A 115,343-nucleotide genomic window follows, 5' to 3' on the forward strand; every position below is an offset into this window, starting at 1 on the left:
ATTCTTTTCGGAAAGCAGACGTTCATAGTCAGATTTTCCTGGCACTTCTACCTGCTTGTGACATTTTGGACAGGTCTCAATATTACCAGCCTCAGCAAGCGGACTCTTCAAACTCGTAGTACATACTGGACACCGAAAAGAAACATATGCTTTAGATAATTTTGATTTACTTCCCGTAATTTTATATTCCATTAGAAACTGCCCTCTTATTTCATCGTGTGACTTCCTAATTTCTCAAACAGTACCTGCTCAAGATTCTACCAGTCACGGGTGAACTCGTAGTGATAGATGTGCCTTTGAGGGACTTGCACAATCTTCAATACTAAAGAACAACCCCTCTGCTTGTTATGCAGAGGGGTTGAGTGTCCTAGCCGGTTCGATCCCCTTCACTCGCTTTGAAGTCGATTCTCAAGCAATGCCTCAATGCGTGGTACGACAGAGGCGAGACCCCCATTTGAATCGAGTTCATGGGTTGCGACCGAATCATAGATCTCAAGACGTTCGCTTCTTACTTGCAGCGCATCGGCATGCAACATCGCATGTGTCATCGGGCGATCCTTACCCTTTTCGATCCTGGCCAACGTTGTTTGCTCATCAGCAATGCAGTGAATGACCAGCGACACCTGTTTCAGTGCTTCCTTGACAACTTCTGGCATCGGAGAAGCGCCTCCCATTGAAACGACGGCATCCTCCTTGAGCAGCGACGGAACAATCTCCGCTTCCGCCTTTCGCCAACGCGCCTCATCCTCTTCATCCCACTCAGATTGACCCGATCCACCGACATGTTCCAGTACCCGATCATCAGCATCGATGCATGGCATATCAAGACACTCTGCAATCCATTCACTAATGGATGTTTTCCCAGACCCTCGGTATCCAATAATCGCAATCGTAGACATCTTGGAACTCCTGAGATCAATTGATTCACCCAATGTACCACCCCAACCCTTCGCTCATCGTGCTCGGCTAAGAAAGTCGACGCACAGCTGAGCGGTTTATGACCGAGTTCAGAGTTCCATCGATTCCATGACGCGTAGCGTTGTGGCTCATACAAAGGCCCCTTGGCTGATGAGGAAAGCCATTAGATACGTGACCCACAGAAAAAATAAACTAGCCATGAGAAGTAGGATGCCGGGTACTTGGGCCGCGACTCGAACCAGCTTCGATATCTGCGCACGGGCCACCCCCGAAGCGCCACATTCAGGACAGGGCTCGGAGCGCCGTTCAATGTGGCAAAGGTTATATCCACAAGAACCGCACAACCCACTGCCTATCTTCCATTTGTCCATGAAGATCCAACGTGTTCCAGTCACCGCCAATAAAGAGCCTGCCACGGCGGACGAGATGACGGGCAACCACAACCAGGAATGGTTCATTTTGTTCGCCACCAAAATCCACACCACAACTGCGACCAGACCTGGCCAGAACGACGCATGCACGAGCGGGTCTTTCAGCCGACGTCGAACTTCACGCCAAATAGTAGGACTGATCATTGAACCGTTTCCTCCGTTGCATGCGGGGCCGGACATCTTTTCATTATATGTGGACAAACAACAACCACCACACTAAAGACAAGGTCAACGAATGTTTCTCTCCAGTATTTCTTTCTGAAATTGGGGATACCAATCAGTCAGCTCTGGCGCATCTTTGTTCCAGACTTTGCGCCAACGACGCATAACAAAGAACACACCTGATGCTTGTGGATAAGAAAACCTTCGTGTCATGGTGTCTTTTATGAATTCTCCGAAGAGCCTTCTTCGCAGCATCCACTTATATCTTCTAGTCCACTGATTTGGCTGCGACGCATTTTTCTTTAAGAAGACAAGCATATTTAACAGTTGAAATACGATTACTGTTTTTCTCTTAATGCGACCTCCCGCAGCTTCGAAGTGGTGTACGGTTGCATTATTAGAATTTAATAGAAGTCCATGTTTAGCGTATCGATAGCTCGCATCAAGATCTTCGAAGGCCGCGTAATAACGCAGCATTGGTTCAAAAGGCTCTTTGATTGCGATCTCTTTTCGTACAGTCATTGCAAAACCATGCAAAAACGGCGCTGGCGTTACACCAAAACCTTTGAGCTCTTGTGGGATATCTCTTGCCCTTGGCTCATCATACATAATGAATAAATCGCCCATACTATGAAACAGAACTTTATTCATAAACCATCGACCAAAAAACGACTTCCGAAATTTACTTACAAGATACGTTTGAATATTTCTACTTTGGCCAACTTGGTTTTTGCTCGCAATGTTTGAACTGTCTTGCGCCGTTGGATCTTGTGATATATGCTTTCCCGCTATGCCTGCTACTTTTTTTTCATGATCTGCATCATAAATACTCATAATTTTTTCGGCACAGTCATGATGCATATATGCATCATCATCAAAGAAAAAAATGACGTCCTGCGTGCAATTGTCAGTACCTAAATTTCTTTGTGTGGTTGACGAGCGAATGTTGCATGGGACATAGCGCAGCTCAATAGACAATGAGTCTGGAATCAATTCCTGTATTTTTTGACAAGTTGATTCCCAATCATCACTTGCATCTACAATTACAATTTGCCCTGGAGGGCGTGTTTGTTGAACAGCTTGTCTAACTGACTTAACTAATACATCAGGTCTATTTAATGTTGGAATACAAAGACACCAACTGTTCATATCGAATTTCTCTGTTTGCATTGTGCCAAGGCCATATCTAGATATTTGGAATACCTGTCGGGTATCGACTTTCTTAAACTTGGGTCATGAAATTTCAGCAGCAGCCACGGCGCCGGACCTATGAGGGCAAGCCTGCTTGGCAACTGGACTATGTGAGACTTCATTCGTGCTGCTACGTCATGATTATCGCCGTACCAGCTCTTGTGATGGACGCAATTCTGCTGAGCGGTTTTCCTTGGCCCCGGTCTCGATCCCGATTGTTTGATTGAATATTGAATGGTAACTAGCGGAGCACTTTGTTAACATTAGTTCGCTCTATGAATTTAAAATCACGCTACAACTGCATTAAGATCTCACGAGCCTTACAAGATAGTCTGTTGTGCATACTTGTCATAGCCTGTTTGTCAGGTTGCACAAGAAAACCATTGCACATTGCTCCGGAACTTTCAGAACGAGCACGTGATCTTTGTTTACATGTTGTGAGTTCTGACGGCGTCACCAGTACAGCAACATTATTGAATAAGAACATCGCCATCACCACACAACATGCCATTGAATGGTCAGGTGAACAGACAAAACTTTCAAGTTATTTTCGAGGCGGCATTTTTACACCAACGATCCTTGCGATAGGTCCACCACTCCACTTCAGAGCCCTGTATGACGACGTCTATAGCGACCAGAAGACCATCTACGAGAATACGGAAAATGACTGGGCCATACTTGAACTTCCGCCCACCGACCGTTTTAAATACAGAAACAAGCCGAGCAGGCCTGCAAAGATTGGCCAAGCAAGTGCTGGAGACATCATTTTCATCGGTGGCATTGTTGTTCCAGATTCAATCGATTACACCAAACCGATTCCTGGTACCCCTGAAGAATTCTGGAAAGATGCATTCCGTCTGAGCCAAGGAAAAATTACTTCCATCAATGGAGTCGTATTAACATTCCAACATATTGCCGGAGATGAGATCATTGGTGGAATGTCTGGCGGACCCATTATGAAACTGAGTTCCGATGGAAGCGATCTGATTCTCGTCGGCATCATGGTTGCAACCCATACGAAAACTCTTATTTTCAAAAACCAGCTTGGTCGGGTTATACCAGACTTGCAAGATATTCTGGATTAAAGATCGCTCATCGAAAAGGAACCACAAAAAAGTGTAAGAGTGATCTCATTGCACAGGCACTTCACCATCCACTTTGTTTGTTTTCGAGCCGTCTTCAGAAACCGCTGGCTGGAATGATTCATGTTCGAGAATGAACTTACGGCGCTGCTCAGAGAGAGTCTTCAGTGATTGATTAGGGCCATCAAGACTTGCCTCAAATGAGTTGCGCCCATCAAGGAATGGATCCTTATCAACATCTGCTGCAAGAAGCGCTCTCCAGAGGTTAACTCTAAGACTGAGCTTCTCCCAGTTGAGCTCCTCTGTTGCGAGCAGCTTGACTCGTTGAAGATAAAGATCGCGCCATTCTTTGACTGCAAGTATTCGTGCAATCACCGGCCGAATTGCAACATCATTCTGGAATGCCAATGGGGCCTGCGTCATACTGTCGCCGCCACGACCACCACGACCACCACGGCCGCCACGGCCGCCACGGCCGCCACGACCACCACGGCCGCCACGACCACCTATCTGACCGCGCTGTTCTCTCATTTTCTCATGAAAGGCTTGCCGCTCGGTCTCATTGAGTTCACCATCACCATCCTTATCAAATTGTTTGATGATCTCTTGCTCGTTTGTTGGGCCGCCCATACCCCCTGGGGGAAAACCTTCCGGGGGACCACCTTGGCCACCAGGACCACCACGGCCACCAGGACCACCTTGGCCGCCAGGACCACCTTGGCCACCAGGACCACCTTGGCCGCCAGGACCGCCACGGCCGCCACGACCATGTCCACCACCAAATGTCTCGTTGTTGTCATAGTGGACGAGGTGAAACAGGTCATCCTTATCCTTATAGATGTAGTAGTCACTGCCTCGACTGTAATAGCCGTCTGAATCCATAAAGACATTGTCAATCGCCAGGAACCAAATCACCGCGTCGACGTCAAGGTACAGCGGCAAAACTGTCTTAAGTTCTTCATCCGGGGTTTCACGAAGCACCCAACAGAGCTCCACGAGCTTTTCCCAGTCTGCATCATCTGCAGATCCGGTCTTCAATTCATATCCATCCTTGTATAACTCGATGTCATCGCCCAGATAGCGCAATGCACCATCACCCGAGAAGTCAGGAGGAACCTTCCAGCGAATGCCTTTCTTGCTCCCCCATTGCTCCTTCGTGAACTCCTTATTGATCTGCTGCACATTGCTATAGATGCCAAGATAGGTTCCATTAACAACGACTTTTACAAAGTTGGCCTTTGGTGCTGGAATATAGTCTCCAGCGATATTCGAGAAGAGCACTTCTCTCATCAAAGTCGGATCACCGTTGGCGTTCAGTAGATTAAGCGTTTTGTATCCCTTGAGGCGAAGATCATCTTTGTATGCGTCAACTGAGATGCCGAACGACTTCTTTTCTGGTGCATCAAATGAAGTATTGCCACGATAAGAGATACCAACTTCACCGATTGTTTGGCCGTCGAGCATAAGTTTTCCGGGCACTTCAGCATCTGTCCCGTGAAACTCAACCAGCTCATCATGCCAGTCAGAATTTGGAAATTCAATAAACAGAGTGTGCAGAGCATCGATGTCGTAGAGACCCTTGTCTTTGAAGTGCAACACATCATCATTGGTTACTTTGATTTGATTAGGATCGTCCTGTGGACGAATACGATTCTCCTCTTGTTGATGCATGTCAGGCCGCGCTCGTCTTGTCCGTCGCTCCATACCAGATAGCGCCTCGCGCGCCAGCTTGCGTTCCTCTACATCAAGTCTGCCGTTCTTGTCAGCATCAAACTGATCATGGATGGGAATGTCTTGAAACCGGGGCCCATCAGGTCCCCCCTGCCCCAGAGCAATTGAGCTCATCCCCAGGCAAAAAACCACGATGATAAGTTTCTCGTAATCAAACTTCTTCGTTTGCATTTTTGTGGCTATCCCAATTTATGAGGTTACTGATCAGTTCTTAACTCATTGTCACATCTTAGAACCAGGGGACAAATCTATGACAAAAGACCGTAACAATAAGCCAGATGGCTCAAGTTGTCACAGATCGGACTCTAACCACCTCTCTCCAAGGTATGTCACTTAATGGACACCTTCATAAGCTGAGTTGGACAAAGAAACCAAGTGTCAGCCAACGTGTAAAAGATAACACAGACTAATTCTGATAAGACAGTGAATAGACGTCTCACCACTGCTCTCTCTTTTTAAATAGAGAGCAGTGGCCTGTTCATTAAGATTCCAAAAAACAACGACAACTCGTTCAATCACAACAGCATTTTAAAGGTCGGCTTAGACACAACTCAGACAGAATGGCGGGTTCCGAAGACACCTCTCTTTCTTATGTACCAACCAGCAAAAATGAGCTATTTGTGTGTCCAACAAACAGCCATGAACTGCCAATAAAACTGCAAATCATTGCAAACAATGTGCTTAGATCATTTTGATCATCTCCCCATCTTAGCGACAATTATCAAACCTCAGTACACTAGTAATTTGAAGTAATCGACCTCATTTCAAATCACAATTTTGGATAAAAAAGAAAGAAGAGACATGCTCGAAAAAAGAACACAGAAGCTAATCGCAGTATCCGCAGTAGCTCTTATTGCTGGAATCTCACTGGCACTTACAGCACCCGCAAGCACAACCACAACGCTGCGGGATGCCGCGATTCAGAGCGAACCATCAACACCAAACGAGGCAATCAAGGCCTTGATGGATGGCAATAAGCGATACTTAGAAAATCGGTCGAAATCCGAGAATCCTCCATCAGCTCGACCTGCTCTTGCAGCTGGGCAAGCGCCTTTCGCCGCTATTGTTCGTTGTGCTGACTCTCGGGTTGCTCCAGAAATCGTATTCGACCAACCACTTGGCGCCCTTTTCGTGAACGGTGTCGCGGGCAACATCATCACCCCAGAAATCGTTGCTAGCTTCGAGTTTTCGGTCGCTGTCCTGGGTTCGAAGTTGATCGTAATCATGGGCCACTCAAGTTGTGGCGCCGTTCAGACCGCAATCACCATGCGTAATAAGACGGACCAGCTTCCAGGTTCGCTCCCCATGCTCATCGACCAGATTATCGTTCCCTGTACACTCGATGCGAATCCGGATGATCTGGCGGCCTATGAAGAAAAGGCAATCATCTGCAACGCCAACAAGGGCATCCAACAGCTGATCGCTCGCTCCCCCGTCCTCGCAGCAGCAGTCGAGAAGGGTGACCTCAAGATCATCGCTGGCGTCCAAGACCTTAAAACAGGAACATTTACCGTCACCAAGAAGTAATGCCATCGCCATAACATAGATTGCACTATGCAATGATTTTGAGACGGTTCTAAGTGGATTAGCCGCCCGCCAAGAAGGCAACGGGCGCTATTCACTTAGGACCGTTCTCTTTAGAGCATGTACCCACAGGAAAAGGGCAATCACGTTGTATTTGTTTTACAAACAAATACACACTTTGGCCGTCGGTTCAGTTCTTGCTATCAGTACCGCTAATATGGCTACAACAGTGATGAGGCCTATAGTTCTCGGAACTGATACCAAACCTAATATATTGTTTGGGCAATACCACTCAATCGTCTGGTAGACTTCCTGCAATGAATCCTCGACTCACTACCCTTATTCTCCTGGCCGCCATCGCCCTTCAAGGGATTTTTGGTGGCCTTAAAGACAGTGCGCTGATCTGTCTTGGGGGCGGCCATGAACATGACACATCACAAATTGTCGAGCGATGTGAAACAGTTTGTTCAGGGCATTCTGACGAGTCACATCATGCTCACCACTCGCATCATGTCCACCACTCACATCACACTGAGTGGCCTGAACCTACATCGACAGATGATGATCAGAGCAATGGCTGCTGCACTGACCTCGAACTACCACTGATCGTATTGCTTACGCATCAGCGAACCCAAGCGAAACCTATCGTAGACTTACCACCACTTCCTGCGATCATTGCACTAAGGCAAGATCCAGTCGAGGCCTTCTATCAGAACGAGCATGCATCAATCTTCAAAGAAGATCCTGGTGGTCTAAAACGCATCACTCGTATTAAAACGACGCGACTAATCATCTAAACAGAGACATAGGACAACTGTCTAATCTCATGGCAACTGCCATGTGGGTGCTATGTTTTTGTAATTTTGACAAGAGAGACTTGTCTTGAGTCGTTTGCTCTATTCGATATTGTCGCGTTTTTGGTGTCTATCAATACACCTGCTGTTTGCATTCGCTCTATTAATTGGCTGCCAGTCATATGAGCGCGTGCCTATCGATCTTGATGCATATGAAGAACGATTCAACGCGAGACTGTTTGATGTTGAACCCATCTCTGAATTCACGAAGCAACTCCGTGATTCTGGTTCAGATGTACCAGCACAATTTGATTTGAATGACGGCATCTCCTGTGCGGAAGCTGAAGTGCTCGCCCTTTTCTATAACTCCGATCTTCGTATCGCTCGCCTTGAAGCGGGTGTGGCACTGGCAACGCGAGAAACAGCTGGCCTTTGGGAAGACCCGGTTTTCGGTTTTGACGGTGCCAAAGTGTTTTCTCCCACTTCGATTCTCGAATATGGCTTCATGCTTGGCCTGACCATACCTCTCTCGGGAAGACTCGGCGTCGAAAAAGACCTCGCCAGTGCCGCATATGAAGCCGAGCTACATACCATTGCTGATCTTGAGTGGCGGACGCGTGCGAATGTGCGTCGCCACTGGTCGATGTGGACAGCATCTCAAGCGCAGTCTGAATTGCTCATGGAGACCATCGAAGAACTTGAGCGAATTGATGCCATTGCTGATCATCTTGAATCGAGTGGTGAACTAAATCGAGTTCAGCGGCGCCTTATTCGCATACAAGTTGCAGATATGTATGTACAGGCTAGCGCACTTGATCTGAAAATTGTTGAATCTGAAATAGCACTTCTTCAGTTAATTGGACTTCCGACTGGAGCATTGGTGTTTATGACGCCGGGTTTTCCTCAAATGACAACACCTGAAGTCGATGATGTCACTGCAAGATTAATTAGTTCTAATACAACACTGGCGATGTACTTTGCTCGGTATCAAACAGCTGAAAATACACTTCGTCTTGAAATTACAAAGCAGTTCCCAGACATCGTCATTGGGTCTGGGTATGGAACTCAATTTAACGATCAGCGAGTTATGTTTGGCCTCTCAGTACCACTACCTATACTCAATGCCAATCGCGCCCCCATTGCCAGGGCGCATGCTGAAAGAGAAGTTGCCCGTGCAGCGGCAGAAGTAACATTCTCAGAGATTACTCGGCAACTGGCTGCCGCCGAATATTCACTGAACATTAAACGCAAGCAAAGAGATCGCTATGGGGAAGAAGTTATTCCGCTATTAGCGGCACAAGCTCAGGACATTCAGCGTATTGCTGCACTTGGAGAGTTGGATATATTCGTCTTACTTGAGACAGTCAATAGAACATTGCGGACAAAGCAAGAGCTCATCAGATTGCAGGCTGAACAGCTTGATGCTGCGATCACCGTAGTACAGATTCTTGGGCCTAATAATGAGTTCGATCACAATACGACAGGTCCCCGTACCTTAGCGCCTGGAGACAATCCATGAATAATCTTCATAGATATGCCAGCACAGTCTTAATATTTTGCATGTTGGCCCTAACTTTGATCGGATGTGGCACAAAAGATTCTGATCAAGCCCAACAAAATCAGAATGCAAAATCTGACGAGAAGACCGCTTCACCAAGCAATCGAATCGCGATACCACCAGCGGTGCGATCTAATCTTGGTATCACATTTGCCAAGGCAGAGCGCCGCCGCATTGAAAATACGCTTCGGGCGCCAGGTAAATTTGAGTATCTCCCCAACGCAACGAGAGAATACCGAACAATGTTATCGGGGCGTATCGAGCTTCTTGTGACCCAGTTTGAAGCCGTTGAGATTGGTACGCCCTTGTATCGTATTGACTCGCCACAATGGCGTGAAATACAACAGACAATTGCAGAAGCAGACTCAGCGGTTGTTCAATCTAAAACAACTCTTGCTACATTTGGCCCCTTGTTTGCCGCGCACGAACGCCATGAAACGAGTCTGAAGAAAAGTGTTGATCTTTGGCAGACACGGGTCAGTAAGCTTGAGAAGCTACGTGAAGCCGGCGGCGGCACCATGACTGAACTCACCGCAGCACGCGCTGCGATGGCTACCGCAGAGGCGGAACTCGCTGAGCTTGAAGAAACAGATGCACAGCTTGAGGCTTCTCAAGCACGGACAAACGGCCAACTTAAAGCAGCTGAAGCACAATTCGAATTTTCAATTGACACCGCTGCATCGCTTCTCGGACAAACAAGAGTGGCTCTCGTGACACCAACTAGTCAAGAAGCCAATTCACCCCCACTATGGCGCACCATCAAGACCATTGAAGTGCCGTCTCTTACATCAGGTGTTGTGGCATCGATAGACCTGACGAATGGTGCATGGGCTGATGAACAAACCAAAGTATTGACCGTCGTACAGCCAACACGACTCCGCTTTCATGCATCAGGCCTCCAGACTGATCTGGGTGTTCTGCAGGATGGCCTCGAGGCTCGCATCGTACCACCAACGCCAACCGCTACCGGAACCTCTGTGCCCTATGACAGCACAATGTCTGGAATTCTAAGACTCGGACTCACCGGTGATCCGAATGAGCGAACCATCGATTTGTACGTCACACCAGAGCAGTTGGCTCCTTGGGCGCGAGCAGGCGTATCAGCACAACTAGAGATTGTGACCGATGCAACGACGGCCCCTGAACTCTCAATACCACTCGCTTCGGTACAACAAGACGGCATGGCACCAGTGATTTTCAGAAGAGATCCAAATGATCCGAATGTTGCGATTCGAATAGAGGCGGATATTGGAATCGATGATGGACGCTGGGTCACTGTATTAAGTGGACTCAGAGATGGTGATGAAGTCGTACTTGATGGTGGTTTTCAACTTCTGTTGGCGTCAAGTAGCACCATCCAGCAAGGTGGACACTTCCATGCCGATGGCACCTTCCATGAGGGAGAACACTAACTAATGCTACGGGCACTTATAGCCTTTTCGCTGCGGTACGCTTCACTGATCGTGATCGCGGCGATCTTAATCACGGCTTACGCTGCATGGCGTCTGCCTCAGATGGCCGTCGATGTTTTTCCTGAACTGAATGCCCCCACGGTCATCATTATGGGAGAGGCTGGCGGCTTAGCTGCAGATGAAGTTGAGCAATACGTCACCTTTCCAATTGAATCTGCTGTCAATGGAATGAGTGGCGTTCGTCGTGTTCGTAGTGCCAGTGCCACTGGGTTATCAATTGTCTGGGTAGATCTTGATTGGGGTGCCAACCTCTACGACGCACGACAACTTGTTTCAGAGCGGCTTGCCACAGTCAGAGAGATGCTTCCGCCGAACATCGAACCCTTCATCATGCCAATCACCTCGATTGCAGGCGAGATCATGCTTGTTTCATTGTCTTCACCGACAGGCGAAATAAGCCCACTTCAACTACGTGCATATGCGGAGTTCGATCTGCGTAACAAAGTTCTGGCAGTACCCGGTGTGGCACAGGTTGTTGCCATTGGTGGTGAACTTCCTGAATATCAAGTCAATGTTGACCAAGAAAGACTTCGCCTATACGACCTGACCATCTCAGATGTTGTCCAAGCAGCTGGCGGGGCCCATAGCACGGCGAGTGCCGGATATCTCCCGAATGTCGGCAATATGGAGATTCCGATTCGGCAACAAAGTCGCGTGACAAGCGACAGAGATATTGCTGAAACGATTATTAAATATCACGATGGAGCGCCTGTGACCATTGGCCAGGTTGCTGATGTTCGACTCGGACCTGCGCTTAAGAGAGGCGAAGCATCGGAGTCTGGAGTTCCTGCAGTCATTGTTTCAATACAAAAGTCGCCTGGAACAAATACGCTTGCGCTCACAAATGAAGTAGATCAATTACTCACACAACTTGAACTCAACCTTCCACAGGGAATGATTCTTAATCGTGAGGTCTTTCGACAATCCAACTTTATTAATCGCGCGGTAGGCAATGTCACCGATGTGCTGATCGAAGCTGTCATCGTTGTCGCCATCGTGCTTATTCTCTTTCTGATGAATGTCCGCACAACGCTGATCACCTTGACAGCTATTCCTGTTTCATTGGCTGTTGGGCTACTTGTGATGGACAGTCTAGGTATGGGCCTCAATGTCATGGCTTTAGGAGGCCTTGCTATCGCAATTGGCGTGTTGGTTGATGACGCCATTATCGATGTGGAAAATGTGTTCAGACGGCTCAAACAGAACAGTGCCCTACCAGAGCAAAGCCAGCGCCGATTCACACAGGTGATCTTTGATGCAAGTAATGAAATTCGTCCGGCAATGGTCTTTGCCACCATCATTATTGTCATGGTCTTCTTACCACTGCTCTTTCTTCAAGGGATAGAGGGGCGTTTCTTTCGGCCGCTTGCCCTGACCTATATGGTCTCTATTCTCGCTTCATTATTGGTGGCTCTTACCCTCACACCAGCACTCTGCAAGATCCTTCTCAAACGTGGACACAATTTCAAACACCATGATGATTCATGGTTGATTCACTTTTTGAAAAAAATCTACACACCCGTCTTGGAATGGGCACTTCGCGTACGCATTTGGGTACTCGGTTGTGCTGGCCTTGCGATTGTGGTGAGCCTCTTGCTCGCCAGTACATTTGGATCTTCATTTCTGCCTTCGTTTAATGAAGGTACATTTACGGTCTTTCTTTTTTCACCACCGGGCACTTCACTTGTGGAGAGCAATCGCCTTGCAAGCCAAGTAGAAAAGCAACTAGCAAACATTGAGGGTGTTCAGACTGTGGCTAGGCGAACCGGTCGCGCTGAACGGGATGAGCACGCTGAACCTGTCAGTAGCTCCGAAATCGAAGTGACCTTACTACCAGACAGTAGCCAGAAGGCTGTGCGCACCAAAATTGATGAGGTCTTGGCAGCAATTCCTGGCATTACCACGATGGTTGGACAGCCCATCGAACACCGGCTTAGCCACCTTCTTTCTGGAACACCAGCGGCCATTGCCATCAACATATTCGGTGAAGATTTGAATCTGCTTAGGCGTGTCGCAAAACAAGTCGAAGCTGAGCTACGAACAGTACCTGGCGCACGTGAAGTCAATGCAAATCGTGAAGTCATGATCACATCTCTACCAATTCGATACCGACATGCCCAACTTGCTGCTGTAGGATTAAGTCCGGCTGATGCTGCTCAACAGGTACAAGAGGCTTTGTATGGCGAAGTTGTAGATAAAGTAAACGAAGGAATCCGACAATATGATCTTGTTGTTCGACTTGATCCCTCTCAACGCGAAAACATTGAGCAGGTTCGAAATTTACTACTAAAAGGTCGTGATGGCGCCATCGTTCGTTTACGTGACGTGGCAGACATCGGACTTGAAAGATCAAGCAATCTCATTACGCGCGAGAATGCCCAACGCAAAGCCGTCGTTTCGCTGAATGTTGCAGCGGACTCCAACCTTGGCGATTTAGTCGCTGTGGTTAAAACACGCATCGATCCAATCGTACAAAATGCCGGTTTTACTGTGACTTATGGTGGCCAGTTTGAAGCGCAACAATCTGCAACCAAGACCATTTTGATTCTCGGATTCATTGTCGCAATTGTGATGCTCATGTTGCTCCAAATTTCAACCGGCTCCATTCGTGCAGCACTGTTAGTCATGCTTAATATGCCTCTGGCGCTTATTGGAGGCATCATTGCCATCTTGCTGACTGAAGGTGGTGGCGCCTGGTCAAACTTAATGGGGCTGATTGGATTTGGCGGATCCTATGTCGCACCGGTCATATCAATCGCGAGCATGGTTGGATTTATCACACTCTTTGGAATCTCTGTTCGAAATGGCATTTTGCTGATCAACCACTACAACTACTTAATGACACGAGAAAATGTTTCTTTCGATGATGCGATCCTGCGTGGTTCAATGGAACGCTTGGTACCGATTCTCATGACCGCCCTTGCATCTGCACTCGCCCTTCTTCCTTTAGCATTAGCCGTTGGATTACCTGGCAGCGAATTGCTTGCCCCACTCGCTATTGTCACACTAGGAGGTCTTGTGACATCAACCATATTGAACCTTATTGTAGTGCCCGCTGGTTACTCACTTATTTTTTCAGGCTCATCTCTTAATCACAATCCCGATGAGCATACTAATCGCCTTGACAGTCACAGCCCATCAATATAGAACCTTGGTCTGAATACCCTTGCTTGTTTGAGGGTCATTCACCGTCGGGCAAGACAATTCAAATTTGTTTAAGAAGGAACGCCAGATTATGAACAGTCGCACACCACTCGCCCTTTTTGCCGTATGTGCTTTGTCTTTTGCGATGACGAGCTGTGCCAAGAAGGATTCAAACAGTACACAGGGTCAGGCAGCGACTTCTGATCACGACCACGCAGATGATCCCGGCCACGACCACGCAGATGATCACGGCCACGACCACGCAGATGATCACAGTCACGACCACGCAGATGCCATTTCCAAAACAATTGATATTGCGGGGAATCAGCTGGTCATTTCCATAGAAGGAACAGTGACTGCTAATGCAGAACTTCATGTTGAAATTACTGCCGCGAACGCGGACGAGATAAAAGCTCTTAGGCTTTGGTTTGGGACTCAATCTGGCGAGGACTCACTAAAGACAAAGGCGGACAATGAAGGTGATCATTGGCATGCCCACGTTGAGTGCCCCAGCACTATTCCAAACGACAGTTCACTATGGATTGAAATCGAAGATGCAAATGGCACCCGGCTTTCGAAAGCTGTTCCACTTTCCTGATCGAGTGATGATTACCAAATAACAGGAATCAAAGTGATCGAACGCCAGCATCGGCAGCTGGGCTATCTATACTCTGAGATATGAATCCCATAAATCTAGTCGCTATCGGTAATGATTCTGGCTCTGCCTTTGGAAAAACCTTTGCAGAATATTCAACTGCATTTAGCGATAGAAATCACATCGCACTCTGCGCCGCGTTTGCCTCGAACGCCAAAGTCATCATTCGAGATAGGCGGATTGACCAGACTCTTGAACTGACACCCGCTGCATTCTTCGAAAGACTTTACAAAGAAATCGAAACAGCATCGTTTCAAATTGAGAATGCCACAGCCCAGTTCAATGACGGCTATCTCTTTGTAGATGGAACTTGGATTGATCAGCAAGGCGCTCCCCTGCTTCGTGCAGCAGATTTATTTACCGCTTTTTCTGATGGTCAAATTGCTGCACTTGACGTTGTGTGGACAAACGAAAAGATAAATGCCAAGTAGTATCGTAATGGCCTTTCGGTCATTAGCTACAACACTTGCTACGGCCAGAACACTTGTGAACAGATGCTACGGAGTCCTATCTCAATGACAAACAATAAGTACTCACGACGGCGTTTTATAAATTCATTAATTGTGATTGGCGGTGGATTACTTGCCGTACCAAAATCGTTTGCCTGGACAATCAGCAACTCTTTAACGAAACGCCATTGGCCGCCCAAAGCAGATTGGGATGCACTGAATAAGCGAGTTGGGAACCGACTGATTAGAACGCAACTGCCTTGGATCAACGCAACCAAGAAAATTTTCCAACTCCTTAAAAATCCCTTTTGGAATGAGGAGCAACCCGGCTCGTTCCAGTCAACCGGCTGGTTCAACGCTTGGACAGCTGTTGCAAGCCCGTATGCAGTGAAAGCAACGAGTACCAAAGATATTGTAGAAGCTGTTAATTTCGCGCGTGAACATAAGATCAAACTTGTCATCAAAGGTACGGGCCATGACTACCTCGGTCGCAACTGTGCACCGGATTCACTGCTTGTCTGGACGCATGAGATGCGCGACATCAAAATGCACGAAGCATTTGTCCCAACTGGAGCGCCTCAGGGGACTGCCCCCGTCTATGCAATGACCGTCGAAGCTGGTACCCGATGGCTCGAAGCCTACCAAGCTGCTACTAAATCAGGTCGATATGTTCAGGGTGGTGGATGCACCAGCGTCGGCGCATGCGGAGGTTTCACTTTCGGAAGCGGATTCGGATCGTTCTCAAAAATGTTCGGCACCGGTTCTGGTTCCATCTTAGAGGCCGAAGTGGTAACAGCTAATGGCCAAGTGCGCGTGGTCAACGAGTACCAGGAGCCAGACTTGTACTTTGCAATTCGTGGTGGAGGTGGAGGCACCTTCGGGATCGTTTCTCGTGTGACACTATTGTCTCATTCCATTCCAAAGTCATTTGGCTTGATCACGGGTGAGATAAAAGCGTCCTCTGATCGCGCTTATCAAGAACTGATTGATGAATTCGTCGCATTTTATCTCAAAGCACTCGACAACCCACACTGGGGCGAATCTGTTCACTTTGATTCAAACAATGTAATGAGCTTCAATCTTGTGTCCCTGAATAAGACTGCGCAAGAGACGAAGGCAGCGATGGAGATCTTCCTGAGCAAGTTGCGCCAAAGACCGGAAGATTTCACAATTGATCTTAAGTTCATGGTGACTGACTTTAAGAACATGTGGAATTATGAATATTGGGATAAAGAGCACCCCGACTTTATTGTCCATGATCTACGTCCTGATGCACCAAAGGGTCAATTCTGGTGGCATGGAAACGGTGGCGAAGTTTCAACGTATTGGACCGCATATCAGTCTTGGTGGATCCCAACCAATGCCCTGCGACATCAGCGAGAACAGATGGTCCAAGCATTTTTTGATGCGAGCCGTATCACAGGTTTCATTTTTCAGATTAACAAGGGGCTTTCAGGCGAGTCCGCCGAAGCACGAGCTCGAGATCAACAGACTGCATTACATCCCCACTGTTTCGATGCAGCGGCTCTTGTTTTATTTGGCAATCAGCAACAGTATAAATATGTTGGCGTCCCTGGCATGGAACCAGATGAGGAAGCAGCTGACAAACATAGCAAGGCTATCACAAAGGCAATGTCGCTTATCCGGGAAGTCGCTCCGAATGCAGGTTCATACGCCAATGAAGCCGACTTCTTTTTAGAAAATTGGCAGGAGTTAATGTGGGGCACAAACTACCCTCGATTACTTGCTATTAAACGAAAGTATGATCCCGACAACTTCTTTAAGGTCCATCATGGTATCGGTAGTGAGGAACTCTAAATGACTAAGCACTGACTTCATCACGAGACCCACGAAGGATCCGGTACAGTGGAATGTCCACAATAAACGGCAGAAATGGGATCACCGCGCCAGCTATACCGAACCACATAAGATTTGTTGGCAGCGGCACAATCGTACGGCCAAACCAAAACATAAGCACCAGCCAAATAAAGAGAACACCGTGGATCATACCGACTATCGACACCGCTTCAGGTATATCCGCATAGTACTTCATTGGCATGGCCACAAAAAAGAGAACAAGTGTTGAACAGCCTTCAATGAGTCCAGCAACAATTAGCCAGCGAAGATAGGTACGATTGATTTTTTGCATTGGTCGTCAATTATAGCCATTGAAATAGACTGTAAATGAAGAGAAACATGCTGCCTTGAAACGATTTGGGTTCTTCGTGGCTTAGAACTGGCTCAGTTCTTGGTGGACAGCAGATCTTCATGCGGGCATAACCTAAAAAATCCATATCTTTGCGGCCATAAAATACTGAATGCAGGCAACTAGTTACACTATTATTTCTGATTCGAAGACCAGCATACTCGGAGTTCGATGCAATGATGAATACACCAGGGCCCGCTGATGTAGACAATCAATTACGCTCACTTATTCGGTCGGGAGATCTTGTTAAGGCCTTGCAGATGGCCCAGGAGATTCTTAAGAACGATCCAAATCATCCCCAAGCATCTTTGACGGTCGCACAGGTACGGCATGCTCAAGGCCTTTATCCACTGGCCGCAGATGCAGCCCTGCACGCACTAAAGTTCCGGCCAGATAATGAAGAGATTGAGATCTTTCTGGCCAGAGTCTATAGCAGCCTCGGCAAATCACAGCAGAGCCTTGAATGGTGTGATCGCGTTCTTAGCAAAAGTCCGTCCTCTACTGCAGCAAGAGAAATCCAAGCCAACGTCTTGGAACGCAACGGTGATTGGCAAGGCGGTTTGAATGCCTTGGAGTCAATCAATAAAAATACCAAGAGTCCACAGTTGAATTGGTTGACTGCACGCTGCCTTCTACAAAGTGATGATCGCGAGGCCGCGCTTAAAGCTATTAATGAAGGCCTTTCCCTACCCAACATGGAAAACCCCAACAATGCGCCTATTCGAGCTCGCTTGTTGCTACAACGTGCCAAGATATTAGATGGCATGGGTCAGTATGATTCGGCTTTCCTTGATGCGAAGAATGCTAAAACGCTGATCGATGTTGCCTTTGATCAAGATCAATATATCGCAGAGATCGACCAGCTCATCGAGACGTTTTCAGCAGAGCAGCTGCAGAAACAAGATGGATCTATCGACAGTGAGTGTTCTCATGTTTTCATTGCCGGTATGCCAAGGTCAGGTACGACGCTGGTTGAGCAGATTCTCGATGCGCATCCTGATGCCACTGGCGTAGGAGAAGCAAAGGAAATTGACATATTGGCGAGGCACCTCCAGAAACTACTCGGTTCCTGGTCACCCTGGCCAAAATGTGCGCGCGGCATCGTACTAGAAGATCGTAAAAAAATGGTTGCCAATTACGAAAATTCACTGGGGCAACACGGTTATGCATTGCCTTCGACATTCATCAATAAGAATCTAAAAAATGCACGCCTCTTAGGGCTTATTGCGATGCTGTTCCCTGATTCAAAGATTATCTTTACGCGTCGAGATCCACGCGATGTAGGCATCTCTTGCCTGATGGGTAACTTCTCTCCACGCGTGCATCCAGAACTTATGGATCTTGATCGCATTGCCATGGCGATAGAACAGAATGATCGCCTCATCGAGCATTGGAAGGCCGTGCTACCGATGCCTTGGATAGAAGTGAACTATGAAGAAGTCGTTGCGGATAAAGATCGCATGACACGAGAACTTGTCGAATTCTGTGGCCTACCCTGGGACGATCGTTGCCTTAAGTTCTACGATTCGGGACGGACCGTCATGACCCTCAGTTATGACCAGGTAAATAAGCCGATATATGACACTTCAGCTGGTCGGTACCGTCATTATGAAAGTCACATTGGTCCTCTCAGCGGCCTTGCCAAAGAGAGCAATGGCAATACGTAATTTGATGCGGCAAGCCATGCTTTACGCATCTACACATTTTGCTCTGATGTACGTATTGATATGACGACCTGATCGGACTTGGAATTATGTGGCAGCGACCTCTTTTTCGACCGGTATCTGATTCGAAATATTAATCACCATTCGAAATGTTTCTTGTGCCGCAGCGACACAATCTTCCTGTTCCTGCTCAGTTAGATCGAGCTCGTTTAGTGCCACTTTGAATGCATTCCAGCACCGCCGCTGATCGGCGCCATGTGGATCGAGATAGCCCATCGCTTGATCAGGTGCAAGACCCATCGTCGCTCGTAGCTTTTTGGCAATAAACTTATTGCCATTGGTAGCGCCTTCTTTGACATAGAGCACACCGATCAGTGAGACAGGATTTTCTTTGCTCGCCTCGTTGATATACCCAACAAATGACTCTGTCGCTGGAAGAGGTGCTGCAAGTTCAGTGCTGGAAAGATCTTCTAAATCCTGATCTATTCTTCGCAAACGGAGATGCGATTCGTCAAAAATATGCGCAACTCGATCATCGCTGGAAGCAGCCTGAATTGCTGGATCGAGTGCGGCATGCACACATCGCATCTGACCGAGAAATGCCGCAAACTCCTTCTTCGTGAGCTCGCCGTTCACCATGCGAACCTGAAAGTCTCCAGATTCAGCTTGATCGTGCAAGCCCTGCGTACCCTCTTTCAACTTAAGATGAAAGCCAGTGGTCTGGGGCATATTGGGGTGCTTACTTGTCTCAGCCATTGCGGCTTGCTCCTGTTAATAGTGTGGTGTCGAGATCAATATTGTATTGTAAATCGCCTCAATCTTCACTACGAAAACCATTGTTATCTGCGACTGGCTTGACCGCATCATTCATCTGATTGCCAGTGATCGCTCCCGGCTGATGAATACTTATTCAGATCGTGAATAGGCAGCTCCCATTGAGAAAAAACAGCCCCGCGAAACTTTTTTGAGCCTCGCGGGGCTGTCGACAATGTGACTATCTCATAGGAGTTTCACACTCAAATCAAGCGCGCCTTCGGCGACGACCAGCTAAACCGGCCAGGCCAAACAAAGCCAGCGCACCTGGAGCTGGAATGGGCGTAAAACGCAGATCCATTGCAAAATCAGTAAGGCTCATATTCACTGTCTCAGACTTAAAATCAAATGACAAAGCAGTCACGTTCCCGTAACCGGAAAGGTCAAAAGTGAAGCTGATGTTATCGATGTACGAAAAGTTGCCGGGAGGTCCCGGGGCTGGCTCTGAATCTTGGTAGTTCAGAAGAGCAAGAGTTGAACCATCGATGAACTCGTTGTAACCGGGGCCACCATCGATTTGGAGCGACAGGGAGACGGTGCTGAAATCGATCTGTGTGCCAGCTGTGGCAACGTTGAAAACAGCCTCTGCAATGTTGCTGCCGGCAGCGACAACCTCAATGTCTAGAGCCCCTCCAGCGCCATAGAGATTGCCAGAACCGGCAATAATCGCGCCAACGCCATGGTTTGTTAGTCCTGCAGGACTGAATGAACCCTGTGATGGATAATTGACACCACCGGGGCCAGCCTGAGTGAACGTATCCCAACTGTAATACGCAGTGTTGGCGTCCCCCCGCCATGTTGGAACTGCTTCAACAAAAAAATCAGCCAGGCCCGAAGCTGTCACACTTCCGATTGTGGCAGCTGCAATAAATAGTATTTTCCGATGCACTTCTCTTGCCTCCCTAGAACATATGTATTCGTAACTCCGCTGCAGCGTCTGCAGATCAGAAGTTGTATGAGTAATTCAGAATGGAATCAAGATCAAATGAGACGCATTCTCAATTATTAATGAGAACGAGTCTCAATTAACAATTAAGGGCTGCCGTAATGATATTGATCACCTCTATCTACTCCTACCCATTGTGCCTCAGAATAATGGGCCTGACATAGTCTAAGTCATATATAAATAACAACTTATATATTTCCTGACAGAGCCTATCTGCTGCCAGAAGGGCCAGGATGCCCTACTTTTGGCCCTCCATCGATTTAGAGAAAGAGGAGGCAGGAGGAGATCTGAGGCCAAATGCTTAATCAGTGTTGCGGAAATTGGCCTTCTTGATGGCTTGGATCGTCTCCGGCGTCGTGCCACAACAACCGCCAATCAAGTTGGCACCAGCATCATGCCACTGCCTGGCATAGACAGCAAACTGGGCGGGCTCGACTGCATCAGTAATGACCCAAGAACCATCTGGATTGGCATAACCCACGTTGCCGTACGCAGCAATCGCTACCTCATCAGGCACCAGATGGCGGAGGTGTGATACCTGGTCGGCCAGAATAGTGGCGGACATACAGTTGATGCCGAGGACCGTCGCTTTGTCTAACTCGGGAATGATCTGTTCAACTGGTGTGCCATCAAGCAGAACACCAGGTGCCCCCTGCGATGTGAAACAAAAACACACACCCCACCGCCCTGGAGCAATGTTTTGTGCTGCCTGCGCCGCTGCCAAAGTCTCATGGGCTGCGCACATTGTTTCAATCCAAATCAAATCCACACCACCATCGACAAGGTACTGAATCATTTGACTGTGTTCTTTGTAGCAAGTCTCCGGATCAGGGGTGAGGTCAGGTCGGTAACAATCTTCCAATGGAGCCACACCACCAAGCACAAGAGCCTGCTTACCAGCTTCAGCGCATGCTGCCTGGGCAATCACAACTGCTTTCTTCGTCAATTCTTCAGCGCGATCACCAAGGCCTGCTTTAGCCAATGATCGCTCATGCGTACGAAACGTGTTGGTGGTTACTGCGTCAGCCCCAGCGTTGAGGTAAGCCAAGTGAACTTCCTTAAGCACTTCTGGCGCCGTATCCATTGCACCGGCCGACCAAAGCGGCAAACCAACATCGACCCCGCGACGATCCAGTTCAGTGCCTGTGGCCCCATCAAGCAATAGCAAATGACTATTTGAAATAGACTTACTCATCCTTAGCCAGAATAACCGACTTAATGAACATGTGATGGCGGCTTGTCTCCGAGCACCTGTTCCTTTGGATTAGCTGTACTGATACCATGAGCCTAGCCCGTGGCACTGCTCTGATTTTGGCCCACCCATGAATGGAGACCTCCAATGCTTGATGGTGTGATGTTGCTGTGGTTTATTCTGACTGCAATCTCCTTTCTATTTGTAGCCATTGATATATGGCGCACACCCGAAGCAAATGTAATGAGGTGGGGATTTATCATTCTGACACTGTTTACGGGCCCACTTGGAGCTTTCTTCTATGTGCTGGGATGCCGAGAGCCGCTCCCTAACACGCATGAACAATATGTGGCAACCAGATGGCGGCAAGTCCTGGGCTCAACAATGCACTGCGCCGCCGGCGATGGCGTCGGCATCTTTGTAGGCGCCGTCATCGCAAGCTTCCTTCATGTGGACCCGGCGATCAATATCACGCTCGAGTACGTTTTCGGGTTTACCTTTGGTTGGTTGTTCTTCCAGGCTTTTGCAATGCGTGATATGGCTGGGGGTAACTATCTAAAGTCGCTCAAGATGACCTTCATACCCGAGTTCTTTTCTATGAACATCTTGATGAGCGGCATGCTCTTGGTTTCAAAGTTCTGGATGCCGCAAGTCGCCGGTTCAGAAATGCCCAGCAGTGTCGCCTTCTGGTTCATTATGTCAATGGCATTAGTAGCAGGGTTTCTCTGTGCCTATCCAATGAACTGGTGGTTGGTCACACGAAATCTCAAGCATGGCATGATGACGGTTCGTAAAGAGAGTGGCACGCCAAGTCATGCTGGCCATGATATGAGTGCAATGTCGAGTAAGTCAGGCCATGACATGAGCTCGATGAAAGATCCAAACGCCATGAAAGGGATGGATCATGGCCAAGGACACGCTCCATCAAGTGGTCATGACATGAGCTCGATGAAAGATCCAAACGCCATGGAAGGGATGGATCATGGCCAAGGACACGCTCAATCAGGTGGTCATGAAGGACACCAAGATCACAGCGGCCATCAAGGACATGGCGGTGGCCACATGAGTGACAGCCAAAAACCCTCACAAGCCAGCATCTACGCTATGGGCGCCTTTTCAATCGTTGTACTGGCCATCACAGTGGCAGTGATCCTAATCCTCGCTCCACACGCGTGATCAGGTGATCAACAATCATCGCCCCCTGCTGGCCTCCTTGAGTTCGTAGTAGGCCTTCGTCTCGAAGATGTTGGGATTCTCTTTGGCGTAATCCAAAGCGCTCTTCCCTTGTTCATCTATGACATATGGATCAGCGTTAGCTTTAAGCAATTCAGACACGACAGCAGGATTACTGTTGTCCATCGCTGCCCACATCAGCGGTGTCACACCACGGTAGCTTTGCGCATTGATATCCGCACCAGCGTCTAACAATAATTTCACTTTTTCAACACTTGGCTCTAGACAAGAAAACATCAATGCACTGACACCTTTATCATTAACTTGATTAACATAAGATCCAAGGCTTAGAAGCTTAGAGATCACTTCTGGATTTTTGTTGTATAAGGCAGCCTGCATGAGAGGCGTGATTCCATCAGCTGTTGATGTATGAGGATCGGCGCCAGCTCTAATGAGAGCTATGACTACTTGATAATTTTCATGTGTTTGAGATGCTAACAACAACGGGGTTCCACCGACTTGATTGACCGCATGAACATCCGCGCCTTCTTTTAGAAGACGTACAATACTCTCGTAGCTTGCAGAGGCATTTGAACACGCATCTATCAACTGGGAATCTAATGTGGATTTATCTGGCTCTTTACACCCCGTCGTGGAAGCCATAAGAAAAAGAACAGCCACCAGAGGTAGACTTCGAACGATGCTCAGCATGACCAGCTCCTTATCAACCCACACGTCCCTGTGATGGGTAACTCAGGTCGGTCAATTGTATAATTGATATTGGGATTCTGGTGCATGAAGAGCCTTTCATAAATATCTGCCATGAACCGTAGGTGTGCTTGCTACTATCCATGCCCCAACTGCACACCAAAGGAGTTACCTGATGCGTTTTTTGCTTGCAAGCCTACTTTGCTGCGTCTTTATAGGCGTTTCTGTGAGCCAGGGGCAAAATGTCCCTGTTCAACGGACTTATGAGGAGATCAAATCCTTTCCAGAAGGTCTGATCGGCCCTTGGCAAGTAGGCAACCAAACCTTTATTGCCACCGACCAGACAAAATTTACTCTCGATCATCCCGCGCTCGTCGGATCTCTCGTTGAAGTCACATTTATAGACAACAATGGCCAGCTGATCGCTGTCGAGATTGAGCCACAGTCAACCAGTACAGCTGATCTTGTTGATGGACCTCACGCACTCTGGCGTGATGATGGATCTGTTGACATTATTCGCTTCCGCGAAGGCCAATTACAAAAACAACGCCTGCCTTACAAGACTGCTGAAGATAACACTGCTGCTGGGAATACTGCTTCAGATATGTACCTGAACTCAAATGCAGTCTCACCGCCAGCTGCTACCTGGGATATGCCATCTCGATTGCTGGTCATTAGCGACATTGAGGGAAACTACCAGGCGCTGTTTACTTTTCTTTTGGGCAATGGCGTGATCAACCAGGATGGCGACTGGACTTGGGGAGACGGGCATCTTCTCTTCAATGGTGACATCGTTGATCGTGGAGATAAAGTCACGGAAACACTTCTACTGATTCGACGCCTCCAACGTGAAGCCGCTGCCGCCGGTGGGCGAGTCCATTACGTTTTAGGAAATCACGAGGCCATGATCATGGCCGGTGATCTTCGCTATGTGCACCCGAAATACCATTTTCTATGCGGCCGCTACGGCCTGACCTATGACCAGCTCTACGGGCCTCAATCAGAAATGGGCCGCTGGCTCCGCTCGCAAAACACGGTGACCCGCATCGGCCCGCTTCTTTTTGTTCATGGAGGCTATTCACCAGCGCTCAATGACCTAACACTGACACCCGATCAGATTAATGATCTCATTCGAAGCCAGCTTGGGCCGCCGAAATGGCCAGATAAAACTGATCTGCCCACCTCACTTGCATGGAATATGCAGGGCCCAATGTGGTACCGCGGCTACTTTGACAAGTATGCAACTGACTTTGGACCAATGCCCACAGATGCACAACTACAGTCAATTCTGCAGCGCCACAATGCGAAGCACATCGTCGTTGGTCACTCTGTCGTCGATGATGTGACTTGGATCGATGACAATCAACGTCTCATTGGTGTCGATGTCGATTGGGCTGATCCAGAAGAGGCCGAAGGATTAATCCTTGAAAACGGAACTCTTTCTCGAATTGACTCCAAAGGTGTACGCCGCCCACTTAGTAGTTTACCGAACACCGCTCCGTAATTTCTTCCACCTGTGTTTATTGACGATGTGCCTCTAAAAGACCATCTTCAGATACACCACCCACCAACTCAATAACATAAGCACTACAAGAAGTAACTGTGGACCAAAAAAGCAGAAGCCCCGTCTAAGCGACGGGGCTTCTTTTTTTCACAGACGAGCTTCCAGATCAGCGTAAGGAGAATACGCCATTCATGGAGAAGCCTGTGAGATATCAACATAATTCAGATTAAACTCACCATCAGTTATATGAAGTGTCAGCGTATGCTCACCAGCTTCAAGCTGAATATCTGGTTTTGTAATGGTGATCCAAGTCTGCCAACTTCCAGTTGACGGAATCGCAATCAGCTCTGTTAAGGCAACTCCATCAAGTGCCCAGTACATCTCTGATCCACTATCATTGCTCGCCACTCGGAAATCGAATGTATAAGAACCTGTGGCTGCTACATCAATGGTGTAATTGAGCCATTCGCCATTGTAAAGCCACCCAATGTTGTAGCCCTGCTCAATATCAGTTGCTATCTCAATATCCACGCCGTCGGTTCTAAACTCGCCGCCTTGGTTGTAGTTATCAAGGTCATAGTAAGCAAAGCCATTACAACCTTCGTCGTAATATTCAGCCTCGATTCGTCCTGGAACTGAGATGGGCCCATCACCATAAGGACTGGTCCCCTGTTCTTCGCACGAAACAACTTCACCATAGGAAATATCAAATGTAAATGATGACGAGTTATCAATTTCGTAATAGTCATATAGAGGCGAATACGTAAATGCTTCAACCTGATCAGTACTTGGATCGAATGTGTAATAGCGAAGAAGTGAATTCGTAGGATTGTCACATTGATAGTCACTGAGAATACTATGAACCGTCGTTCCATAGTCATTGGTTAATGGAAGATACCGCTCTCGAGCACATTCATGACCTGAGACAACAAGAAATACATTGTTGTGATGTGTCAGCACTTCGTTCCAGAGAAGATAGTTTCCAGGAAACTCATGCGTTGAGACAATGACACGCTTGTCTGGATGAGCCGCAATCACTTCGTCTGCCCATACACGCACATCTGCTGGTGGATCCCACTGCAGATGTAAAACAAGATACGCTTCACAGCCCGCTTCAAAAAATTGAAAGCTATTGGTGTTCTTTCCCTCTGGATAACCTCCGCCATACCAACTGTTACCTTCGTAGCGACTTGGAGGAAAGTATTGGTTGTACTTAATGTCACTACGTCCCCACACTGCATCGTCGGCGTCGTGATTTCCGAACGTCAGCCCGTAGGGAATAAGCCCGTCCAGTGTTGACATCGCGGTATTGGCAATATTCCATTGACCATCAATCCATCCAAACTCAACAATGTCGCCGAGGTGAGAAACAAAGGCTACGTTGAGATCATCGATATTGTCAGCAATCCACTGGGTCTGCTGATAGAACATCTCTGGTGTACTGCCGTTGTAATAAGCAGTAAAAAACTGCGTATCTGGAATGACCACATATGTAAATGGAACATTGTCCTGACAGGCGGGAGGACAGTCACCCCACGCGGCCAGCAAAATTGAAAAGTCATCGTAATCAGTCACACCGTCTGAATTGACATCACCATCTGTTGACGGGCCCCATGCCACCAGCATTTTCGAAAAGTCTGCAACACCCACTACGCCATCACCATTGAGATCGCCCTGGCACTGTGCCTTTGAATGCGAGCTTATTCCAAACATTGCAACTGCTGCAGCTATCACTGCACACATATGGAAGTTGGCGATATTGTTTAGCATGCTTTCTTCTCCGTATTCGCCCACATTCATGAGCGGCAAGCTTCTCTCGTCACGGCCCAAGCACGACCATCGCTTTAGACTCAAATGCAACGCGAGTTGAGCGGAGTGTACGCGGGCTAATTCAAAAGTCTCATATGTTTAGCGCTTTTTTTGCTCGTGTAATTATGAACAATGTAAACGCGCGATGACATGATCCAAAGATATGGAAAAATTGGAACCATCTGTACAAACCGGGTGTATAAGGGCGACAGCTTTAGTTCTTCTTGGCGTGATATCGTCGGTGCCAGAGTAGAGCCACTGTGATAACACTCAGAATTAGCACAATAATCAAGGCCAATAAGACCCGCCTATCCGCAGTCACGTTCTGCCCAGAAACACCACCCACATATGGGCGGCTTACAAACAAACCATTGGCAAGCGGCTGGTAAGAATCAGGATAGGCCATCAGTGCTGACTGAAATTCACCTGTGCTCCATTCAGATGTAAGCATTGCTTCGAAAGCCACCACCATCGATTCAGAATCAAACGGAACTTCTATCGCGGGTTGATCTTCAATGAGTTCGACAAGCATTGTGGGTGTGACAACCGCTTCACTATCTACTTGATATTTTTGAGAAGTGAATTCGACAATCTTCCAACTATCTTGTGCTGTCTCTCTGACTAAGTGGACTCTAAAATCCTTATTGTCCCTGGATACCCACACAGATATATCAACTGGCATGGCGATCATATTGGCCATAAAAGCTTCATACGCTTTGTCATTTTCAGACACAGACTCGGAAGATGCGGAGAATCGCATCAGGATTCGACCTTCCGGCCCACCCGTGATCGTACCGTAATATAAGGCACGCCACGATTTTGGTAGGACGTCGTTTATAAGGCCCGCACTAAAAACGTAAACTGCAAATCCAATACTGGCCACTAAGACCAAATCTCCTATGTAGCCCGCTAATGTTCGACCAGAATTATGATGGTTAATGGTGCCCCGCTCGGCATTCTCTGATCCGCACTCAGGGCATCGCTGCAACTCTTCCCCGAAGAGCTTATACCCACATTCTCTACACGCCCGGTCACTGCTGACTTTTGCAGAAGACCACTTGTAGAGAACCCACCAGATACACAACCCTATAAAGGCGATAAATAAGGTGACAATATAAATTGAAAGTGGAATCACCTGCAGATGTGCCTCTCACTTGTGATCAATAGAATCAATGATCGTCTTAACGCGGCCACCCATGTCATGGCTTTATGTCTCAGAATTCTTATCAGGGCCAGACCCTGCTATTCTTTGCGATACTGTGCCCACTCTAACACACAACCAGAATGACAAAAACGCCACCACCGGCGTTGTTTTAGCAATCCTTGCCTATGGCTGGTGGGCTGTTGTCACACCCTTGTTTTTCTGGGTGCTCAAAGATATTAATGCTTTTGAGCTGGTCGCCTGGCGCGTCTTACTTGGCTTACCAATGCTCATTTTGCTTTTACTCTGCATCGGCCGTCTCAATGAGTTCATCGATGCAGTAACCACACCGCGGGTTTTAGGTGTATTGGTTTTGACCGCTGGCTTCATTTCCGTGAATTGGTTCGTGTTTATTTGGGCTGTTGTCACTGACAGGCTCAGCGAGGCAAGCCTCGGCTACTACATCAACCCCATTGTCTCTGTGATACTTGGAATGGTCTTTCTTGGTGAACGCCTTCGAAAATTCCAGTGGGTTGCCGTTGGACTCGCTGTTACAGGCGTTGCTGTTTTAGCAATACGTGTTGGCGGTGTGCCTTGGATCTCACTTGCATTAGCAGGGTCGTTTGGGCTTTATGGACTGACGCGCAAGCAAGTAAAATGTGAAGCTGCTGCCGGACTTACTGTAGAAATGCTTGTGGTTTTTCCATTCATGCTGGTTGGCGTTTTAATTGTGCACTCAAAAGATGGGAGCGCTGTCACCACTGAAAACTGGTGGATGGCTTTACTTATCATATTCAGTGGAATCATCACCATTGTTCCACTAGTTTGCTTCGCTGGAGCAGCTCGCCGTTTGAGACTTTCAACTGTTGGCCTGCTTCAGTACATCGCACCAACTGGTCAGCTTATTCTAGCTGTGCTGGTCTTTAACGAACCATTCGGTGCTGATCGCATTGCCGCTTTTGCATTAATTTGGCTGGCTGTCATCTGCTATTCGACTGATTCACTTCGTGCGCATTCCACAGCACCAGTCATGAGCGATCAATAGCACATCCACGACGATGAAGCATGACCATGGCTTTATTTCAACAGCAACTCATACGCTGATATCAAACAACTCTGTATACACGTTTATAAACCATCATTGGTCGGCTGGCTTCTGAGCTACGAAGGCTTATGACCACCACTTGATGCGTCTGGTTTATTCAAATCGATCTGCTTCTGCAGACTTTCAACAGCAAGTCTATTTGCTTCTACTTGTTCTGCCTGAGCACGGGCCTCACGCTCCATAAGAATAGTTGGCCGAATGCCCATTTTTTCTCGAAGTAGCTCGATGACCACGTATAAAACAGGCACCACGAGCAGACTCAAGATTGTTGAGGCAACCATGCCGCCCAGAACCACCGTGCCAATCGAGTGACGCGAATTCGCTCCAGCACCACTTGCTAGAACAAGAGGCACCACGCCGAAAATAAATGCAAAGGCGGTCATAAGAATTGGCCTCAAACGCATTTTTGCTGCTGTTGCTGCAGCCTCAATGACGCCAGCACCTTGCTCTCTTTGACCTTTCGCGAACTCAACAATCAGAATGGCGTTCTTTGCTGCCAATCCAATGAGCATGAGTAATCCGATCTGACCATAAATATCTAAAGATAGACCAGCAATCTGAAGCCCAAGCGCCGCACCCAGAATTGCTAATGGCACAGCAAGAATAATCATAAACGGCATTGACCAGCTCTCATAAAGGCACGCGAGAACCAGGAATACGCAGATAATGCCAAGTCCAAAGATGATTGGCGCCCACGAACCTGCTTGCTTGGCCTGATAAACCATTGATGTCCATTCCCAACCAAATCCATTTGGAATGAGAACTTCATTAGCCACTTCTTCCATGGCCGTAATGAGGGCTCCGCCTGAATAACCTGGTGCCGGTCCGCCAATGACTTCAGCGGTCCGGTACATGTTGTAATGCGGAATATTGACAGGCCCAGTCGTGAAATCAAGTGTCATCAATTCAGAGAATGGAATTGCCTCACCCTGGCTGTTCTCGACATAGAGTTTCAGAATATCTTCAGGCTCTTCACGAGCAATTCCATCGGCCATCACATTGACCTGATAAACCTGGCCGTATTGGTTGTAATTATTTACATAGTACGAAGCCAAATACACATTCAACGTTGTGAATAGATCACCGATACCCACGCCCAAAATCTGCGCCTGCACACGATCAATATTGAGTTCAATCTGCGGATAGTCGACTTTGAAATCTGTAAACAATGCGCCAATGACCGGATTCTTTAATCCTTCTTCGATGTACTGATTGGTAATTTTCGAAACTTCCTCCGGCGACTGACCGGCGAGCGCTTCGATTTGAATCTGAGCACCACCAGTCGTTCCGAGTCCAGGAATGGCTGGCGCATTGAAGGGAATTACCATTGCTCCTTCAATAGGGGCCAATGACTCTGAAACAACCTTAATGATTCCAGGAATCTGAGACTCTTCAGTTTTACGTTCATCCCAGGGTTTTAGAATGATAAAGAAAACTGAAAAGTTTGAAGAAGCTGTATTCGAGATGAAATTTAAACCCGAAACTGAAACGACATCTGCAACATTTGGGTTTTTCAATATGGCCGCTACGGCTTCAGCCTCAACAGCCTGTGTTCGGCTTAAGGCGCTTCCAGGGGGAAGCTCAGCAACAGCAAAAAACCAGCCCTGATCCTCTGCTGGCACAAAACCTGTTGGCCTGGTTGATATTGCAAACCAAGTCCAAATGAGCAATGCCACGAAGATAATGGCAACGATCCACCATAACTTGGCGGATTTTTCAACGAGGCGATGGTACTTATCTGAAGTCCAATCGAACGATTTATTAAACCAACGAGCAGGTGCGAACTTTCTTTCTTTCTCTTTTCTTGGCCTCAGCATGACACCGCAAAGTGCAGGGCTAAGTGAAAGAGAATTGAATGCCGAAAGACCGACAGCAAAGGCAATTGTCAGTGCAAACTGGTTATAAAGTAGGCCTGTTATGCCAGGCATAAATGCTGTTGGCACAAAGACCGCCATCAAAACCAAAGTGGTCGCCACGATGGGACCAGTTACTTCTTTCATCGCCTGCCGCGTCGCCGCGCGAATATCCTTAATGCCCGATTCTAATTGTCGCTCTACGTTCTCTACGACCACAATGGCGTCATCAACCACAAGCCCAACTGCAAGCACTAAGCCAAGCAACGAAAGAGTGTTGATTGAAAATCCAACCGCAGCCATGACTGCAAATGTGCAGATCAGTGAAACAGGTATGGCGATAATCGGAATAAGCGTTGTTCGCCAGTTCTGCAAAAATACGAAGACGACAATAATGACTAATCCAATTGCCTCAAGAAGGGTGTAAACCAATTCTTCCATTGAGACCTTGACGAAGTCTGTCAAATTGAATGTAACCTGGTATTCCAAGTCAGCTGGAAAAGTTTTACTTAAGGACTCAAGCTCAGCGACTATTCCATTAGCAACATCCAGAGCATTGGATCCAGGCAACTGAAAGATGCCAAGTGTTGCCGCCCCTTTTCCATTGCATCTTGTGTTTGATGTATACGATTGTGCTCCTAGCTCAACACGACCAATATCTTTGACATAAACAACTGATCCATCATCATTTGCTCGAACGACAATGTCATTAAATTGTTCGGTTGTGCGCAATTGGCCAAGTGTATTGAGCTGATATTGAGTTGCAGGCGTTCCAGGCATAGGAGGCTGCCCAATAACACCAGCAGCCACATCTGTATTTTGATAGTTGACTGCGTCAATAACATCATTTGTCGTAATGCCAAGGCCTGCCATCTTCTCAGGGTCAAGCCATACCCGGATGGAGTAGTTAAGGACGCCGAAATTGTCGACTTCTCCGACACCAGGAACACGCGTCAGTGGATCTACGATATTAATCTGCGCATAGTTACCTAGATAAACACCGTCATAGGTGCCGTTCGGCGAGATGAGGTTGATGATCATCGTCAGATCTTGCGAAGCCTTCACAATTGAAATGCCCGCTCGCTGTGTGACTTCAGGCAACTGAGCTTGCGCTGTCTGCACACGATTCTGAATGTCAACGGCACCGATATTGAGGTCGTAGCCAATATCGAATGTAACGGTGATGATAGAGGAGCCATTGGCGGTAGAGCTTGAGGACATATAAATCATGCCCTCCACACCATTGATCTGAGTTTCAAGTGGCTCGGTCAGAAGTCGCTCAGTCACTGCAGCACTTGCACCGGTATAACCTGCAGTGACATTGACTGTGCCAGGTGCAATATTTGGAAACTGGGCGATTGGCAACGCCAAAATAGAAATCGCTCCGGCCAGCAACATAAGAATCGCGATAGCCGTAGCAAAAATCGGTCTATTGATGAAAAAACCAGTCACTGGCTATCAGCCCCTCCACTGACGGACTGAGGGGCTTCATTAGCACCACTACTTGCCTCATCTGTTTTTGGTTTCTCTGACGGCGTATTGGTTTTGGAACTAGATCCCGACTCTTTTGGAGCCGACGATTCTTGCGTCTTCCCCTGCTTGGCTTTCTCTGAAGAAGCATTCGTATCAACACCACTCGATGTAGATGCAGCTTCCATCGCTTTTTTGTTTACTTCCTCTACAAATGCATCTGCATCTTTGAGCTGGACTTTAACCTTCACATTAGCCTTTACCTTGGTTGGATCACCGGCAACGAGCACTTGCTGACCAATCTTCAGGCCTGACTTGATAACACGAAATCCTTTGTAGATAGAACCGGTCATGACAATCTGACGCGCAATCTCATCATCACTGTTGATGATGAATACATATTGATCGCGAGGGCCACTACGAACCGCATCGTCTGGAACAACCATGGTGTTTGGAAGCATGCGGAGCCTAATGCGAAGATTCACATACATACCGGGTAGCACTTGCTTCTTTTTATTTGGAAAAACGGCTCTTGCCAAGAATGTGGATGTCTGTTGATTCACTTCATTGTCGATCAAATCTAGGACACCGTTGTATTCAGTCTTTGAACCATCTGTGCCCGCAACAGTCACCTGAACATCTAAATTACCTGCTTCTCGTGCGATGGAGAAGTCGGTCAAATCATTTCCTGCTGGCTCAAAGATGACACGCATCGGATCCAGCATCACCAACGTTGCCAGTGTTGTGTTCATGTTGGGGCCAACAAGATTCCCAACATTGATCTTCGTATCACCAATACGACCTGCAAAGGGTGCAATCACATCGGTATATGAGAGATTGAGCTCCGCATTGATAAGACTTGCCTGAGCAGACGCAACCCGAGCAAGACCAACTTCATAATTCGCCTGAGCCTGATCCATCTCATATTCAGTCGCCGCACCTTTACTCATTGCACGAGCGGTTTCATCACGAGTGAATCTCTCGAAGGAAAGATTAGCTTTGGCCTCCGCTAAGGAGGCCACCGCTTCAGCGAGTGCAGCCTCATACTCATCCTGCTGGATCAAATACAACCGTTGACCCGCTTCAACATCACTTCCTTCCACAAAACTGCGTTCCTCGAGATACCCCTCCACCCGCGCAACCATGTCAGCTTGAATCACAGCCTGGGTGATTCCTGGGTAGTACTTATAGTCGGGCACATCCTTTGAAATAACCTTAACGGCGACTACCTCAGGAGGTGGCGGTGTTGTTGACGCATCTTTTTTGCTGGCATCAGCCTTTTTGCAACCTACGGTGGCCATACCGAAGCCAGTGATCATGCTCAGTACGACAATAGTAAAGACACTACTTTTTATAGTCTGTATTCGTCCATGAACATGTTGCATCACAAACAGGCCCTTTCACTCTACGGCCGGTCCATACGGATTTTCGCGGCTGCTATTAGCGTAAATCGTACTTGCCCCGCGCTCAGGCAGCAATTGAAGACACATTACCGAGCAGGCAATACCGTCATCTCCGAGGGATACAGGCAAACTCATGGGGCGAGCTGGACACCCCGCCCCCAAAGACGTGCGTCGTAGCAACGACCTCTTTTTTAGCAATGCAACTGTGCCCCAAATACCTATGCTCACGTAGGCACCCCCCACCCGATGAGCCATCACTGCCAATGGAGCCTGATGGAGGCACTTTATGGCTCCTTTTTGGCCTGACCTTCAGCCGCCGACAAGCGTTGGGTATATTTCGCCACTGCCGTTTGGGCAACCGAGTTGTCCTGACGACCTGTGCCACAAGCGACTCCGACGGCTCCGACAATCTGTCCATCGGTGCAGAAATTGGTCACTTTGTGAAGAGCCTGACCTAAGGTACGATAGTCATCCCAGATGACGGATAGAAGCTAGAAGTCTGTCAGAAGATAGTACGGCAACCGACCCTTACTTTCGGAGATCTCAACATGGCGCTTCAACTTGGCGACACGGCACCGGATTTTACACAAGACTCAACAGAAGGCTCAATTAGCTTTCATGACTGGATTGGGGATGGATGGTGCGTACTCTTTTCACATCCAGCAGATTACACCCCTGTGTGCACAACAGAGCTCGGGGCCGCCGCATCACTTAAGGGTGATTTCGAAAAACGGAACGTCAAGATTATTGGCTTGAGTGTCGACCCCCTTTCTGATCACGAAGGATGGTCAAAGGATATTGAAGAAACGCAAGGCACCGCTCTGAACTTCCCATTACTCGCGGATGCTGATCGTCGTGTTTCCAATCTCTATGGGATGATCCACCCAAACGCAGACAACACATTGACTGTTCGTAGTGTCTTTATCATTGATTCAAATAAGAAGATCAGACTCACATTGACCTACCCAGCGAGTACTGGTCGTAATTTCGATGAGATTATGCGGGTCATTGATTCTCTCCAGCTGACTGATAAGCACAAGCTCGCGACACCTGTCAATTGGACGCACGGACAAGACTGCATCATTGTGCCCGCTGTTTCAAACGAAGAAGCTACGAAGCTCTTCCCGGCTGGATTCACTGAAATCAAACCATATCTACGCACAACACCACAACCAACACACTAATGGCACTTCCAGCTGAGCCAGGGTCACAACTTGCCTCGTTATCACCAGCACAGATTCAAGGGGCTGTCTTCTATCGTTATGGCCAAGTAGCCCTCGAGCCCGGCAACAAACATGGATTCCCGGTGGGCCGTGCTTTTGCTGAGGAAGTAAAGTACGACCCGCATGTGCTCGATGCACTACCGCCAGCATGCAGTGCTTCCTTCTCCGGCGCGGGTAATCCGCAGGCTGCGGTCAATCTTGCACCAGATCAGCGATTACTAGACATCGGATGCGGCGCTGGACTTGATCTTTGCCTCTACGCCCAGCGGTTTGGACAACCAGCCCGCCTACAAGGGCTGGATGGGTCTAAAGAGATGGCGCAGCGGGCACGCGAAAATCTCACTGCAGCTGGGTTCCCAGAAGTCGAGATACTCAACCGTCGTGCAGAAGAAACAGAACTTCCTGAAAAAAGCATTGACTTGATTAGTGCCAATGGCATTTTCAACCTTTCTCCTGATGAAGATGCTGTCATGAGCGAAATGGCCCGAATCTTGAAGCCGAGTGGCCAATTGGTTTTTGCCGAAATTGTGTTGACTTCCCCATTAGAAGAACAAGTGCGGCGTAGTGTCGACGACTGGTTTCGCTGCATTGGTGGCGCACTTATGACAGAAGACCTTGAATCGAAACTCAGTCGACATGGGTTCGTTGACATCAGCTTCATAGAGCTCGCTCGAAATGCTCGTACGGGGCACCCGAACTCAAGCTGCGCTGTGGTCAGTGCTCAACGCAGTGCCGAATAATCGCGATGACAAACTGAGGCTCACTCTAGGAATCATATTTTTTCGGAAACAACAATAAATGGCAACAACGAGAGCAAACCTTCAAACACAAATGCTCTACATAATGTTGTTTGTGTCGTGCGCTATCAGCATGATCGACGTTGCTCTATCTGCTGATCAGCAAAACAAAGAACAACCAAATGTTGTCTTTTTTTTAGTTGATGACATGGGATGGCAAGACACATCAGTGCCTTTTCACTCCGAAACAACACCACTTAATAAGAGATATCGCACACCAAACATGGAGCGGCTTGCGAATCAAGGCACTCTTTATACCGATGCATACGCGTCGTGTCCGGTTTGCACACCAACCCGCGTCAGTATTATGACTGGCCAACATCCCGCTCGTCTCGGCATTACCAACTGGACGCTCTATCCCGATCGTGATTCATCTGCCGGGCATGATCGTTTGCGATCACCGACGTGGCACACTGAAGGGCTACAGCCAGATGCTGTTACCCTTGCTGAATTACTTCAGGCTGATGGCTATCGCACGATTCATGCTGGCAAGGCTCACTGGGGGGCGCTCAATACACCTGGTGCTGATCCATTAAATCATGGGTTTGATATCAACATTGGTGGGCATGCTGCTGGTGCGCCAGGAAGTTACTACGGAACAGATAACTTCTCTGATGAAGTACGCCGTGGAAAACCCAAAGGAAAATCACCTTGGCCAGTACCTGGCCTCGAGGCCTATCACGGACAGGACATTTACTTAACAGATGTGCTGACCACTGAAGCAATAAGCGCTATCGATGGTGCAATCACTGAAGAGCAACCGTTCTTCTTACACCTGGCTCACTATGCAGTTCATACGCCAATTATGGCGGATCCTAACTTTACAAATAAGGACACTAATCTTCCGGAACGGGAGATCGCATATGCATCAATGGTTGAAGGGGTCGACGATAGCCTCGGACGCATTATGGATGCTCTGGAAGATCGTGGCATTGCCAACAATACGATTATCATCTTTACCTCTGATAATGGTGGACTGAGTGGCCGCGCTGGCGCGCCGAAGGACCACAATGCACCACTTCGTCATGGAAAGGGATTCGCATATGAAGGTGGTGTTCGAATTCCCCAAATCATCTCAGTGCCTGGCCATGCTCCGAGCCGAACAGATTATGTCACCGTGTCACATGATCTATTCCCAACAGTCTTACAGCTCACCGGCACAAACATACCCATTGCCTCCGCAGATCAGATGGATGGCCACAGTATTGTTGATTCACTTAATGGCAAGAAGGAGTTGGATACATACCGTGTCTTCGGTTGGCATTACCCGCATCAATGGACAACACCTGGACCCGGCCTACAAGCATTTACTTCCATTCGAGTGGGCAACGAAAAACTCATCTACTTCTATGCTGATGACCGTTTCGAGCTTTACGACCTGACCACCGATCTATCCGAGCAAGACGACCTGGCTGCATCCCAACCAGAACGCGTCAATCAGCTTGCACAAGTGATGCAACATTGGATGCGCCAGACTGGCGCTGACACTCCTATCAACAAAACAACCAATGAACCCCTTGCTTTACCTGGCACAACAAAAGTTTCTAGTCAATCCCCTCGTTCTGACTAGTTGGATACAGAAGATGGTTGAGTTGAATCTGCCTCAGGCGAGGGCGGCGTTACGTCTGTTGCTTTGTTTGGATAAGCCATGAATACGTGCATCATAATCCACAAGAACAATAAAATAGATATCAGTGAAATAGCGCCAATAAACTGACTCCAAAATTTCTTTGATCTCAACCACGGTGACAAGCAGCCACATAGAGTAGGAACCAGGAAAAACCCCATAAGATTAACCGCGATGACTGTGACAATTAAACGAGTTGTCGCTGGATGTGCGTTTGGAATAACCACGCCCACAAGAGCACCAATGATTAATGTAAGTGGATACAGCGCCACCATCACAATGAGAGACTGCTTCCAGACAGATGGCTTTTTGCCGTGAACGTCGTCCAAGTTCGGATTCGCGAACCATGACGAAAAACCGGCCAGCTCTAATGGATAGTCCACCGTTAGATCACCGTGGAGTTGAGCTTGTGTCGCTTTAACCAGACTACGGCGCGTATCTGATTCCATCCACTCTATAAGATCTTTAGGTCTGTCAAAGCGATGTACAGCCACGTATGCTTGATAACCATCTGGCGCACCATCGATCTGATCGGTCGATGACAGTTGATATCCTGGAAATGTGCTGGCAGCCTCGATGAATTTTTGCTGTAGCTGCTCTAACTCAGTGCAGCGGTCGCTGCGCACGATCAGATGGACAATAAAATCCACATGTGAACTCGATCCATGTGATTGAATTTCTCCCATAACCTGCAAGTCTCCTCTACTGCTTGCGCGAGATCACCCTACGCTCAATTGGGAACTTTAAGCCAATTTTTGATGCCTAAAACAGGTTCAAGCGGTGTTTTCACCACCTTTAGAATGAATGCCCCAGGCAACAGATATCCTCATTCAAAGCAAGGCAACCACTTCTCATTTGTTGCCATAAATCGATCTTCTCTCTGGGCTCAGCCCAACCTTCTCAGCCCCCCAGCGCGACCTCTTCCGCGCGGGGGGCTTACTACTGAAACATCATGAGCGTTACTCGTTCGTAGCGTCTGCAGGCGGCGTCTTGTCTGCCGACGGTGAATCAGGAATTCTCGAGTCCCAGTTTTCTCGATCTGGGTCCCAAGTACCCCAATTAATAGCCACAACTAATACGCCAACCGCTATGAAAACAAGGACTGCAGACAGAATGATCACATCTACTAATTTGCCTCGCTTGGAAGATTCATTGTCCATGGCTGCCATGCTATCCTCGAATAACACAAAAGGGAGTCCTCTAAGATGAGTCAAAAGCCAAAAGACTGGTGGATCTGGGCGGTAGTCGGTGGCATTGTGGCACTTGTGCTCTTGGCCTTTGTGGCGTATTGGATTGGAAACGCTACGACCTAAGTAAGCTTGGCTCAACTTCGGGGTAGGCACTGCTCACAAATGACAAATCAATTTTCTAATAAGACAGATCCAAACAGCCGTTTCAGGCGTATGTTCCCAAAAGAATTGTCAATCTGATGGTCCTCTACAGCACTTCAATAACAGCGAGATAATCAGTGCGAATGATGCATTTGGTCTCATTGAAAATCTTCTTACTCCTTAGCTTGTGTAGTGTCAGCAATGCGGATTTATCTCTGACCTCCGTACCGAACTCTGCACCCGATGGATTCTCTCAACACTTCTCGAAATATATTGATGTGTTTGGCATTCCTGTTTACGCAACCTCAGCCTGTAGCAACAATCGAGTACGACATTGTGCCAATGTGCTTGCGCAGTATTTAGACAACAATGAAGATGGCCAGATTGACAACCCTGCAGTTCATGCAAAACTCATCAACAATAACGCCAGCATGATTTTGTTTCGAAACGAAAATGAAGAAGAGAACTCAGACTATTGGCAAGATATCGATGATGAGTTCCTCGAATATGCAATGGCCCTTTTTAACTTTGAAATTAATAAGGATTGGCAACAAGACGGTGATCAAGAATTTGATGCCACACTTGAGGAGACACTACACCTGGTGACCTGGGCTGGTTACGCACATGCCTTCCCGAACGTTTTTGGCGAATTTTCCGGAACCCAAATTGCTGATGCGATGGATGCAAACATAGCCAACGGCTACTATCACTACGATGATCCAACGTGTAACTACGCCTGCAATATCACTGAGTACACCTACTGGTCACTGACTTCTATTCTGGGAGCGCAGTCTGCCGCCTGGCGACAGGCACAAATTAACGATGAGTGGGAACTACCCACCCCCCAATTGGTCGAATCTGAAGATTCGATCGCATTTGAATTACTGACCGATCCTCAATGGGCTTTACCAACTGCCCTACCAAACGGAAACTATCGCCCTGGAGAAGATCTAAGTTGCCTGGCAGATCTCAACGAAGACGGCAGCGTTGACCTTGCGGACTTCAACCTATTCTTGATTGACTATGGCTGTAGTGGAAAATCTTGTATTGGTGATCTCAATGATGATGGCTTAACCAACATAAGTGACTTTGCAATTTTGCTAATACAGTGGGGCACGGATGACTGCAGCTAAAATGGCAGGCTTCCTGGCTGGCACTCATTGGCTTTTATGAATGTCGTACACAACCTATTAAACACAAAAGGAATGTACTTTCGATGGAAGCTCTGTTTAAGTTACCTACAGATGATCAATTAAGTGAAATGGCCCTGTCACGCCTGCATGAGCTACCGGCTCTAAACTACTATCGCATGACTGCTATTGTCGACAAGCCGTTTATTCCAATGACGGATCTTATTCGAGCTGTCGTCAGTGACATCAATATGGAGTCCCGCTTTCGCGAAATTGCCACACTTCGATACGCGCATGTTTCCCAGTGTGCCTACATGTGGCACTCACATGCACTCCTCGCCCGTAACAATGGCGTTACAGAAAAAGAAATTGATGCTATTACTGCTGATCCAACTGTCAATGGACTAGACGCCGATGGAAATATAATCTGCCAGGCAGTTGACGAGCTTTATGCTGATCGCATGATCTCAGAAGAAACACGTCGCAAGCTCAAAGCCAAACACACAGACGGATTCCTCGCCGAGTTAGTGATGTGCATCGGCCTCTATGCCATGGTGGCAATGATCATCGGTGGCATGGGTGTGCAAAAAGAAGACGACGAACCACTAGCGAATGCCACAAAACCTGTCTAGATTTTAGCCCGACATCGCCACAAGATCCCCGAGAACATGCCAAATCTGCCAAAGGGCCGTAGCGATACAGGTGAGAGCAGCAATATGTGCAATGGCGAAAATCAAGTCACCAAGCCGATTGCCTGCGCAACAGGGTGATAGCAACTTTCCTTTTGAATCATTCATTAGCTCAGGCTCCCTAAATGGGTTCAGGAATATATCCCACGACCACCGCAGGCACCTCAAGTCATCGTCTTAGCACCATTCGAGGCATGAATCACCCGTGCCAAACCAACTCGTTAACCCGATCAGCACGCTACACTGGGGCCTTCCTCTGTCTGTAAGGAGATCCCATGATCATTGCTTCTATCGCCACCTGGATTCTGTTCATCTCAACATTAAACAGCCAAGACGCACCATACGACGACGCGCCAGTCCAAGAAGAAAGTGCACAAGTCGATGGATCAGCCAATGATGTTGTTCCTGTAGACACATCAGAGCCGGATGCGGAATCGGATTCAGATTCTGAGCCTGAACCCGAGCCCGAACCCGAACCCTCTGGGCCACCCTTGACCTATCAGAACTTTGCTCAACTCAGCAAAGGGATCCAGCAGTTTTCTTCTAACAATGCTGACTCCGTCATGGTTGAATCTTATGGCACGAGTATCCAAGGACGTGAGCTTTGGGCGATACGCACAGCACTGCCCGGCAGTATTGAACCTGGCGATCGTCCTGCAATGCTCATTGTGGCTGGTCTTGATAGTAGGCAAATGGGTAGTACCGAAATTGCATTAGCCATCAATGAGACATTACTCAAAGAGGCTGAAGCTGATCCTGAAGGAGAAGCATCTTCGTTTCTTACCAACCATACGCTTTATGTTTTGCCTCGAGCGAATCCTGATGGAGCAGAAATGTTTTTTGCACCAGTACGTATGGAATACAACGGCAATCTTAGAACGGATGATGCAGATCGAGATGGGTTCATTGATGAAGATCCACCTAATGATCTCAATGGCGATGGCATGATCACCATGATGCGCGTCATGGATCTTAATGATGCTGACATGATGTCTGACGAAAATGAAACACGACTGAGTATGGAAGCAGATTCCGACAAGGAGCAGCGAGCCCAGTTTTCCTTACAAGTCGAAGGCATCGATGATGACGGCGACGGTGAAATCAATGAAGATGGCGTGGGCGGCGTTGATCTCAATCGCAATTTCACCCATGGACATAAAGAACACCAGAAGTCTGCTGGTGCTTATCCATTGTCTGAAGCGGAATCAATGGCCTTAATTAAATATGTGCTGGCACGACAAAATATTGCCATCGTTGTCACTTACGGTGGAGCAGAAAATCTCGCATCATCACCAAAATCGAATGGAACTTATAAAGGCGGCACACCCAAGACTATTCTCGATGGTGATACCGGTATTTATGCTCATATTGGTGAGCGTTATCGCGAACTCACTGGCAATGAACAAGGCAAATCTTCAGACGCAAACGGCGCTTTCTATGCCTGGTCATATGCCGAGTTTGGTGTCCCTTCATTTTCCACCAACGCCTGGTCTGGACCTGATGAGAACGACAAGAAAAAGAAAGATGAAAACGCTGCCAAGAGTGAAGATTCTGAAGAACAAAGTGAACTCACACCATCTGGCATTGGTGACATCAGCTCAGAGACAATAGAAGAACTCCGTGCACACGCTCAGAGCAGAGGCTTCCAAATGGGTGATCAAATGATGGCAAATGTCTCACCTGAGATGATTGAAAGATTTGCTGGTCGAGCAGGCATCACTATCCAACGCGTCAAGACCAAAGGCGGAAAGGCCTCTGATGCAGACGCCGCAAGATGGCTTGCTTACAGTGATGAAGAGAGAGATGGTGAGGGTTTCGTTGAGTGGGAAGCATTTGAGCATCCTGAACTTGGCCCGGTAGAAATTGGTGGCTGGGCTCCATATTTTCGCACCACGCCACCGGCTGCTGAGCTGCGTTTGCTGGCTGATAAACAAGTACCCTTCATTTTGGATTTAGCGAAACGATTTCCAGAGGTGTCTCTGAGTCAGCCAGAAATCAAGCCATTGGCATCTGGACTATGGGAAGTAAAAGTCTCCCTCATTAACGATGGCTACCTTCCTACTGGTACTGCGATGGCTAAGAAAAACCGTCGGGCCAGGCCTTATGTTGTTCGTCTCAGTACACCTATTGACTCAATCATTTCGGGTGCACGTGTTCATAAGATCTGGGCGTTACCTGGATCTGGTGGCCGTTATGAAATGCGATGGATTATTGAAGCTGAAGATGGCTCGGAAATAACAATCACTGTCTTCAGTGAGAAGTTTGGTGAATTTGATCAAGCACATCAGCTTGTTGACAATCAGTCAAAGGAGAGTGACTCGTGAACCTTCGAACGCTCATCGTTTCTACAGTACTCACAGCGCTATCTATCACCTCTTCAAGCTGGGGCCAGTTCCAACACCCCAGTAAGGTGAACATCGCGTTTAATAAATTCTACGACTACGCCGAGATGACCAAGCTCCTTCATGAACTTGTGGATGCTTATCCTGAGTTGCTTTCTATCGAGTCAATTGGGCAGAGCGTTGGTGGTCGTGAGATCTGGTTGGTCAAGCTCAATAACCCAAAAACTGGCTCAGACAAAGAGAAGACGGCCATGTTCATTGACGGCAATATCCATGGCAACGAATTACAATCTGCCGAGGTGGTGCTGTATACGATCTGGTACCTCACTAAGAGCTACGGACAAATAGAAAAGATCACCGAGCTGGTAGATGAACGTAGCTTCTACTTTGTTCCGATGGAAAATCCGGATGGCCGTGATTACTGGTTCCACCAGCCAGCAACCCCACACATGCTACGCGGCGGCATCATGCCGACCGACAATGATCACGATGGGGAATATGACGAAGATGGTCCCGATGATCTCGATGGGGATGGTCATCTCACAACGATGTGGATCAAAGACCCACTCGGGCGGTACGAGCGAGATCCAGAAGATGACCGGTTCTTTAGGCGCGTTGGTCGTGATAAAGAACCTGGTGGATGGACACGACTTGGGCAGGAAGGCATCGACAACGATGGCGATGGCATGGTCAATGAAGATGGCATTGGTGGTTACGATCCAAACCGTAACTGGCCAAGTGATTGGCAACCTGAACATGTCCAACGTGGCGCTGGCGACTACCCAACGAGCCTGCCAGAGACGCGCGCTGTTGTCGATTTCTTATTGGAGCATCCCAATATTGCTGGATATCAGGCGTACCATAATTCTGGTGGCATGATTCTCCGCGGACCGAGCGCTGAATATTTGACCTATCCAAGTGGTGACGTACGTGTGATGGAAGCGCTTCAAGACATTGGAGCTCGACAACTCCCCTACTACGATCCAATGGTGAGTTGGAAAGACTTGTACACCGTCCATGGTGGCGAAGATGGTTGGGCTTATGAAGGCCTGGGAATTGTGGCCTTTACAAACGAACTTTGGACAAACAAGAAGATGTTCCAAGATGGAAACGATCCCTCAGAAGAGGAGGTACGTGAGTTTAGAGATCGAATGCAGTTCGAAGAAGTTTACGTTCCTCTACACGAGGTTGAGCATCCAAAATACGGCACGATTTTAGTAGGTGGCACCAAGAAATGGGCCAGCCGTGTGCCCCCACCATGGCTGCTTGAGGAAGACCTTCACCGCAACTTTGCCTTCACAATGGTTCATGCTGATGAAATGCCAAAAGTTGAGTTCGGCGCGGTGCAAATTCGTGAGCGGCCCAATGGACTCTGGGAACTCACTGTTGAGGTCAAGAATGACAAGATCATTCCAACCATTTTGCAGATCGCACGAAATAAGAAGATTGGCGCACGTGACTCTATCTGCGTGAATTCAACAACTGGAGCTACGGTTGCTGCATCTGGCACCGTAAATTCACTGTTGCCATATACAAAGATGGATGCATCTGAAACACCAAAACCCGAATGCCTCTGGAATGATGCGGGGATTGGCTCCAAAGGATCAGAGTTGTTTCGCTTCCTTATCGAAGGCCAAGGAAGTGTTGATGTGACATACACCAGTGAAAAAGGTGGCACGATTAACAAAACCGTTACCTTAGAATCAGTTGAGCCTGCCCACCCTGATGATGCAAAAGAAAAAGACTAAGAAGACATCAGTGATCGGACAAAATACCCCGCCGCTCGTTGGTGTACTGGGGATCACCGAAGGCAACTAAACCATCTTCTTTATGCTCGTAAGGTATGACGGCTCTAAAAACTTCTTCGTCTACTTCAATTACGATGACGACGCTTGGCGAGGATTTATCAAGAACTGAATGATCGTGCAGATCACAAAGACATATTCCAAACCCACGCACGCCTGGATTCACAACAGCAACTTCTATCGCCGCCTTTATAACTGAGATACTCTCCAGTCCTTTGTCTGTGGCATGCCCAGACACAACTGGATCCAGCGAACCATCTTCCATACAAATCGCGCCAAATGCTGGGAATGATGCCACACCTGTAAGGCTCTGCGTCGCCCGCTGAAAAAGAGCGTTCATGAGATCACTGCTTAAACCACTCACTCGCAAGGGGGGGGCTCCTCATGGCACGACGCTGCTGGGATGGCAAAAAAGAAGGCGAGACCAAAGACTTAAGAGCATTGAATCGGGTCATTGCAAAAACCACAAGCAGCCAAACATGACTTAAAAGTGTGCTTTATCAGCTCAGGGGTGTTGAAGTTGGTCTGGGCCATAGCTTTATGAACAGCACGACTTCCGCCTATAAAACAGAAGAACAGCGAAATATTGGCCTTGCCTGAGTATTATGCTCTCATGCTTTGTGTTTATCCCAACTTCCAGCTGCGTCGCCTGATATCCGTACTTGTGTTCACGTGTTGTTTCCAGACCGGAAATTGGGCTTTGGCTCAGGAGAATGTGAGCGACCCACCTAGCGAGCGGGCGCCAATGACCCTGCCCGACACTGATCGGTGGACAACTGAGGCAGAAGTACCCTGGTCGTTTACCTACAAACCCTACGAAGAAGTACTCCGTAAATTTGTTGATGACAAGGGCCTTGTCGACTATGCCGGCCTGCTGACAGACCGTCAAGCACTGGATCGCTTTCTCGTTGGCGTGAGTCGACTCGAAATGAGTACCTATCGCCTTTGGTCAATGCGAGAACAAGAGGCCTTCTGGATCAACCTCTATAACGCACTTCTTCTGAAGGTAGCAACTGACTTTTACCCAATTGCACCAGAGCCATTCGATCCGGAATATCCGCGCGATAGTATCCGTCAACTGGGCGATGTTTTTACAAAAAGTTCAATTGAAGTACTTGGTGGCACAATGACACCAGACAACATTGAAAAGAAAGTCCTTCGAGACAGTTTCGATGACCCGCGTGTTCATGTTGCACTCGTATGTGCCGCCAAAGGCTGCCCACCACTGCGACAAGAGCCCTATCTTGGTGACAAGATAGACAAACAACTCAAAGACCAACTCGATCGCATGGTCAATGATCCACGGTATTTCTTACTACAGAAAGAAGAACATCGCGTTTATCTGTCAGAGTTGTTCAAATGGTATGGCGATGAGTATGTTGAACTTTACAACACATCAGAGGCTCCAAAAAGACGAAATGAGTCTGAGTCTGCTGCGCTTAACTACATAGGCACCGCACTATCGCCCGAAGATCAGATCTATCTACGGAAGGAAAAATACGGTGTTCTGTATATCCCGTATGACTGGTCTCTCAACGACCAAGCATCTTCCTCTACTTCAACTAAAAGTAACCTCGATCCAAGGCCTTGATGAAACGTGTCACGTACTATTGCAGTCATTACTACCTCACGAGCCGACTACAGCCATCTTTACTGGCCATTGCAGGCCATTAAGAAGGATCCCAATATCAACCTGCGTCTGATTGCGATCGGATCGCACTTCGCACCCACGTTCGGCAATACCGCCGATCAAATTCATGCTGATGGTTTCGACGTAGATGCCAGTGTTGAGTGCCTCATCAATAGCGATTCTGATGTCGGCATGGCTAAGACGATTGGAGTTGCTGTCCAGAGTCTTGCCGATCTGCTTGGCCAAATGAGACCGGATCTATTACTGCTCATTGCTGATCGCTATGAGATGCTGGCCCCTGCTGCGGTTGCATTGGCACTCCGCATTCCCATTGCTCACATCGAAGGCGGCGAGATAAGCGAGGGAGCCATCGATCATGCTGTGCGAAATGCATTGACGATGATGAGCCATATTCATTTCGCGCCAACAGAAGAGGCTGCGCAGCGTATTCGTGAAATGGGCGAGGAGCCATGGCGCATCCACTGCGTCGGCGCACCATCACTGGATCATCTGCGCTACAGCAAGTTGCCCGATCAAGATCAACTCGACAAACTGCTCGGCTGGAGGATAGAACAACCTCCATGTGTAGTGGCCTATCATCCTGTCACAATGTCTCGAGATACAACGTACGAAGTAGACGCTGTGTTTGAAGCATTAGAACTCATTGAGCAACCTATTGCCTTCTGTTTTCCGAATGCTGACGCCGGAAGTCATCAGATTATCGATCGAGCACATCGCTTCTGTCGCGACAAAGAAAATCGACATGTTCACATCAATTTGGCACCCACTACCTATTGGGCGTTGCTACGAGAAGCAGCATTGATGGTTGGCAACTCAAGCAGTGGAATTATGGAGGCCGCCTCACTTGAGCTGCCTGTTGTCAATATCGGCATGAGACAGCAAGGACGCCTACGAGCTCCAAACGTCATTGATGCAGCGCCTCAGACAGGTTCCATCAGAGCTGCTATCTCCAAAGCAAACGACCGCCACTTCCGAGAATCACTTCAAGGCATGCGTAATCCATATGGAGATGGAAGAGCAGCCGAGCGAATTGCTCGGGTACTTAGCGATGTTGAGCTCAATGATGATCTACTTGTCAAAAAAGCGCCGGCACTTAAACAATCGATTCATCGGGATTCACAACAACCACAGGTGACAAATGGCTGATGAGGATCCACTTTCTAGGCGAGAGTTATTAGGAGGCAAGCTGTTTCGCCACCTACGCGAATCACTCGCTGATGCAGTGGCCTCTCGATTACAAGCGTTCGAAGAGCTTGGATCCGAGCTGCAACCCAAAGCGGCCAAGCCGCCCAACGAATCACTCGTTGATCCTGCCCATTTGCCACTTCTTCAACGTCCACCAGGTGCCATTGACGAAGAGATGTTTCTTGATCAATGCACCCGCTGCGGTGATTGTATTGAGGCTTGCCCACCTTCAGCAATTCTCGCTGCACCAGAGGCGTTCGGTCGCGCTGCAGGAACTCCAATAATTGACCCACGTATCCAAGCATGCGTGATGTGCACAGATACACCTTGCATTGCTTCGTGTGAACCAGATGTGCTTCGCGATGATTTGCCACTCACCATGGGCAGCGCCATGATTGTTCCAAGCGATTGCCTTGCTTTCCTTGGTCAATCTTGTACGCAGTGCACTGACGCTTGCCCAGTGACTGGCGCGCTTGACCTGACTGATGGTTTACCCAGTATCAATAATGAACACTGCACTGGATGCGGTGTCTGTCATCAAGTCTGCCCCGCGCCCGTTAACGCCGTCATCATGCGCCCCGCTCAAGATCGACCCATTCCACCACCATCTGATGACGCCAAAAAATCCCCCCCTTGCAGCTAAAGAGCCAAGGACACCCCTCTGGCACGAGTCGTGAACCTGCGAGCACCTCTCTATTTGATTGTGGGTTTTTTTTTGCGCATTGCCTGCGTCATTGATAGACGAAATTCTTGTATAATCTGGTTCTGGTTCTAAAGACACGATGAACTTTGCGAGACGCAAGCGAATCAAAACGTCTTACACAAATGCGTTGGCAAATAACCAGTAATTTGAATCTCATTTTGATCAAGCAATCTGCACCCACATTTGGAAAATTTTATTATGAAAATATCACGCCTTTGCCTCACACTTGCAACTGTCAGTTTTCTGACCTCCTCTTTGGCATTAGGGCAAAATCAAGCAAAAGAAGAAGCGAAGACTAATTTCATAACGCTGTATTCAGGTGGCATCAATATGTTGCTCGCGAGCCCAGTTGATGCTGGACTGCGCAACGCATTAAACATGATTGACTTTAGCCAAATGCAAATGCCCGGAATGGGAAACAGTCAAGATCCACAAGCGATCTATGAAATGTTGACGAGCAAAATGTCTCTCAGTATCGATATAGATAATGAAATGTTCCGAGCTGCCATGTCCGGTGAACAGATTCAATCGCCACCATACAGTGCTCAACTTAACGTTTATGGCAAGAATGCTGATCAAAACAAATACTTTGCAGAACGTGTGGGCGGCATGCTCGCCCAAACTGGACAATGGGCAGCACCAACTCCGTCAGCAAATCATCCTGGAATGATGTTTCTCAAGCAACGCGATCCAGATTCCCCGAACACAAACTTCGGAGAAACAATGATTGGTGACAAGTCTGCATTCGTGTTAGCGATGAATAGCATGAGCCAGACGCCGGTCAGCCTCGATGGATATGGATTGCCAGATGGAATTAAGCCTGCTCTGGCATTTCGAATGGATATGGGTGCACTCAAGCCAATTATGCAGGGCTACAAAGACGCCCTCAGCAATGCAGCAGCAAATCCGCAAACTTCAATGGCTATGGGATTGCTTAATCAGATGGGTCTTATGAGTGACACCCCACCAGTCATAAGCTTTGCAATGGGGCAGGCACAGGACCGAACATATGCAGCTGGTTCATACATGAACTGCGGCGAGATGTTAGAGCAGTTCGGCACCACTAGTGGCCTTGCCATGGAAGATATGAAGCTCATTCCTCAAACAGCAACATATGCCAATATCTCAAAGATGAACTTAGCCAACTACGTCAAGTTCTACATCAATATGATGAATGACCTCGCTGGCCAATCCAGCGGTCAAGATTCTCCCAAGCCAGTTGAAATGCTAAACAATTTGCTTGGTGTGAATATCGAAACACAGTTCGCTGACTATCTTGGGCAGACACTCGGTATCTATCAATCACCGGAAACTGGCGGCCAGAGCTTGATGGCGATGGTCGTATTTGTGGAGCTGAGTAACTCAGATGGAATGAAAAAGACTATTGATAAATTCATAGCAGCCTTCAAAAAGAATAAACCTAGTGGGATGCGCGCTATTGAACTGCTTCAGTGGAACTACCAAGGCAATGATTTAATCACACTGTCCTTCTCAGGCATGCCAATACCGCTCGAGCTTAGTATGGGTATGGGAGATAATCACATCTTCATGGGTGCTTCACCCCAGAGTGTTATTGCCGCCATGCAACAGGCCTCGGGTAACAAGGTAAGCCTACTCAATAAGAGTATTCTTGATAACACTGCTTTCATGAGTATGGGCGGCGATCGATATGCTGGCGCCATGCAGGTACAGTTCTTCGACACAGCCGCTTTCATAGACAACGGCTATAGTCTGACCAATATGATGTTTGCAGCGATTTCGAATGTCAGCCGTAGGCCAGGTGCTTCAAGCCGGAGCGACAACCTTGTGATGCCCACCTATGACAAGCTCGTAGAAAACCTTCGTGGCAGCGTCAGTATTGCCAGGCGCCAAGGCAATTCAATTTACTACGAGGCGGAGATGGATCGATCCTTCCTGGCCAATACCACTGCTTTGGTTGGCTCTCTTAAACAATTCATCGATTTAGGAGCAATCACTGGAGTCTTTTCAGGCGTGTTTAGCTTGAGTTCTTATTAGTCCCCCAGTGAATTGAATGCACCCGACCCGCCATCTAGGGGGGATTAATGGGCGTTTTAGACACGATAGGCTTCTCAGACCCCCTCGCGATGACGGTCTTTCGGGCGGCTGCCCCCTTACTGAAAAGCCCATCGGAACACATCTGGGTGCCACTGCGTATTCAACAGAGCCCCTGCCCATTACTGAGCAAGGGCACTGGAGAAGGACTGAGAAAAATGAGCCAAAAACGCAGATCAACAGACCGCCCAATGTCCGGTCAGGAAGTCAATACAAAGACCGAATCTGAACTTCAGAAAGCTGCTGATTTTAAGGTCGCGTTTTCTCATCGTCTCCACTTCACCAGGGATGCTTTTGAGCCAAGTCATCCACTGCTTCGACAACTCATTGAAGATGCCGATTCTCCTCAACCTCGACGAGTCATCATGGCTGTTGATGCTGGGCTGGTGCGAGTTCGTCCCGAGATCATTGATGAGATACATGAGTACGCCGCCGCGCACAGAGATGCAATCAGGCTTGCAACTGATGTATTGGTACTACCCGGCGGTGAAGATGCCAAGAACACACCAGATGTGTTCAACAACGTCACCAAAGCTATTCATGATGGGAAGATATGTCGACGCTCTTACGTAGTCGCCATTGGTGGTGGTGCGATTTTAGATGCTGTTGGTTTCTCCGCCGCATGCGCACATCGAGGCGTTCGATTGATCCGTCTTCCATCAACCACACTCGCGCAAGGCGATGCTGGCGTTGGTGTAAAGAATGGAATCAATGCCTTCGGCAAGAAAAACTTTCTAGGCTCCTTTTCACCTGCTTGGGCTATCGTTAATGACGAACGCATGCTTGAGACACTCTCAATGCGTGATTTCCGAAGTGGCTTCAGCGAGGCAGTCAAAGTTGCTCTCTTGAAAGATCCTCAACTCTTTGAGACGCTTGAACGAGATGCTGACGCCTTGTTTAGTGGCGACCTTGAAAGAGCAACGCCGGTTATTAAACGAACTGCTGAACTGCACGTTGATCATATCGTTGCTGGAGGCGACCCATTCGAGCTCACCCGTGCTCGCCCCTTGGACTTCGGGCACTGGGCCGCCCACAAACTAGAGCAGATGACCGACTTTTCTTTATCCCACGGCGAGGCTGTTTCCATTGGCTTAGCGCTGGACACCCTCTATGCCACGCGCATCGGCCTACTGGATAGTTCGATTGCACTGCGAACGATTGACATCTTGACACGCCTCGGGCTACCTGTCAGTCATGAAAAGCTCAGGGATGTACCAAAATTACTCGACGGCCTGGAGGAGTTCCGTGAACACCTGGGCGGCCAACTGGCCATCACGATGGCCATTGATATTGGCAAGTACATTGATGTCCATGAGATAGATTCAAGACTTATTGAGCAAGTCACCCATGAATTGCTCGAGGTGCTGCCGCGCCGAACCAACCGGTACAACAGCGAGTAGAATGCTTTCCTATGGCAGCGCCAATCGAACGACCCGAATCATCGGCCTCACCAGCCAACTACCAACAGCTGGTTGATTTGTACTTTATCGAAAATCGAGCCAAGTCACTTGATCTTGCTGCCTTTCTTGATCGGCTGGACAGAGCCGTTCCCCAACCCCAACAGGATGACTTCCGTGTGGCTGCTCTACGTCAAGCAATTGAAATATTAAACGACGGCAAACCTAATCGAGCGGCCCGGATTCTCTCTCTCTTGAGCGATCATTCCACTGATCCAATTGACTCCGCTTCTGGTCTCAAGGGCGCCTTTGGTGCCTGCCCGCCTCCTGAGGATCCTACTTCATGAAGTACATTGATCCTCATATTCATATGGTGTCACGCACAACCGATGACTACGAACGAATGGCACTCGCTGGCTGCGTAGCCATTACCGAGCCAGCTTTCTGGGCAGGCTTTGATCGTTCTACTGCTCAGGGTTTTTATGATTACTTCCATTTGCTTACCGAGCAAGAACCGCAACGAGCAAAGGCTTACGGTATTCGTCACCATAGTTGGATTTGCATTAACCCCAAAGAATCAGAGGACCTCGTATTAGCACGAGAGGTGCTATCGATTATTCCTGAGTTTCTAGAAAAGCCAAATGTACTGGGTGTTGGTGAGATTGGTCTTAACAAGAACAGTCGCAATGAACTGACTATTCTGGAAGAGCATCTAGCGATCGCTGAAAAGCACAATCAACTGGTGCTTGTTCATACACCGCATCTTGAAGATAAGCTCAAAGGCACGCGCTTGATCATGGACGCCATCAAAGGAAATACGAATATTGATCCTGGTCGTGTGCTCATTGATCATGTTGAAGAACACACTGTTGGCGCTGTTCTTGATGCCGGTTTTTGGGCCGGAATGACACTCTACCCAGACACCAAGTGCACCCCACAACGAGCGGTGGATATCCTAGAAACGTATGGCAAGGAACGTATCTGGATGAACTCAGCCGGCGATTGGGGGCCCAGTGATCCTCTCTCTGTGCCAAAAGCAAGACTTGAGATGTTTAGACGTGGACATCAAGCCGAGGATGTCATGCGTGTCACCTATGAGAATCCCGTTACGTTTCTTGGGCAATCCGAGCGGTTCGGCACTGATGTCTGATCACATGGGCGAGGAACGCTTGATTGGGTACTGCACCAATGTCCACGCAGGAACCGACCTCAAGCAAACCAAAGACAATTTAGTTCGTTATGCCGGAGCGGTTCGAAACTATCGCCAGCAGTCGACACCACTGCCGATTGGCTTATGGCTTTCAGCCCAATCAATCAGCGAACTTAATGATGAAGCTGCAAGGGATCAATTTGCAAACTGGCTCTTTGACAATGCACTGAACGTATACACAATCAACGGCTTTCCCTACTTTGACTTTCACGAACCAGTCGTAAAACACCGCGTCTACAATCCAGATTGGAGTTGTCCAGAGCGAGCTACTTTCACCCGTCACCTAGCCGTCTTACTTGCAACCATACTTCCTCCAGGATCTGAAGGAAGCATTTCAACACTACCGGTGGCGTGGGGTCATGCCACTCAAGATCCAACGCGTATTAATTCCGCTGTCGATCAACTTGTGGCAATGAGTCAGTTTCTAGCCGAACTATCTGACCGTACAGATCGCCTCATCCACCTCGATCTAGAGCCAGAACCTGGATGCGTTCTCTCTCAAAGTCGAGACGTCGCACCTTTTTTTGAAAAACTCTACAAACGTGGGGACAGCGATCTCATCTACCGACATATACGGATTTGTCATGACATATGCCATGCGGCAGTCATGTTTGAAGAGCCTCAAGCACCCTTTGCAGCGTATGCCGCAGCTGGCGCTCAAGTTGGCAAAGTGCAGGTTTCTTCTGCCCTGACATGGTGTCTCAAAGATCTTTGCCCACCTGATCGAATTTTAGCGAGACAACAACTCAAGGCTTATGCTGAGCCTCGTTACCTTCACCAAACCTCGATACGGCGAGGCTTAGATGGACCGGTTGATTTCTACGAAGATCTTTCAGAAGCATTTCAGAATGCTGGCGAGGATTCGTGTGATGATGAGTGGCGAATACACTTTCATATTCCAATACATCTCAAAGCAATTGGTGCATTGGGAACGACACAAAGTCATATCAAAGCTGTGACTGATCTTCTTAAAGAACAGAATGTGATCTATCCATTAGAAATTGAAACCTATGCCTGGAATGTGCTACCTGATCATCAAGGCGACGACAAACTGATCCAAGGCATTGCTGCCGAGCTTGAGTGGTTTGAGGATCTCATCAATGTCTAGCAGGTGGCCGAGCCTAGGGACTCTCGCTCGTTTAGGGCGCGTCTCCAACCTTCCGACCTGCGCCAGTAATGTGCTAGTTGGCGCAGCCATTGGCGCATTAGCCGTTGGCACCATCGATACTGGATACCTATTGTTAGCTATTGCGAGCGCTTTCCTTCTCTACATTGGTGGCATTGCACTCAACGATGTAATAGATGCGCCAATCGATACTATTGAGCGTTCGAACCGCCCCATACCGACAGGCAAGATTTCCAGAACAATGGCATTTGCCTTTGCTTTGATTGCCATGATCTCAGGCGTTGCTGTGGCAGCAGCGATATCGGTTTCTTCTCTACTGATTGCCAGCGCCATCGTTATCTGCATTGTTCTCTACGACGTTCTTCATAAGAGATTCATCTGGGCCTCCGTGCTGATGGGCTTGTGTAGAGGCGGTCTTTACGTACTTGGCGCCTCTTGTGTCGCATGGCCCACACCGCAAGACGCTCTGCTCATTTTCTCGGCCGCGATCACTATTTATGTAAGCGGCTTGACTGTACTTGCAAGGTATGAGGTACGAGGCCAAAAGCAGTGGCACGCCTATGCAGGCCTACTTTTGCCAATCCCTTGCCTGGCACCGATTTACTTCTTTACAGAACGATTAGAATTATGGACGTTCATTACTGGTATTTTATTGATCTTGTGGATCCTCAGGGCGAGTGCTTACCTCTTTCCACCGCATCGGCTCATTGGCAAGGCCGTACTCGGATGGATTGGTGCATTATCATTGATTGATGCGTTTTATCTGAGCATCTTAGGGCAACCCTCTCTTGTCTTAATAGCTGGCGCCTGTTTCCTTTGGACACTCACTGGGCACCGGTACATTTCAGGAACTTGAAATGACAACTCCTACAGTTGTTCTCAATCTTGTTGCTTTATCACATTCATTGCTACAGAGCAGAGCGCCAAATCTACAAAAATATATTGGTCGATATGGCGCCAGAGAATTAGTACCAGTACTCCCTGCTGTTACATCGACCGTTCAGTCAAGCATGCTCACCGGCTTGCCTCCATCAAAGCACGGTATTGTCGGTAACGGTTGGTATGAACGCTCTCTCGACGAAGTCCGATTCTGGAAACAGTCCAACGCCATTGTTGAAGGCAAGAAGGTCTGGGACGACATTTCTGTAGGTGGTGGTACGACTGCAAATCTCTTCTGGTGGTTCAATATGAATACGAGGGCTGACATGACTGTCACCCCACGGCCTATGTACGTTGAAGATGGTCGAAAAATCCCTGACATTCATACAAAGCCTGCAGAGCTGCGAGAGGAACTTCAAGGTCAACTTGGACAATTTCCTCTGTTCTCATTTTGGGGACCAGCATCTTCAATTCGGTCGTCTCAGTGGATTGCCGACGCCGCAAAAACCATTTTTGCAGCGAAGCGGCCCGACCTGATGCTGGTCTATCTGCCCCACCTTGACTATGCCTTACAGCAGTTTGGACCAGATGATCCGCGTGCCCATCATGCCGTTTCAGAAATTGATCAAGTCTTTGGTGATTTACTTACATTCTTCGAAGACGCTAAGGCCCAGGTCATCTGCGTCAACGAATATGGCATCGAACCAGTCCATACTGCCGTGGCACCAAATCAGATACTTCGCCATGAAGGTCTTCTTTCCATACGAGACGAATTGAGTGGCGAACGACTCGATACCAGTCTAAGCCAGGCATTCGCGGTGGTCGATCATCAAGTAGCGCATGTCTATACAACCAATGATCGTGTGCTTGATCGCTGTAAAACCATTTTTACCAATACGCCAGGCATTGCGGAAGTTCTTGATCGCACAGGACAAGAGAAAGTAGGACTTAATCACGCGCGAAGTGGTGATCTTGTCTTAATTTCAGATCCTGGTTTTTGGTTCACGTACGACTATTGGATCAATAATAGTGATGCGCCAGGATTCGCGCGACAAGTCGATATACATAGCAAACCTGGCTACGACCCCAGAGAACTCTTTTTGGACCCCGCTATTCGTTTTCCAAAATTGAAGGTCGGCATGCACCTGCTTAAACAGCGCCTTGGGCTACGCTCTACATTGCGAGTCATTCCATTAGATACATCGTTGGTCAAAGGATCCCATGGCCGTATTGATCAAGAAGAAGGCCGAAGGCCATTGATCATAACGCCCCATCAGACCGGCTCTGATTCTAAGCGCGTCCCTTGTACGGACGTACGCCAGATCATCTTGGATCACTGTGCCGCATCTTCCTGATCTATTGGTTTGGGCAGTGGCTTTCCATGAGGGTCTTCACTCGGATTATCCACTTCCTTAGCCAGTGCCGCTTGCATCACAGGGTCAGTGATATGCTCCAAATCCATGGCCGCGCGGTGGACATGATCAACTGGAACATCAAAATGCTTCGCCAGATATGTTTCCCATAATCGATGGGATCTCACGAGGGTCGCTGCACGGATTCGGCCTTGCTTGGTGAGGGTCCATGATGATCCGGATCGTTCAATTTGATCACTCCGACGCAAACCGCCAAGTGCCAGTCTTGTCAGACTAGAGGAAGTGCCTACAGCTTGGCTAATCGAATGAGATTGCCACGCTGGAGATTGTTGAGAACTCATTTCTTCAGCTCGATACAAAAACCCCAGCACGTCTTCTCTTGCAATTCGAAGCGACAAGTTCACTCGGAAAAAAATTCGTCCCAGTATGCCATATCGAGGCCCTCCTAATAATGCGAGTAGAAATAGCACACCGGTTAACACCGCCATCATGCCCGCCGTTTCTGTATCTTGATAACCAATCCAACCAGGTACTGTGATAGCTGCAACATGTCCCAACCCAGCCGCAACAGCCCCTATCAATACAGACAGAAGAAGCAATGGAATCAGTCGATCGGTTAGTAGATAAGCCGTTGCAGGCGGCACAATAATCATTGCGACGACAAGAATGCTTCCCACAACTTCAAACGCTGCCACTGCAGTCACCGCCACCAATGACATGAGAATGTACTGACAAATCCAGGGGTTAAAACCAACTGTGTCTGCCATCGCAGGATCAAATGATGTGATACGGAGCTCTTTAAACAGAATTGCAACGACTGCCACATCAATCAGAAGTACCACAAAAAGCACAACAGCTGCTCTAGGCACCATCCATCCCCATAGTGATACTTGATCTAGCGTTGCTAAAACAATATTTCCATACAGCACACAAGAAGCATCTAAGTGAATCTTATTTGCAAACAGCGCAATAAGAACCAACCCCAACGCAAACATCGTGGTGAAGACGACACCAAGCGAAGCATTTTCTTCAATCTTTCCATTTCGATGAAGCAACTGAGTAATGACCGCAGTCAATACACCCAGAACTGCAGCACCGATGAACATCGGAATGCTACCTCGGCTTGTCGTCATTAAGAATGCGATAGCCAATCCTGGCAGTATTGCGTGACTAATCGCATCGCCCATCAAACTCATTCGACGCAACAGTAGATAGCTACCCAACAGTGCACTGGACATACCCGTCAGTATGCCAATGACAACAATCCAAGTGTCAATGCTATCCCATGTCATAATTGAATCTCAAGCTTATGTGGGCTTTCTGGCGGAAGCATCCCATCACCTGAATCTCGAATTGCTTTTTCTAACTCACGAACCAATTCTGATCCGATTACATGCTCAACGTCATCAGCATCACGATCCACATGCGATGGCGCAATGTCTGCATAGTGAATTAAATACAACTCCCACAAACGGTGATTGCGCACCACTCTTGCAGCCTCATTTCTACCACGATCTGTCAACCGCGCGATCTTTGCAGCTGTATCAAAAGACACGAGCCCTTTACGGCTTGCTGAACTGAGCAATCGGTGCAACGTTCGCTCACTCCATACGCGCTGCTTGAGCAACCAATTCCATTCAATGTCACCATCATGATTCGATTGACTTTCGAGAATCTCGCCGCTCTCCCAAAGAGCACGCAAGAGATGCTGGTATCGAATACGCTTGTTCAGTCGCCGTCTACGAATAAGCAAGACCAACATGCCACGATGTGTCCCAAACACCAGGCTCAGCACAAAGATACACGCGCCTGTCAAGACAATGATGGCGCCCGCTGGCAAACGAGCAAAAAGACTACTGAAAGCCGCCCCCACCAGACCACTGAGTGCACCAACTAAGGCTGCAATCCAAATCATGTAGCGGAGCCGTTGCGTCCAAAATCGAGCTGCAACAGCGGGAATAATTAACAACGCGACAACCAGAATGAGTCCTACCGCCTGCAAGCCAACAACAACGACAACGGTTACGAGCAGCATCATGATCATGTCGATTTTGATCAGTGGCCATCCCTGTGTCCGAGCAAGATCAATATCGAAGCTCAGTATCGCAAACTCTTTAGACAACAAAGCGCATACAACGACAATCGCCACGGCCGTTGCAGCAATAAGAATGGCATCACTTTGCACCATTGAAGCTGTCTTGCCATAAATAAAAGACTCAAGTCCAGCGGCATCAGCCCCTGGCATGGATTGCACTAAACCCATCAGTGCCACGCCAAACCCAAACCAAACACTCAGCACAATGCCTAAGGCGGCATCTTCTTTAATGCGAGTCCAATGTCGAATAAAGACAACGGCGCCGACACCAAGTAATCCGGTCACGGCCGCGCCGACGAGAAGTCCAGGCAATGATTTACCTTCCCCTCCGATCGCTACCATCACTATGAACGCCAAAGCAATGCCGGGGAAGGTCGCATGTCCAAGGGCATCACCAATCAGTGATCGACGACGCAGTAACATGTAGGTGCCCATCACACCAGAAGCAACACCCAAGAGTGTCGTTCCAGTCAGTACAAGTCGTGTGTTGTAATCTCGAAGGCTGATTGTGCGCAAAATCTGATCAACAAAACTATTGGTGCTCTGTGAGGCCATTGCATTTGCGAAAGACGTTTCAGCAAACAACAAAATGGCTAGACCAGCCATGAACCAACATATCAATCCTCTTGAGCCACCAAACATGGTCCGTCCCCTACTCACCTGCGCGAGCCAGGGCTTCAGCTGCTTGGTCTAGAAGTGTAAGACGGCCGCCATAGGTCTTTCGAAGATTCTCGTGCGTAAAAACGTCACTCGTCTTCCCTGATGCCACCATTCGCATATTGAGGAGCAGGACTTCATCAAAATACTGAGTCACAGTCTGTAGGTCGTGATGAACCACCATGACAGATGCGCCTGCGTCACGTAGTTCTCGTAAGACATTAACAATGGTGTACTCCGTTGCCGCGTCAACGCCAGCGAGCGGCTCATCCATGAGATAGAGTGACGCTTCTTGAGCGAGTGCTCTGGCCAAAAAGACGCGTTGCTGCTGGCCGCCAGAAAGTTGATTGATTTGCCGCTTGGCAAGATCGCTCATTCCAACGCGGTCGAGTGCATCCATCGCTATACGTCGATGCTTTTTAGAAACCGGCCTCATCCAACCGATTTTTCCGTATCGCCCCATCGTGACCACTTCAAGCGCATTGATTGGAAAGTCCCAATCAACACTTTCTCGCTGTGGTACATAGGCAACACGATCACGTTGAGTCCGATACGGACTTCCAAAAAACAGCACCCGCCCCGAAGCCTTTGGAACCAAACCAAGCGCTGCCTTTAGCAGCGTGCTCTTGCCCGCTCCATTGGGCCCAACAATGCCGATCATTTTGCCCGCTGGTGCGTCGTAGTCAACATCCCAGAGCACCGGCTTACGGTGATAAGCAACTGTCATATCATGTATTGATAATGGAGAATCAGGATGATGCTCTTCTCCGGGAGGTAGCTCATCTCGACCTGTACGCCGTGACCCAATATGCGCCTTAATGAGCGCCTTATCTGAGGGGGGCTTGGTGCTCATTTTGCGGGAGCTTCCTCTTTCTCTTCCTCTTTCTCTTCCTCTTTCTCTTCATCAGCAACCCGAAGTTTGCCTTGCATTCCACCCTTGGGCGCCTGGCCGCCAAGCCCACGCGTAATGGTCGTCACGTTGTGATCCATCATTCCAATGTAGGTCCCCTCATAACTTCCGTCGGGGCCCATGGCATCAGAAAAGAGAACCCCACCCAACTCTATTTCATGCCCCCTCGCCTGCGCCCCTTCTATGATGGCCCTCACATTCTTATCAGAGATACTTGATTCAACAAAAATCGCTTTGATCTTGTCAGCGACAACAACATCAATCAATGAATTAATGTCGTGCAAGCCTGCTTCAGAAGCTGTCGAAATACCTTGAATACCCATGACATCAACTTCGTATCGGCGACTAAAATAATTGAATGCATCATGAGCAGTAATCAACTTCCGACCAGAGTAAGGAATTGATGCAATTGAAGTTGCTGCATATTCATCTAATTTCCTGAGCTTCTCTTGGTATGCCGCAGCATTTTTCCTAAAATCATCGGCATGTGCAGGATCAATATCAATAAGTGCTTTACAGACTATATCTACGGTACGCATCCACACTGAAACATCCATCCAAACATGTGGGTCATAGTGACCTTCAAATTCTTCGGGCTCCAATAGCATCTCTGGATCGATTAATTCTGTGACTGCGTAGACCGGTTTACCATCGCGTGCAACTTGCACCAATATGTCGCCCATACGACCTTCTAACATCAAGCCTGAATAAAACACGATGTCGGAGTTTATGAGCGTACGCACATCACTGCGGGTTGCTTTGTAGAGGTGCGGATCGACGCCTGTCGGAACAAGGTCAACAACATTGACCCACTGACCACCCACATTCCGAGCAATATCTCCAACCATGCCGATCGTTGCAACAGCCTCAACTTGCCGCTCAGAACGATCTTGTACAGCTGACGTCTCTTGTGTGAAGGCCAACAGGGACAGCAGAGACACTGATACCAACGAAAGCACGCACCAATCTGAGCAGAATTCAAAAGATGTCTTCAAACGAGCCATGGAGGCCTCCCAGAATATATAAATAGGCAAGATATTTTGACATATCAAAATTAGGTTGTTTACTATACCAAATATGGGTTGTAACCCCAATACGCTCTATTAGGAGGCCCCAAGGCCAATGCCAAGCGCTACTGTTGAGGATTATCTCAAGCAGATTTACCTGGAATCAAGCGATGAGCTCTTACCCATGGGCCATCTTGCCCATGCTCTGAAGGTGACCCCTGGCACTGCAACAGCGATGGTCAAACGCCTGGCGGCCGCTGAGCTGGTGGCATACGAGCCCTACAGCGGCGTCAAACTAACGCAGGCAGGCCAACAAACAGCACTCGACGTACTGCGACGTCACCGACTCATTGAATCATTTCTCGTTGAGATCCTGAAGCTCGACTGGGCCGAGGTGCATGAGGAGGCTGAACGCCTCGAGCATGCCGTCTCACCGCGACTTCTAACAGCCATCGATGCGTTGCTTGGCCACCCTACGGTCGACCCTCATGGCGATCCCATACCTGGTGATGGGGGCGAGATCAGCCGACAATCACATCAGCGACTCGCGGATTGCATCGTTGGCGATCAGTATCGAATCGCCCGCATTGCCGATCAGCGCCCGGAGTTCCTACAATTCCTGGCAAACCACAAGCTTCGACCCGGTAACTTAGTCACGATCTTAGATAGTGATTCCACGAGTGAAGCAATGACCCTCAAGACTGATGCTGATGGAGATGAGGCTAAGGTCACATTAGCCCTGACAGTGGCAAGCCGTGTCTTGGTCTGTGATCCATAGGATCACTCGATGCCCAGTTCTTAAAATGTCAATTGCATCTGAGTTCGGAACAACCATTCACCATCATTCTCAGATTCACGCACACCCGTACCAGTACTTGAGTATGTCGCTTCGATGGGATCAAATCCCCAACCAAAATCGGTCGAGAATTTTATTTCGGTTGTGCCTTGAACTGGATAATAATTAAAACCCACTGTCAACCAACTGGTGTTTTTTGTATTTGCATCGTCAATGTGGCCTAGTGAATATTGGGCAAACAACTCAAGTGGATCAGCAATAAACATCCCCCCTTGTGCAACGAAACCCCACGATTGCTCCCACTCATTTGATTCTCTCTGCCCATTGTTCCATACAAAGTAAGTCATGGCGTTCCAACCATTACCTTGCAGACTTGCATCAACTGTAAAACCATAGTTTTGTTGGTTCTTGTCCTCACGAGGATAGCTCAGAATCGCGTTTTTATAGCCCGCATTTGTCCATGCAAACGCACCACCAAGTAGGACGCCAAATTCACCGCCTGGCATACCACTCATGCCGCTGAACTGACGGAACGTGCCTGCAAGAAGAGCCTGCCCACGAACAGCCAAACCATTGTTGGCATCATTCTCTAGAGCTTGCAGATTGATATGCTTTGGGCCATCGTTATACATAAAGTCAACTGTAAATTGATCGCTAGCATAGTTGAGACCGATGCCCTGACTCCGAGCCCATGTATATCGAGCATTGATAATCGTGCGATCAACCGCCAAAAGTCGACTGGCCGAAGCAATCTGTTCGCGAAGATATGGAACTTTGTACTGGCCAAACTTCACCGTTAGTCCATTACCGAGACTTTTTGAAAGATAAGCATCCTCGGCAAATATATTCGCGTTGCTATTTGTCACAGAATTTCGATTGCTCGCCAAAACAAATTTGTACTTCCACGTCTCGTCAACGACGTGTCCAGAAAATTCAATACGCAAGCGACGAATCTCAAATCCATAGTCGACTTTAGGGTTGTTCCCCGGAGAATTGTTGTAGAGCCATCGCATCTGAAACAATCCATTTATTCTCAGGGAGTAGGAACCATCTGCGCTGCTGATAAAGAAGCCATCTTTGTATCCTGCTTGTATACCATCCTGTAGCAAGCTTGCTCGTGTATCAGAATCAGCCAATACATCCTGTACTAACGCACGCACTTCTTCGGATCGCCGCTGTGTCAACCAATTCTCTGAATACTGAGCATGAACTTGATCCACCTCTGCCTTTAGCTGCTGAACTGCCTGTCGAAGTTCTTGGACTTCATCAAGTATCGCAACTTCTTCAGGATCACCTATGGCCATGCCCGTTAAGAAAACAATCACGCTTATTGCCAGTGCAAGCCTCATTTGGGCATCTCCAAATCTAAGAACTCAGTATTCTTCGTATCGCAACAGGATGCGTTTTTGACCTCGCGACAGATTACTTGAATCTCATTAACTGTTCGTAATGAGCTCATGCCCAGCAATACAAAAAACCTCTCAGAGAGTCTTTATCTCGCGGATTTTTGGTCTTAAAACATCGGCCGTCGCTTTAATCTTATAGCTTATTGGCACAAAAAAGAACAGCACGGCTTATTACTAGCCGTGCTGTCAGAACGAATTACTTATTTATCGATCAGAAAAGGAGTTGAAGCTGGCTACGAAGTAGCCATTCGCCAGAATCATCTGAACTACGCACACCTGTGCCGGAGCTTGTATATGTTGAATCAACACCATCAAATGCCCAGCCAAAGTCGGTTGTCACCTTAACATTCGTCGAATCTTTTACTGGATAGTAGTTGACGCCAACCGTCAGCCAGTTTGTATCTTCGGGACTATTGTCTTCAATATGACCAAGGGCGTAGCGAGCAAAGATCTCAACTGGGTCAGCCAAGAAAATTCCACCTTGGGCAACGAGGCCCCATGATGAATTCCAATCGCCACTACTCTTTGCCTTACCATTATTCCATACGAAGTAGGCCATCGCGTTCCAGCCACCACCTTGTAAGCTTGCATCAACAGTAAAGCCGTAGTTTTGGTCGTTTGCATCTTTGCGCGGATAGCTCAAAACGGCATCTTTTGAGGCAGCATTGGTCCAAGCGAATGCAGCACCAATCATTGCACCAAACTCGCCACCGGGCATTCCGCTCATGCTTTTAAACTGCTTAAAATCACCCGCAAGCAACATCTGAGCGCGAGCTGCAAGACCGTTGTTAGAAGAACCATCAAGACTCTGAAGATTGATGTGCTTTGGTCCGTCGTTGTACATAAAATCAAAAGTCAGGTTGTCGCTTGCATAACCAAGGCCAATACCCTGACTACGCCCCCAGGTGAAGCGTGTGTTGATAATCGAACGATCAACCGTTAACTGCTTACTTGAAGACACAAGCTCTTCACGAAGATAAGGAACTTTGTACTGGCCAAACTTGACACTCAGGCCATTACCCAGACTCTTTGAAACATAAGCATCTTCAATAAACAGATTTGCTGTACCGCCAGTCGCATTGTTTCGACTGCTTGCAATAACAAACTTGTATTTCCAGGTCTTATCTATGACATTACCACCAAACTTTAACTTTAGGCGTCGTAGTTCAAAGCCATAGTCATCTTCTGGGTTGCTGCCTGGAGCGGTGTTATATTCCCATCGCAATTGGAACTGTGCATTGATCTTCATCGTGTACGAACCATCTGCGTTCGTGATAAAGAATCCTTTGTTGTAACCAGCAGAGGTACCATCTTGCAGCAAGCTTGATCGAGTATCAGCGTCTGCAAGCACGTCCTGAATCAAACCTCGCACTTCGTCAGCTCGTTTTTCAGTTAACCAGTCTGTTGCCTGCTCTGCACGAACCTGATCGACTTCACCCTTTAGTTGTTCGACCATCCGTCGAAGTTCTTGAACTTCGCCAGGCGTTGCTTGACTCTGTGAATCACCCATAGCCGCACTTCCCAAAAGAAAGACTGCGCCTATTACGATTGACCTCTTCATATGGATTCTCCTAATACTCTGACTTAGTTTTATATATTTCTAAACTCAATGGTCCGGAGTGTAGCCCCCATTAACAAACAGCTCGTGAAAGTTATGTTTCCACTTTGCAAAGGTAGTTTGTGCTTTTTATCAATTCCAAGAGATCGTTTTTGCTTAGATCCAGCAAGGAAATAGGCCGTTTCAAAGTATGAATCGCGGTCTGAGCTCCAAGAGTGGTAAATCGGGGCTCAGGAGACCTGCGCTCTAAGGCAGCAATGATCAGTAATTGTGCCTAAAATCTCAGACTCAAAGTGATGTGATTCATCAAGATTGGCAGAATAGGAGTTCTCTAAGATGAAAAACTGGTCGTTTCTCGCCTGTGCCACTGGCCTCATAATTGCTTGCTGCTTAATAGTAAGTGCCAATGCTCAAAATATTTGGCAACCAGGCGCTGGCATTGAGCCAATACCAACCGCTGAACTAGTAGAAAAATCTTCTCAACAGATTATTGGAGATGTTCGCGGCATCTACCTACGACCTTTTGCAGAAGATGGAGGGACGACGGTTGCCTACATCGCCGAGATTGAAGTCAAAGAAACAATCAGAGGTGAACACAGTAAGCCAGGAATGGTCGTCTATCTCAGTTTCTGGATACGCTCTCCAACTGCTTTAAAAATTAATCCCGCTCTTGATCCTGGATACTCCGTTCACCCTCGTACTTCTGGTCTAGTGCAGTGCTATTTCAATGTAGAAAAAGATGGGGTTTGCACAGTTGTACAACCAAACGGCATAGAACCATATACGGCACCCAGTAAACCAACTGAGTAATGTGACATTTTTTTGTCGATACGACACACTTTTAAAATGCGTGTTGTGACTATCGTTTCCATGCCATCTTTAAAGCCGAGCTACATATTAAGTTGATCGGCTTCAAGCTTCTGGAATCGCTTGAGGCAGTCTTCAATGATCGCAAAAGCAGCAACACGATCTTGCCATCCATAGGTATCTGATTTTTTGCCTTCGAGCTCTTTGTAGATCCCAAAGAAGTAATCGACCTCACGCAGAAGATGGCTGGAGAGATGCTGCAGCCCATGCAGGTCACGAGCCAATGGATCACTGACTGGTACACCAAGAATCTTATGATCTAGCCCCTTGTCATCTCGCATTTCCAAAACACCGAGCGGACGCACTTCAATGAGACAACCAGTAAAGGTTGGACCATCGGTCATCACAATGACATCCAGTGGGTCACCGTCTTCAGCATGCGTTTGGGGAATAAAACCATATGCCCCTGGATAATGCACCGGACTATAAAGAGCCCTATCGAGCTTAAATACATTAAGATTCTTTTCATACTCAAACTTGCTAGAAGACCCTTTGGGAATCTCAATCACAGCATTTACTATTGATGGTGGGTCTGGACCTGGGGGCAGTCTGAGATAATCAGTCACATTTCTCTCCTCATGTCTATTGTCTGGCACTCTTTACTGATTTGCAATAATCAAATTCGGGACTTCGCACACCGACCGTGCTATCCTAATTCTACCGTGTTGCTCTACCGTATAGTTCGTTTCATTGATGCCACCTTCCCATATTTGATGGCGGCCCTGGTGATATTTGAGTTTTGTGCAGCCTTTGCTCTCATGTTCATTTTTCCACCAGGATCTCTTGGCCTAATATTTATTGGCTTACTGACTATTGCCACAGCAAGCGTAGGATCGAAGATTCTTGGCAAGCTTGAGCGAAGTTTTGCCGCCAGCGTCAATCATAATAAACCTTCGCCGCACCACCTGGAACGAGATCAAGAAAACGATTACTCAGATATAAATGTGTTTATTGACGATCGCAGTGGGCCGAGTAGAGCCTAAATCCAAATCCCAAATACAACAGAAAAATATTGCCTCTAAGGAGAGGCCTTCTCGCGTTATTGTTACTGCAGTCGTCCGCAACAAGGTTGCCTGTAAGTGACAACTTACTTTGGAGTCCTATTTGTGGGAGCCAAAACGCCAGCGTGTGCCCTTCTGTATGTATGCCTGCAGCTCAACAGCGTTTGTTTGAGTATACAAACTGGCCGTTGATGACCCACCGCATATATGGCTTTGTTGACGGGTTTTCTACTCGAAGATCTTTTGTCGTCTCGCAACACATTGTCAACAATTCCGCGGTGGTTCATTAGGCTCCCACATTGGGCCCAACTTTTCTCAGCAGAGATCAGGCCCCTTGAACACATAAACCTGCGCCCTTGCTTGGCGTTACAACATGGACTTTAGGAGTAATCGAAAATTGATCTGCGTAGACTTTCTTTATGGTCGCTGACCAAGATTCTAAATGACCAGGCTCAATGAGATTCACTGTGCATCCACCAAAACCTCCGCCTGTCATCCGAGCACCAATCGTTGCGTGCTGCTGCTGAGCTAAATCAACTAGAAAGTCTAACTCTTGACAGCTGACTTCATAATTATCACGCAGACTTTCATGAGACTCTTTCATGCACACGCCCATTTTTTTAAAATCATGATGCCAACAGGCCTCAGCAAAGTGCCGCACACGTTCATTCTCTGTCACAACGTGCCGTGCGCGTTGCTTTAAAGGCTTAGGCAATACTTCTATACAGCCGCTTATATCAGTCCTCGCGAGTTCACGCAGTGGCTTCCCTATCAATGCTTCGGCTTTCGCACACTGCTCACGTCTCTCGTTATAAGCGCTGCTTCCAAGAGAGTGTCGAATCATTGAATCAACTACGACAACCTGCATAGTCGACGGCAGCTCAATAAGCTGGTGCTTCTTCGTGTGACAATCTAATAGTAGTGCACACCCTTCTGCACCATAAACAGAAACAAACTGATCCATAATGCCACACTGAACACCAACAAAATTTCTCTCAGCTGCAACACATATTTCAACCAACTCGGGACGTGGAATTATCTCTCCAGCAATATCACAAAGTGCTAATGCAATAGAAATTTCAAGAGATGCTGATGAGCTTAAGCCTGCTCCAATAGGAACAGTGCTCGTAATTTCCATATGAGCTGGAAACAGAGCAATGCCACGATGATCTAACTCTCTTGCAATACCAACCACATAGTCCATCCATGTGCCGGTCGGTTCTTGTTTATGAATTGAATGCACATCCCAAACACCTTCTTCATCAAGATCAGCAGACCGGACACGCAACTGATCGCCCTCTGTTGTCAGCACACGGACGCGACACTCTAAATCAATGCTTGCAGGACAAACCATCCCACCCACATAGTCAACGTGATCGCCAATGAGATTGACCCGACCTGGTGCTCGAAATGTCCGGAGCATTGACTCTTTCTCCTATCTTTACAATGGCTTACGACCAACGCATATACAGCGTGGAGTGGTGAGTGTAATCGGATCTCCTGAGACGTTTCCAAATAAGCGAAGATCTTCAAAACCACATTGCTGAAGCAGTGAATAGACTTCATGTGGCATATACATTTTGACTTCCATTGGCCGGCAAATTTCCTGTCCATCGCCAAGAACAAATGTCCAATCGCTTTTAATCATGCCCGCGACACAATCGATGGCGCTTTCTTCGATAACAACAAGCGAATCAGCGCACTCTGGTTCAATTTTGTGGACACTACGATCTTTAAAATTATGGAGCGCATATGCCATGTTCACGTAATCTAATGCAAACATTCCGCCTGGCTTAAGCGAATCATAAGCTCGTCTTATGAGCTCAGTATTATCTTGAGAGTGAGAGCTATAACCAAAACTTGTGAACCAATTGATAGCAGCATCACAAGGCTGAGGCGATACAAAATGACGCGCATCATCACAGACGAAAAGACACTCGAGATTTGATTCCTCGGCTTTCTGTGATGCATGATCTACATAACTTTGAATACAATCGACCCCAATGACATGGTAGCCTTGGGATGCCATCGGAATGCTCACTCGGCCCCTGCCACAACATTGATCAAACAGATAATCTCCTGGCTTTAGATTGAGTTCTCTGCAAATAAATTCGACTTGGGCCTTCGTTTTGCTTGTATCAATACGCTCTAGCACGCCCTGGCCGTATACCTCATCAAAAAACGTCTCCCACCAGGATGATTTCTCACATTGTTCTAGAATTGATTTTTGAGGCTCTACCATAATCACCACCTATCCTTCGCTGACCTCAAAGTATAGGCTCTGATCGTTTATTCAGCCCACTTACAAGCCTGAGTCAGCCCTCAAAGGCCCACTTCTTTAACGTAGTTGTCGTAGGCGAGTAATATGCTGTGGTCACTATGAAGCATCTTTCTTCTACCACTTCGATCAGCCATGATCGGGATCCACGAATGCAGAACGTTCTCGAACTTCGCAACGCGCATAAGCAATTCAATGGGACGAAAGCACTGTGTGGTGCGAGCCTCACTTTACAACAAGGCCACTGGCTTGCCCTTGTTGGTCCAAACGGTGCTGGCAAGACCACACTTATTCGATCCATTGCCGGCCGGATTGGACTTGACGCCGGGCACTTAAAACTATTCGGACAAGAGGTTGGACCAACACAATCTTTTAATAATGTTGTTCATAAACGGGTTGGTGTCGTACCCCAGAATCTAGCCATTTACTTTCATCTAACAGCCATTGAGAATCTGCAAGCTTTTGCCGTGTTTCATAATGTTAACCAGACTGATATTAATGAGCGCGTCGAATGGGCACTTCAATGGACAGGCCTTCATGAACGAAAAGATGACCTTGCTAACGACTATTCTGGTGGCATGAAAAGACGCCTCAATCTTGCCTGCGGCGTCCTTCATAAACCCGAACTTCTTCTTCTTGACGAGCCAATGGTTGGCGTTGACCCACAAAGTCGCGAGCGTATTTGGGAAATGCTCGACTCGCTTCGTTGCAATGGCACTTCTATTCTGCTCACAACACATCAGCTTGACGAAGCCCAGCAAATGGCTGACCGAGTGATTGTCTTAGATCATGGTCGCGAAATTGCAAATGGCACACTTGATGAGCTCATCTCACAAACCGTCGGAAAAGATCACCGTGTTGAAATTTTACTCAAACAAGAAATTAAGACCTCACTCAATATTGAAGGGATAACTCCTGAAAGAGATCGGATTCGATGCGCTATGGTAGACATCGCAGATCAGCTTCCCTCTCTACTTTCTGATCTTAAGAATGCTGGCTGCGAGGTTCTGGAAATTCGAATCCATACGCCGACATTACGCGATGTTTTTCTATCTTTGACTGGCAGGGACCTTCGCGAATGATCTATGCACAGTTCAAAATATCCTGGGCGCGCATCTGGCGGGATCCTGTCACCATGATCATTACATTCCTTCTGCCTATTCTCTTTTTCACAATCTTCTCCATGGCATTTGGATCGTTTGGACAGGGAACGCCAGGCCATCTCGTTATGTTGGTCGTTGATGAAGATCAAAGCGAACAGAGCGAGCGATTTCTTAATGAATTATCAAAAGTCGGCCCATTTGAGTTACAAACCCATCAAGACAATCGCAACGAAGAACAGATTACCCGCATCGCTGCCTGGAAGGCCGTTCGGCAAGGACATCAACCACTTGCACTTGTGATTCCCGCAGGCTTTGGCAGTGAGACTTGGTCACCAGATGTCGCACCTTTGGAAATCCTGGTTGATCCCGCAAATCCACTTGCTGCCGAGATCGTGAGTAGCCATGTAAGAGAGACAATTCTTCAGTCGCTTCCCGAGCTGGTCCTACAAAGGGCCTTTGCTGTCCATGAATCTACGAATACTGATCATTCAGCTACTGAGAACAAAACCAGAGAATATGACCAAGCAGAACTTGCCGGTTCAAACTTGATTCCTGTTGTCATTAACAAGGTCTATGACGAAAACGATGAGGCTTCAACAAATAGGCCACTCGTCGCATACTTTGCTGCTGGAATCGGCGCTATTTTTCTGCTTTTTTCGACAGCAGGATTAGCGGGAACGTTACTGGAAGAAGAAGAAATTGGGCTGCTCGACCGGCTTCTATGCACTGATGTTGGCATGACACAGATCATTATTTCCAAGTGGCTCTTTATCTCTTCCTTTGGTGCTTTGCAGCTTTGCATCATGTTCTTTTGGGGATGGCTTGTTTTTGGCTTGCAGCTATGGACTCTTAATAACTTTATTGGCTTTATTATCATGACTCTGTTGAGTTCATTGGCCGCTGGTGCTTTTGGAGTACTTCTTGCTACTGCTGCTCGATCCCGACACCAGTTATCTGGTTTTTCAATGATCATTATCCTGGTCATGAGCGCTGTCGGTGGAAGCATGATCCCGCGATTCTTCATGCCTGAAATCATGCAGAACCTAGGCTATTTCACATTCAACACCTGGTCGCTGATGGGCTATCAAGCTGTCTTCTGGTACGCCCTTCCCGGCGATAGTCTCGGAACAATGTTGCTTAGCCTGTGGGATATCGTCGTAATACTGCTTTGTTCGACGATGATCTGCCTCGGCATCGCTAGACAGCTCGCTCGCCGCCGTTGGGAAGCTGGCTAAATCCGACTTGACTGCCAATGCTACTGTCAAAAACCCCGCTTTCCGTGATATCATTGGCGGGGTACACCAAGTGAACCAAGTACAATAACTGCAAAAGGGGCATGATTTGGATCGCGAGGCTGTTATCAGCGAAATTGAAACGATTCTGCGTCGGGATCTTAAGATTGGGGATGTTGAAATTCCTAACGATATGCCATTAGCCGGTGGCGAGTTTGATCTTGACTCTTTAGACCTGCTCTTACTCGTTACGAATATCGAGAAAGCATTTAATTTTAAGATCCCCAATGAGGCTGTTAGCCACGAAGCGTTTTCATCTGTATCGACCCTTGCTGACTACATCATTGAACAAGCACCCTAAATCCAAAGCGTTGCACCTTAAACGGAACATTCTTGACTATCTGCCTCACCGACCACCATTCCGGTTCTTGACAGAAGTCTTGACCATAACGGATGAATATGCGCTTGGGCAATGGGTCCTAGATGGCACTGAAGATTTCTTCGAAGGTCACTTTCCAAATCAGCCACTCCTACCCGGTGTACTTATTACTGAATCGCTTGCGCAGCTCGCTGGTTTTATCCCACAGTCAGCTGTGATCATTGATACAGACAAGAACGATATCACCGAACAAACACCAAGACCTTTTAAGTTGGCTCAAATTGAAATGCGATTTGAAAAATCAGTTTCACCCCCCTTATCTCTGACACTCGAAGCAAAGCTTGAGAGGACGCTTGGATTACTCTGGCTCTTCAATGTGCAAGCCAAGCTTGGCGATGACTCGGTTGCAAGAGGTTCACTGACACTGAGCCTTTCATCAACTAGGGCTCATACTTGATTTTACGTAAACGACTTTTCTGGTACTCGCTTTTTATAGCTGTTTTACTGACATGGCCAGCAACCAATAATGGCCAAGAAGCTATTTCAACCAGTCAGTCGACTACGACTCTTCAGAATAACACGGCCTTTAAAGAGCTTGACGCTGACTTAGCTGAGTCCCTTGCAAACTTCGACAAACGTTTGGCAGCCATTAAGCATTTTCGCGCATCATTTATCCAAGACAAAAAAACACCACTCTTACGAAATCCTATGCGATCAAGTGGAATCCTTCTCGCGCAAGGACCTCAAATGCGCTGGAACACGACTGAACCTTATGCTTCAGTCATGGTGATTGACCAACGACCAGGACACAATGAGATTTTGTTTTATTATGCTGAAGATGCTCTCTTGGAAATTCATCCACTTAATCATGAACTAGGTCGACTCGCCGGTTTTCCACTGCCGAGCTTCCTTGAACTTGCTCAACATTATTCGATTGAGAAAGATCCCACTCCACTCACTGATGAACGAGGATCTGGACTGGGACTTAGATTGGTTCCTAAAGATGAGGCGACTCGACAACACCTCCAACAATTGAGACTACTTGTTGATTCAACAACTGGCCTGATCTGGAAAGTTGAGATTACAGAAGAAGAAGGCAGCCACACACTCCTTACTTTTCAGGAACTAGATACAAAAACACCGGTTACCAGCGAAGCCTTAGAACTCAACGTGCCTATTGGCACTGAAATCATTCGGACTTCACCAGAACCCGTCGTGGAGCAGTCTGATGAGTGACACTGCTTCATCAGTTCCTCAGTCAGAACATGTAGATACCGGCAGCAATCAGACCAGTAACAAACTATCTTTTGTTGAACGTATCTTTATTGATAAAATTTTTGTGAGTTGCGTGCGACGTGTGCCAGGGTTCATGCGATGCTTATGCCCAATCATTACCTGGTTGCTTTGGCACATTGCTTCCAACTGGCGGCGAGCTATTATTTTGAATGCAGCTCATCTACTTGGCCCAGACTCAACTACTCGTGAGAGAAAGGCGCTCGCAAAAGAAGTTCTTTCAAACTTCTATTTGTTTATATGCGAAGTGGGCGAAGCATCTAGGCTCACTCCCGAGGCAATGGCGATGCGGGTTAAGGTCTTAGATGGTCTTGATCAGTTCATAGAAGTACGAAAAAGCCAGCGGGGCGCCATTTTGGTAACGGCACACATTGGTTCATTCGAATGTTCACTCGCTATTTTACAGAACTTTGAAAACGAAATTCACGTTCTCTTTGCCCGAGATGGTGGAGGCGGCTTCAATGAACTACGTTCGCTCGCAAGATCACAGCTTCGCGCACGAGAGGTACCTGTGAACGACGGCCTTGGAACATGGATCAAACTCCGCGATGCGCTTAATCGTGATGAGGTTGTGGTCATGCAAGGCGATCGGGTTATACCTGGGCAGACAGGTGTCGAGATGCCTTTTTTTGATGGCCTGGCATCACTTCCTTCAGGCCCTATTCGCCTTGCGATGGTAACTGGAGCACCAATCATTCCGGTCTATTCGACTCGGCTGCCTGATGGACGCCTAAAACTAGCTGTCGAACCAGCAATTGAGGTTGATGCAAATTTTCAGGGCCCCCTGGCTGATCATCCAGCCATGACCACACTAAAATCTTCTCTTGAACGCGTGATCGGCGACAATCCGGGACAATGGATTGTGGTTGATCCAATCTGGTCAGATACCGATATTGAAGAGGAGCAATTGTGAGAGGCAAGCCAAAGATACTTATCTCTGGTGCTGCTGCGATCACATCTTTAGGTCGCAACCGCAGAGAGACATGGCAAGCGATTCTTGCAGGTACCAGCGGCATTGGTCCAATGCCAGCAATCGAGAGCCCATTAGACACCGGTGATGACGGTGGTCAGGCCCATGACATTTCTGATGAGATGATGACCGGACCGGACCGAACAGAAAAGTACATGCGACGGGCCATACTTGATGCAATTGCTGATGCAGGCTTCATTGATTCAATTCCATACGCACCTGCTAGATGCGGCATTATTCTGGGCACCACTCTCGGTGGCATGCGTTTTGGTGGTGAATTTTTAAGATCAGGTAATCCGGGCAACTTTGCAAATGCTTTTCCCGCTGCAACAATGGCTAACGCAATCGCTGAACTAGACATTAATGGACTCATGACCACGACTTCTTCAGCTTGTGCCTCAGGTCTTTCTACCGTCGCCTTGGGAATCACGCTTTTGCAAACAGGAAAACTTGATCTGGTATTGGCTGGGGGATACGACCCTATCAGTGAATTTTCCTACAGTGGCTTCCGTTCATTACGATTGGTGTCTGAAGGGCCATTGCGTCCCATGACAAAAGATCGAACTGGCATGAAAGTCGCTGAGGGATATGGGATCGTCCTTCTTGAACGCATGCAAGATGCCCACAACCGGAACTGGCGTGGTTTTGCTCAAGTTGTTGGGCATGGCGAAACATCTGATGCTCATCACTTAACTCAGCCATCACCAGATGGATCTGGTGCATCCCGCGCTATCGAAGAAGCGCTAAGTCGAGCAAATCTTAAACCCACAGATATCAGCATGATTGCGGCACATGCTACCTCGACTCCAAATAATGATGCGGCAGAGCGAGCGGCTTACTGCAACGTCTTTGAAGAATCTCTCAAAGAAATACCACTGGTTTCCTTTAAGAGTTTTATAGGACACTCACTCGGCGCTGCTGGTGCGATTGAGCTCATTCTTTCCGGCATGGCGATAGAAGAACAATGTGTGCCCACGACCAAAAATGTGCGACCAGAAATGCTGGAGTTTCCTGAAATTCGAATGATCTTTGATCAGCCACTCCAGACGCCTCTTCAACACACACTTAATGTATCACTCGGTTTCGGTGGAGCCAATGCATGCCTGATCCTCTCCTCGCCTGAAGAAATAACAACCAAGCCAACGGAAGTCGAACTAAGCGAACCATCTTTGATTGCACCACGGAAGGTTTGCATTACTGGCGTAGGTATTGTCTTACCAGATGCAATTGGTAATGAAGCGTTCAAAAGCAGGCTAGAACATCGCAATGGATTTCGTCTTGCTGATTCTCTCGAAATGATTAGCGACGACCAGATTTCCAATTTGATTAATGCACGAAAAGCCAGAAGGCTCAGTGCTTTTTCTAAGCTACTTGTTGCTGCTGGAACGAGCGCTATGCAAGATGCTCAAATTGAACCTGGCTCTGCAAGCGATATGCATGTCGTTGTTGGGAGCCAGTTTGGTGCTGCAGAGTACTCCGCACTGTTCTACCAACAAGTTATTGATGAAGGCATTAATGCCGGCAATCCACTTCTCTTTGCAGAAAGTGTTCCGAATGTAGGCAGTGCCCAACTTAGTCTACTACTGGGACTCCAAGGCGCTTCGTTTTCACTTGTCGGCGCCCGTACCAATGGACTAGAAGCATTACATATTGCCGCTGCTTGTATTGCTTCTGGCCGATGGGATCGCGTCATTGTCGCGGCTGCCGAGGAATCATACGACACGCTCATTAATGGCCATGCACACTTTGGCTTACGATCAGAAGCGGAAGGTAGCCTGCCATTTGATACTGGATCTGGGTTCTTAAATGGCCCTGGCGCCGTCGCCATCATTCTTGAAACCGAAGAGTCAGCGAAGTTCCGTGGCGTTGATAGTCGAGGCACTCTATTGAGTAGTGCTACTGAGAGAGGGACGCGCGGCGATGGACGCGGGCTCACCAAGGCCGTCAGCAATGTACTGGATCGCATCGGCACCACATCAAATATTATGACCTCTGCGAATGGCACTGTATTGGACCGTATTGAGCGAGCTGGTATTCGGCGTTGCATACAGAGTGAATCAATTAGCAAACCAGAGGTCTCCAGCATCTATGGCTATATGGCTGAGACATTTAGCGTCATGCCTCTTGCATCGATGGCTGCGGTTCTCTTGACCGGCCGCATGCCCCATCTCCTGGGACCTGCCCGTGATTTAGGGGCGTACCTCAAACCAGCCCACACAACCTCAATAGGAGCTTTTAGCGTGCTTTGCACAGACATCACAGGCATCGCCGCCTCTGCTCACCTCACTGTTGAACCACGGGCAAACCAGTCATGACAGTAGTCATTCTGCCATCTGGTATTCGCATTCCTCTGCTACACTATGGTAAAGGTGGATTTTCGGGAATGATTTACTCGCTATGAACTTCATTGAAACGGCGAAGTCAACTTCGGCTCAGCTCGCTTGGCGCGCCAGTGGTCAACGTAGCGATCTGCCCCACTGGATTGATGCTCTACTAAAATCACCAGATACCCAAGAGGTTACGACGGCTACTTCTATTAATGAAACAGCATCTGATGCCATAAGCACTCGTGTCATTGATGCACCAGATGCGACGCTCGTTTCTGTAAAATCCGAAGTTGACACTCTCGACAAACCAAACGGATACACCGCTGCAGCGATACAGTGCTATGAAACGTTGTTCAAAACACTGCAGGCACACAATGCCAAGTATCCGATTCGCATGTGGAATTTTGTGCCAAACATTAATGAAGTCGTTGAGCAGGAACTGAATCGCTATATGCAATTCAATATGGGCCGACACAAAGCATTGGCCGATTGGTATGGCTCTCCAGTTGCACTCAAGCAACTGGTGGCAACCGCTTCTGGCGTGGGCCATAGTGGATCTGAATTGATTATTCACTGCCTGTCGCTCAAGAACCATGCTGGATTGGGTGTTGAAAATCCTCGCCAGATCCCAGCCTACAACTATTCACGACGATTTGGGCCAGCCTCACCGAGCTTTGCAAGAGCAACACTTGCGAGCTTTCCAAGTCTTGATAGTAGGAGTAATACTTGGCTCATGGTTGGCGGAACGGCCAGTGTGGTCGGGGAAGATTCGCAACATCCCGGGCAACTCTGCCGTCAAATTGATGAAACACTGGACAATCTCTCCTCTTTGGTGAACCAAGCACAGTCGCAATTGCCAGTTTTTACATTGCCTTCGAATGGTTCGCTAAGAAGTGCGCTAAATTCACTTAATTCAATACGAGTTTATTACGTACGAGCCAATGATCTCGCGCAAATTAAAGAGTCAGTGATTGCGAGTTTTCCAAATATTACAGAGTGCGAATTTCTAAATACATCGTTGTGCCGCCCTGAACTTCTAGTAGAAATTGAGGGTGCTGGACTGCTGAAAAATATACCTAGTAATGCAACATGTAATGGCAAATCTAGTGCGAGCTGATAACCACTGGATATTCTGAACGCGCAGTATGGCCCAAGAATTAATCGAACATGTAAATCGACATGCTGATATGCAACGGGCAACGATCTTTGCCCAGCAACTTAATGGTCATTCGGCACTTCGCTCAATAAGCTACGGCGACTTTCATGACCTCGTTTCTGGATGGGTCTGTAAACTTGATAACGAGCTTCCGCCTGGCAGCACCGTATCGCTATATAGCCCCAACTCTATAGACTTTTTGGTTGTCTTTGCCGCCATTTTAGCATCTGGCCGAGTCGCTTTTCCATTACACCCCCACTTAACGATTGATGAAGTATGTGATGCTTATATCCAATCCAATGCAAAAGCGGTCATTACACCAGCATCGCAACTTTCAAACTTTGTTTCGGACCGTTGTCTCACCATCGACCTTGACGATCATCCACCTCGTAGTGCCAATTGTTTAGATCCGCAACGCGCCCATTCTGCCGGACTCTATTTGCAAAGCTCAGGTACCACGGGACTTCCCAAGATTGTCCATCGCATGGCCTCTTCTCTAGATGCTGTTGCAAGAACACTCACAAACATACTTACACTCACAACAGAAGACTGCGTATTGGCAGTTGTTCCTATGTGCCACTCATATGGCGTTGAGAATGCCTTATTGGCTCCGATTTATTCAGGTGCTCGCGTTCACATTGCACAGGGTTTTTCACTTGACGTAACCATTCATGAATTCGAAAAAGAAGACGTCACTATTTTTCCATGCGTACCTTTTATCTTTGAATCTCTGGCAAGCGTTGACTTTAAAACAACTGAACGATTAAGACATGTGTTCTCCGCTGGGGCACCACTACCATTGAAGATACAAAATGCCTTTTCTGAACGATTTGGATCACCAATCGAACATCTCTATGGTGCCAGTGAAGTCGGGACCATCACATTCAACCCAAGACACTTAGCTGCTACTCACCCTAATAGTGTCGGCAAGGTTGTCCCAGGCGTGGAGATCCGCATTCTTGATACAAAAACACCAGACATTAATAAGCCACTCGAGATTGGAGAAACTGGTCAAATAGCTGTCTCATCAGATGCAATGCTGAGCGATTATGTAGGTCATCACAAAGAAGATATCACCGATGGGTTTTTCCTCACTGGCGATCTTGGATCGGTTGATGCTGAGGGCTATCTGTATTTGACTGGTCGCGTAAAACTTCAGATTGATGTGGGTGGACTTAAAGTCAATCCACTGGAAGTCGAACAGGAGCTTACCAATCTTAAAGGGATTCGAGAGGCTGTCGTATTACCACTACCTGTGACCTCAACGCTCTATCGCCTAAGAGCTGTGATTGTTCTCGATGCTGAAACAGATTCTATTTCAGTAGAAACAATTAGGACTGCTCTTCGGACACGCCTTGCACCCCATAAGATTCCACGTGTCTTTGAGTTTCATGAATCTCTTCCACGCTCTCCAACAGGAAAAATCCTGCGCCTTGAGGTGCCTGCCCCATGCGAATAGCTCGATACCCAATACTCGCGTTATGTGCGGTCTTGGCACTCAGCGCCAGCGCCTGTCGCTCTACCCTTCCTCAATATCCATGGGAAGGCAAGGACGCCGTTCTAGCAACGATGCTTTCCTATGATCGAATAGAGACCTTGTCTGCCGCATGCCGATTAACGCTCTCCTCTTCAAAAAAAGACCGTATTCGCCTTGAAGGCGCGATTGTCGCATCGCTACCCAATCACTTTCGCATTCAGACTTGGAAGTTTGGACGTAATGCTTTTGACTTTATCATCACACCGTCTAAACGATGGATCGCTGCATCTGCAGAACTAAAAAAGCAAGAGCAATCAGAAGCTCCAGACTTTGATTTTCTTTTAAGCTGGCTCAATTTAAACCAACTTCTCGATCAATCACACTATGTTGTTAGACAAGATACACGGACTATCACACTTGGCCCAGAAACACAGGGCACAGACTTACTGCATGCTAAAGCGGGCACTTATCTCGTGTTTGATAAATCCACCCGGACATGTCGACGACTCTATCGCCTTGACGGAAACAGCCGCATGATTGAGTCTGTCAGCCTAAGCGACTGGACCTTAATAGATAATCGCCCATGGCCACTACGCTTGATTGCCACCGCTCCTTTAGGAGATGTGGACATACGAATGCATGATGTTCATCTCAATCAGACCCTTCCTAGTGCAGCATTCACTCCACCTCGACAGGCTGTTGAAATCCAATGAGTATGGAGCCCACTCAAAGAAAAGTCACAGGTGACAAGTGGTTACTCCGGCACCCATGGCTTATCACTTTCATTTGGGGCATCGTTATAGCAGCAGGCGTCGTAAGCATCACTCGCCTGCGCCCATCAGCCACCCTCGATCAACTCATTTCGAGTCATGCACCTGCGGCACAAGCCCTCGGCAGTGTGCTGACTGAATTCTCTAGTATCGATGAACTAACGCTATTAGTCAGTTTGCCAGACAATACAAGCCCAGTTTCAAGCCAAAGCATACGCAATGATGTTGATCAAAAACTTCTGCCATATGCGAATCGCTTGCGCTATGCCATTGAAGAGGATCCTACTGCCAAGAGCATGGTCACATCATTCATTGCCTCCGAAGAGGACGAGCAAGACACCAACGCTTACATCAAAGAGGTCATGGCACCAGCAGCCTATCAGTACCTTGACCAAGGAGAACGGGAAGTTCTCAAAGCACTTTTGACGCCGTCAGCGATGAAACGTCAATTCGATCGCTTAGCCCGCCTCGCTGCCGCGCCAGGACCAGGTGCTGAGCAACTCTTAGCTGAGTCAGTCAATGACCCACTACAACTCCGAACGCTTGTGTTTGATAACGCCACTCCCAGCAAATCTCCATTCCAGAACTTTCCGGGACTTAACGCTCAGATTTCTGCTGACGGGCGCCACCTGATTATTCGCATTACTGGCGCTAAGCCTTCGAATGATTTATCCTTCGCGGCTGATTTTACCTCTAAGATTCGCTCCCTTGCTCATACAGCCAATACTGACAAACTCACTATTGGACTCACCGGTGGATATGCCATTGCTGCCGCAAGCCAAGATGCGGTTCGATCTGATCTCATTATCAGCATTGTTTGCTCAGTTCTATTTGTGCAGTTGCTTTTTCTACTCGTCTACCGACACCTTCTCATCTTTCTTGTTGCAATTATTCCTGTTGCTGGAGCGATCGTCATCGCTTTTGGTGTGTATGGGCTAATCGCACCAAACCTTACACCACTGACCGCTGTCATCGGAGCACTCATCACTGGCCTGGGTGTTGATTACTGCATTCACTTTCTATCAAGTTACGATCGTTTTCGCGTTGTATCTAAAACACCACAGTATGCTGCCGCACTTGCAGGCACTGCGGTACGACGGCCTATCTTTGTAGCTGCTATAAGTTCTATTATTGGCATTCTTGCTATTAGCCAAGCAAGTGTTGCTGCGCTTCGTCAATTTGCACTTATTGGGGGCCTTGGACTCATCGCAGCACTTATCGCTGCATTAACACTCTTGCCCGCATTGCTCGTACTTATTGAAAAACTACCACTACGTTGGTCGGTCCGAATAGATGATCACATCGGATTCCAGCATATAGCTCGCCCAATCGAGAAGCATCCTCGTGCATGGGTTTTTGTGATTGGAATAGTGTGGTGCCTCGGACTGGCTCTCTGGATCAGCAATTCTAATGCTCTCATTTTCTTTGAATCTGATTTGCGTTCTATGCACCCATCACCAAATCCAACTCTTGAACTACAAGATGAAATACTCACACACTTTGGTACCGCTCCAGGTGTACTTCTCATCAAGGTAGAAGCCAGTAATGAAACCACATTACTGCAACGCGTCCATGCCATTACAAATAGGCTTGATATGCCAACGGCACGAGCTGCGGGCATTCAGAATGTCCTGAGCGTCGCCTCACTCTTGCCACCCCAGACAACTGAATTGAGTACCACATCATCACTTACCTTTGATCTAGATCAGATTATTACGGACTTTAGGTACCAGGTAGATCAATCACCCTTTACCCAAGATACTTTCAGTGAATATACGGACTATCTACGTACGCTTCTTACGCCTTCTGAAGCACCGACGCTTAACGATCTAAATAGATTCCCTGCGCTTGCCAATCGTTTTTTACCGACGACACAAACCGCCGGACAATATCAGAGCCTTATGATTGTGCTTGTTGACCAGATCTTAAAGCAACGCCGTGCACGCGATCATGTCATTGTCACTATCCAAGATACTCTTTCAGATATTCCAGAGGCGACTCTGACTGGCATTTCTGTTTTGGGTTATGAAAGTGAACTACTGGTACGAAGAGATTTGCCCGTGCTTATTGTCATTGCAGCAATCGCTATTGGAATCTTTTTGTTGTTTATGTTCAGGCGTCTCGATGATTTATTACTGCTCTTGATTCCTGTTGGCTTCGGATTGACCTTTGTATTACTAGCCATGAGCATTACTGGCACTGGCTTTAACATGATTAACTTACTGGCTATCCCACTGCTCATTGGGATTGGTGTTGATGATGGAATTTTTATTATGAGCATCGATCGTGTACGCCGTGCCCGTAAGCCCCACGAGGCAGCAGAAACCTACGCAGCGAGTTGTCATGCAATCACTATGACAACTTTCACAACAGCTCTTGCAATTGGCGCACTCGCTCTAACAAGCGTCCCAGCGATCGCTGCACTTGGTTGGATGACCGCTATTGGTGTTTTCGGCTGTCTTATAGCGACGATCGGCTTACTTCTGCCAATTCTACTCATACGCGAAGCTAGGCAGCGCTCATGATCTTCTTTTAGGAATGCACTGTTATGGCAGATGAAGGCAGTTTTCTTTTATAAGGAATCCATAACATCAAGCCATTCATAGCACATCCCACCACAGTCCCCAACAAACCCCCGAGTACAATTCCACCAATCAGCCATCGTAATAGCTCAAGAATTGTGATTCCATCTGGCGTGAGTGCTGCAGATAAATTAGCAGGCATGGGCAATAGACCCAGCAGAATGATATGCCCTACCCAGAATGCTGCCATATGCAAAGCAGGCCCGATCGGTGATAGGAGCAATAGCATACCTATGCCCACTGATAGAAAACTGCCCGCATGCAATCGAACTGCAAAATAGAGACCCAGGGCAATCTGAATTCCAAAAGCTGGCAAACATGCTGTGAATGCGCCCAAACCGATTGCGCCTCCTAAGACTGCACGTTCAAGATGACTCTCTCGTGCTTGGAACCACAACACATCTGGCCTGAGCCACCAGATAAGATTTCTAATGATCACGAAAGCGTCAACTTTCTGACGCCTAGATACATGTGCTCCCTGACGTACTGGCAAAGGAATGAGCCTACGAAAAAGTAAGTAGATATGCACAAGTAGTGCATGTGTCCAATCACGAAAAAAACGATAGTGACTAACTCGTTTTTCATCTGTGAAGTACCGACATCGGATCGGTATATCACGAATGTGAAACCCGGACCATACCGCGCGGGTCACCACTTCAATTTCAAATGCAAATCCACCTGATTTCACGCAAATAACATCAAACATTTCCAGTGGATAGGCGCGATAGCCGCACAAAGTATCCCCAACAGTCGCCCCACACTGAACACGCACAGCAAGATTTTGAAGGCGACGTCCAATTCGACTCCGAGCCGGGTAATCATCGGATTGATCATTACGGTTACCAATAATAAAGTCATGTTGATGACTTCGCGCCGCTTCTACAAAGTCTTCAATCTGCTCTGGTGCCAGCTGCCCATCCGAGTCTAGCGTAATAGCGTGAGTAAACTCGCTCTCCTGAGCAAACGCAAATGCTGTCTGCAGCGCCGCCGCTTTGCCCTTATTTCGATCATGTGTAATAACAAATCCAAAGCCCTTCCAATCAGCGAGCAAAGCGGGCGTTCGATCTGTCGAACCATCATCAACCACAATGAGTGGCAGCTGGGCTCGCTCTGCACGCTCTACAACATCCATGAGTGTTTGGGCATTGTTATAAGTAGGAATAACAACAACTGGTCGAAAACTTGATTCTGATGGGTCTACAGTCGCCGGAATTGATCGTTTGACTTGGACCATATTCTGAGAGACCTCGTGTTACTCAGCTCCGAATTGTATCATTGACACTTTATTAATAAGCGGTTTTTAACCAAGAATAATATGTTGCGGTGACTTTTCGTCATCTCAATCAATCAAAAACATGCGATGAAATAGTTGCCGCAAAAGCAGACAGCAACGTCGCATTGCTGTCTGCGACTGAGCTGTTTTTTTCTACAAAGAAATAAGCTGTAGAGAACGCTAGTTGCTCGAGTCGTCGCTGCTGGAGCCATCAGCATTGGGGTCCTTGCCACCATTCTTAACGCCCTCAACAAAACGGCTCGGGGCATTGGTGAATTGGGTTCCGACAGTCGAAGCACCCTCTGAAAGATTATCTCTATGCGCTTCTGTACAACCAGTCGTACAAACAAGAAAAGCGCCAGCAGATACACAGATAATTGAGGCAATTGCACGCATAATAAGATTCTCCTTCAAGGACGGTCGAATATGCTGCAGTTCCACCTAGAACGTGCACTTTACCCGTCCGTGTTGAACGTCAGTATGGTGCGCGATTGGGTTGGCGTCAAGCATGACTATTAGGCTCTATACTGGCCCGCAAGGAAAGATAAGACATGCCTTACCCAGCTTCACTCAATCCTAACTCCGAGTCTCATACGGAGATAGCTGGCACACTTGAGTTACCTGGCTCTCGAGCCTTGCGAATTCAAGGCTATGACGTGGCTCGTGGGCTGGCCTTTATTGGCATGGTTCTTGTCAACTTTGAAATTGTTTTCACTGCCGCTGGCGCTCAATCAAGTATTTTCATGGAATTTTTTGCTGGCCGGGCCAGTGCGCTATTTGTGTTGCTCGCTGGTGTCGGCATCAGCCTAATGACGCGTGGAGCGATTCAAAAGGATCCATTGAGCGGGCTAAGAAAAGTTCGCTGGATCTATCTAAAACGAGCCGCTTTTCTTCTCGTGATTGGTTACGCCTGGCAACCTCTTTGGGAAGCCGATATTTTACATTACTACGCTTTTTATATCGGCATTGCGGCGCTGTTCCTGACGGTTGATAGTGTAGCGCTTTGGGTTATGGCCCTTCTGAGTGTCGCCATCTTCGGATTCATCTTTTCATGGATTCCTTACACAGAAGGTTGGAACTTTAAGACTTACTCTCATCCAGACTTTTGGACCTGGGGCGGCCAGCTCAAAAACCTTCTCTACAATGGATGGCATCCATTATTCCCATGGTTGTCATTTGTGTTTGTTGGCTTATGGATTGGTCGGCTCAATGCTCGCCGACTTTCTGTACAGCTGTCTTTAATCGGTAGTGGCATCGCCGCCATAGTGATCGCCTACTTGCTTATGTTGTGGCTACAGCCTTCGGTTACCTTGTTCGATGGTATGGATGGTATTTTTGAGGCCGCATTCTGGGACACAGAGTCAATTCCACCTGGCCCGCTTTACGTTCTATCAGCGACTGGCTCAGCCGTAGCGGTCATCGGTATTTGCCTCCTTGTTGTGCCATGGCTGGGAAGATTGGCGACACCTCTAGTCAGAACCGGGCAAATGGCTCTTACGCTCTATCTCGCTCATGTACTCCTTGGTATCGGCCCATTTGTTGGAAGTAATGAAGAAGCAGCTGCAATGGCCTGGCCAAACCCGAGCATCGTATGGTTTTGGATCAGTTTTTCTATTGGATCAATCATATTCGCTACCCTTTGGCTGCATTGGTTCCGCCGAGGGCCTCTGGAATGGGTCATGAGAAAACTCTGTGGTTGAACTCATCAGGATTAGCAACGTACCATCGTCGCAAGAACTCATAATCAGGGCTTGAAAACCACTTAAGGGAGAGTTAGCTTGGCCCGCAACCCACAAAACGAAATTCTGCTGCTCGAAGACATACATCCTGTAGCTGATGAGATTCTTACTGATGCTGGTCTGCGCATTAGGCGCCAAGCAAGTGCTCTTGATGCTGGTGAACTACAGAAGCTTGCCGCTCAGACTGCTTTCTTGGGAATCCGATCCAAGACAACAATCGATGAATCCGTACTAAAGGCCCTGCCTGATTTACTCGGTATTGCCTGTTTTTGCATAGGCACAAATCAAGTGAATCTAAGAACGGCTGCCCGCAACGGATCTGTTGTTTTTAACGCACCGTTTTCAAACACACGCAGTGTGGCCGAAATGACAATTTCAGAAGTCATTGCATTACATCGGAGGCTCTTCGACCGAAGTGCACGAATCCACTCAGGACATTGGTTTAAGTCGGCTCGTGATGCACACGAAGTGAGAGGTCGAACACTTGGGATTATCGGGTACGGCCATATTGGTTCACAAGTCTCTGTTCTCGCAGAAGCATTGGGCATGAAAGTTGTTTACTACGACGTTGCTTCGAAAATGCCGCTTGGCAATGCTCAGCCCATGGACTCGCTCAAAAAGGTTCTTGCCGTTGCAGATGTCGTGACACTCCATGTACCGGCAACACCTGCAACAGCTACCATGATTGGGAAGAAAGAACTCAGTCAAATGAAACGCGGAGCTATGCTGATCAATAATGCGCGAGGCAGCATTGTTGATATCGTTGCACTCGCGGACGCAATTAAGAATGGTTCTGTGGGAGGTGCTGCTCTTGATGTCTATCCCGAAGAGCCCACAACAAATGATGCACCATTTGACTGCATGTTGGCAGGCCTACCAAACGTCGTGCTTACGCCACACATAGGTGGTAGTACTGAAGAAGCTCAAGAGAGCATTGCACGTGATGTCGCACTCAAGATTGCTCGTTTTTTCAACACTGGCACAACCACCAATGCGGTTAATGTTCCAGAGGTAGAACTACCACTGCGCCGAGAAGACCAGCTTCGGATTCTGCACTTTCACCACAATGTGCCAGGCGTCCTTAGCACCATCAACGGTATTCTGGCAGATCTCAGCGTCAATATTAATGCTGAGTATCTACAAAGTAATGCTGACGTCAGTTATGTCATTCTCGACATAGATGACCATGATGAGTCCATCATCAGCACAAAACTTCAAGAGATACCAGAAACGATCCGCATTCGTTTTCTTCGTTGAGGCTGTATTTTAGATGTCTAGACAGAGAACCCATCATTATCGAGGGTTACTTCACAAACGAGACGATCAATCTCTGTTTCACAAGAGAGTGGGAAGAGCAATCTAAATGCCGTAGATGCAATGGGACTAAATGCGATAGGCTCATTCGGCCCATAGACATCACTGACATGCGAGATCAACTCTGTGAGACTGTTACTCACGTTGATACATGCCAAGTTATCTGCCGCGTAGAGGCCGTACTGCCCTAAGCCGATATAATCGATGACAAAGCCATCTGCTGATTCGAGATCAAACATACCCACCTTTTCGATCTTCAAGTAGTTGGAAGCACACATTGTAGCCATCAACCCTACAATCGCGAGCAATCAATTGATAAAGCTGTTTTACAGGTGCGCAGCATCTGCCTCTTTCCGATAATGAAGCAGATGCCTACACAATAAACCTATGTCAATAGGCGAATAACTTATAAAAACTTAGTGATGTTTTTCTGTTACTCGCGGCCACTCATCAGTCCGGAAGGGTGTCGCTGGAAGTTCACTGCCACCAATAAGATTTGGTTGCGCAGTATCACTCCATGCATAACGAACTGCGATGGGTTGTGTCACTTTGTTCGATGTGACCACCACTGTATTGCCATTAAGCACCGCAATGCCCGGATGAAAGACCATGTCTGGACCTGCGATTGTGAAATCGGACGGGGCTTTTCCATCACTTGTTGAAAGTTGACCAATCGTGTTTTCGAACGCCACCGAAGCCTTCGATCCCTCAAGAGTCAATGAACCAACCTTATAGTTCGGACTCCTAAAAGCAGCGCTCATTCCATAATCATTAGCAAGTGCCCATGCTGCTAATCGCTTCCCAACAGTCGTTTTATCTTGGGGATGAATATCTCCAGGATTGCCAACGTCCATCGTTACAACCATGCCCGTCTTTTTTAATTGCTGTGTCTTGTCCTGCGACTCGCGCAACTCAGCCGTCGCCTCTGGACTGTTGTAGTTGTAGGGTGCTATCTGCACGAAGTAAAAAGGGAAATCACCACTATCAAACTTTGCTCGCCAGTCTCTAATCATCTCTGGAAAGATGATGCCGTACTGCGCAGCGCGGCTGACATTTGACTCCCCCTGGTACCAAATCGCCCCACGAATTCCATAGTTGAGAATTGGATAGATCATTCCGTTGTAGAGATGAGCTGGACGATGATTATCGCCAGGTGGATCCGCATCCGTTCGTTTAAGCAACGGCGTAAGCGCCACGGTTGCCTCAAGGTGTTCCCTACTCATCCAGGCCTCTGCTACCGAACCTCCCCAATTCGTTGAGATCATGCCAACAGGCTCACCAAGAGCTTCATGGATTTCTTTTGCAAACACGTATCCAACGCCAGAGAAGTGAGGCACATTTTTGGGTGTTGAAATACGCCATGATCCGGTCACATCATCTTGTTTCTGAGAGGTGCTTACATGATTCACTTTAAACATTCGAATCCCCGGCACATCACCAGATGCTGATAGCTGCTCCCTTTTTAGAGATTGCCTTACCGGCCATTCCATATTTGATTGACCAGAGCAAATCCAGACCTCACCAATAACAACGTTGTTAACAACTTGTTCATTCTTTCCTGTTACCACAAGCTTCATAGGTTGCCCACCGAAGAGTGAGGGTGTGGCTGGAGTCATTGTGACCGCCCAACAACCATCTCCGTCTGCTCGCGCTGATCGTGAGATGATCTGATTTGGCTTGTTCTTTGGATCGGGGCCTAAGCGAACGATCACCTCTTCGCCGGGCGCTGCCCAACCCCACACATTAGCATCACCCGCTTGTAAAACCATATTGTCGCTGATAATTGCTGGCAGCTTTACATCACCAAAGGTTGCACAAGTACAAATAGCAACGACAAGACTTGTAACGACGAATGTATGCGACCAACTTCGGCCCACTATTTGGCTGATCATTTACAACTCCTCACTAAATGCACTTTCAGACAAACTCACCAAATCCATTGCTCACTCGGGGGCTCTAATTTCATCAACCAGATCTTGCACCTCTTGAGGCGGAGCCTTTGTGATCGAACAAAGACCAATTGCAACAATAAAGTTCAAGATCATACCGATCACACCAATACCTTCTGGCGAAATACCGAAGAGCCAATACTCTTTTGCATCTGGATCAGTATTTATAAACTTAAAGTAAATGATATAACATGCAGTAAACAGAATGCCGACAATCATGCCAGTAATTGCACCTGCTCGGTTCATTCGCTTAACAAAGATACCCATCAGAATTGCTGGGAAGAAAGATGATGCTGCAAGCCCAAATGCGAAGGCAACAACAGCTGCAACATAGTCAGGTGGGTAGATACCAAGAACGCCAGCCACAATGACAGCCCCACCAGCTGCAATTCGAGCTGCCAGCAGTTCATTTTTCTCTGATATCGCCGGACGAATCATGCCTTTAATGAGATCGTGTGACACCGCAGAAGAGATAACTAACAAGAGGCCCGCAGCGGTAGAAAGCGCCGCTGCTAGTCCACCAGCTGCAACAAGCGCTATAACCCAATTCGGCAGATTGGCTATTTCTGGATTCGCCAAAACAATAATGTCTCGGTCAATATAAACCTCGTTGGACGAGCTACTCGGCTCATTATTTACCAAACGCTGGCCATGCTCGCCTCGAAGTGGATCGCCATTTTCTGCTTCAGCAAATGCGGGCTTCTTTCCCTCGAAAACCGTACCTTTTTGATACGTCATTTTTCCATCATTATTTTTATCAACCCAAGTGGTCAGTCCAGAATCTTCCCATCGAGTAAACCACTCTGGACTTTCTACATAGGCTGGCTCACTTTTAAATGTTTCAAGAAGATTTGTTCGTGCAAAGACTGCAATCGCTGGTGCTGTTGTGTAGAGAATTGCAATAAATACAAGCGCCCATCCTGCGCTAATTCGCGCATCACGTACACGCGGCACTGTAAAAAATCGAATAATGACATGTGGAAGGCCTGCGGTACCAAGCATGAGACACGCAGTGATTGCAATAATATCGATCGTTGGCTTGTGGTAGTCCGTATACGATTCAAATCCAAGATCTTTTTGCAGGCCATTGAGCTTGTCCAGAAGCCAAGAACCATCTTCACCTTGACCACCCAATCCGATCTGTGGAATAGCCGTGTTCGCCAGCATCAATGACAGGAAAATTGCTGGCACCATATATGCAAAAATAAGAATGCAGTATTGTGCCACTTGCGTGTAAGTAATACCCCTCATACCACCGAGTACGGCATACACAAATACAATTGCCATACCAATAATGACGCCAAGCTCAATGTCGACCTCAAGAAATCTACTAAAAACAATGCCGACACCACGCATTTGACCCGCGACATAGGTAAAGCTCACAAAGATTGCGCAGACAACAGCAACCTGTCTTGCAAGCTGTGAGTAATAACGATCCGCCATAAAGTCGGGGACTGTATACCGCCCAAACTTCCTTAGATACGGCGCAATAAGCAACGCGAGTAGTACGTAGCCCCCTGTCCATCCCATGAGATAGACCGAGCCATCAGCACCTAAAAAAGAAATCAGACCAGCCATTCCAATAAAGGAAGCCGCGCTCATCCAGTCTGCAGCGGTCGCCATGCCATTTGCTAAAGGATGTACATGCTTACCTGCAACGTAAAACTCACCTGTACTACCAGCACGTGAGCGAATCGCAATAAAAATATAAAGAGCGAACGTCAGCCCAACAATCAAAAAGGTCCAGCCCTGCACACCCATCGCTTAGGACCTCTTTTCATTGCTGTAACGTCGATCAAGATCATTCATAAAAATGACGTATATGAAAATGAGTATCACAAAGACATAAATCGATCCCTGCTGAGCAAACCAAAATCCCAGAGGATAGCCAGAGCCAAAAAGTTTCCATTGATTCAACCAAGGGGCTAACAAAATGCCACAACCAAATGACACAAATGCCCATATGCCAAGCAGGCACAAAATACACACCACATTGGCTCTAAAGTAACGCTTGCGTTTATGGTCCAGATCGGTAGATACGTCTTTGCTCATAGCCACATCCTCAAGCGAGCACGTTTCGCCAAACTGGATATTAATCCTGGCAATGGACCGCTCGTGATTCAATGATCCGCATATTCACCCATGAGTATCCAGGACAAGTCATCCCATCTCGTTTCTAATGATGACCCTCATTTTAGTGACTCTGCCAGCGAGTGGGCGATGCCGAACCGGTTTAAGGTCGTTCTCAGACGCGTAAGCGGCACTTTTAAACCTTCTAAGGCAATGTGGCTGTGTCCCATGGCCTGCTTACGCTCTACCCCATCTAGCCGAGTTGCAGATCAGACTCTGATGGATTGAACGGTAAATAAGTATTGAAAAGACGCCTCAGGTACCTTGTTGGTTCTACCATCTATCAAACAACGATCAACCTGTTCTTTGAGGATGACATGACCCAATACGCACTTCAAAACCGCCCCGCCACACTCGCCCAACTCCATGACTCTGGCTGGAAAAGCCGCAGCGTCAAAGACGAACTCAGAGACAATCTTGTGGCCGCCATGGAGTCTGGTGAACAGCTGTTTCCTGGCATTCTTGGATATGACGATACGGTCATTCCTGAAATATTAAACGGTGTACTTTCGAAGCATGATCTGCTCTTTCTAGGAGAAAAAGGCCAAGCAAAAAGTCGCATCATGCGACTGCTGGTGAACTATCTTGATGATGCTATTCCATATCTTGATATTTCCGGATGCCCCGTTCATGAGGATCCAACTGCACCTATCACGAACGCTGGGCGAAGGTTGCTAGAGACAATGGATCCGGACGATATTCCAATTGCCTGGTGGCCAAAAGCGGATCGGTACGCAGAGCGACTCGCACCCGGAACAAAGTTTGCTGATCTGATTGGTGAAATCGATCCTGCTCAAATCTTATCAGGTGGCGTTCGCTTAAATTCTGAGGAAGCACTGAGCTTTGGTCTCATACCACGCATGCATCGAGGCATCTTTGCAATGAATGAATTGCCAGATCTTGATGACTTGGTTCAAGTAGGGCTGTTCAATATTCTTGAAGAACGTGATGTTCAGATTCGAGGCTACCCAATTAGTTTTGATATTGATGTGGCGGTTCTTTTTAGCGCAAATCCGTCAACATACAATCGATCTGGAAAGGTCATTCCACAGCTCAAGGATCGGATCGGAACAACCATCGTGACCCACTATCCTCGCGAACGGGATCTGGGCATTCAAATCACAACCGATCAAGCAGAAGCAGACGGCCTCTCTGATCTTGATGATCTTTATCCAGTCATGATTCCTCGTTTCATGACCGAAGTTGTTGAGCAAATGTCAATTGTCGCCCGTGCAAGTAAGTGGGTTGATCAAGCATCCGGTGTTTCGGCGCGCTTTAGCATTGCAAACTATAAGACGATGGTCTCAAGCGCCAGACGAAGAGCAATCCTTCTTCCAACTAATGGTGATAGACGACCTGAAGTTCCACGGATCAGTGATTTGGCTCACTTCCATGGATCCGCAATTGGCAAGCTTGAACTCGACATGATGGGTACCCATCAAATGTCAGAGCGACAGGTACTTGATGCCATCCTTGCACAAGCTGTCGGTGAAGTCTTTACCGAATATGTGGATGGATTTGGATTAACCGACATCACTGACACCTTCTCAGAAGGCATACGAATCGAAGTCGGGGACATGCTTCCCAGTGAGCAGTACGCCGAAGCAATGAGTCAGGTACCAGCGGCATGGGAAAAAGCTTTTGAGGTCAATGCCGCTAATGATCCAGCGGTAAGAGCTAGTTGTGTCGAGTTTGTATTAGCTGGACTCTGGGCGACAGATCAGATTAGCAGAGGCGTGCGCCATGGACGTGTCGAATATGAAATCTAATCCAGACCCGCGCCCACAACTTGGTGGTGTCGTCCACAGTTATCTTGGATACGATCCCAAGCATTTTCCTTCTCCTACCAAAGGTAGTGAAGATGGCATCGCCATGGCAGCGATGGACCATCTGATGCAGTTTGGAAATCAAGTGTCTTTAACTGAAGAGGAGCTTGCAGATGCTATCGAGATTGATCCATCTCAAATCTCTGGACTTGGCCCAAGTCTTGAAGCACTGATCGCTCTTTTAGAAGCGCGCAAAGCGCGTATTCTTGAAACCTTTGATCCAATATCAGCTTTTAAAGACTCAATCGAAGCCTACAAATTCTCGGCGCAGTCGATTCAAATGCCGAAAGGAAAACTCGCGAAACAAGTTGATCGTGCTATTACGAAACAGTCCATTCCAGAACTTGAACGAATTTGGTATCGGGCTGAGTATTCTGATCGTGATCTTGCCAACTCAATCATGAAGCTCATCAAAACACTGGGAACTCGACTGACGATCGAACAGATGCTTGCGCGCTATGTTTTTTCTGGTAATGAAACTCTTACAACGAACGAAGCAATTGATGTCTACGAAGAACTTCAAACAATCGATGAGCTGCTCAAGCAACTTGAAGAAGCCAAGAAGAACGCAAGAATTGGGATCATCAACATGGATGCCCTACGGGCTTTTGTCGATGAAGCCGATGTCAATGAGCTTCAGGAAATGCAGTCGACCATTGCTGACATGATAAGAGAGCAGGCTGAACTCGCCGGGCTCGAACGCAATGCTGATGGATATCAGTTGGGTTCAAAAGCCCTAAGAACCATACAAGGTTCGCTCCTCGACGAAATATTCAAATCATTAGATGCCTCGCGTTCCGGTCGACACAGCGGCCCCATTATTGGTGATGGTGTTGTCGAGATGGAACGCACACGCCCATATGAATTTGGAGATTCGGCAGCTCACTTAAATATCGCCAGAACGCTTACCAATGCTGCGATCAGAACCACTTCAAAAAATCTACCCTTTGGGGTTGGCTCTGATGACATCGAAATGCACGTAACCCGCAACAATCCTCGGGCAGCTACGTCTGTCATCATGGATATGTCGGGCTCAATGCGATCTGGAGGGCAGTACATCGCCTGCAAGAAGATGGCGCTCGCACTCGATGGACTGATACGCCGAGAATATCCCGGAGATCATCTTTCGTTGATTGAAATGTACAGTTTCGCGAAGCTTCGACATATATCTGAGATTCCCGAACTGCTACCTAAGCCAGTCACTATTCGCGACCCACTGGTTCGTCTTAAAGTCGACATGTCGAATACTGAAATCAATGAGTTCATGATCCATCCACACTTCACAAATATTCAGGCATCAATGCGACTGGCTCGCACCGTACTTGCCGGCCAAGACACTCCCAATAAACAGATCATGCTCATTACCGATGGTTTACCTACAGCACACTTTGAGGGTGATCACCTATACATGCTGTATCCACCAGACCCACTGACAGAAGAAGCAACCATGCGAGAGGCGAATCGATGTGCAAAGGACGGGATCACAATCAATATCTTCCTCGTGCCCAGCTGGAGCCAAAATTCTGAAGACATCGCTTTTGCGTATCGCTTGGCAGAGACAACTCGTGGACGAGTCTTCTTTACAGCCGGCAATGATCTAGATCGTTTCGTTCTATGGGACTACCTAGAACAAAAAAGACGAATCATTGGATAACTTCGTGTTTGCCTCGTCTCGCTAGAAATTGGCAACAACAGCGTACTTATGGGTCAATGAAAGCAAATGACTTTCTGCTAATTTACATCACCCCAATAGACATCAAGATTTGATAGATCACCTTGAGCAATCGCTTTTGCAAGCGTGCGAGGAAAGACGGGTTCTTCGTTTAGGTTTTCTAGCGGGATCCAATCGACACGAATTTGCTCTTCATCAGGAGCCTCCCCCATTCGAGGCTGATAGTCATCGGGCACATCACAAAGAAAGAGCAGCTCGACGTGATGCCGATCCTGATGCGAATCACCAAACTCATGCTTCGAACCGACGTACTCACGAACAAATCTCAGTGGGCCCACAACCACATGGGTACCAATTTCTTCCATGCACTCACGCTGCAGCGCCTCCTCAAGTGTCTCTCCCCTTTCCTGACCGCCACCAGGAAAGACGAACCAGTTCGCATCGCCAACGCGCTTCTCAATCAAGAGCACTTGTCGATCGCGGATGATGAGCGCCTTAGCGCAGTTTCTAATGTGTTTCATAAGAACCCGCATCCTACTGGAATCTATTCTTTGTTGCGGCATAGATCCCGATCTAGGCCCTCATCCATGTCAAAATCCACATGGGCCGCGGAAGCAGTTATTATAAATGACTCACTTCAGGAGATCACCATGACAACCACCGCAGTTTTGCCCGTCGACCAAGCCATTAACTCACTCATCGAGGCTCATGGACCATCATGTGCCGATCGAATTTCCCAAGGTGTGCAGCGTGTTGCTCGTCCTTGGACCGAAGCTGATGGCAATGATGATGAATTCATTCAGTTTTGCAAAGAGTACTTTGTCAGTGATGTCGACGAACTTACACGTTTACGTGATCGCTTCGAGACATGTCTTGAGCAGGTCGGTGGCCATCTTTACGAGATGCGTCGCTATCTTCGGCGCTGGTCAGATCTCCGGGGTGATGAGTTTGCTGGCGTCGATGACATCATGGCTACTTTTGATCCGGCCCCAGATCTTCCTGAACAGCTTTACAAGCAAAAGCTCGCATTTATTGCATTGCTCAACTTTGACCGACCACATTTAGGCCAGCTTTTAGAAGAAGGTGAGCACTGGACAGATGAGCAGTGGACTGATGCAAGAATATCTTTGGCATTCGGCCCACGGGTACCCGCAGAAATCAACGATCTCGCCCGAAAGGTGCGGCATGAAGCCAGAGCATGGGTGTCTGATTTCCATATTCCAGTTGGTTCAATGGTTGATGCCTCTGGAAAGACCTGGTTCGATGAAGATCGTAAGCTTCTTGCACATTGGCTGATCCGTGAGCAAATTAAAGCTGGATATAACGAAGAAGGCGGTATCGCTCGGCAGCGAGCACTCATGTGGGTCATGGCACGCCACATTGACGGCACCATTCCGACTGCCATTCTTAATGGCGAAGCGAAGGGTTTATGGAATCCTCAGGATAACACTATTGATGGAACACAAGCGACGGAGCTGATGGGGCTGACGCGTTACGATCACCTGATAGAAAACTTTCATGTCGAGCAGAGACTAGACGAATACTACGTCGAACACCCGACAGCAATTGCTCGTAAGTTTGAGCTTGCCCGTGAGATTCCAGAAGATGATGTCGAAGCACTACTTATTGAGCTACTGTCGACACCTGTTCGAAGTGATCTCGCAGCCATCTTGGAGAATCGCCTTGGAAGGCCGCTCGAACCGCATGATATCTACTGTGAACAGCTCACAGACGATCGTGCTGATGACGAAATGAATGCACTTGTGAAGGCACGGTTCGCAGATCACAAGGATTTTGAGTCGCAACTTCCCACACTACTTCGAGAGCTGGGATACAACGATGATGATGCAGACTTTCTTGGTAATCGCGTTCAGGTAGAAATTTGCAAGGGCGCCGGGCATGCGATGCGACCACTACTGACCGAATACAACGCCTGGCTGCGGACAAGTAGTTTAGATGGTGAACTGGGATGGGATGGCTTTTCCACCGCCATGCATGAACTCGGGCATAATCTTGAGCAGCTGATATCAAGCAATTGGGCGCCTCGGCCGGCACTGCGCAACGTCCCTAATACTGCATGTACTGAAGCTTTTGCCTTTTTATATCAATCTCTGGCAAGAAAAGTGATTGGGCTTGAGGCCACTGGCAATGAATTTCTCGCTGATGCCGCGCAAACCATGCTCATGGCTTGTCAAATTGCTGGCCCATCACTGGTCGAGCTCTATCTATGGCGATGGTTATATGCAAATCCAAAGGCGACACCAGAGCAGGCTCGCGCACAGACCATTGCAATTGCTGATGATGTTTGGCGTCAATACTTTGAGAAATACTATGGCCCTGATTCATATGCCATTTTAGCTGCATATCAACATATGATCATGACGCCTCTTTATCTTTGTGACTACACCATTGGTCATATCATCAGCCATCAGGTCCGATCTCACATGCAGGGCAAAGATCTTGCGGCAGAGACCATTCGTATTTGTTCGATCGGTCAAGTGACGCCTGATCTGTGGATGAAGCGTGCTGTAGGATCCCCTATCAGCGTTGCACCACTGATCGAAGACGCACAGCGCGCTATCCCGCACATTTCATAGTAGGAATCGCATCCACCTGCGATATACTTTCTAACTGGGAGATGGATGAGATGTTCGCCTCAGAAGAAAAGTATGTCTTGACTCGATTTGGCTCGATACGATCCTTCGCTTTCGGTCTGCTCCTGATCGCCAGTGGCCCCTTTGTTCTGCCTGCACACGCAGATCCTGAGCATGGCATTGACTTTAACCGAGATGTAAAACCAATCCTTGCCCAGCACTGCTATCTGTGTCATGGTCCTGACCACACGACACGCAAAGGTGAGCTTCGCCTGGATGTGCGAGAGTCTGCCACGACGAAACGACCCGGATTCGGTGCTGCAGCGATAAGGCCAGAAGAGGCAACCAAGAGTCTCTTGATTAGGCTTGTGAAAAGGCAAGACGAGTATCGTATGCCACCAATCGATCGCCCTAGACTAAGCGCACAAGAGATCGCAACTCTTACCGAGTGGATAGACCAAGGCGCCATCTACGATACCCATTGGGCATGGAAAACTCTAAACAAGAACGATACACCTCATGTTGATAACACTTTGTGGCCAACAAATGACGTGGATTCGTGGATTCTAAAAGGGCTTGAGTCGTCTGGGCTAAGTCCCGCACCACCTGCAGACAAAGCAATGCTCATGCGACGCGCGATGTTTGCGGTCATTGGCCTACCACCAACACCACAACAGATCGACTCATTTGTTTCAAATGCAGATCCTAATGCATATAACAGATTGGTCGATGAGCTCCTTGATTCCCCTGCCTATGGCGAGAAATGGTCCCGTCATTGGCTCGACCTGATGCGCTATGCGGAATCCTATGGCCATGAATTTGACTATCCGATTTCATACGCATGGCGCTATCGAGACTATCTGATTCGGACATTGAATGATGACTTGCCATACGACCAAATTGTCCGCGAGCATATTGCCGGTGACTTAGTAAGCGATCCACGTCTGCATCCACAGCGTAGAACCAATGAATCTGTGCTTGCAACAGGCGCTTGGTATTTGGGCCAAGCTGTGCACGCGCCCGTTGACGTACGCCTCGATCAGGCAGAACGATACGATGATCAGATCGACACCATGACCAAAGCATTCTTGGGTGTCACCATTAGTTGTGCTCGTTGCCATGACCACAAGTTCGATCCTTTTTTGACAAAGGATTATTACGCACTGGCTGGATTCCTTCGTAGCTCACGAGAGAACTTGGCTTATCTCGACCCAAATGCCACCATTCAAGAGACCATTCTTGAGATCATGTCAGTACATGATCATGTAAATAGCACCATTGATACGTCTACACAGATCCTGCCTGATACTGATCCAGATGATCAGTCCAACGATATTGTTGACATTGTGATTGCTGACTTCGATACGACTGAACCTAAGTGGTACGAAAGTGGACACGCTTTTGTGGGCAACCCCCATCCCATAGGGCATTGGTCTGGGCGTAGAGAAGGATCTCCACGGGTTGACAGAACCATGGTTGATAGTGGTGTTCTCTCATCGAAGCTCGAAGGGCGTTTCTCGTCACCAACCTTCGAACTCGCCCTGCCATTTGTCAACTATCGTGTTCGTGGAAACGGAGGACAGGTTCGACTGATCATTGATGGATACCGAATGGACATCCATAACCCTCTTCTCTTCGAAGGAGTGTCGCAAAAAGTAAGCGTTCCTGAGGAAGATGGCTGGACAACGATCTCGCAAGATGTCACTCGACATCTTGGCCACCATGCACACATCGAACTCATCGATGACGCTCCAGACGGTTTTTTGGCCGTCGATAGGATTTGGCTCTCAGAGACCAACCCCGCAGACGACCAGAACATGACCACTGCGGCGATTACGTTCACCGAAGATTTTGATGATTCTGAGATCTCGGAGAGCTGGGCAGAGATATCCAAGCTCGTAGAATCACTACCGAGGCCACTGCGGGCGATGACGATGCAAGATGGATCGCCAATGGATGAGTACATTTTTGTACGTGGTGATCATCGTGACAATGGCGGGGCTGCTCCGCGGAGTTTTATACAAGCACTTGGCGGTAAACCTATCAAATCGACTGGGTCAGGCAGATTGGACTTGGCAGATGATATGTTCTCCCATGCATCTCACTTGATCGCACGAGTATACGTTAATCGCGTTTGGCACCATCTTTTCGGACAAGGCTTGGTTAGAACCACGAGCGACTTTGGCGCCATGGGCGAGTCTCCGTCGCATCCAGAGCTTCTTGACGTCCTTGCTATAGACTTCATGAAGGACTGGTCTATCAAGCGTCTGATTCGCAAAATCATGCTCTCGAAGACTTATCAAATGGCTGCCATAGAGCATGATCCGAGAGCACGCGATGTCGATCCTGATAACCGACTTCTACACCACTTCCCGCTGCATCGTCTTGATGCGGAGTCAATTCGCGATGCTGTGCTAGCGATCAGCGGCCAGCTCGATACCACAATGTATGGACCGCCGGTACCCACACATCTCACCTCTTTTATGACGGGCCGTGGTCGTCCGGGGAAGAGTGGACCACTGGATGGTGAAGGACGTCGTAGCATTTACTTAGCGGTGCTACGTAATTTTCTACCCCCATCTATGCTTTCTTTTGATGTGCCAAACGCATGTACATCCGTCGGACGTCGCGGAAATTCCAACGTTCCAGCTCAAGCACTCGCACTTATGAATGGGCCTTTTCTTCGGGAGCAAGCTGACCGCTGGGGCGAGGCCATTGTCAGATCGATGCCTGACAGTCGACAGGACCGTGTCCAGACAATGTACTTGCAGGCCTATGCCCGACCACCGAAAAAACAAGAACTCGACCTCGCTATGTCTTTCGTGGCAGAGGTTGCCACCAATCAAGAGGTCGATCTTGATACCGATCCAGTACCTTGGGCTACACTTGGACATGCTCTACTAAACACAAAGGAATTTCTCTTTATACAGTAGTCAAACTGGAAGAGAATCGTTGTCTATGGCTCACTGCAAACGCTTTCATCATCAAGAGTATTCTCGACGCGCCATGCTTGGCCAGTGTGCTCATGGATTTGGAGCTGTCGCGTTAACGGGACTGCTCTGCGATCAAGCAGTTGCTGATGGGCATCGTGCTCATGCCCCACTACTTACCAATGGATCTTCAGGGGCCAAGAGTGTGATCTTTCTCTATATGGATGGAGGTCCCTCTCAGGTCGATACTTTCGATCCGAAACCTCGGTTGTGGCGAGATCATGGCAAGCCCTTCGCCATGGAGATGGAGCGTACACAATTCAACGACAATGGCACAACTCTTCGCTCTCCCTGGACTTTTCGAAGATACGGTGCATCGGGAATTCCCGTGAGCGATCTCTTTCCTCACGTTGCTGAGTGTGTTGATGACCTTTGTGTTATTCGATCGATGACATCGAACTTCTCAGAACACACCAATGCAAATTATTTCCTTCACACAGGCATGGGTATTGCCGGACGACCAAGTATGGGCGCCTGGGCCAGCTACGGTCTCGGACGAGCAAATGAAAATCTTCCCGCATTCGTGGTACTCAACGGCGGCTTGACGCCTCCAGGTGGACTCGATTGTTTTTCGAGTGGTTTCTTACCCGCGCAACATCAAGCATCGGTCGTGTTAGCTGGCCAAGGTGGATTTCCTAATATTGAACGACTTGAACGAAGTGCGGCAGACCAAAAGCACTCGTTGGACTTCATTCGTCAGCTTGATCAAGACTATCAGGAGAGAATTGGTCGATCCGATCCTCTTGAAGCGGCCATCGCTAATCATGAACTTGCTTTTCGAATGCAATGGTCTGTTCCCGAGCTGATGGCAATTGATGGTGAATCGAAAGCAACCAAATCTCTGTACGGCCTTGATGAAAAGTATGAGCCGACTCGCATCTACGGAAGGCAATGTCTACTCGCCCGCCGTCTTGTAGAACGTGGTGTTCGTTTTGTCGAACTCACCTGTCCTGCACTGGAAGGTGATCGATGGGATCAGCATGACGGGCTCAAAGAGGGGCACGAGAACAATGCACGTGCTGTCGATCAACCGATCGCTGGACTTCTCAAAGACCTAAAGAGCCGCGGCCTCCTTGATCAGACATTGGTGATCTGGGCTGCAGAATTTGGCAGAACGCCTTTCGCACAAGGTGTTGATGGTCGCGATCATAATCCATTCGGCTTTACGATCTGGATGGCCGGTGGTGGTATTCGAGGTGGAATGACCTACGGTTCAACAGATGAGTTTGGCTATAAGGCCATTGATCGACCTGTTGAAATTCATGACCTTCATGCCACGATGCTTCATGCCGTAGGCATTGATCATCGACAACTTACAATGCGGCATGGTGGGCGCGATATGCGCCTGACCGATGTACATGGCCACGTACTTCACGACATCTTTTCTTAAACGCGATTTAAGACTTTGCAGGTGATCTTGAAGCCTTAGGCGAAATCGCTACGCAGCCAACACTCTCAAGTAACTTCTTTGTTTTGAGAATGCCCTCTTTCTCAGAGACTTGCCCGCCCTCATATTCAATCCCAACATATCCGTTATAACCAGCATTGCGGACGATTTTCATCATCCGAGCATAGTCGGTAGTTGTCTCTTGTCCGTCAGCATCAAAAGCTCTTGACTTCGCACTCACTGCTTTTGCATAAGGCATCAACTCTTTGACGCCTTTATATCGATCGTACCAGACGCCTTCTGACATTTGGAAGTTTCCAAAGTCTGGAAGTGTTCCACAATTCGGATTGTTGACTTCACGCATCACCGCTGCTAACCACGACCCATCTGAAGACAGGCCACCATGATTCTCCACGATGACGCTCATTTTTTGAGTGGCACCATATTCTGCTAACTGACGTAAGCCATCAGCTGCTCGATGCATCTGCTCAGTTCGCGTGCCTTGCGAGGCAGCATTAACACGTATCGCATGACATCCAAGGAATTTGGCGGCGTGTATCCACTTGTAATGGTTCTTGACTGCTTGCTTACGTGCGACAGGGTCTGGATTCCCCAGTTGACCTTCTCCATCAACCATAATGAGCAAACTTGTTACGCCATGACTATCAGCCATATCTTTGAGCTTTGCAAGATACCCATCATCTTCCGCCTTACCACGATAAAACGTACTTACATACTCAACTGCGTTCAGGCCATATTCTTGAGCCGTCACCCTTGCAAACTCTAGTGGGTCGAACTCTTTGGCATTAATAGCACGATGCAGTGACCATTGTGCTAATGAAATTGGAAGCGGGGATAGATCTTCCGCTACATCATCTGCATCCCATATCGTCCCCAAGCTAGCCCTACTAACGATGCCAATGGCCGCAGCAGCGCTGCACCATTGAATCGCTGCTCTACGAGTTATACAGGTGTCCTGGGATTGCATAGATCAACTCCTCAAATCAAGGCTTCAGGAATTCATTCTACCCCCATTAAGGGTAAGTTCGACCTGTTGTACAGGAGAAGCTGATACACGGTCTTTAGAAATAATCTGGCCCGTTTTTCGATCAATCTGACCGAACGCCAAAACCCCTGTAGGGCAACTCTGAACACAAGCAGAACAACGCACGCATTCAGGATCCTCCATAGGAAGGCCCTTATTTGCAAAGTTCATCACATCAATACCCTGGTGACAGACCGTTGTGCATACGTTGCAGGAAATACACTTTTTCTTATCTGAAAGAATGCGGAATCGACTAAACCGAGCATAAATATGCATCAGCGCTGCGAGTGGACATGCGAATCGGCACCAGACGCGCCCGGAGAAATGCCAATAAAAGCCAACACCAATAATGCCCGCCCAAAACAGATCAACAAACCATACATAATTAAATACCGGGATACCTTCAAAGACACTGTCGTACACATCTCCTACAAACGATGTGGGCCAGATCCATGAAATGATTCTTGTGATCAAAAGGAACATTGATAGCAGTAGAAAAAACTGACCAATAAGATTGAGTCTATTTGCCACCGGACCATGCGGCATCTTCTGACGCTGCGTGTCACCCAATGTTTCTGCAAGTGCACCACACGAGCAAATCCAACCACAATAGGCGCCTTTACCCCAATAGCGAATGATGATGGGAATAATCACGAATGTCTGCACAAGGCTAATAGCAAGCCAAGTCCACATCGGCTGAGCAGTAAATACATTCCAGAAGAAGAGTGGCCACGCAAGTATTAAACCAAACGCCCGCCAGTACTCTCGGCCTTGGCCATAATCAGCCAAGGGAAACAACGCATCTGCGATTGGGCGGGTGAAAGCCAAATCGAAAAAACCATTATGACCAAGCCAAGGCAATAATAAATATGGAAGCAAGAACAGTGGGACAACCTGAAACGCCATCAATGACAAAGTTTGCCGTGTGATATAAGGCGTCTTTCGTCTACGAATTCGGCGGATTCCAAATATGACAACAATCGAGCTGTATGCAAGCGAGTAATAAAAGCCAGGCTCACCTAAGGAAATCCCCAGCGTTCCGATGAGATTTTTTGGATCCGCAAAAATGGGTCCCAACACGACCCACCAGGCAGAAACATTAAAAGGAAAAAGCCCTTGAGACGCGAATGTCTCATAGACCGGGAAGAAGACCCCATTCTTTTTCCAGTGGTAAATGAAAATCACCACAAGCAGAATGCACACAAATGAAACTATTCGAGCTGTTGTCCAGTCACCGAGAATTTTAATACCACTGCGACGAAGGAACCCCAGTGGCGCTTTTCTTCCAATCATTGCAAAGACGGCATCATTTGGAATACGCGTCTCACCTTGACGTGTTTTAAGTGACACCTCATCTGCTTCTATTGTTTTGACTTGGCTTTCTAGTAATAGATCAAGAGATCCATGTTTTTGGCCCTGCCCTAGGTAACTATCCTCATGGCTTTGGGTTTTTTTACTGCTGCTGGAACTCATGCGCTCAACTGCGGCAATGTTTTCTACTTTCGGTCGGCTTAACTGATCGCCTCGATAAGAAAGAGTAACGTGCGCTCCGCACTCAGCCAGCGCTACTGCCGATTCTGCGGCGCTATCCCCACCACCTACAACTAAAACATGCTTGCCATCATATGCCAATGGGTCATGGAGTTGGTTTGAGACCTTATCTAGATCTTCGCCTTCAACATTAAGCTGTCGGTAATCTCCTGTTCGCCCAATGGCAACAATAACAAATCTACTTCGTAAAACCTGACCGTCTTCTAAGTGTGAATTAAGTAGACGTTTTGATTTTTTTATTTCAACAACGCGACCTTTTATTGACTCTACATTGTGCTCACGTTGGAAATCATCGAGCTCTGCAATGAGCTTTTCTTTTGTGTCTGCCGCCTGATCAAACTGAAGAACACCCTCCGGAACCATCTGAGTCGGGTAGGTGTAGATTGGCTTGCCCTTTGGCATATTAATAAGCGTACTCAGGGTTGATGCTGATTCCACCATGACCGCTTGCAGTCCCAAGCGTTTGGCTTCCGCCATAGCCGCGACACCCGCAACACCTCCACCAATCACCGTAATGTCGGCGACATCATCTTGATTCACTTGCGCCGGAGATTTTTCTTTTTGCGATGCAATAGACTGTACTGCCCGCGCTGCTGAATCTGCGGCAAACTTAAGAAGCGGTATGCCCGCAAGATCGCCGACAATAAAGAGTCCCGGTACATTTGTCTGCCCGTTGGGGCCGATCTCAGGCTGTCGCTCAACGCCACCTGCTGGCCAGCGCGTATGAAGCCATCGGATGTACTTGTGAACCGGATTCATGAGGCCTTGTTCCAACTCTTAATGCATCGACATGAACGGCAGTCGATTGACAGCAACGATGGCAAGATCATCGGCTGAGAAGTCGGCCGATCATCAAGACAAGGTGAATTGAGTTTTAGTATACGCAACGATTTAATGGGACTATTACCATCCATCGATTCCTTGCATAAAGTGCCCTGTGACGCATATTGTGCCAGTCTAGGCTGCTGCGAGTCGCAGTCATACGCGAGTCCGACCCATGCCTATTTAAGAGCTACAACACGCACGCGGGAACATCGCTGACGTTTCAGTTTCCGTAAGGACGACCATCGGCAGTGCCAACGACTGTGGTCGCCATCGGTTTACTCTTCTCAACGTCCATTCCGGGGCTGAACACTGCCTGTCGATAGACGCCGCCCGAATAGTCCATGATATCGGTCCATCCATTAGCCCACTCTATGACTGCCTTGCCATTACTGAGACGCCATGTGCCAGAGATCTCTTTTCCGAAAGTCTTAATGGCCAGGCCGCTGGAGATCAGCGCTATGTAGTAAGGTTCTTTTGTATCTGGTGCTACGGATCTAAAAATACCTACATATCGCCGTGCCGGTCCTACTAACGGAATTGCCATACAGAAATTCGATGGTGGCTGAGTGATGAGGCGTCCAGGACGATAGGCCAGCTTGACTAAAAAACCATTTTCAAGTTGAGCCAAGAGCGTCATCCAACCACTCTCGTACATCGTGAAAACACCGTCTTCTGAATATTTCCAACGCCCTCGATCACCATACGCACCTGAAACACCACGCGCCCAACTTGAGATCGCAGTGCCATCTTCTCGAAAGATAATATTGAAGGTGTTGTTTGCCTCGTCGGTCACAATCCATGTTCCCTCAACAGGCAATTTTTCTATACTTCTATAGGGACGTTGGTACTCGAATGTCTTACGTACACATCCTGACAAACAGCAGATGAGGCTGACCAGCAGAATTGAACTAACAACGCGACTTCGCATAAATGCTCCTCTTCCTGGGCATCATGCCCTGACAATTGAAGATACCAATGATGGTACCAGCCAAGCTGCTGCTGGTGGGCCTCTGGGGTGCCAACCCTGCCCCTGGAGCACCGATCCTCTGGCTATCGATTCATAGAGGGCCTAGCGGTATCATGGAAGATCTGCACAGGAGCGAATCAAATGACCATCCAAGCTATTACATCTGAGGAAATGACCGCCAGACGAGCTGCTGTGATGACTGCCCTGGACGGGTCAGTCGCAGTCGTTTTTGCCTCAGATCCGTCTGCGGCGCACGCGGGTGGCTTCCGCCCCCACCCACACTTTGAATACCTCACCGGCATCATCGATGAACCCGGCGCCCTACTCATCCTTGATCCGGGCAGTCTAGATCCCCGGCGGCGCGTGATGCTCTTCCTTCAGCCACGGAATCCTGAGGCTGAACACTGGGATGGATACCGCGACCCGATCAATGCGGCCATGCGCACTGCGACGGGTATTGATGCGATCTACCGTTTAGGGAGCTTCCCCACGTTCCTCAACCAGGCTGTCCGCCGATCAAAGTCACTGGCCTGCCTTCACCCCTTTGCACTACATACCCAACCCCCGTCACCTGACCTGGCGCTTTTTAACGAGGTCTGCCAGCGCATTTGTGGAACGCAAATTGTCGATCGAACGGAAGTGCTCGCCAACCTTCGCGCCACGAAGTCTGAATCTGAAATTGCAATTATTCAGCAAGCAGTTGATATCACAGCGACGGGTTACGACGCTGTCATGCGTTCTGTGAAACCTGGCATGAACGAGTCGGATGTTCAGACTTGCATTGAGCATGCCTATTTGGTTAATGGTGGCCAGGGCCCTGCCTACGACTCTATTGTCGGCGCCGGCATTAACTCAACAGTGCTTCATTACATCGCAAACAACCAACCGATTGCTGATGGTGATCTCATCTGTATCGATTCTGGAACAAGACTTGGCTCTTGTAATGGCGGCTATGCGGCAGACATCACGCGCACCATCCCCGCCAATGGAAAATTCACTGATCGACAACGAGAAATCTATGAAATCGTGCTTGAAGCCGAGTTAGCTGCCATCGCAATTGCCCGCGCCGGCGTCACCTTTACTGAACTCAACCAAGCGGCGCGTGGTGTGATCGAGAAAGCCGGCTACGGCAACTACCTCGTTCACGGCATCGGTCATCATCTTGGTCTGGAAGTCCATGACATTACGCCCGAGGGTCCACTCAAGGCTGGCGCCATCATCACCATCGAGCCAGGGATCTATCTCCCTGATGAAAAGATCGGCATTCGAATCGAAGATGACATTCTCATCACCGACAGTGGTTCTAAGAATCTCTCGGAAGCGATTCCTAAATCGATTGATGACATCGAGCGCCTCATGGCTGATCGGTAATTTACGATTCTGTTGCAAATCGATCGACGTCGACTGGGACGTGAAAATGGCTCAGCGATCAACGCGCGGATCCCAGAAGTCGAAACGAATCGTGGCGAGTTTTTCGAAATCCGCCTTTGGCAACGTCACGTAAGCGCGAATCAGAATCGTGTCAGTAGTGAATTGATCTAAATTAAAACGAGGCGTGATCACAATTGGGTTCTTACCCGTGTCCGTGTCAGAAAACTGGTATCCCGCAAAGCTTCCCAGGATCCATGTACTTACAGTACCCCCCGATGGTCGGCCGAATGGCTCGCTAAAAGGGATCGGATCCTTGTTACCCTTAGGGTACCGTTCATCACCCCACAGTGTACGTTTAAATAGCGAGACCTCGTCTTGCGTGAGTACATTGCCTGAAGAAGATTCAAGCACAACCCGTAAATGGGGAAGTGAGTTGCGTTGGAAGTAAGGGTCTGGGTTGTTTGAATTCGACTGCCACTTAACGAAAGGTTCGATGAGATCAGCATTGAGCACGAAGGCATCAAATCCTTCGTGCATACCATACTTGTCGCGTGACCGGCTAAGAAACACCACAAACTGCTGTGGGTTGGGTTGTTCTAACTGGACCTGTAGTGCACCTTGCTTGGCTCCAAGTTGGCTAGAACGCGTTGACCACCTTCGCTCTATCGTGGGGTATGCTGTGAACGCCTGTCTTTTTTCTTCTACGTAAGCTTTGTCGTTGCTCCCTGAGTTAACCTCAGCTGGCAGTGACTTGAGAGCAACCGCACGCAATACCTTCTCCAGATTCGGATAGACCTTCTCGTAGTATGTTTCAAGGTCGTAGTAGATCTGGATGTTGAGTGCGATCAAGACGTTGTCCCCGACCATCTTGATGTCGTCTTTAGGTGGCCTACCATCCTTGATTCGCTTGCCGTTACGATCAACCAGACGGGCGACTAACAACCGAGGCGCGAGGCCTTTAAAGAGTCGGTCAAGTGTCTCCGCCTGCAACTGAACATTGTCTTGATTTGCAGCAAGTTCGGCAGCCAACGATTCACCATCGATGTTCACTGCACTTAAGGCCGCGTCCTGAATCCGGCCGACAATCTGTGCTGGAACGATCGTTACTTCACATTCGACAACGATTTCGTCGCCTTCAAAGCGCTGATCGATCACCTTACTGGTCACACTCTCGGCATTGGAGAATGCTGTGATCGTCTCATTGACGACTTCTTCGTTCTCAATGACGGTATCTGCCTCGATATACTCTCCAACCACTTCACGCAGCGCGTTCATAATCGCATCTTTTCGCGCTTCGCCGATAGACCCGCCGCGACCGGTGGCATTGATTGTGATCGGCTCCACTTCTTGAGCGACGCTCGATGGACTCACACCTGTTATTGATAGAACGATGATCAATGCTGAGAGTAGATATGTTGCGTTGCACTTCATGCCATCTTCTCCTTCAGCTCACACTTTGCCATAGGTTTTCCCTCAAATGCGCCGCCGGGCTTTGGTGGTTTTTCACGTTCGACAAACGGTGGAAGTCCCCATGGAACATAAGTCCCGCCATACACCCCACCAGGTTCTGGCGTTTGATCCTCCGCGCGAATAGCTACTGCCGCGACCGAAAACAGTGTTATGAGCAATGTGACTGAAGCCAACAAGTTGGGATGAAACATTATTTAACCTCCGTCTGATATGATGAAAGCCTCGGTTTGTGAACACGCCTGCGTTTTAGAAACAGAGGTTACTTCAGATGCTACCAGCTGAGAGAACCGTATTGACCGTGCTCGCTGTAATTTTTGCACTGACCGCAACACTGACAGCGCAAACGAAGCCAGAACTTGCGATGACGCTTCTTGAGCAGGCAAATCTCCAAGACGAGATCGCCGGTGCTGGTATCGTTGAGTGGGATGGCAAGATGGCGCTGATTGCCGTAGGCGAAGGTATTCCGGCGAAAGATGCCACAACTGGTCCAGTGAGAGAACGTACCGCGAAGTTAGCTGCATTCACCGTCGCCAAAGGTGAGCTCATTAAGTATCTCAAAGGCATGGACATTACAGCCAGAACCGAGGTCGTTCGCCGCGTCATTACAACTGATACCAATGAAGGCTCATTGGCCGACCTGGAAGTAACCACAACTGAGTCATTTAACAGCCTTGCTGTAGGAGCACTTCGCGCTGCCATTCCGATCTCTTCAACCTACAACACCAATGAAGAAGTTGCGCGAACTGTTATTCTCTCGATACCTGAAGATGCCCGAGGATTTGATCGTTTGGGACCAGGTGTACGTATTGCAAACTCAACTGAGCAAGCGATGGATGAACTTGAGCAAGAAGCCATTTCTGGTTCAATACCTCCTTCCGGTGCAACTGTTCTCGTGATACGGGGGGATACGCCAGATGAGACATGGATACTTGCTTGGGGTTCTGAACCATCTAGTGGGTCAATTCGTGTCGCTGGAACAAAAGCCAGGCTTCGTGCAGGCCGAGCACTACGTGCATTTGCTAGCGGTGAAGAACTTGAGGCGAGAGACTCGTTCTCTTCTGAGTTTGCAAAGCTGATCAAGCAGGGTGCGGATGCAACATCGGAGTTTGAAGCCGGGTCTGAATCACAAATGCTCTATGAGCGCACTCAACGAAGCGCCATCGTAAAGACAAAATCTTCTGGTGTGCAAAGAACGCTTCGACAAGCACGGCGCGTTGGCGATTGGGTGATCGTCTTTACCGGTTTTCAATATCAACTAGCAGCGCCGGGATCAGGTCCCCCTCCTGCAAACTGGGATGGAATTTCCAGATCATTTGAATCTGCCTTTGAAAAAGCAAAGACATGGTCACTTTCGGATCTAGATCCACCAGCAATCGGAACGAGCCATGCATTCGGTACACGAGCTGCTGGACCATGGGGCATTGGAGTTGCTGTTGCGCCAATACCAGAGGAAGAGCGTGTTAAGGCCGAATTAGCTGATTCACTGACCCTGCTCGCACGCGCTGCTGCCATAAGAGGTCTGGCGATTGCTTTGGGTCATGAAAATCGCGAAACTGTTGAAGCTAATATCATTGGTCAATTTAAAACACAGGTCTATGAAGATCATGGACGACTGCGTGTTTTTTGCTTGATATCAAATGATCAAGTTCAGGATATTAAAACTTCGGGTGCGAAGATCAATACAGAATAACGTGCACTCTACAGCACAACTATGAGGATCATGAAATGAAAAAATTACTTACCAGTTTGATAGCGCCAGTGTTCCTGTCAACCAGTATCTGTCTGGCCCAAGATCTTGCTGACTTCGGCATCCCTGCTGCCTCTGACAATCCGGCTCAGGAGCGGACCGTCAAAGATCCTGCCGCGGTAACCACCACTGAAAACAGCGAACTCGACGAAAAGGTCATCAGCGCAGCAACGACTCAAGATGCTGTGAACGCTGCCCAACAAGAGCTGATCGATAGTGGCGATGAGGCCCGGTTCATTAGCACTGGAAGTGGCCTGGGAACTGTTGCTGTTGGATATGGAAGCTACAACTTCGATGTTTCGAATGTCAATCTCAAGCTAATTGAACAACGAGCAGCATATCTTGAAGCAACACTTGAAGCCCGCACGAGTATGGCTGAGTTTTTGAGAGGGCTTTCGTTGGAAGGTAAACAAGAACTCGTCAAACAGTTCGACATGGTTGATGGTGGCGAGGAATCTTTAGCAAATATGTCTTCGATTTCCTCTGAGTCAATCAACGAACGTGTCAACGGTATGCTGCGCGGCGTCGTAATCTACGACGTCCAAGATGATCCGCAGGAAGGTACTGTGTGTGTGACCGTCGTTACGACACCGAAAACACAGGGTGCGATTCAGGCGACTGGAAACAACACCATGATCGCTGAGAATATTGCTGACGGTCTCCAGGCAATATTTACAGAGGTAAAGGCTGGCCTTGTACCGCCAGATGGCGGCCGTGTCGTTACCGTACCCAGCTCAGGCCAGATTGCTTGGGTCGGGTTCGGCAGTGAGATCAACCGAACCAATCGTAACAAGACCTTACAGCGCGAACTCAAGCGAGAAGCTGTCGACACTGCAAAAATGCGTGCGCGCCGTTCGCTGCTCGCAGTTATTAATGGTGAAAACGTCAGCAAGGACTCCCAGCTCAACCAGGAACTTGAGAAACAGATCACCCAGTTCGATCGAATTCCCGGGGTTGAAGGAGAAGCGGGCATCGAACGCAAGGAAGAAGACGCAGTTTCTGCCTTCGCTCAACAGGTTAAAACACGTGCGTTCGGATCGACCACTACGGGTACGCTCCCTCCAGGCGTAAGTGTCAAAAGCTACCAAAGCAAGGATGGCTCATGGAGCTACGCTGTCGCCATCTATACAGCGCAAGCAACCGACGCTGCTAAGAGCCTGGCACAAGTGATGGACGCCAACTCACCATTGGGTTCTGTCAGTCAGACACGTGGTTTCGAAACCAATCCGGATGGTTCTTTCAAGCGAGGTCCTGATGGTAATTTGATACCAAAGTCGATTGGTTCAGGTCGTGTCACCAAGGATGAAGACCTCTAAGCTACAAACTTCAATTCCTGGCATTCCCGTCATGATGATCGAAAGCGAGTGCTATTACCGATGTCCCACGCTCACCATGTAATACAACGACGAACCCGGACGAGCATCATGGCACTGCTCGTGATGTTGATATGGCCAACCATGGCGTTACCGTCGATGGCAGCTTCGTTCGCGCAGGATGACTCCAAGTGGATCGAGGTCGAAGCTGAGGGGCGCGGTGCCACAGCCAAGGAAGCACGCAAGGCGGCCATGCTTGCGGCACTGCGCAAGATTGCTGGCGAGTTCCTCGTGCAGAACACTGTCATGGAAAATGACCAGATCACCGATGACGAGCTGCTGACATTCACCACTCAGAAGGCCTTTGAAAGTGAAGATCTAGAAGGCTTTCCCACCATTGAGGGTGATGGCACCTGGTACGTAAAGATGAAGATCCGAGTCATCGCCCGTGATTTCAAGCAAATGATCGATCGCTTTAGACCAACGACGGTTACCGGCAAACAGACCGTCGAGGCCGAAGGGATCGGCAAATCCGCGGTCGAAGCTGAACGAAATGCCATTGCCAATGGCATTCGCCAGATCATCGGCGAGCATATTGACTCTGAGATCGTGATTAACGACGAGCGTGTGGTGAAGGATCTGATCAAGAGCTACACCACCAGCAAGAACGTCACCAGCGAGCGCATCGGAAACTTTCGGGTTGTAGGAGATGAAGTCGCAGTCACCATGCGGGTGACTGCGGAGCTGGAGCCCTTGTATGCAATGTTCCGCGAGCGCTCAACCAGTGCAACGGTGATTGATGGAGATGTCTTAGCTGCCGAGTTAGACCTGGCTCGTGACAACATCGTGGCACAAAGAAAGATCCTCGAAAATTTGCTTCTTGATCTTCCAACGCGACTGCTCATCGCAAGGCTAGTTGACCGCGATGGCAAACCAATACTCGATGGGCGTCCCACTAAGAAAGATATGAGACCGATCGTGGGATCGGATCAAATAGCAATAGCCGTGAATATTGAGTGCTACTTTGATCTAGAAACCTTCTACACAAAAGTCGCACCTGCATTGAGTCGAGCACTCCATGCGATGTCAGAGTCTCATAAAGAAAATGTTTATCGCGTCTCTAAGGAAGACGATCCAAATCAACCAAGCAGAACCTTGTTTACAGATGAACCGACTGTACCACTGGATTTTTCTGTGATGCCTTGGAAAGCCGAATTTTCGCCAGACTTATTTGAAGTCGTGCTCGCTCGGACGCGCAATGAAGATGGCTCTTTGGTTGTTTTCGACCGCTTTCTATTATCGACCGAGCTGTTGCTTGGGTTCACGAATGTCTGTCAACTGCAAGCACAGAAGGATTGGACTGATTCTGGTAAGTGGAGTCGCCTTGACATAGCGGTTTCTGTTGATTTTCTTGATGCAGATGGATTACTTATTCAATCCCAAACGCAATTTGCTAGCAGCACCTTCTGGCAGCCCTCTCAAAGGACCAATACCTGGGGCATAGACCTTCCAATTGATATTGGTAGCCGCTCTTCGCGCGAGTCATTCAATCTCCTAAGTCGTCTAAGTGGTGGTGATAAATACCGATTGATCATTCTTCCTGGTTTCACTCGCTTTCTAAATCTTGGAATCTTGGATAATCCTTCTTGGTTCTCTGACACCACCGTTTCCAGGTTTGAATTACGAATGAATGAATCGGATCTGGAAAGACTTGATCGTATTGAACTACATGGCCAGCTTGTTGAAATCGGCTACAGGAGACATGGGTCATCGGGGATCAAGAACATTGTGAATCCAGATATAGAGTCAAGGGCGCTTGGCTGGAAAGACGCCCAAGGCAACCCCATCGAGCCGGGGGGCGCCTTTGGGAGATCAAATCGATCAAGTAGAACCCGGGCCAATCGAGGATCTTCATCAAGCGCAAGTGGCCAGGCTCCGACCACCAACCAGGAATCACCGCGGCAAGCAGAGTTGAAACAGTTCGATGGACTGGTCTACAAGCTTGGTAACTATGCCATGAATGGCATCTGCGACAAGGCCCGTTCGACCGCAGATGAACTTCTCTCGATGGATCAAGAGCTTATGAACGAAGATAAGCTGTGGCTCGGCATCACCAAAACTGGCCGCTGCCCCAGGGCGCAAAAGGAACTTCTCGAAAAGCTAATTGAGCTCTACCCAGATCGTCCTCGCACCAACACTGCCAAGAAAATGCTCAAGAAGCTTTAACGCCCAACAACCAAGAGCGACACCCTCTTCATCGAGCGCCTCATGGCTGATCGGTAATTTACGATTCTGTTGCAAATCGATCGACGTCGACTGGGACGTGAAGGTCACGATGCAGCAGCATGAGCGATGTATCAATACAACTCACATCAATACTAAGTAGCTTCGACGCTGCAAAACGATAACCCGCTAGTTGTGGTGCATAGCGGTGCACCAGAAGATCAACTGCCTCTGGATTCTCTTCGTCAATGAAGTCTGTCTTATAGTCAATGACATGCGCAGAAACAATCTGCTCTCCCTCACGCCCAACAATTAAACGATCAATAATACCACTCAATTGGTTTTCGAGCCGAATTGTGCGATGAGCAAAGTTTGTACCCGCTGGCACCTTAACCGCAAACGGTTGCTCATTGCGCACCAGGCTTGTTGCCTTCGACTGTCCAGATGGCATTGCCAACAGCGCCTGCAGCTTGGGTTGACGCAACATCTCAAGAAACTCATTGGCCCACTTGTTCAGTAGCCCCGGCTCGATATGGTGATCATCTAATCGTGCTAACAACTGCGATTGGGTTGGCGCGGTCTCAAACCACTCAATATCACTTAACCATTCATGCATCGCTGTACCACGGTCAAGTGTTGCTGACCGTCGTGGCTGAAGCACCTGATTGCCTTGTACAACGGTGCTGCCCTCAAGTTCTGATGGACTGACGCTGGCCAGTCCACGGCGATATTGGGCTGTTTCTGAAAGGCGTACCCGAGCAGTCTGCACTGGATGTCCGCTCACATCAGGCTCTTTTTGCTCTTGCAAACGACCACCAATATTTTCAGCTGTTGCCTGCCCTGCCATCATGATCTTTTCGACGGGCATAGGGTGCTGATAAACCACTGAATCTGCGGGCGCGTGAACATCACCTGTGAGTGCACAAAGCAGAACATCTGCATTGGTACTTCCGGCTTTCTTCTTGCTGAGCTTGGTTGGCTCTAGCACGATGTGTAATTCATATCTTGATCTTGTCATGGCCACATAGAGCACACATAAGGCATCGCTAATCGCATGCCCATAGGTACTGGCATACATCTCATTGAGTGTCTCATCAATTGGACAAAGTTCTCGAGAAAGACCTATCGACACTCGCGTTGGCGCTGCTAATGGGTCATCATTCTCCGTCATCAGTGATGCTCGGCGAACCAATGCACTATCAAGATCTGGAAGAATCACGATATCAAACTGAAGCCCCTTCGAAGCATGAATAGTCATTGCCTGAACATGAGCGGTACGGGGATTGCTTATTTTTGTTTTCTCAATGTGACGAACCACATCGCTTGGTCGCATACCTGGCTCAAAGATATCATCTGTAAGAAAGCGTATTAACTGACTCATTCGCAACTGATCGTGTCCATCGAGATATGGCACCATTGATTCTGACCACATTCGAACTGACTGCGCATACCCT

The 115,343-nt window shown here is 48.1% G+C and carries 94 protein-coding genes (1 of these 94 running past the window's edge); 54 read left to right on the forward strand and 40 right to left on the reverse strand.

What is annotated here, in order from left to right:
• The 4 genes from P8J86_02905 to P8J86_02920 form a co-directional block, all read right to left on the reverse strand.
• A partial coding sequence (locus P8J86_02905; GenBank protein ID MDG2053634.1) for a hypothetical protein occupies window positions 1-192 on the reverse strand: 192 nt, incomplete at its 3' end.
• Window positions 193-386: 194 nt separating this feature from the next.
• The gene (locus P8J86_02910; GenBank protein MDG2053635.1) at window positions 387-899 is read right to left on the reverse strand and encodes a shikimate kinase; all 513 of its coding nucleotides are present in this window, start codon (window positions 897-899) and stop codon (window positions 387-389) included.
• 147 nt (window positions 900-1,046) lie between these two features.
• Window positions 1,047-1,493, reverse strand: coding sequence for a hypothetical protein (locus P8J86_02915; protein ID MDG2053636.1), 447 nt, complete (start codon window positions 1,491-1,493; stop codon window positions 1,047-1,049).
• An 84-nt stretch (window positions 1,494-1,577) separates the two neighbouring features.
• Entirely contained in the window at window positions 1,578-2,660 is a 1,083-nt protein-coding gene (locus tag P8J86_02920; GenBank protein MDG2053637.1) for a glycosyltransferase, read from the reverse strand.
• Window positions 2,661-2,977: 317 nt separating this feature from the next.
• Here P8J86_02920 and P8J86_02925 point away from each other — a divergent pair, with 317 nt between their 5' ends.
• Complete coding sequence (locus tag P8J86_02925; protein ID MDG2053638.1) at window positions 2,978-3,787, forward strand: hypothetical protein; 810 nt, start codon at window positions 2,978-2,980, stop codon at window positions 3,785-3,787.
• Window positions 3,788-3,832: 45 nt separating this feature from the next.
• Here the strand turns inward: P8J86_02925 and P8J86_02930 are convergent, their stop codons facing one another.
• A complete protein-coding gene (locus P8J86_02930) occupies window positions 3,833-5,686 on the reverse strand; it encodes a CotH kinase family protein (protein MDG2053639.1) in 1,854 nt (617 codons plus the stop codon).
• A 630-nt stretch (window positions 5,687-6,316) separates the two neighbouring features.
• Between P8J86_02930 and P8J86_02935 the strand changes: the two genes are divergently transcribed.
• From P8J86_02935 to P8J86_02970, 8 genes are all read left to right on the forward strand, one after another.
• On the forward strand, window positions 6,317-7,042 hold the full coding sequence (locus P8J86_02935; GenBank protein MDG2053640.1) for a carbonic anhydrase: 726 nt from the start codon (window positions 6,317-6,319) through the stop codon (window positions 7,040-7,042).
• A gap of 314 nt (window positions 7,043-7,356) precedes the next feature.
• Window positions 7,357-7,836 (forward strand): hypothetical protein, encoded by a 480-nt coding sequence (locus P8J86_02940; GenBank protein MDG2053641.1) that lies wholly within the window; start codon window positions 7,357-7,359, stop codon window positions 7,834-7,836.
• Window positions 7,837-7,921: 85 nt separating this feature from the next.
• Window positions 7,922-9,352, forward strand: a complete 1,431-nt coding sequence (locus P8J86_02945; GenBank protein MDG2053642.1) for a TolC family protein — start codon at window positions 7,922-7,924, stop codon at window positions 9,350-9,352.
• Window positions 9,349-10,803: a hypothetical protein gene (locus tag P8J86_02950; protein ID MDG2053643.1), complete on the forward strand. Its 1,455-nt coding sequence runs from the start codon at window positions 9,349-9,351 to the stop codon at window positions 10,801-10,803. Before P8J86_02945 ends, P8J86_02950 begins: the two co-directional genes overlap by 4 nt.
• A gap of 3 nt (window positions 10,804-10,806) precedes the next feature.
• Window positions 10,807-14,010, forward strand: coding sequence for an efflux RND transporter permease subunit (locus tag P8J86_02955; GenBank protein ID MDG2053644.1), 3,204 nt, complete (start codon window positions 10,807-10,809; stop codon window positions 14,008-14,010).
• A gap of 88 nt (window positions 14,011-14,098) precedes the next feature.
• Window positions 14,099-14,605 carry a hypothetical protein gene (locus P8J86_02960; protein ID MDG2053645.1) on the forward strand — a complete coding sequence of 169 codons (507 nt, stop codon included), beginning with the start codon at window positions 14,099-14,101 and terminating at the stop codon, window positions 14,603-14,605.
• Window positions 14,606-14,685: 80 nt separating this feature from the next.
• A complete protein-coding gene (locus tag P8J86_02965; protein MDG2053646.1) occupies window positions 14,686-15,093 on the forward strand; it encodes a hypothetical protein in 408 nt (135 codons plus the stop codon).
• A gap of 84 nt (window positions 15,094-15,177) precedes the next feature.
• Window positions 15,178-16,929, forward strand: coding sequence for an FAD-dependent oxidoreductase (locus P8J86_02970; GenBank protein ID MDG2053647.1), 1,752 nt, complete (start codon window positions 15,178-15,180; stop codon window positions 16,927-16,929).
• 4 nt (window positions 16,930-16,933) lie between these two features.
• Here the strand turns inward: P8J86_02970 and P8J86_02975 are convergent, their stop codons facing one another.
• Window positions 16,934-17,260 (reverse strand): DUF3817 domain-containing protein, encoded by a 327-nt coding sequence (locus P8J86_02975; protein ID MDG2053648.1) that lies wholly within the window; start codon window positions 17,258-17,260, stop codon window positions 16,934-16,936.
• Window positions 17,261-17,493: 233 nt separating this feature from the next.
• Here P8J86_02975 and P8J86_02980 point away from each other — a divergent pair, with 233 nt between their 5' ends.
• The gene (locus P8J86_02980) at window positions 17,494-18,984 is read left to right on the forward strand and encodes a sulfotransferase (GenBank protein MDG2053649.1); all 1,491 of its coding nucleotides are present in this window, start codon (window positions 17,494-17,496) and stop codon (window positions 18,982-18,984) included.
• An 84-nt stretch (window positions 18,985-19,068) separates the two neighbouring features.
• Here the strand turns inward: P8J86_02980 and P8J86_02985 are convergent, their stop codons facing one another.
• The 3 genes from P8J86_02985 to P8J86_02995 all read right to left on the reverse strand — a co-directional run bounded on the left by P8J86_02985 (window position 19,069) and on the right by P8J86_02995 (window position 21,935).
• Complete coding sequence (locus P8J86_02985) at window positions 19,069-19,737, reverse strand: biliverdin-producing heme oxygenase (GenBank protein MDG2053650.1); 669 nt, start codon at window positions 19,735-19,737, stop codon at window positions 19,069-19,071.
• Window positions 19,738-20,002: 265 nt separating this feature from the next.
• Window positions 20,003-20,683, reverse strand: coding sequence for a hypothetical protein (locus P8J86_02990; protein MDG2053651.1), 681 nt, complete (start codon window positions 20,681-20,683; stop codon window positions 20,003-20,005).
• Window positions 20,684-21,041: 358 nt separating this feature from the next.
• Window positions 21,042-21,935 carry a homocysteine S-methyltransferase family protein gene (locus tag P8J86_02995; protein ID MDG2053652.1) on the reverse strand — a complete coding sequence of 298 codons (894 nt, stop codon included), beginning with the start codon at window positions 21,933-21,935 and terminating at the stop codon, window positions 21,042-21,044.
• 144 nt (window positions 21,936-22,079) lie between these two features.
• On the opposite strand from P8J86_02995, the gene P8J86_03000 reads away from it, so the two are divergent.
• Window positions 22,080-23,108, forward strand: coding sequence for a DUF4396 domain-containing protein (locus P8J86_03000; protein MDG2053653.1), 1,029 nt, complete (start codon window positions 22,080-22,082; stop codon window positions 23,106-23,108).
• Window positions 23,109-23,123: 15 nt separating this feature from the next.
• Here P8J86_03000 and P8J86_03005 read toward each other — a convergent pair whose 3' ends face one another.
• Window positions 23,124-23,816 (reverse strand): ankyrin repeat domain-containing protein, encoded by a 693-nt coding sequence (locus P8J86_03005; GenBank protein ID MDG2053654.1) that lies wholly within the window; start codon window positions 23,814-23,816, stop codon window positions 23,124-23,126.
• 172 nt (window positions 23,817-23,988) lie between these two features.
• Between P8J86_03005 and P8J86_03010 the strand changes: the two genes are divergently transcribed.
• Entirely contained in the window at window positions 23,989-25,317 is a 1,329-nt protein-coding gene (locus P8J86_03010; GenBank protein MDG2053655.1) for a metallophosphoesterase, read from the forward strand.
• Window positions 25,318-25,506: 189 nt separating this feature from the next.
• Here the strand turns inward: P8J86_03010 and P8J86_03015 are convergent, their stop codons facing one another.
• Both P8J86_03015 and P8J86_03020 read right to left on the reverse strand, forming a co-directional pair.
• On the reverse strand, window positions 25,507-27,087 hold the full coding sequence (locus tag P8J86_03015; GenBank protein ID MDG2053656.1) for a carbohydrate-binding protein: 1,581 nt from the start codon (window positions 27,085-27,087) through the stop codon (window positions 25,507-25,509).
• A gap of 253 nt (window positions 27,088-27,340) precedes the next feature.
• Window positions 27,341-28,261 carry a zinc ribbon domain-containing protein gene (locus P8J86_03020; protein ID MDG2053657.1) on the reverse strand — a complete coding sequence of 307 codons (921 nt, stop codon included), beginning with the start codon at window positions 28,259-28,261 and terminating at the stop codon, window positions 27,341-27,343.
• A 61-nt stretch (window positions 28,262-28,322) separates the two neighbouring features.
• Here P8J86_03020 and rarD point away from each other — a divergent pair, with 61 nt between their 5' ends.
• Entirely contained in the window at window positions 28,323-29,312 is a 990-nt protein-coding gene (gene rarD, locus P8J86_03025) for an EamA family transporter RarD (protein MDG2053658.1), read from the forward strand.
• Window positions 29,313-29,428: 116 nt separating this feature from the next.
• Here the strand turns inward: rarD and P8J86_03030 are convergent, their stop codons facing one another.
• Both P8J86_03030 and P8J86_03035 read right to left on the reverse strand, forming a co-directional pair.
• On the reverse strand, window positions 29,429-32,677 hold the full coding sequence (locus tag P8J86_03030; protein MDG2053659.1) for a multidrug efflux RND transporter permease subunit: 3,249 nt from the start codon (window positions 32,675-32,677) through the stop codon (window positions 29,429-29,431).
• Window positions 32,674-34,080 carry an efflux RND transporter periplasmic adaptor subunit gene (locus P8J86_03035; GenBank protein MDG2053660.1) on the reverse strand — a complete coding sequence of 469 codons (1,407 nt, stop codon included), beginning with the start codon at window positions 34,078-34,080 and terminating at the stop codon, window positions 32,674-32,676. The genes P8J86_03030 and P8J86_03035 overlap by 4 nt, the downstream gene beginning before the upstream one ends.
• A gap of 566 nt (window positions 34,081-34,646) precedes the next feature.
• Here P8J86_03035 and P8J86_03040 point away from each other — a divergent pair.
• From P8J86_03040 to P8J86_03050, 3 genes are read left to right on the forward strand one after another with little or no spacing between them, the layout of a single operon-like run.
• Window positions 34,647-35,282, forward strand: coding sequence for a peroxiredoxin (locus tag P8J86_03040; protein MDG2053661.1), 636 nt, complete (start codon window positions 34,647-34,649; stop codon window positions 35,280-35,282).
• Window positions 35,282-36,061 carry a methyltransferase domain-containing protein gene (locus P8J86_03045; protein ID MDG2053662.1) on the forward strand — a complete coding sequence of 260 codons (780 nt, stop codon included), beginning with the start codon at window positions 35,282-35,284 and terminating at the stop codon, window positions 36,059-36,061. The genes P8J86_03040 and P8J86_03045 overlap by 1 nt, the downstream gene beginning before the upstream one ends.
• A gap of 58 nt (window positions 36,062-36,119) precedes the next feature.
• Window positions 36,120-37,688 carry a sulfatase gene (locus P8J86_03050; GenBank protein MDG2053663.1) on the forward strand — a complete coding sequence of 523 codons (1,569 nt, stop codon included), beginning with the start codon at window positions 36,120-36,122 and terminating at the stop codon, window positions 37,686-37,688.
• Here P8J86_03050 and P8J86_03055 read toward each other — a convergent pair.
• Together P8J86_03055 and P8J86_03060 are read right to left on the reverse strand one after the other, a co-directional pair.
• A complete protein-coding gene (locus P8J86_03055; protein MDG2053664.1) occupies window positions 37,685-38,431 on the reverse strand; it encodes a hypothetical protein in 747 nt (248 codons plus the stop codon). The two genes, P8J86_03050 and P8J86_03055, sit on opposite strands and share 4 nt — an antisense overlap.
• Window positions 38,432-38,704: 273 nt before the next feature.
• A complete protein-coding gene (locus P8J86_03060) occupies window positions 38,705-38,914 on the reverse strand; it encodes a hypothetical protein (GenBank protein ID MDG2053665.1) in 210 nt (69 codons plus the stop codon).
• A 305-nt stretch (window positions 38,915-39,219) separates the two neighbouring features.
• On the opposite strand from P8J86_03060, the gene P8J86_03065 reads away from it, so the two are divergent.
• Window positions 39,220-40,209, forward strand: coding sequence for a hypothetical protein (locus P8J86_03065; protein ID MDG2053666.1), 990 nt, complete (start codon window positions 39,220-39,222; stop codon window positions 40,207-40,209).
• 83 nt (window positions 40,210-40,292) lie between these two features.
• A complete protein-coding gene (locus tag P8J86_03070; protein ID MDG2053667.1) occupies window positions 40,293-40,838 on the forward strand; it encodes a carboxymuconolactone decarboxylase family protein in 546 nt (181 codons plus the stop codon).
• Between the two features lie 3 nt (window positions 40,839-40,841).
• Here P8J86_03070 and P8J86_03075 read toward each other — a convergent pair whose 3' ends face one another.
• Complete coding sequence (locus tag P8J86_03075; GenBank protein ID MDG2053668.1) at window positions 40,842-41,003, reverse strand: hypothetical protein; 162 nt, start codon at window positions 41,001-41,003, stop codon at window positions 40,842-40,844.
• Window positions 41,004-41,170: 167 nt separating this feature from the next.
• On the opposite strand from P8J86_03075, the gene P8J86_03080 reads away from it, so the two are divergent.
• A complete protein-coding gene (locus P8J86_03080) occupies window positions 41,171-43,219 on the forward strand; it encodes a M14 family metallopeptidase (GenBank protein ID MDG2053669.1) in 2,049 nt (682 codons plus the stop codon).
• Window positions 43,216-44,985, forward strand: a complete 1,770-nt coding sequence (locus P8J86_03085) for a M14 family metallopeptidase (protein ID MDG2053670.1) — start codon at window positions 43,216-43,218, stop codon at window positions 44,983-44,985. The genes P8J86_03080 and P8J86_03085 overlap by 4 nt, the downstream gene beginning before the upstream one ends.
• A 7-nt stretch (window positions 44,986-44,992) precedes the next feature.
• Here the strand turns inward: P8J86_03085 and P8J86_03090 are convergent, their stop codons facing one another.
• Window positions 44,993-45,382, reverse strand: a complete 390-nt coding sequence (locus P8J86_03090) for a hypothetical protein (GenBank protein MDG2053671.1) — start codon at window positions 45,380-45,382, stop codon at window positions 44,993-44,995.
• Between the two features lie 375 nt (window positions 45,383-45,757).
• On the opposite strand from P8J86_03090, the gene P8J86_03095 reads away from it, so the two are divergent.
• The 10 genes from P8J86_03095 (at window position 45,758) to P8J86_03140 (ending at window position 56,621) form a co-directional block, all read left to right on the forward strand.
• Window positions 45,758-46,633 carry a DUF547 domain-containing protein gene (locus P8J86_03095; GenBank protein ID MDG2053672.1) on the forward strand — a complete coding sequence of 292 codons (876 nt, stop codon included), beginning with the start codon at window positions 45,758-45,760 and terminating at the stop codon, window positions 46,631-46,633.
• 6 nt (window positions 46,634-46,639) lie between these two features.
• Window positions 46,640-47,839 (forward strand): UDP-N-acetylglucosamine 2-epimerase, encoded by a 1,200-nt coding sequence (neuC, locus tag P8J86_03100; GenBank protein MDG2053673.1) that lies wholly within the window; start codon window positions 46,640-46,642, stop codon window positions 47,837-47,839.
• Window positions 47,832-48,521, forward strand: coding sequence for a 4Fe-4S binding protein (locus tag P8J86_03105; GenBank protein ID MDG2053674.1), 690 nt, complete (start codon window positions 47,832-47,834; stop codon window positions 48,519-48,521). Before neuC ends, P8J86_03105 begins: the two co-directional genes overlap by 8 nt.
• A gap of 258 nt (window positions 48,522-48,779) precedes the next feature.
• A complete protein-coding gene (locus P8J86_03110; GenBank protein ID MDG2053675.1) occupies window positions 48,780-50,597 on the forward strand; it encodes a hypothetical protein in 1,818 nt (605 codons plus the stop codon).
• A 215-nt stretch (window positions 50,598-50,812) separates the two neighbouring features.
• Window positions 50,813-52,054: a 3-dehydroquinate synthase gene (locus tag P8J86_03115; GenBank protein MDG2053676.1), complete on the forward strand. Its 1,242-nt coding sequence runs from the start codon at window positions 50,813-50,815 to the stop codon at window positions 52,052-52,054.
• An 11-nt stretch (window positions 52,055-52,065) separates the two neighbouring features.
• Window positions 52,066-52,398 (forward strand): hypothetical protein, encoded by a 333-nt coding sequence (locus P8J86_03120; GenBank protein ID MDG2053677.1) that lies wholly within the window; start codon window positions 52,066-52,068, stop codon window positions 52,396-52,398.
• Window positions 52,395-53,201, forward strand: a complete 807-nt coding sequence (locus P8J86_03125) for a TatD family hydrolase (GenBank protein MDG2053678.1) — start codon at window positions 52,395-52,397, stop codon at window positions 53,199-53,201. Before P8J86_03120 ends, P8J86_03125 begins: the two co-directional genes overlap by 4 nt.
• Entirely contained in the window at window positions 53,194-54,369 is a 1,176-nt protein-coding gene (gene eboE / locus P8J86_03130) for a metabolite traffic protein EboE (protein ID MDG2053679.1), read from the forward strand. The genes P8J86_03125 and eboE overlap by 8 nt, the downstream gene beginning before the upstream one ends.
• The gene (locus P8J86_03135; protein MDG2053680.1) at window positions 54,362-55,243 is read left to right on the forward strand and encodes a UbiA family prenyltransferase; all 882 of its coding nucleotides are present in this window, start codon (window positions 54,362-54,364) and stop codon (window positions 55,241-55,243) included. The genes eboE and P8J86_03135 overlap by 8 nt, the downstream gene beginning before the upstream one ends.
• Before the next feature lies 1 nt (window position 55,244).
• The gene (locus P8J86_03140) at window positions 55,245-56,621 is read left to right on the forward strand and encodes an alkaline phosphatase family protein (protein ID MDG2053681.1); all 1,377 of its coding nucleotides are present in this window, start codon (window positions 55,245-55,247) and stop codon (window positions 56,619-56,621) included.
• Here the strand turns inward: P8J86_03140 and P8J86_03145 are convergent.
• The 4 genes from P8J86_03145 to P8J86_03160 are packed head-to-tail and all read right to left on the reverse strand — an operon-like array spanning window position 56,600 to window position 61,305.
• Complete coding sequence (locus P8J86_03145) at window positions 56,600-57,931, reverse strand: metal ABC transporter permease (protein MDG2053682.1); 1,332 nt, start codon at window positions 57,929-57,931, stop codon at window positions 56,600-56,602. The genes P8J86_03140 and P8J86_03145 overlap by 22 nt on opposite strands.
• Window positions 57,928-59,340, reverse strand: coding sequence for an iron chelate uptake ABC transporter family permease subunit (locus P8J86_03150; protein MDG2053683.1), 1,413 nt, complete (start codon window positions 59,338-59,340; stop codon window positions 57,928-57,930). The genes P8J86_03145 and P8J86_03150 overlap by 4 nt, the downstream gene beginning before the upstream one ends.
• A gap of 46 nt (window positions 59,341-59,386) precedes the next feature.
• On the reverse strand, window positions 59,387-60,244 hold the full coding sequence (locus P8J86_03155) for an ABC transporter ATP-binding protein (protein ID MDG2053684.1): 858 nt from the start codon (window positions 60,242-60,244) through the stop codon (window positions 59,387-59,389).
• Window positions 60,241-61,305 (reverse strand): zinc ABC transporter substrate-binding protein, encoded by a 1,065-nt coding sequence (locus P8J86_03160; protein ID MDG2053685.1) that lies wholly within the window; start codon window positions 61,303-61,305, stop codon window positions 60,241-60,243. Before P8J86_03160 ends, P8J86_03155 begins: the two co-directional genes overlap by 4 nt.
• A gap of 118 nt (window positions 61,306-61,423) precedes the next feature.
• Between P8J86_03160 and P8J86_03165 the strand changes: the two genes are divergently transcribed.
• Complete coding sequence (locus tag P8J86_03165; GenBank protein MDG2053686.1) at window positions 61,424-62,086, forward strand: metal-dependent transcriptional regulator; 663 nt, start codon at window positions 61,424-61,426, stop codon at window positions 62,084-62,086.
• A gap of 20 nt (window positions 62,087-62,106) precedes the next feature.
• On the opposite strand, the gene P8J86_03170 is transcribed toward P8J86_03165, so the two are convergent.
• Both P8J86_03170 and P8J86_03175 read right to left on the reverse strand, forming a co-directional pair.
• The gene (locus P8J86_03170) at window positions 62,107-63,453 is read right to left on the reverse strand and encodes a porin (protein MDG2053687.1); all 1,347 of its coding nucleotides are present in this window, start codon (window positions 63,451-63,453) and stop codon (window positions 62,107-62,109) included.
• 268 nt (window positions 63,454-63,721) lie between these two features.
• Entirely contained in the window at window positions 63,722-65,071 is a 1,350-nt protein-coding gene (locus P8J86_03175; protein ID MDG2053688.1) for a porin, read from the reverse strand.
• A 333-nt stretch (window positions 65,072-65,404) separates the two neighbouring features.
• Between P8J86_03175 and P8J86_03180 the strand changes: the two genes are divergently transcribed.
• Entirely contained in the window at window positions 65,405-65,878 is a 474-nt protein-coding gene (locus P8J86_03180) for a hypothetical protein (protein ID MDG2053689.1), read from the forward strand.
• Between the two features lie 80 nt (window positions 65,879-65,958).
• Here P8J86_03180 and P8J86_03185 read toward each other — a convergent pair whose 3' ends face one another.
• The 3 genes from P8J86_03185 to P8J86_03195 form a co-directional block, all read right to left on the reverse strand.
• On the reverse strand, window positions 65,959-66,501 hold the full coding sequence (locus tag P8J86_03185; protein ID MDG2053690.1) for an inorganic diphosphatase: 543 nt from the start codon (window positions 66,499-66,501) through the stop codon (window positions 65,959-65,961).
• 760 nt (window positions 66,502-67,261) lie between these two features.
• The gene (gene galK, locus P8J86_03190; protein MDG2053691.1) at window positions 67,262-68,359 is read right to left on the reverse strand and encodes a galactokinase; all 1,098 of its coding nucleotides are present in this window, start codon (window positions 68,357-68,359) and stop codon (window positions 67,262-67,264) included.
• An 18-nt stretch (window positions 68,360-68,377) separates the two neighbouring features.
• Entirely contained in the window at window positions 68,378-69,178 is an 801-nt protein-coding gene (locus P8J86_03195) for a class I SAM-dependent methyltransferase (GenBank protein ID MDG2053692.1), read from the reverse strand.
• Window positions 69,179-69,366: 188 nt separating this feature from the next.
• On the opposite strand from P8J86_03195, the gene P8J86_03200 reads away from it, so the two are divergent.
• From P8J86_03200 to P8J86_03250, 11 genes are all read left to right on the forward strand, one after another.
• Window positions 69,367-70,296 (forward strand): ABC transporter ATP-binding protein, encoded by a 930-nt coding sequence (locus P8J86_03200; protein MDG2053693.1) that lies wholly within the window; start codon window positions 69,367-69,369, stop codon window positions 70,294-70,296.
• The gene (locus tag P8J86_03205) at window positions 70,293-71,552 is read left to right on the forward strand and encodes an ABC transporter permease (GenBank protein ID MDG2053694.1); all 1,260 of its coding nucleotides are present in this window, start codon (window positions 70,293-70,295) and stop codon (window positions 71,550-71,552) included. Before P8J86_03200 ends, P8J86_03205 begins: the two co-directional genes overlap by 4 nt.
• A 106-nt stretch (window positions 71,553-71,658) precedes the next feature.
• The gene (locus P8J86_03210; protein ID MDG2053695.1) at window positions 71,659-71,910 is read left to right on the forward strand and encodes a phosphopantetheine-binding protein; all 252 of its coding nucleotides are present in this window, start codon (window positions 71,659-71,661) and stop codon (window positions 71,908-71,910) included.
• Entirely contained in the window at window positions 71,837-72,385 is a 549-nt protein-coding gene (locus P8J86_03215; GenBank protein ID MDG2053696.1) for a hypothetical protein, read from the forward strand. Before P8J86_03210 ends, P8J86_03215 begins: the two co-directional genes overlap by 74 nt.
• Entirely contained in the window at window positions 72,382-73,164 is a 783-nt protein-coding gene (locus P8J86_03220; GenBank protein ID MDG2053697.1) for an outer membrane lipoprotein carrier protein LolA, read from the forward strand. Before P8J86_03215 ends, P8J86_03220 begins: the two co-directional genes overlap by 4 nt.
• Window positions 73,157-74,134 carry a lysophospholipid acyltransferase family protein gene (locus P8J86_03225; protein ID MDG2053698.1) on the forward strand — a complete coding sequence of 326 codons (978 nt, stop codon included), beginning with the start codon at window positions 73,157-73,159 and terminating at the stop codon, window positions 74,132-74,134. The genes P8J86_03220 and P8J86_03225 overlap by 8 nt, the downstream gene beginning before the upstream one ends.
• Window positions 74,131-76,506, forward strand: coding sequence for a beta-ketoacyl-[acyl-carrier-protein] synthase family protein (locus P8J86_03230; GenBank protein ID MDG2053699.1), 2,376 nt, complete (start codon window positions 74,131-74,133; stop codon window positions 76,504-76,506). Before P8J86_03225 ends, P8J86_03230 begins: the two co-directional genes overlap by 4 nt.
• Window positions 76,507-76,588: 82 nt before the next feature.
• Window positions 76,589-77,635: a hypothetical protein gene (locus P8J86_03235; protein MDG2053700.1), complete on the forward strand. Its 1,047-nt coding sequence runs from the start codon at window positions 76,589-76,591 to the stop codon at window positions 77,633-77,635.
• A gap of 28 nt (window positions 77,636-77,663) precedes the next feature.
• On the forward strand, window positions 77,664-79,133 hold the full coding sequence (locus P8J86_03240; GenBank protein MDG2053701.1) for a class I adenylate-forming enzyme family protein: 1,470 nt from the start codon (window positions 77,664-77,666) through the stop codon (window positions 79,131-79,133).
• A complete protein-coding gene (locus tag P8J86_03245; protein MDG2053702.1) occupies window positions 79,124-79,864 on the forward strand; it encodes a hypothetical protein in 741 nt (246 codons plus the stop codon). Before P8J86_03240 ends, P8J86_03245 begins: the two co-directional genes overlap by 10 nt.
• Complete coding sequence (locus tag P8J86_03250) at window positions 79,861-82,446, forward strand: MMPL family transporter (GenBank protein MDG2053703.1); 2,586 nt, start codon at window positions 79,861-79,863, stop codon at window positions 82,444-82,446. The genes P8J86_03245 and P8J86_03250 overlap by 4 nt, the downstream gene beginning before the upstream one ends.
• 7 nt (window positions 82,447-82,453) lie before the next feature.
• Here the strand turns inward: P8J86_03250 and P8J86_03255 are convergent, their stop codons facing one another.
• Complete coding sequence (locus tag P8J86_03255; protein MDG2053704.1) at window positions 82,454-83,737, reverse strand: glycosyltransferase; 1,284 nt, start codon at window positions 83,735-83,737, stop codon at window positions 82,454-82,456.
• Window positions 83,738-83,956: 219 nt separating this feature from the next.
• Window positions 83,957-84,172, reverse strand: a complete 216-nt coding sequence (locus P8J86_03260) for a hypothetical protein (GenBank protein ID MDG2053705.1) — start codon at window positions 84,170-84,172, stop codon at window positions 83,957-83,959.
• A gap of 155 nt (window positions 84,173-84,327) precedes the next feature.
• Here P8J86_03260 and P8J86_03265 point away from each other — a divergent pair, with 155 nt between their 5' ends.
• A complete protein-coding gene (locus P8J86_03265; GenBank protein ID MDG2053706.1) occupies window positions 84,328-85,476 on the forward strand; it encodes a DUF418 domain-containing protein in 1,149 nt (382 codons plus the stop codon).
• Window positions 85,477-85,554: 78 nt separating this feature from the next.
• Window positions 85,555-86,772 carry a phosphoglycerate dehydrogenase gene (gene serA, locus P8J86_03270; protein ID MDG2053707.1) on the forward strand — a complete coding sequence of 406 codons (1,218 nt, stop codon included), beginning with the start codon at window positions 85,555-85,557 and terminating at the stop codon, window positions 86,770-86,772.
• A gap of 17 nt (window positions 86,773-86,789) precedes the next feature.
• Here serA and P8J86_03275 read toward each other — a convergent pair whose 3' ends face one another.
• The 4 genes from P8J86_03275 to P8J86_03290 all read right to left on the reverse strand — a co-directional run bounded on the left by P8J86_03275 (window position 86,790) and on the right by P8J86_03290 (window position 90,830).
• Entirely contained in the window at window positions 86,790-87,116 is a 327-nt protein-coding gene (locus P8J86_03275) for a hypothetical protein (GenBank protein MDG2053708.1), read from the reverse strand.
• Window positions 87,117-87,245: 129 nt separating this feature from the next.
• Window positions 87,246-88,721 carry a sialate O-acetylesterase gene (locus tag P8J86_03280; GenBank protein MDG2053709.1) on the reverse strand — a complete coding sequence of 492 codons (1,476 nt, stop codon included), beginning with the start codon at window positions 88,719-88,721 and terminating at the stop codon, window positions 87,246-87,248.
• Between the two features lie 51 nt (window positions 88,722-88,772).
• Window positions 88,773-90,539, reverse strand: a complete 1,767-nt coding sequence (locus P8J86_03285) for a cation acetate symporter (GenBank protein ID MDG2053710.1) — start codon at window positions 90,537-90,539, stop codon at window positions 88,773-88,775.
• A gap of 3 nt (window positions 90,540-90,542) precedes the next feature.
• Complete coding sequence (locus tag P8J86_03290; GenBank protein MDG2053711.1) at window positions 90,543-90,830, reverse strand: DUF4212 domain-containing protein; 288 nt, start codon at window positions 90,828-90,830, stop codon at window positions 90,543-90,545.
• A gap of 395 nt (window positions 90,831-91,225) precedes the next feature.
• On the opposite strand from P8J86_03290, the gene P8J86_03295 reads away from it, so the two are divergent.
• Both P8J86_03295 and P8J86_03300 read left to right on the forward strand, forming a co-directional pair.
• The gene (locus tag P8J86_03295) at window positions 91,226-92,677 is read left to right on the forward strand and encodes a magnesium chelatase (protein MDG2053712.1); all 1,452 of its coding nucleotides are present in this window, start codon (window positions 91,226-91,228) and stop codon (window positions 92,675-92,677) included.
• Window positions 92,652-94,388: a VWA domain-containing protein gene (locus tag P8J86_03300; protein MDG2053713.1), complete on the forward strand. Its 1,737-nt coding sequence runs from the start codon at window positions 92,652-92,654 to the stop codon at window positions 94,386-94,388. Before P8J86_03295 ends, P8J86_03300 begins: the two co-directional genes overlap by 26 nt.
• Window positions 94,389-94,465: 77 nt before the next feature.
• Here P8J86_03300 and P8J86_03305 read toward each other — a convergent pair whose 3' ends face one another.
• Window positions 94,466-94,927 (reverse strand): NUDIX domain-containing protein, encoded by a 462-nt coding sequence (locus P8J86_03305; GenBank protein MDG2053714.1) that lies wholly within the window; start codon window positions 94,925-94,927, stop codon window positions 94,466-94,468.
• A 129-nt stretch (window positions 94,928-95,056) separates the two neighbouring features.
• Between P8J86_03305 and P8J86_03310 the strand changes: the two genes are divergently transcribed.
• From P8J86_03310 to P8J86_03320, 3 genes are read left to right on the forward strand one after another with little or no spacing between them, the layout of a single operon-like run.
• Window positions 95,057-97,003: a hypothetical protein gene (locus tag P8J86_03310; protein ID MDG2053715.1), complete on the forward strand. Its 1,947-nt coding sequence runs from the start codon at window positions 95,057-95,059 to the stop codon at window positions 97,001-97,003.
• 50 nt (window positions 97,004-97,053) lie between these two features.
• On the forward strand, window positions 97,054-99,933 hold the full coding sequence (locus tag P8J86_03315) for a PSD1 and planctomycete cytochrome C domain-containing protein (GenBank protein ID MDG2053716.1): 2,880 nt from the start codon (window positions 97,054-97,056) through the stop codon (window positions 99,931-99,933).
• Between the two features lie 25 nt (window positions 99,934-99,958).
• Window positions 99,959-101,380, forward strand: coding sequence for a DUF1501 domain-containing protein (locus P8J86_03320; GenBank protein MDG2053717.1), 1,422 nt, complete (start codon window positions 99,959-99,961; stop codon window positions 101,378-101,380).
• Window positions 101,381-101,387: 7 nt separating this feature from the next.
• Here P8J86_03320 and P8J86_03325 read toward each other — a convergent pair whose 3' ends face one another.
• The 3 genes from P8J86_03325 to P8J86_03335 all read right to left on the reverse strand — a co-directional run bounded on the left by P8J86_03325 (window position 101,388) and on the right by P8J86_03335 (window position 105,726).
• The gene (locus tag P8J86_03325) at window positions 101,388-102,365 is read right to left on the reverse strand and encodes a sugar phosphate isomerase/epimerase (GenBank protein MDG2053718.1); all 978 of its coding nucleotides are present in this window, start codon (window positions 102,363-102,365) and stop codon (window positions 101,388-101,390) included.
• A 24-nt stretch (window positions 102,366-102,389) separates the two neighbouring features.
• Entirely contained in the window at window positions 102,390-104,732 is a 2,343-nt protein-coding gene (locus tag P8J86_03330; protein MDG2053719.1) for an NAD(P)-binding domain-containing protein, read from the reverse strand.
• A gap of 286 nt (window positions 104,733-105,018) precedes the next feature.
• On the reverse strand, window positions 105,019-105,726 hold the full coding sequence (locus tag P8J86_03335; GenBank protein MDG2053720.1) for a hypothetical protein: 708 nt from the start codon (window positions 105,724-105,726) through the stop codon (window positions 105,019-105,021).
• Between the two features lie 180 nt (window positions 105,727-105,906).
• Here P8J86_03335 and P8J86_03340 point away from each other — a divergent pair, with 180 nt between their 5' ends.
• Window positions 105,907-107,136: a Xaa-Pro peptidase family protein gene (locus P8J86_03340; protein ID MDG2053721.1), complete on the forward strand. Its 1,230-nt coding sequence runs from the start codon at window positions 105,907-105,909 to the stop codon at window positions 107,134-107,136.
• 51 nt (window positions 107,137-107,187) lie between these two features.
• On the opposite strand, the gene P8J86_03345 is transcribed toward P8J86_03340, so the two are convergent.
• Window positions 107,188-108,567 carry a hypothetical protein gene (locus tag P8J86_03345; GenBank protein MDG2053722.1) on the reverse strand — a complete coding sequence of 460 codons (1,380 nt, stop codon included), beginning with the start codon at window positions 108,565-108,567 and terminating at the stop codon, window positions 107,188-107,190.
• On the reverse strand, window positions 108,564-108,797 hold the full coding sequence (locus P8J86_03350; GenBank protein MDG2053723.1) for a hypothetical protein: 234 nt from the start codon (window positions 108,795-108,797) through the stop codon (window positions 108,564-108,566). The genes P8J86_03345 and P8J86_03350 overlap by 4 nt, the downstream gene beginning before the upstream one ends.
• A gap of 77 nt (window positions 108,798-108,874) precedes the next feature.
• Between P8J86_03350 and P8J86_03355 the strand changes: the two genes are divergently transcribed.
• The 3 genes from P8J86_03355 to P8J86_03365 all read left to right on the forward strand — a co-directional run bounded on the left by P8J86_03355 (window position 108,875) and on the right by P8J86_03365 (window position 113,892).
• Window positions 108,875-110,296 (forward strand): hypothetical protein, encoded by a 1,422-nt coding sequence (locus tag P8J86_03355; protein MDG2053724.1) that lies wholly within the window; start codon window positions 108,875-108,877, stop codon window positions 110,294-110,296.
• Between the two features lie 35 nt (window positions 110,297-110,331).
• Complete coding sequence (locus P8J86_03360; GenBank protein MDG2053725.1) at window positions 110,332-111,669, forward strand: hypothetical protein; 1,338 nt, start codon at window positions 110,332-110,334, stop codon at window positions 111,667-111,669.
• 108 nt (window positions 111,670-111,777) lie between these two features.
• On the forward strand, window positions 111,778-113,892 hold the full coding sequence (locus P8J86_03365; GenBank protein ID MDG2053726.1) for a hypothetical protein: 2,115 nt from the start codon (window positions 111,778-111,780) through the stop codon (window positions 113,890-113,892).
• A 58-nt stretch (window positions 113,893-113,950) separates the two neighbouring features.
• Here P8J86_03365 and P8J86_03370 read toward each other — a convergent pair whose 3' ends face one another.
• Window positions 113,951-115,343: the end of a UvrD-helicase domain-containing protein gene (locus P8J86_03370; GenBank protein MDG2053727.1), read on the reverse strand. It continues 1,850 nt past the right edge of the window; the window shows 1,393 of its 3,243 coding nt (coding positions 1,851-3,243); its start codon lies beyond the right edge, outside the window; the stop codon is at window positions 113,951-113,953.

This window comes from Phycisphaerales bacterium (genome assembly GCA_029268515.1).
Lineage (GTDB): Bacteria > Planctomycetota > Phycisphaerae > Phycisphaerales > SM1A02 > JAQWNP01.

Coding starts and splice junctions, on each gene's coding strand:
- P8J86_02910 (MDG2053635.1), bottom strand. CDS start 899: ATGTCTACGATTGCGATTATTGGATACCGAGGGTCTGGGAAAACATCC.
- P8J86_02915 (MDG2053636.1), bottom strand. CDS start 1,493: ATGATCAGTCCTACTATTTGGCGTGAAGTTCGACGTCGGCTGAAAGAC.
- P8J86_02920 (MDG2053637.1), bottom strand. CDS start 2,660: ATGAACAGTTGGTGTCTTTGTATTCCAACATTAAATAGACCTGATGTA.
- P8J86_02925 (MDG2053638.1), top strand. CDS start 2,978: ATGAATTTAAAATCACGCTACAACTGCATTAAGATCTCACGAGCCTTA.
- P8J86_02930 (MDG2053639.1), bottom strand. CDS start 5,686: ATGCAAACGAAGAAGTTTGATTACGAGAAACTTATCATCGTGGTTTTT.
- P8J86_02935 (MDG2053640.1), top strand. CDS start 6,317: ATGCTCGAAAAAAGAACACAGAAGCTAATCGCAGTATCCGCAGTAGCT.
- P8J86_02940 (MDG2053641.1), top strand. CDS start 7,357: ATGAATCCTCGACTCACTACCCTTATTCTCCTGGCCGCCATCGCCCTT.
- P8J86_02950 (MDG2053643.1), top strand. CDS start 9,349: ATGAATAATCTTCATAGATATGCCAGCACAGTCTTAATATTTTGCATG.
- P8J86_02955 (MDG2053644.1), top strand. CDS start 10,807: ATGCTACGGGCACTTATAGCCTTTTCGCTGCGGTACGCTTCACTGATC.
- P8J86_02960 (MDG2053645.1), top strand. CDS start 14,099: ATGAACAGTCGCACACCACTCGCCCTTTTTGCCGTATGTGCTTTGTCT.
- P8J86_02965 (MDG2053646.1), top strand. CDS start 14,686: ATGAATCCCATAAATCTAGTCGCTATCGGTAATGATTCTGGCTCTGCC.
- P8J86_02970 (MDG2053647.1), top strand. CDS start 15,178: ATGACAAACAATAAGTACTCACGACGGCGTTTTATAAATTCATTAATT.
- P8J86_02975 (MDG2053648.1), bottom strand. CDS start 17,260: ATGCAAAAAATCAATCGTACCTATCTTCGCTGGCTAATTGTTGCTGGA.
- P8J86_02980 (MDG2053649.1), top strand. CDS start 17,494: ATGATGAATACACCAGGGCCCGCTGATGTAGACAATCAATTACGCTCA.
- P8J86_02985 (MDG2053650.1), bottom strand. CDS start 19,737: ATGGCTGAGACAAGTAAGCACCCCAATATGCCCCAGACCACTGGCTTT.
- P8J86_02995 (MDG2053652.1), bottom strand. CDS start 21,935: ATGAGTAAGTCTATTTCAAATAGTCATTTGCTATTGCTTGATGGGGCC.
- P8J86_03000 (MDG2053653.1), top strand. CDS start 22,080: ATGCTTGATGGTGTGATGTTGCTGTGGTTTATTCTGACTGCAATCTCC.
- P8J86_03005 (MDG2053654.1), bottom strand. CDS start 23,816: ATGCTGAGCATCGTTCGAAGTCTACCTCTGGTGGCTGTTCTTTTTCTT.
- P8J86_03010 (MDG2053655.1), top strand. CDS start 23,989: ATGCGTTTTTTGCTTGCAAGCCTACTTTGCTGCGTCTTTATAGGCGTT.
- P8J86_03015 (MDG2053656.1), bottom strand. CDS start 27,087: ATGCTAAACAATATCGCCAACTTCCATATGTGTGCAGTGATAGCTGCA.
- rarD (MDG2053658.1), top strand. CDS start 28,323: ATGTCATGGCTTTATGTCTCAGAATTCTTATCAGGGCCAGACCCTGCT.
- P8J86_03035 (MDG2053660.1), bottom strand. CDS start 34,080: ATGCAACATGTTCATGGACGAATACAGACTATAAAAAGTAGTGTCTTT.
- P8J86_03040 (MDG2053661.1), top strand. CDS start 34,647: ATGGCGCTTCAACTTGGCGACACGGCACCGGATTTTACACAAGACTCA.
- P8J86_03045 (MDG2053662.1), top strand. CDS start 35,282: ATGGCACTTCCAGCTGAGCCAGGGTCACAACTTGCCTCGTTATCACCA.
- P8J86_03050 (MDG2053663.1), top strand. CDS start 36,120: ATGGCAACAACGAGAGCAAACCTTCAAACACAAATGCTCTACATAATG.
- P8J86_03055 (MDG2053664.1), bottom strand. CDS start 38,431: ATGGGAGAAATTCAATCACATGGATCGAGTTCACATGTGGATTTTATT.
- P8J86_03060 (MDG2053665.1), bottom strand. CDS start 38,914: ATGGCAGCCATGGACAATGAATCTTCCAAGCGAGGCAAATTAGTAGAT.
- P8J86_03065 (MDG2053666.1), top strand. CDS start 39,220: ATGATGCATTTGGTCTCATTGAAAATCTTCTTACTCCTTAGCTTGTGT.
- P8J86_03070 (MDG2053667.1), top strand. CDS start 40,293: ATGGAAGCTCTGTTTAAGTTACCTACAGATGATCAATTAAGTGAAATG.
- P8J86_03075 (MDG2053668.1), bottom strand. CDS start 41,003: ATGAATGATTCAAAAGGAAAGTTGCTATCACCCTGTTGCGCAGGCAAT.
- P8J86_03080 (MDG2053669.1), top strand. CDS start 41,171: ATGATCATTGCTTCTATCGCCACCTGGATTCTGTTCATCTCAACATTA.
- P8J86_03090 (MDG2053671.1), bottom strand. CDS start 45,382: ATGAACGCTCTTTTTCAGCGGGCGACGCAGAGCCTTACAGGTGTGGCA.
- P8J86_03105 (MDG2053674.1), top strand. CDS start 47,832: ATGGCTGATGAGGATCCACTTTCTAGGCGAGAGTTATTAGGAGGCAAG.
- P8J86_03110 (MDG2053675.1), top strand. CDS start 48,780: ATGAAAATATCACGCCTTTGCCTCACACTTGCAACTGTCAGTTTTCTG.
- P8J86_03115 (MDG2053676.1), top strand. CDS start 50,813: ATGAGCCAAAAACGCAGATCAACAGACCGCCCAATGTCCGGTCAGGAA.
- P8J86_03120 (MDG2053677.1), top strand. CDS start 52,066: ATGGCAGCGCCAATCGAACGACCCGAATCATCGGCCTCACCAGCCAAC.
- P8J86_03125 (MDG2053678.1), top strand. CDS start 52,395: ATGAAGTACATTGATCCTCATATTCATATGGTGTCACGCACAACCGAT.
- eboE (MDG2053679.1), top strand. CDS start 53,194: ATGTCTGATCACATGGGCGAGGAACGCTTGATTGGGTACTGCACCAAT.
- P8J86_03135 (MDG2053680.1), top strand. CDS start 54,362: ATGTCTAGCAGGTGGCCGAGCCTAGGGACTCTCGCTCGTTTAGGGCGC.
- P8J86_03140 (MDG2053681.1), top strand. CDS start 55,245: ATGACAACTCCTACAGTTGTTCTCAATCTTGTTGCTTTATCACATTCA.
- P8J86_03145 (MDG2053682.1), bottom strand. CDS start 57,931: ATGACATGGGATAGCATTGACACTTGGATTGTTGTCATTGGCATACTG.
- P8J86_03150 (MDG2053683.1), bottom strand. CDS start 59,340: ATGGCTGGTCTAGCCATTTTGTTGTTTGCTGAAACGTCTTTCGCAAAT.
- P8J86_03155 (MDG2053684.1), bottom strand. CDS start 60,244: ATGAGCACCAAGCCCCCCTCAGATAAGGCGCTCATTAAGGCGCATATT.
- P8J86_03160 (MDG2053685.1), bottom strand. CDS start 61,305: ATGGCTCGTTTGAAGACATCTTTTGAATTCTGCTCAGATTGGTGCGTG.
- P8J86_03165 (MDG2053686.1), top strand. CDS start 61,424: ATGCCAAGCGCTACTGTTGAGGATTATCTCAAGCAGATTTACCTGGAA.
- P8J86_03170 (MDG2053687.1), bottom strand. CDS start 63,453: ATGAGGCTTGCACTGGCAATAAGCGTGATTGTTTTCTTAACGGGCATG.
- P8J86_03175 (MDG2053688.1), bottom strand. CDS start 65,071: ATGAAGAGGTCAATCGTAATAGGCGCAGTCTTTCTTTTGGGAAGTGCG.
- P8J86_03180 (MDG2053689.1), top strand. CDS start 65,405: ATGAAAAACTGGTCGTTTCTCGCCTGTGCCACTGGCCTCATAATTGCT.
- galK (MDG2053691.1), bottom strand. CDS start 68,359: ATGCTCCGGACATTTCGAGCACCAGGTCGGGTCAATCTCATTGGCGAT.
- P8J86_03195 (MDG2053692.1), bottom strand. CDS start 69,178: ATGGTAGAGCCTCAAAAATCAATTCTAGAACAATGTGAGAAATCATCC.
- P8J86_03200 (MDG2053693.1), top strand. CDS start 69,367: ATGCAGAACGTTCTCGAACTTCGCAACGCGCATAAGCAATTCAATGGG.
- P8J86_03205 (MDG2053694.1), top strand. CDS start 70,293: ATGATCTATGCACAGTTCAAAATATCCTGGGCGCGCATCTGGCGGGAT.
- P8J86_03215 (MDG2053696.1), top strand. CDS start 71,837: ATGAGGCTGTTAGCCACGAAGCGTTTTCATCTGTATCGACCCTTGCTG.
- P8J86_03225 (MDG2053698.1), top strand. CDS start 73,157: ATGAGTGACACTGCTTCATCAGTTCCTCAGTCAGAACATGTAGATACC.
- P8J86_03235 (MDG2053700.1), top strand. CDS start 76,589: ATGAACTTCATTGAAACGGCGAAGTCAACTTCGGCTCAGCTCGCTTGG.
- P8J86_03240 (MDG2053701.1), top strand. CDS start 77,664: ATGGCCCAAGAATTAATCGAACATGTAAATCGACATGCTGATATGCAA.
- P8J86_03245 (MDG2053702.1), top strand. CDS start 79,124: ATGCGAATAGCTCGATACCCAATACTCGCGTTATGTGCGGTCTTGGCA.
- P8J86_03250 (MDG2053703.1), top strand. CDS start 79,861: ATGAGTATGGAGCCCACTCAAAGAAAAGTCACAGGTGACAAGTGGTTA.
- P8J86_03255 (MDG2053704.1), bottom strand. CDS start 83,737: ATGGTCCAAGTCAAACGATCAATTCCGGCGACTGTAGACCCATCAGAA.
- P8J86_03260 (MDG2053705.1), bottom strand. CDS start 84,172: ATGCGTGCAATTGCCTCAATTATCTGTGTATCTGCTGGCGCTTTTCTT.
- P8J86_03265 (MDG2053706.1), top strand. CDS start 84,328: ATGCCTTACCCAGCTTCACTCAATCCTAACTCCGAGTCTCATACGGAG.
- P8J86_03275 (MDG2053708.1), bottom strand. CDS start 87,116: ATGGCTACAATGTGTGCTTCCAACTACTTGAAGATCGAAAAGGTGGGT.
- P8J86_03280 (MDG2053709.1), bottom strand. CDS start 88,721: ATGATCAGCCAAATAGTGGGCCGAAGTTGGTCGCATACATTCGTCGTT.
- P8J86_03285 (MDG2053710.1), bottom strand. CDS start 90,539: ATGGGTGTGCAGGGCTGGACCTTTTTGATTGTTGGGCTGACGTTCGCT.
- P8J86_03290 (MDG2053711.1), bottom strand. CDS start 90,830: ATGAGCAAAGACGTATCTACCGATCTGGACCATAAACGCAAGCGTTAC.
- P8J86_03295 (MDG2053712.1), top strand. CDS start 91,226: ATGACCCAATACGCACTTCAAAACCGCCCCGCCACACTCGCCCAACTC.
- P8J86_03300 (MDG2053713.1), top strand. CDS start 92,652: ATGGACGTGTCGAATATGAAATCTAATCCAGACCCGCGCCCACAACTT.
- P8J86_03305 (MDG2053714.1), bottom strand. CDS start 94,927: ATGAAACACATTAGAAACTGCGCTAAGGCGCTCATCATCCGCGATCGA.
- P8J86_03310 (MDG2053715.1), top strand. CDS start 95,057: ATGACAACCACCGCAGTTTTGCCCGTCGACCAAGCCATTAACTCACTC.
- P8J86_03315 (MDG2053716.1), top strand. CDS start 97,054: ATGTTCGCCTCAGAAGAAAAGTATGTCTTGACTCGATTTGGCTCGATA.
- P8J86_03320 (MDG2053717.1), top strand. CDS start 99,959: ATGGCTCACTGCAAACGCTTTCATCATCAAGAGTATTCTCGACGCGCC.
- P8J86_03325 (MDG2053718.1), bottom strand. CDS start 102,365: ATGCAATCCCAGGACACCTGTATAACTCGTAGAGCAGCGATTCAATGG.
- P8J86_03330 (MDG2053719.1), bottom strand. CDS start 104,732: ATGAATCCGGTTCACAAGTACATCCGATGGCTTCATACGCGCTGGCCA.
- P8J86_03335 (MDG2053720.1), bottom strand. CDS start 105,726: ATGCGAAGTCGCGTTGTTAGTTCAATTCTGCTGGTCAGCCTCATCTGC.
- P8J86_03340 (MDG2053721.1), top strand. CDS start 105,907: ATGACCATCCAAGCTATTACATCTGAGGAAATGACCGCCAGACGAGCT.
- P8J86_03345 (MDG2053722.1), bottom strand. CDS start 108,567: ATGAAGTGCAACGCAACATATCTACTCTCAGCATTGATCATCGTTCTA.
- P8J86_03350 (MDG2053723.1), bottom strand. CDS start 108,797: ATGTTTCATCCCAACTTGTTGGCTTCAGTCACATTGCTCATAACACTG.
- P8J86_03355 (MDG2053724.1), top strand. CDS start 108,875: ATGCTACCAGCTGAGAGAACCGTATTGACCGTGCTCGCTGTAATTTTT.
- P8J86_03360 (MDG2053725.1), top strand. CDS start 110,332: ATGAAAAAATTACTTACCAGTTTGATAGCGCCAGTGTTCCTGTCAACC.
- P8J86_03365 (MDG2053726.1), top strand. CDS start 111,778: ATGGCACTGCTCGTGATGTTGATATGGCCAACCATGGCGTTACCGTCG.